Origin of the sequence: Pseudomonas sp. SO81, from assembly GCF_030374125.1 — a bacterium.
Lineage (GTDB): Bacteria > Pseudomonadota > Gammaproteobacteria > Pseudomonadales > Pseudomonadaceae > Aquipseudomonas.
This window is the reverse complement of the sequence record NZ_CP126126.1, coordinates 4,761,183-4,842,577: the sequence shown is the minus strand read 5'-3', so window position 1 is coordinate 4,842,577 and position 81,395 is coordinate 4,761,183. Positions and strand designations below refer to the sequence as shown.

The window sequence follows — 81,395 nt, the reverse complement described above, 5'->3', positions numbered from 1 at the left end:
CAAAGTTTCTGAAATTCCCGCTTTCCCTCTATATAGAAGAGGATTTCATGCCTGCATGATCCAGCCCTCCACGCCCATGGCAGCCTGGCGCAGCGCTTCGGAGCGGGTTGGGTGTGGGTGGCAGATCAGCGCGATGTCTTCGGCCGAGGCGGCAAACTCCATGGCGACGCAGTACTCGCCAATCATCTCGCTCACGCTCGGCCCCACCATATGCACGCCGAGGATCTCGTCGGTGCGCTCATCGGCCAGCACCTTCACGAAGCCCTCGGTCTCGTGGTTGATCTTGGCGCGGCTGTTGGCCGTGAAAGGGAACTTGCCGATGCGATAGGGACGCCCTTCCGCCTTGAGCTGCTCCTCGGTCCTACCGACGCAGGCTACCTCGGGCTTGGTATAGATGACGCTGGGGATGACGTCATAGTTCACCTCGGCAGCCTTGCCGGCGATCTTTTCGATACAGGCGATCGCCTCGTCTTCCGCCTTGTGCGCCAGCATCAGCCCTGAGGTGACATCACCGATCACCCAGATGCCAGGGATCGAAGTCTTGTGGTGCTCATTGGTCAGCATGCCGCGCTTGTCGGTAGCGAGCCCGACGCTCTCCAAACCCAGCCCTTCGGTGTAAGGGCGACGACCAATGGCCACCAGCACATAGTCGGCCTCCAGCACCTGAGCCGAACCGCCTGCGGCCGGCTCGATGCTCAACTCCACCCCTCTGCCTTTCACTACCGCACCGGAGACCTTGCTGCCCAACTTGAAGCTCATGCCCTGCTTGCTGAGCGAGCGCTGCAGCGTCTTGGCCGTCTCGTCATCCAGTCCGGGGCAGATTCGATCCAGGTACTCGACCACCGTCACCTCGCTGCCGAGCCGGCGCCAGACCGAGCCCAGTTCCAGGCCAATGACTCCTGCGCCGATCACCACCAGATGCTTGGGCACCTCCGGCAGCGAGAGCGCACCGGTCGAATCCAGGATGCGCTGGTTGTCGATGGTCACGCCCGGCAACGGAGTCGGTTCGGAGCCGGTGGCGATCACTATGTCCTTGGCCTGCAACTCGGTCTGGCTGCCGTCGGCCGCCGTCACTTGCACCCGCCCTGCCCCAACCAGCTTGCCCCAGCCCTTGATCCACTCGACCTTGTTCTTGCGAAAGAGGAACTCGATGCCCTTGGTCAGCGCGGCGACGCTCTCGTCCTTCTGCTTCATCATCTGCGGCAGGTTGAGCGTCGGCTTGACCTCGATGCCGAGGCTGGCGAACTCCTTGCCGCTCGCTGCCTCGTACAGCTCCGATGCATGCAACAGCGCCTTCGACGGCATGCAGCCCACATTCAGGCAGGTGCCGCCAAGCGTCTCGCGCCCTTCGACACAGGCAACCTTGAGCCCGAGCTGGCCGGCCCGGATGGCGGCGTTGTAACCACCAGGACCGCCGCCGATTACCACAACATCGTATGCACTCATGGAGCACTCCCTCTGGAATCAGCGACTAGCCGACAGTGGAACGACACTCGAACCACGGCGTAATAAATGGAAGGCCGCAAAGGCCGCGGTGGCGAACAGACCATGAAGAAGAACCATAGGCCAGGACGTGCCGTCCTGCAGGAGACCGAGCAGAACTCCGGCCAGGGTCGCGCCGGCCATCTGGGCGAAGCCCATGAAGCCCGCCGCCAGACCGGCTCGATGCGCATTGGGAATCACAGCGCCGGCCACCGACGCCGGCAGCACCATGCCACCGCCAATGGTGACCAGCACCTGCGGCAGTGATAGGCCGAGCACCGAGAGCCCGAACAGCGCATGCACCAGGACGGTCAATGCAGCGCCGGTGGCTACCAGGGCGACGCCGATGGCGACGATCCGCTGCGGCCCGAGCTGGAGGATCTTCTTCTGGGTGAACAGGGCCCCGGCGATCAGACCGGAGACGATGGCACCAAAGGTGAGGCCGTATTCCGCCGCACTCAGGCCGAGCAGCTTTATATAGGCAGCGGATGATCCGGCGATCACGGCGAACATCGCGCCATAGGTGAAGGCCAGGGTCAGCGCGAAGGTGCGCAGCGAGCGCCCCTGCAGCAGGTCCCAATAGTCGCCGGCCAACCCGAGCAGACGACCGGCATGCGGATCGAGCTGGGCGTTGCTCTCCTTATAGAGGAACAGCACGGCGAGCAGTGCGATGCTGCCAACCGAGAAAGCCGCCAGCACTGGCGCCTGCCAGCCCCAGTGCAGGGTCAGCTGACCGCCGAACATGGGTGCCAGAACGATGGAGGTCAGCATGCCGATCACTGTAAGCGCCAGGGCCGGCCCGGCCTCGGCCTTCCACACATCGCGTACCACGGCTCGCGCCAGCACCAGGGCCGAACAGGCCCCCAGCCCCTGTAGCGCCCGAGCGGTGATGAACTCGGCGAGATCGCCAGCCAGCAGCATCCAGCCGGTCGCCGCCAGGTACACCAGCAACCCGGCTATCAGCACGGGCCGGCGCCCCAGGCGATCGGACAGCGGCCCGACGATCAGCTGACCGAGCCCGAATGCCGCCACGAATATCGACAACGCGGCGAGGCTAGTCCCTGGCCTGGCCGCAAAGCCCTGCTCCAGCTCAGCAAGCGCCGGAATCAGCAACTGGGTGGAAATCTCGCCCAGTGCCGTAAGCGTCATGAGCATCAGCAGCAGGATTCTGGTTGGTTTCGGCATTGCATTTCTCCGCACATCCGCAGTGAGGCCACATGGCGTCACGCATTTATATTTTGACCATAATATAAAATATGAAATGATACCAATCATTCATTGCCATCCACAGGAGCCAAGCATGCAAACAACTGATCGAGAGCAGATCCTCGCCAACTGGCTGGAAGCCGAGCGCAACGCCCGCGCCCGGCTGGGTGAGCCCGGCACCCTGTCGCTGAAACAGGTCAGCGAGCTGAGCGCCCAGGAATTCTTCGACCGTATTGGCAGTGGCGAGCTGCCCAGCCCGCCCTTCGGCCATCTGGTCGACTTCGTTCCGCTGGAATGGGAGCCGGGTCGCTTTCTGTTCCAGGGCACGCCCGACGCCCGCCACTACAACCCGCTGGGTAGCGTGCATGGCGGTTATGCGGCCACCCTGCTCGACTCCTGCATGGGCTGCGCCGTGCATACCCAGCTGAAAGCCGGCCAGGGCTACACCACCATGGATCTGCGCATCAGCTACGTGCGTGCCATCACCGCCAGCACCGGACCGATCCGCGCCGAAGGTCGCGTCGTCCACCTGGGCCGCTCCACCGCGCTGGCCGAGGGTCGGCTATATGACGTGGATGACCGCCTGTACGCGGTCGGCTCCACCACCTGCATGATTCTCGATTTACGCGGCTGACCAACCACGCGGGCCCGGCCAGTACGCTTACAGCGGCAGGCCCGCACCAGCTGAATACCAATCACCTCGATAGAACCCACCAACCATTAAATTACAATCGACATCTATACGGTCGTTTGAATTACTCCTATCATATTTCTGCGGATGGCGAATCCACGCCTCCCTCACCGTCACAGGACTACAGCCATGACCTCCATCGTGATCGCCGGCTACGCCCGCTCCCCCTTCCACTTCGCCAAGAAAGGCGGATTGATCAATCTGCGTCCGGACGACCTGGCGGCCCAGGTACTGAAGGGGCTGGTCAACAAGCTCGATCTCGACCCCAGCCTGCTGGAAGACGTGATCATGGGCTGTGCCTATCCAGAAGCCGAACAGGGCATGAACATCGCCCGCATCGCCAGCTTCCGCGCCGGTTTCCCCGAGACCCTCGGCGGCGCCACGGTCAACCGCTTCTGCGGCTCTTCCATGACCTCGGTGCACTTCGCCGCCGGGCAGATCATGCTCGGTGCCGGCGAGGCCTTCCTCTGCGCTGGTGTGGAATCCATGACCCGCGTGCCCATGGGCGGCTTCAACATATCGCCCAACCCGACCCTGATGAGCAGCTTCCCGCAGGTCTATATGGCCATGGGGCATACCGCCGAAGAGGTGGCCAAGCGCTTCGAGATCAGCCGCGAGGAGCAGGAAGCCATGGCGGTCGAATCCCACGCCAAGGCCGTTCGCGCCCGCGAGCTCGGCTACTTCAAGGACGAGATCCTCGCCGTGGAAACCCCGGACGGCGTGATCGACGAAGACGGCTGCATCCGCCCCGGCACCAATGCCGAGGCCCTGGCCGGACTGAAGCCGGCCTTCGGCGGCAGTGTCACCGCCGCCACTTCGTCGCCACTCACCGACGGCAGCGCCGCCGTGCTGGTGTGTACCGAAGAATTTGCCCGCCGCCACAAGCTGGACATCCTGGCACGCATCAAGGCCGTCGCCGTCGGCGGCTGCGCGCCGGAGATCATGGGCATGGGCCCGGTGGTGGCGACCCGCAAGGTGCTGGAGCGTGCCGGCCTGAGCATCGGCGATATCGACCTGGTCGAGATCAACGAGGCCTTCGCCAGCCAGTCCATCGCCTGCGTACGCGAGCTGGGCCTGGACATGGCCAAGGTCAACATCGATGGCGGCGCCCTCGCCCTCGGCCACCCGCTGGGCGCCACTGGCGCGCGCATCACCGGCAAAGCCGCGTCGCTGCTCAAGCGCACGGGCGGTCGCTACGCCATTGCCACCCAGTGCATCGCCGGCGGCCAGGGTGTGGCCACGCTGCTCGAAGCGGTCTGACCATCACGGGCGCGGCTCCTCGCCGCGCCCGCATTCTCTTCTCAGCGTGTAAGATGAAGGTCAGCATTCCAATTCCTGCCTGGAACTGACCGCCATGCGCTATTCCGAAGACCACAAAGCCAAGACCCACCAACGCATCGTCGACGAGGCCGCCCTGCGCTTTCGCCGCGACGGCGTGCTGGCCACCGGCCTGCAGCCGCTGATGAAGGCCCTCGGCCTGACCCACGGCGGCTTCTACGCGCACTTCAAGTCCAAGGACGACCTGGTCGAGCAGGCGCTGCAGCAGAGCGCCGATCAGCTCAAGGCCGGCCTCAACGAGGTCGAGAAGAGCCCGCAGCCGCTGCAGACCCTGATCAAGCGCTACCTTTCCTCCGCCCATTGCAAGGCGCCGGGCGCCGGCTGCCCGCTGCCGACCATCTCCGCCGAGCTGGGCCAACGCGGCCAACCGAGTCCGGTCACCGACCAGATCGTGCGCGACCGCCTGCAGATGATCGCCAACAACCTGTCCGGCGAAGACGCCGAGGCGCAGAGCGCGCTGATTCTCTCGAGCATGGTCGGCGCCCTGGTGCTGTCGCGCAGCGTCGCCGATCCGGAACTGGCAGAGCAGCTGCTCAGCTCGGCACGCAAGCTGTTGCTGGAACAGGTCGAAGAGGCCTGATCGGCAGGCAACAAAAAAGCCCTCGCGGTCACCCGCGAGGGCTTTTTACTTTCTGCGCCTCAGCGCTTGTAGCGAGCCGCCGCGCTGTTGCGCGACAGATTCGGCCCCAGTGCGCCGCGTGCGGCCACCAGCGCCTGCCAGTCGGCGGCGTTCGGCAGCGACGGAATGGTGACCAGCTCGCCTTGGTCGAAACCGGCCAACGCGGCATCCACCATCTCGCCGACCTCCATGATCATCTCCGCCGGCAGCGCGGCCTCATCGATGCCGGTGCGCTCCCAGATCTCGGTGCGGGTCATGCCCGGCAGCACGACCTGGACCTTCACGCCCTTGCCGACCAGCTCGCCATTCAGCGTCTGGCTCAGGCTCAGTACATAGGCCTTGGAGGCACTGTACACGGCGTTGAACAGCTCCGGCGCCAGGGCCACTACCGAGGCGATGTTGATGATCGCGCCGTTACCGCGCGCGGAGAACTGCGCGGCAGCCACGGACGCCAGACGAGTCAGGGCGACGATATTGAGCTGGATCAGCACCTCGGCCTGGTCGAGATCGGCCTCGGCCAGCTTGCCGTTGGCGGCGATGCCGGCGTTGTTCACCAGCACGCTGATGGCCGCATCGTTGCGCAGCTTGTCTTCCACTACCGCCAGCTCGGCCTTCTGGGTCAGGTCGGCCTTGAGCACTTCGACCTGCACCCCGTATTCCTGGCTCAGGCGACCGGCCATGCTTTCCAGACGCTGGGCGTCGCGCGCCACCAGCAACAAGTCGTGGCCGCGGCGCGCCAGGCGCTCTGCGTAAGTTGCGCCGATGCCTGCGGATGCGCCGGTGATCAGTGCCTTGCCGAGTTTGCTCATGTTTCGTCTCCCGAAGAATGGTTAAGGCCGAATGGCCAGCAACTGAATTGGATTACGCTCGACATATTATATGGCGAGCGTAATCCCACAACAGCTATTTGCCTATGGCTCTCATAGAGCGACGGCTACCCCTGCTTATGACTATAAAAATAGTCTAAAAAAGTATTTATCTATTCCATTTTTATCACTTAGCTTTGCTCTACCGGACCACCGGACAAACCCCAAGAAGAACGACATCTGTCCAGTGGCTCGACCTTCCCCGGAACGGTCCGCGCCCGCCCGAGGAGCATCACCATGAGCATTCCCTTCGCCCGCCGCCTGCTGGCGGTACTGACGATTTCCAGCCTGAGCCTGAGCGCCCAGGCCGCCGACTTCACCGTTGCCTACCAGACCACCGTCGACCCGGCCAAGGTCGCCCAGGCCGATGGCGCCTATGAGAAAGCCAGCAAGTCCGAGATCGACTGGCGCAAATTCGATGGCGGCGCCGAAGTCATCACCGCCGTGGCCTCCGGCGACGTGCAGATCGGCTACGTCGGCTCCAGCCCACTCGCTGCCGCGGCCACCCGCCAGCTGCCGGTACAGACCTTCCTGATCGCCACCCAGATCGGCGCCGCCGAGGCCCTGGTCGCCCGCGACGGGAGCAAGATCAGCAAGCCGGAAGACCTGATCGGCAAGAAAGTCGCCGTGCCCTTCGTCTCCACCGGCCACTACAGCCTGCTGGCCGCGCTGAAGCACTGGAACATCGACCCGGCCAAGGTGCAGGTCCTCAACCTGGCGCCGCCGGCGATCATCTCCGCCTGGAAGCGCGGCGACATCGACGCCACCTACGTGTGGGACCCGGCCCTGGGCGTGGCCAAGGAAAACGGCAAGGTGCTGATCACCTCCGGCGAGCTGAGCGAGCTGGGCGCACCGACCTTCGACGCCTGGATCGTGCGCAAGGACTTCGCCGAGGAACACCCGGAAGTGGTGCGCGCCTTCGCCAAGGTGACCCTCGACGCCTACGCCGACTACCGCAAGGACCCGAAGGCCTGGCTGGCCAACCAGGACAACATCGCCAAGGTGGTGAAGCTCTCCGGCGCCAAGGCCGAGGACATCCCGCTGCTGCTGCAGGGCAACGTCTTCCCGCTGGCCGCCGACCAGGCCACCGCCCTCGGCGCGCCGACCACCCAGGCCATCACCGACACCGCCAAGTTCCTCAAGGAGCAAGGCAAGGTCGACGCCGTGCTGCCGGACTACGCGCCCTACGTCAGCAACCAGTACGTCACCAATTGAGCATCGGGCCCTCGCTCCAGAACCTGTTTCGGGGCTTTTGAGCTAGAGCCAGGCAAGGCGAAATTGGGCGAGGACGCGGAGTTTACGAAGTGTAAATGAGCAGTCCGAGCCCGATTTCAACGCAGCCTGGCCGACGATCAAGAGTTCCGAAGCAGGTTCTACGGGGCGAGGTTCGGCGGCGGCAAGGATGCCGTCACCGGATGCACCCAACCTGAAGAGAAAGACATGGCCCTACTCGAACTGGAGCGCATCGGCGCACAGTACCCCGGCGCGGCCGAACCGGTACTGCAAGACATTTCTCTGACCCTCGGCCCCGAGCAGTTGCTGGTGGCCCTGGGCCCTTCCGGCAGCGGCAAGACCAGCCTGCTCAACCTGATCGCCGGCTTCACCGCCCCCAGCCAAGGGCGCATCAGCCTGGACGGCGTGCCCGTCACCGGCCCTTCCGCCGAGCGCGGCGTGGTGTTCCAGGACGACGCCCTGCTGCCCTGGCAGAACGTGCTGGACAACGTCGCCTTCGGCCTGCAGCTGGCCGGCGTGCCGCGCGTGCAGCGCGAGGCCAAGGCCCGCGAGTTGCTGAGCCTGGTCGACCTGGCCGGCTTCGAACAACGACGCATCTGGGAACTCTCCGGCGGGCAGAAACAGCGTGTCGGCCTGGCCCGCGCCCTGGCCGCCGAGCCGCGTGTGCTGCTGATGGACGAACCCTTCGGCGCGCTGGACGCCTTCACCCGCGAACAGATGCAGGAACTGCTGCTGCAGGTCTGGCGGCGCACCGCCAAGCCGGTGCTGCTGATCACCCATGACATCGAGGAAGCCGTATTCCTCGCCACCGACCTTGTGCTGCTGGCGCCTAATCCGGGACGCATCGCCGAGCGTCTGCACCTGGACTTCGGCAAGCGCTACGCCGCTGGCGAGAGCGCCCGCGCCATCAAGTCCGATCCCGATTTCATCGCCACCCGCGAGCACGTGCTCGCCCAGGTCTTCGCCGAGCGCCAGAGGAGGCAGGCATGAGCAGCTACGAGTTCGTCTACGCCAAGAGCGAGGCCGAACAGCAGGCCGCGCGTGCGCCACGCCAGCTCAGCCTGCTCACCCTCGGGCTGATCAGCGTCGGCAGCCTGCTGTGGATCTGGTGGGCGGTGACCGCCGCCGGACTGATCGAGCCGCTGTTCCTGCCCAGCCCGCAGACCGTGCTGGCGCGCGGCTGGAAGCTGATCACCGAGGGCTACCTGGATGCCAGCCTGTGGCAGCACCTGGGCGCCAGCCTCGGTCGTATCGGCCTGGCCCTGCTGTTTGCGGTACTGACCGCCATTCCGCTGGGCATCGCCATCGGCCGCAGCCGCGTGGTGCGCGGCCTGGTCGATCCGCTGATCGAGTTCTACCGGCCGATCCCACCGTTGGCCTACCTGCCGCTGATCGTCATCTGGTGCGGCATCGGCGAGCTGTCCAAGGTGCTGCTGATCTACCTGGCGATCTTCGCCCCTATCGTCATCGCCACCGCCACCGGCGTGCGCAGCGTCGACCCGGCCAAGCTGCGCGCCGCCCAGGCGCTCGGCGCCACCCAGGGCCAGCTGATCCGCCACGTGGTGCTGCCCAGCGCCCTGGCAGACATCCTCACCGGCGTGCGCATCGGCCTCGGGGTCGGCTGGTCGACCCTGGTCGCCGCCGAGCTGATCGCCGCCCAGCGCGGCCTCGGCTTCATGGTGCAGTCGGCGGCGCAGTTCCTGGTCACCGACGTGGTGATCCTCGGCATCCTGCTGATCGCCGTGATCGCCTTCGCCCTGGAACTGGGCCTGCGCGCCCTGCAACGCAAGCTGGTGCCCTGGCATGGCCAGGCCCACTGATTCGGAAGTAGCTGCATGAGCCTCAATATCACCCCCCTGAGCCCGGCCCTGGGCGCCATCGTCGGCGGTGTCGACCTGCGCCAGCCGCTGGCGGACGCCGACCAGCGCGCCATCGAACAGGCCCTGCTCGACCACCAGGTGCTGTTCTTCCGCGCCCAGCCGATCGAGCCGCCGCAACAGGCGGCCTTCGCCGCACGCTTCGGCGACCTGCACATCCACCCGATCTACCCGAACATCCCCGAGCAGCCGGAAGTGCTGGTGCTCGACACTGCCGTCACCGACGTGCGCGACAACGCCATCTGGCACACCGACGTGACTTTCCTCGAGACGCCGGCCCTGGGCGCCGTGCTGGCCGCCAAGCAGCTGCCGGCCTATGGCGGCGATACGCTGTGGGCCAGCAGCAGCGCGGCCTTCGAGGCACTGTCCAAGCCATTGCAACACCTGCTCGACGGCCTCACCGCCAGCCACGACTTCACCCGTTCGTTCCCGCTGGAACGCTTCGGCAACACACCCGAGGCGCTGGAGCGCTACCACGAGGTGCAGCGCCAGCATCCGCCGGTGACCCACCCGGTGGTACGCACCCACCCGGTCACCGGGCGCAAGGGGCTGTTCGTCAACGAGGGCTTCACCACGCGGATCAACGAGCTGGAGCCGGCCGAGAGCGACGCCCTGCTGCGCTTCTTGTTCGCCCACAGCACTCGTCCGGAATTCAGCATCCGCTGGCGCTGGCAGGAGAACGATATGGTCTTCTGGGACAACCGCATCACCCAGCACTATGCGGTGGACGACTACCGCCCGGCGCGACGGGTGATGCACCGCGCCACCATCCTCGGCGACACGCCCGTATAGCGGAGCGAGACATGACCACGCATGACGAGGAGTTCCTGCGGCGCGCCGCCGAGGCCAAGGGCCGCATCGTGCAACTCGCACCTGCCGAGGCTCGGCAGCGCATCGAGGCCGGCAGCCTGCTGCTGGATGTGCGCAGTGGCGAGGAATATGCCGAAGGCCATATAGAGGGAGCCCACCATCTACCCGGCGAGGAGTTGGCCCGGCGTTTCGCAGAACTGCAGCCGGACAGGCAGGCGCCGATCCTCTGCTACTGCCGCGGCGGCAATCGCGGCGCCCTGGCCGCCGACGAGCTGCAACGTCTCGGCTACAGCAACGTCGCGTCCATCGAGGGTGGCCTCAGCGCCTTCCTCGCCGAGCGGGACTAAGGCGCCGCATCCTCGAAGCGGTCCACGCTGCGCAGGCTGCGGAAGCCCCACATCCAGCCGCCGACCACGCCGAGGGTGCACAGGCTGCCCAGCACCGCCGCCGGCACCGCGCCGAACCAGGCGGCGCTGCTGCCGGCGCGGAATTCGCCCAGCTCGTTGGAGGAACCGATGAACAGCATGTTCACCGCGTTCACCCGGCCGCGCATGGCGTCCGGGGTGGAGAACTGGATCAGTGAGGAGCGGATATACATGCTCACCATGTCCGCGCCGCCGGCCACCATCAGCGCAGCGAACGACAGCCAGAACAGGTTGGACAGCGAGAACACCAGGTTGGCCAGGCCGAACACGGCCACCGCGATGAACATGCGCATGCCCACGTGGCGATTGAACGGCCGCGTGCTCAGGTAGAAGCCCACCGTCACCTCGCCGATGGCCATGGCACTACGCAGGATGCCGAGGCCGGTCGGGCCCACCTCCAGCACCTCATGGGCATACATCGGCAGCAGCGCCACCACGCCGCCGAGCAGCACGGCGAACAGGTCCAGGGAGATGGTGCCGAGGATGATCGGCCTCGAACGGATGAAGTGGATGCCGGCGGTGAAACGCTTCCAGGCGGTGGCCTCGAGAGGCTTGCTCTCCTCGCGGAAGCGCACCTGGACACAGGCCAGCATCAGCACACCGGCGGCGAAGAACAGCAGGCACAGCGCGTAGGTCAGCTCGCCGCCACCGATGGCGTAGAGTGCCCCGCCCAGCACCGGGCCGGAGATGGTCGAGGCGCGCACGATCATGCTGTTGGCGGCGATGGCCGCCGCCAGGCTCTCGCGCGGCACGATCTGCGGCAGCAGGCTGGACAAGGCAGGGCCGGTGAAGGCGCGGGCGCAGCCGTAGGCCACCAGCACGCCGTAGAAGGCCTCGACCGGCCCATGGATCAGCGACAGCCACAGCAGCACCGCGGCGCAGATCGCCTCCACGCCCCAGCTCAGGCCGAGTATCCACTTGCGGTCGAAGCGGTCGATCAGGTCTCCGGCCGGCAGCAGCAGGAACAGCATCGGCAGGAACTGGGCCAGGCCCACATAGGCCAGGCTCATCGGGTCGCGGGTCAGGTCATAGACCTGCCAGGCCACCACCACCGCCAGGATCTGCACGGCGAACATGGCCAGCACACGGGCGGCAAGAAACGGCAGGAAACCGGGCTGGCGGTAGACGGAAAGTTCGGCGGACACGGCGCAAGTCCCAAGGCAGAAAGAAAACGGGGCAATCTACTGGATCAAAAGCTGTCCGGGCAAACAACTCCCGGGCACATGCATATACCTAAATATCATTTAGGAAATAACAAACAAATCAATAAGCTATAAAAACCGGACCACCGGAGCACCGCACTTTTCTCGCCGCTCCGTTGCGCCCTCATCCCCGGTGCCCGTTGCTGGCGCATCCACAAGATGAGGTTTGCATGACCAGTCCGATTACCCTTGAGGACAGCTCCACCGCCCGCGAAGTTCTGCGTTCATCCGACCAGGACATCGCCCCCGCGCTGCTCCCGGCCGCCATTCTCGGCAGCGACGCCGAGGCCCTGCAGGCCGCCCATGAGCTGGCTCGCGCCGCCGAAGCCGAGGCGATCGGCCGCGACCGCGAACGCCGTCTGCCCTGGGAACTGGTGGAGCGCTTCACCGCCAGCGGCCTCGGCAGCATCGCCGTGCCACGCGAGTTCGGCGGGCCGCAGCTGTCCCACGTCACCATCGCCGAAGTATTCCGCATCATCTCCGCCGCCGACCCGGCCCTGGGGCAGATCCCGCAGAACCAGTTCGGCCTGCTCGGCCTGCTGCGCGTCGCCGCCAGCCCGGACCAACAGCGCCGCCTGTTCGCCAGCGTGCTGGCCGGCTGGCGCATCGGCAACGGCGGCCCCGAACGCGGCAGCAAGCACACTCAGGACATCCAGGCGCGCCTGGTGCAGCGCAATGGCCGCTGGCTGTTCAGCGGAGAGAAGTTCTACTCCACCGGCGCCCTGTTCGCCCACTGGATCGCCACCAAGGCGCTGGACGAAGCCGGCCGGCCCTGGCTGGCCTTTATCCAGCGCGGCCGCCCGGGCCTGCGCATCGTCAACGACTGGTCCGGCTTCGGCCAGCGCACCACCGCCAGCGGCACCGTGCTGCTCAACGAGGTGGAGGTGGACGCGGACAATTTGATCCCGCTGTGGCCGCTGGCCGAACAGCCGAGCCTGCAGGGCGCCTTCTCCCAGCTGATCCAGGCCGCCATCGACCTGGGCATCGCCGACGCCGCCCTGCGCGACGCCATCGCCTTCGTTCGCGACAAGGCTAGGCCGTGGATCGACGCCAAGGTCGAGCGCGCCGGCGACGATCCTTATGTGATCGCCGATGTCGGCCGCCTGCAGGTCGAGCTGCATGCCGCCGAGGCGCTGCTGCACCAGGCCGGCCGCGTGCTCGACGAAGTCGCCGCCGCGCCCGTCGATGCCGACGGCGCCGCCCGCGCCTCCATTGCCGTGGCCGAGGCCAAGGCGCTGACCACCGAAATCTCGCTGGTCGCCAGCGAGAAGTTGCTGGAGCTGGCCGGCAGCCGCGCGACCCTGGCCGAGTTCGGCCTCGACCGCCACTGGCGCAATGCCCGCACCCACACCCTGCACGACCCGGTGCGCTGGAAGTACCACGCCATCGGCGCCTGGCACCTCAACGGCCGCCACCCCAACCGCCACTCCTGGATCTGAGCCATGAACGCACCTTTGAATACCGGCGCGGCGAAGATCCGCGACGACGCCCAGGCTCTGGCCACCGCCGAGCGCCTGGCCCAGGATTTCGCCGCCGGTGCCGCCGAGCGCGACCGCGAGCGCCGGTTGCCGCATGCGGAACTCGACGTCTTCAGCCGCTCGGGCCTGTGGGGCATCACCGTACCCAGGGCCTTCGGCGGTCCCGGCCTGTCCAGCGTCACCCTGGCCAAGGTCATCGCCCGCATCGCCCAGGCCGATGGCTCCCTCGGGCAGATTCCACAGAACCACTTCTACGCCCTGGAAGTGCTGCGGGTGAACGGCAGCCAGAAGCAACAGCAGCGCCTGTACGCCGAGGCCCTGGCCGGCAAACGCTTCGGCAACGCCCTGGCTGAGCTGGGCACCAAGACCGCGCTAGACCGCAACACCCGCCTGACCCGCACCGACACCGGCTACCACATCGACGGGCGCAAGTTCTACTGCACCGGCGCGCTGTTCGCCCAGCGCATTCCCACCCTGGCGGTGGACGAGCACGGCGTCGGCTTCCTCGCCTTCGTTCCGCGCGAGGCCAAGGGCCTGCAGCTGATCGACGACTGGAGCGGCTTCGGCCAGCGCACCACCGGCAGCGGCAGCGTGCTGTTCGACAACGTAGCGGTGGCCGCCGAGGACGTGGTGCCGTTCCAGAGCGCCTTCGAGCGGCCGACCACGGTCGGGCCCTTCGCCCAGCTGCTGCACGCGGCCATCGACACTGGCATCGCCCGTGGCGCTTACGAGGACCTGCTGCAGTTCGTGCGGCACAAGTCGCGGCCGTGGATCGACGCCGGCGTAGATACAGCCGCCGAAGACCCGCTGACCCAGCAGGAAATCGGCAAGCTGCGCGTGCGCCTGGCCGCCACCGAGGCGCTGCTGGAGCGCGCCGGCGAGTTCGTCGACCGCGCCCAGCTGGCGCCGGACGAGGCCAGCGTGGCTGCCGCCTCCATCGCCGTGGCCGAAACGCGCGCGATCAGCACCGAAACCTCGCTGCTGCTCGGCAGCAAGCTGCTGGAGCTGTCCGGCAGCCGCGCGACCCTGGCCGAGTACGGCCTCGACCGCCACTGGCGCAACGCGCGCACCCACACCCTGCATGACCCGGTGCGCTGGAAGTACCACGCCATCGGCGACTACTACCTCAACGAGCGCCTGCCGCCACGCCGAGGGACCATCTGATGGCCAAGCAGCTGCTGCTCAACGCCTTCAACATGAACTGCGTCGGCCACATCAACCACGGCCTGTGGACCCACCCGCGCGACCGTTCGGTGGACTTCAACCGCCTCGACTACTGGACCGACCTGGCCCGCCTGCTGGAGCGCGGGCTGTTCGACGGCCTGTTCCTCGCCGACATCCTCGGCGTCTACGACGTGTACCAGGGCGGTGTCGACCTGACCCTGCGCGAGAGCATCCAGCTGCCGATGAACGACCCGTTGCTGCTGGTCTCGGCCATGGCCGGCGTCACCTCGCACCTGGGCTTCGGCGTCACCGCCAACCTGAGCTACGAGGCGCCCTTCACCTTCGCCCGGCGCATGAGCACGCTGGACCATCTCACTGGCGGCCGGGTCGGCTGGAACATCGTCACCGGCTACCTGGAGAGCGCCGCCCGCGCCATGGGCCACAGCGAACAGGTGGAACACGACCGCCGCTACGACCGGGCCGACGAGTACCTGGAGGTGCTCTACAAGCTCTGGGAAGGCAGCTGGGAAGACGACGCCGTGCTGGCCGACCGCGGCCGGCGCATCTACGCGCAGCCGCACAAGGTGCATCCGATTCGCCACCACGGCGAGTTCTATCAGGTCGAGGGCTATCACCTCAGCCAACCCTCGCCGCAGCGCACGCCGCTGCTGTTCCAGGCCGGCTCTTCCGCGCGCGGCCTGCAGTTCGCCGGCAGCCACGCCGAGTGCGTGTTTATCGGCGGGCAGAACAAGGAGGCGGTGCGCGCCCAGGTCGACAAGGTGCGCGCCGCGGCCGTGGCCGCCGGGCGCCCGGCGGATGCGATCAAGGTGTTCATGGGCATCAACGTGGTGGTCGCACCGAGCGAGGCCGAGGCCCGCGACAAGCTGGCCGAGTACCAGCGCCACGCCAGCCCCGAGGCCGGCATCGCACACTTTTCCGCCTCCACCGGCATCGACCTGGCTGGCTTCGGCCTGGACGAGCCCATCGTCGAGCGCAAGACCAACGCCATCGAGTCGGTGGTCAAGAGCTTCAGCGGCTGGACCAAACGCCGCCTGCTGGAGCAGCACGCCCTCGGCGGTCGCTACCCGCAGGCGGTCGGCTCGCCCAGCCAGGTGGCCGAGCAGTTGCTGGCCTGGATCGACGAGACCGGCCTGGACGGCTTCAACCTCACCCGCACCGTCACCCCGGAGAGCTACGTCGATTTCATCGACCTGGTGATCCCCGAGCTGCAGCAACGCGGCCGCTACAAGACCGCCTACGCCGACGGCGCCCTGCGCCACAAGCTGTTCGGCCAGGGCCCGCGCCTGGCCGCGCCGCACCCGGCCGCCCACTGGCGGCAACCGAATCTACCGACCGAAGAAAAGGAACCTCGTCATGCGTAAGACCCTACGAAGCTTCACTCTGCGCGCCGCCGCCCTCGGCCTGCTGCTGGCCGGCGGCCTGGCCCAGGCGGACGAGCCGCTCAAGCTCGGCACCACCGCCGCCTTCGCCCCGCCGCTGGAAGTAGCCGTGGCCGAAGCCAAGGCCCAGGGCCTGGACGTGGAGCTGGTGGAATTCACCGATTGGATCGCGCCCAATGTCAGCCTGGCCAACGGCGACATCGACGTTAACTACTTCCAGCACATCCCCTTCCTGGAGAACGCCAAGAAGGAAGGCGGCTACGACTTGGTGCCGGTGGCGCGCGGGGTGATCAACAACGTCGGCCTGTATTCGAAGAAGCACAAGGACTTCGCCAGCCTGCCGGACGCTGCCACCGTCGCCATCGCCAACGACCCGGTCAACGGCGGCCGCGGCCTGCAGCTGCTGGAGAAGGCCGGGCTGATCAAGCTCAAGCCCGGCGTCGGCTACAAGGCCACCCTGGAAGACATCACCGACAACCCCAAGCACCTGAAGATCATCGAGCTGGAGGCCGTGCAGCTGGTGCGCGCGCTGGACGAGGTCGACCTGGCCCAGGGCTACCCGCACTACATCCGCCTGGCCGGCACCCTGGACGCCGAGTCCGCCCTGCTGTTCGACGGCCTCGACCACCCCGAGTACATCATCCAGTTCGTCGCCCAGCCGCAGAAGGCCAAGGACGCGCGCGTGCTCAAGTTCATCGACATCTACCAGCATTCGCCGAAAGTGCGCGCTGCCCTCGACAAGGCCCACGGCAAGCTCTACCAGGCGGGTTGGGAGAGTTGAGATGAGCGGCTTCCAGGCCCATCTGCCACAAGCCACCGGCGAGGCGCAGCTGCGCTTCGTCGGTGTCGGCAAGACCTACGTCACCGGCGTGCGCGCCCTGCGCGACATTGACCTGGCCATCGACCGTGGCGAGATCTTCGGCATCATCGGCCGCAGCGGCGCCGGCAAGTCCTCGCTGCTGCGCACCATCAACCGCCTGGAAAAGCCCACTAGCGGCCGTGTGCTGATCGACGGCGTGGACATCGGCCAGCACGACTACGATCAGCTGGTGGCGCTGCGTCGGCGCATCGGCATGATCTTCCAGCACTTCAATTTGCTCTCGGCCAAGACCGTGCGGCAGAACGTCGAGCTGCCGCTCAAGGTCGCCGGCGTGCCGCGCGAGGAGCGCCGGCGCAAGGTCGACGAGCTGCTCAAGCTGGTCGGCCTTGAGGGCAAGCACGACGCCTACCCGGCGCAGCTCTCCGGCGGCCAGAAACAGCGCGTCGGCATCGCCCGCGCGCTGGTGCACGATCCGGACATCCTGCTGTGCGACGAGGCCACCAGCGCGCTGGACCCGGAGACCACCCAGTCGATCCTCGCCCTGCTGCGGCAGATCAACCTGCGCCTGAACCTGACCATCGTGCTGATCACCCACGAGATGGCGGTGATCCGCGACATCTGCGAGCGCGTGGTGGTGCTGGAACAGGGCGAGATCGTCGAACAGGGCCCGGTCTGGCGCGTGTTCGGCACGCCCAGCCACGAGGTCACCCGCACCCTGCTGGCGCCGCTACAGCACGAGCTGCCGGACGACCTCAAGGCGCGTCTGCGCAGCTACCGCCTGACCCCGGACGACAACCTTGTGCTGCGCCTGCACTACGCCGGCCACGGCAGCGCGCCGGACCTGCTCGGCATCGGCAGCGCCCTCGGCGGCCGGGTGACCCTGCTCGACGGTGGCATCGAACGCATCCAGGGCCGCCCGCTCGGCCGCCTGCTGGTGGAAGTGGCAGGCTCCGCACTGGAGCCAGGACAACTGCTGAACAACGCCCGCCGCCTGGCGGACCACGCGGAGGTAGTCGGCTATGCCACTGCTGCTTGAACGTCTCTGGCAGGGCCTGCTCGACACCCTGCTGATGGTCGGCGTGTCATCGCTGCTGGCCCTGCTCGCCGGCATCCCGCTGGCGGTATTCTTGGTCACCAGCGGCCGCGGCGGCCTGTTCGAGGCGCCGCGCCTGAACCGCCTGCTCGGCGCCATCGTCAACCTGTTCCGCTCGGTGCCGTTCCTGATCCTGATGGTCGCGCTGATCCCCTTCACCCGCCTGGTGGTCGGCACCACCTACGGCGTATGGGCCGCCGTGGTACCGCTGACCATCGCCGCCACGCCGTTCTTCGCGCGCATCGCCGAAGTCAGCCTGCGCGAGGTCGACCTGGGGCTGATCGAAGCAGCCCAGGCCATGGGCTGCCGACGTCGGCACATCATCTGGCACGTGCTGCTGCCCGAAGCCCTGCCCGGCATCGTCGGCGGCTTCACCATCACCCTGGTGACCATGATCAACTCCTCGGCCATGGCCGGCGCCATCGGTGCCGGCGGCCTCGGCGACCTGGCCTACCGCTACGGCTACCAGCGCTTCGATACCCAGGTAATGCTCACGGTAATCGTGGTGCTGGTGGCGATGGTCAGCCTGATTCAGCTAGGCGGGGACAGACTTGCAGGAAGGCTGAATAAACGAACCTGAGCCGCTAGCGGCTCAGCTCGTAGGCGCACATGTTGACGGTCGAGGCCAGGTTCAGCGACTCGATGGCACCGCAACCAGCAATGGTGAACGGCTGGGCGCCGAGCGCGCTGAGCTGCTCGCGCGGCACGCCGCGGGCTTCATTGCCGAACAGGTAGCAGTCGAAGCCCTTGAAGCTGGCGGACTGCAGGCTGTCGCCTTGCATGTCCAAGCAGGCGATGCGCGGGAAGCGCTCGGCCAGGGAGTCCAGCTGCACATCCAGCTCCAGCGGCGCATGGAAGATGGCGCCCATGCTCGAACGCACCACCTTGGGGTTGTACGGGTCGACGCTGCCGGGGCTGAGCAGGCAGCGGAAGCCGCCGAACCAGGCCAGGGTGCGCAGGATGGTGCCGAGGTTGCCCGGGTCCTGGATCTCGTGCAGGTAGATGGCGCGCTCGCCGGCAGCCACCGGCGCGGTGCCCTGCGGCATCGGCACCACGGCGACCATGCCCTGCGGCGTCTTGGTGTCGGAGATCTGCGCCATCTGCCGCTCACTGACCACATGGGTCTTGAACGGGCTCTGCCAGTGCTCGTGGGCGGCGGTTAGGTACAACTGGCTGCGCTGCAGCAGCGGGTTGTGCACGGCCGCCTTCTGCAGCTCCAGCACCAGGTGCTCGCCCTCCACCAGGAAGTGGCCGAACTCGGCGCGGTACTTCTTCTGCTGTAGCTTCTTGACGTCGTCGAGCTTCATCAAGCGCCCTGCCCGGCCAGCATCGATTTGGCCACCGCCTCGGCAACCTTGATGCCGTCCACGCCTGCCGAGAGGATGCCGCCGGCGTAGCCCGCGCCCTCGCCGGCCGGGTATAGGCCCTTGAGGTTGAGGCTCTGCAGGCTCTCGTTGTCGCGAGTGATGCGCACCGGCGACGAAGTACGGGTCTCGATACCGGTGAGGATCGCGTCGTCGCGGTCGAAACCACGAATCTGCTTGCCGAAGGCCGGCAGCGCCTCGCGGATGGCCTCGATGGCGTATTCCGGCAGCGACGGCGCCAGGTCGCCCAGGCGCACGCCGGGCTTGTACGAAGGCTCGACCTCGCCGAACTCGCTCGACGGCGTGCCGCGGATAAAGTCGCCCACCAATTGGGCCGGCGCGCAGTAGTCGCGCCCACCCAGCTCGTAGGCACGCGACTCCAGGCGCTCCTGGAACTCCACGCCGGCCAGCGGGCCGCCGGGGAAGTCCTGCTCCGGGTTGATGCCGACGACGATGCCGGAGTTGGCGTTGCGCTCGTTGCGCGAGTACTGGCTCATGCCGTTGGTGACCACGCGCTCCGGCTCGGAGGTGGCGGCCACCACGGTGCCGCCCGGGCACATGCAGAAGCTGTACACGGCGCGGCCGTTCTTGGCGTGGTGCACCAGCTTGTAGTCGGCGGCGCCCAGCTCCGGGTGACCGGCGTACTTGCCCAGGCGGGCCTGGTCGATCAGCGATTGCGGGTGCTCGACACGGAAGCCGATGGCGAAGGGTTTGGCCTCGATGAACACTTGCTGCCGATGCAGCATACGGAAGGTGTCGCGCGAGCTATGGCCCAGCGCCAGCACCACGTGGCGGCTGCGGATGGTCTCGCCACTGGCCAGCACCACGCCTTCCAGCTGGCCGTCGTCGATCAGCAGGTCGCTGACCCTGCTCTCGAAGCGCACCTCGCCGCCCAGGGCGATGATCTCCTCGCGCATGGCCGCCACCACGCCGGTGAGGCGGAAGGTGCCGATGTGCGGCTTGCTGACGTACATGATCTCTTCCGGCGCGCCGGCGCGGACGAACTCGTGCATCACCTTGCGGCCGTAGAACTTCGGGTCCTTGATCTGGCTGTATAGCTTGCCGTCGGAGAACAGTCCGGCCCCGCCCTCGCCGAACTGCACGTTGGATTCCGGGGTCAGCACCTTCTTGCGCCACAGGGCCCAGGTGTCCTTGGTGCGGCGGCGCACATCCTTGCCGCGTTCCAGCACGATGGGCTTGAAGCCCATCTGCGCCAGCAGCAGCGCGGCGAACAGACCGCAGGGACCGAAGCCCACCACCAGCGGGCGCTCGCTCAGGCCGGCCGGTGCCTGGCCGACCGGGTAGTAGTGGGTGTCCGGGGCCACACGGATGTGCTGGTCATCGGCGAAGCGTGCCAGGACCGCCGCCTCGTCACGCACCTCGAGATCGATGATGTAGATGAACAGGATGACGCTGTTCTTCTTGCGCGCATCGTAGCTGCGCTTGAATACGCTGAAGTTCAGCAGGTCGGCGTCGGCAATGCCCAGGCGCTTGATGATGGCCTGGCGCAGTTCATCGGCGGAATGATCGAGGGGCAGGGACAGTTCGTTGATGCGAATCATGGCGGTAATCCTGGCCGGTCGACCCGGCAAAGGAAGCGAAGAAGGAGGGGTAAGGTGCCAATTGTAGCCGCGGCCACCCTGCCCTGTCAGGCCGCCTGCCGGAGCGCGGGCCCCGTGGATTTAACCTGCGGCGCACTATCGGCTTATAATTGCCGCCACTTTGCGGACCGCTGCCCGAGCACCGGCCCGCACCCCACCCGATTTTCCGTGCCTGGCCCCCTCATGAAGCGCTCCAAAAGCAGCAGCCGCTGGCTGAACGAACACGTCAACGATCCTTACGTCAAACGCGCACAGAAGGACGGCTACCGCTCGCGGGCCAGCTACAAGCTGCTCGAGCTGAACGAGAAGGACAAGCTGATCCGCCCCGGCATGCTGGTGATGGACCTGGGCTCGGCACCCGGCGGCTGGTCCCAGGTGGCCGGCAAGATCGTCGGCGACAACGGCCGCGTGATCGCCAGCGACATCCTGCCGATGGACCCGCTGGACAACGTCGACTTCATCCAGGGCGACTTCACCGAGGATGCCGTGTTCCAGCAGATCCTCGCCAAGCTCGACGGCCGCCAGCCCGACCTGATCATCTCCGACATCGCACCGAACATCAGCGGCGTCGCGGTAGCCGACCAGGCCTCGTCGATGTACCTGGTCGAACTCACCCTCGACATGGTCCGCCAGGTGCTCAAGCCCGGCGGCAACTATGCGGTCAAGGTGTTCCAGGGCGAAGGCTCCGAGGCCTTCCTGAAGGACGTGCGCAGCTCGTTCGAGAAGGTGGCGATCCGCAAGCCGGAAGCCTCGCGCCCACGCTCGCGGGAAGTCTATCTGGTGGGCAAAGGCTTCAAGGGCTAAGGCGCCTCGGCGCTGCAGTGCCGGCGAGCAAGCAACAGCGGCTCCCCCGATCCAGACGGCCATGCCACTCCGCTCGATGGCAGTGACCTTTTGCGAGCGTTGCCAGCCCAAAGCTAGATGTCTTTGCCGCAATCCAGGCTAACCACAGACCGCGGTTAGCCAGCAGAATGTTCGTATTTTCACCTAGCTCCGGGGCCCTCCCGGAGTGCGAAATTCCCCATCCGGACCATAACGACTAGAGCCGGTGAGGGGCAGTGGCACACCGTTACTCCCGGTGGCCACAGTCCTGGCTTGGCCCCGTCTGGCTGGCGTGCAGCGCCGGCAGCGGCGGCAGGAGCCATGGAACGACAGCCGCCATCGGGCACAACCCGTGGCGGTACCCGGCTACAGAAACCTTGCATGGATACCTTGCGATGCCCTCCAACCTGAAGTTCAGCCAGAAGATCCTGCTGGCCGCCTCACTGGTGACGATTGTTGCGTTCACCCTGTTCGTGCTGTTCAACGACTACCGCCAGCGCCAGACCCTGAATGCCGACGTGCACGCCTCGCTGCAGGAAGTCGGCAGCCTGGCCACGCGCAACATCAAGACCTGGCTGGACGGCCGCATCCAGCTGGTCGAGTCCCTGGCCCAGCAGCTTTCCGCCAACGGCGAGCAGGGCCAGCCGCTGGAGGCCGCGCTAAACCTGCCGGTCTACGGCCAGCGCTTCCAGCTCACCTACTTCGGCGGCGCGGATGGCGCCATGACCTCGGTGCCGGTGGGTAACCGCCCGGCCGACTACGACCCGCGCGCCCGCGGCTGGTACAAGGCCGCCAGCGCCGCCCAGGGCAGCGCGCTGACCGAGCCCTATATCGCCGCCTCCTCGCAGAAGCTGGTGATCACCATCGCCACCCCGGTGCGCCGTGACGGCCAGATGGTCGGCGTGGCCGGTGCCGACATGGACCTGGCGAGCATCGCCCAGCTGCTGGAGTCGCTGAAGTTCCAGGGCCACGGCCATGCCTTCCTGGTCAGCGCCCAGGGCAAGGTGCTGCTGCACCCAGACAGCAACTACACCCTCAAGGACATCCAGGAGCTGTACCCGCAGGACACCCCGCGCGTGCAGGCCGGCGTCAGCGAGGTCGAGGTGGACGGCAAGACCCAGTTCATCGCCTTCACCCCGCTGGAAGGCCTGCCCTCGGCCAACTGGTACGTGGCCCTGGTGCTGGACCAGGACGCCGCCTTCGCCGCCCTCGGCGAGTTCCGCACCTCGGCCGTGGTCGCCACCATCGTCGCGGTGATCGCCACCGTGTTCCTGCTGGGCATGCTGATCCGCGTACTGATGCAGCCGCTTTTGCTGATGGGCAAGGCCATGCGCGACATCGCCCAGGGCGACGGCGACCTGACCAAGCGCCTGAGCGTGCAGAGCCAAGACGAATTCGGCGAGCTGGCCACCTCGTTCAACCAGTTCGTCGAGCGTATTCATGGCTCGATCCGCGAGGTGTCCTCGGCCACCGGCCAGCTCAACGAAGTGGCCAAGCTGGTGGTCAACGCCTCCAATTCGTCCATGGCCAACTCCGATGAGCAGGCCAGCCGCACCAACAGCGTGGCCGCGGCGATCAACGAGCTGGGCGCCGCCGCCCAGGAGATCGCGCGCAACGCCGCCGACGCCTCCAACCAGGCCTCGGATGCCCGTCATCTGGCCGAGGACGGTAGCCAGGTGCTGCAGAAGACCATCGTGGCGATGAACGAGCTGTCGGAGAAGATCAGCGCCTCCAGCGCCAACATCGAGGTGCTGAACAGCAAGACCGTGGACATCGGCCAGATCCTCGAGGTGATCAAGAGCATCTCCGCGCAGACCAACCTCCTCGCCCTCAATGCGGCCATCGAGGCGGCGCGTGCCGGCGAGGCCGGGCGCGGCTTCGCGGTGGTGGCGGACGAAGTGCGCAGCCTGGCCCACCGCACCCAGGAGTCGGCCCAGGAAATCCACAAGATGATCGAGGAGCTGCAGGTCGGCGCCCGTGATTCGGTCACCACCATGACCGAGAGCCAGCACTACAGCGCGCAGAGCGTGGAGATCGCCAACCAGGCCGGCGAGCGCCTGGGCAGCGTGACCCAGCGCATCGGCGAGATCGACGGCATGAACCAGTCAGTGGCCACCGCCACCGAGGAGCAGACCGCCGTGGTCGAGGCGCTGAACATGGACATCAACGAGATCAATACCCTCAACCAGGAAGGCGTGGAGAATCTGCAGGCCACCCTGCGCGCCTGCGGCGACCTGGAACGCCAGGCCGCCCGTCTGCAGCAGCTGGTCGGCAGTTTCCGCATCTGAGTACAGACCGGTGGGCTTGCCGCCCACCGGGTCGCATTGCTGCCGCGCCAAACCAGCAGCGGCGGCACGGATCGCCCTCGGCATTTCCGCTGCCGCCGCTGCCTTCCTATGCTTCGACGTAGCGAAATATGTGCAGCCATGAGCAGGCGTTTGACATAACCGAGCAACTGTTTGACATAATTGACACCCTGAGCCCAGAGTTCAGCGTGCAGCAGGTTCCTTGCGCCACCCATCAGTAGCCAGCGGTGATAACAAGATGATTGAGGTAACTGAGGTTTCCATTGCCGAGTTGCGTGCGGCGCTCGAGTCCGGTCGCACCACGGCGGTCGAACTGGTCAAGGCCTACCTGGCCCGCATCGACGCCTACGACGGCCCCGAGACCGCGACCCGGCTCAACGCCGTGGTCGTGCGCAACCCCGATGCGCTGCAGGAGGCCGAGGCCTCCGACGCCCGCCGCGCCCGCGGCGAGACGCTCGGCCCGCTGGATGGCATTCCCTACACGGCCAAGGACAGCTACCTGGTCAAGGGCCTGACCGCCGCCTCCGGGAGCCCCGCCTTCAAGGATCTGCTCGCCTACCGCGACGCCTTCACCGTCGAGCGCCTGCGCGCCGCCGGCGCCATCTGCCTGGGCAAGACCAATATGCCGCCCATGGCCAACGGCGGCATGCAGCGCGGCGTGTATGGTCGTGCGGAGAGCCCATACAACGCCGCCTACCTCACCGCGCCCTTCGCGTCCGGCTCGTCCAACGGTGCCGGCACCGCTACCGCCGCTAGCTATTCCGCCTTCGGCCTGGCCGAGGAAACCTGGTCCAGCGGCCGTGGCCCGGCCTCCAACAACGGCCTGTGCGCCTACACGCCGTCGCGCGGGGTGATCTCGGTACGCGGCAACTGGCCGCTGACGCCGACCATGGACGTGGTGGTGCCCTACGCACGGACCATGGCCGATCTGCTCGAAGTGCTCGACGTGGTGGTGGCCGATGACGCCGAGACCCGCGGCGACCTGTGGCGCCTGCAGCCCTGGGTGCCGATCCCCAAGGCCTCCGAGGTGCGCCCGGCGTCTTACCTGGAGCTGGCCGCCGGCGCCGCCGCGCTCAAGGGCAAGCGCCTGGGCGTGCCGCGCATGTACATCAACAAGGACGAGCTGGCCGGCACCAGCGAGAAACCCGGCATCGGCGGCCCGACCGGCCAGCGCATTCATACCCGTGCCTCGGTGATCGCACTGTGGGAAGCGGCTCGCAAGGCCCTGGAAGCCGCCGGCGCCGAAGTCATCGAAGTGGACTTCCCGCTGGTGTCCAACTGCGAGGGCGATCGCCCGGGCGCGCCGACCGTGTACAACCGCGGCCTGGTGAGCAAGGAGTTCCTGCATGACGAGCTGTGGGAGCTGTCGGGCTGGGCCTTCGACGACTTCCTGCGCGCCAACGGCGATCCCAAGCTGAACAGGCTGGCGGACGTCGACGGCCCGCAGATCTTCCCGCACGACCCGGGCACTCTGCCCAATCGCGAGGACGACCTGGCCGCCGGCATGGACGAGTACGTCAACATGGCCAAGCGTGGCCTCAAGACCTGGGACCAGATCGAGACCCTGCCCGACGGCCTGCGTGGCCTGGAGCAGACGCGCAAGATCGACCTGGAAGACTGGATGGACGAGCTCAAGCTCGACGCCGTGCTGTTCCCCACCGTGGCCGACGTGGGCCCGGCGGATGCCGACGTCAACCCGGCCTCGGCGGACATCGCCTGGAGCAATGGCATCTGGGTCGCCAACGGCAACCTCGCCATTCGCCACCTGGGCGTACCCACGGTCACCGTGCCGATGGGCGTGATGGCCGATATCGGCATGCCGGTGGGTCTGACTTTCGCCGGTCGGGCCTACGACGACTCGGCGCTGCTGCGTTTCGCCGCAGCCTTCGAGTCGACCGGTAGCAAGCGCCTGGTGCCGCCGCGCACCCCGCCGCTGGGTAACTGATGGAGTAGCGGATCGGTGCCGCAATGGCACCGGTCCCGCCCGGCTTCAGCCGCCCGCAGCAGACGGACCGCGGGGCCGTATGACGCGGGCGGGATTGCCCGCCACGGTCGCCCCGGCAGGTACATCGCGAGTCACCACGCTGCCCGCACCGATCAGGGCGTCATCACCAACCGTAACGCCAGGCAGGATCAGCGCCCCCGCGCCTATCCAGACATTCGCACCGATGCTTATGGGCCTGCCGAACTCCAGCAGCTGGGCGCGCAGCTCGGGCTCGCGCGGATGATCTGCGCTCAGCAGCTGCACGCCCGGGCCGATCTGCGTGCCGGCGCCGATGCTGACCCGGCAGACGTCGAGAATGACGCAGCCGAAGTTCATGAACACACCGGGGCCCAGATGGATGTTGTAGCCATAGTCGCAATGGAACGGCGGCCGTATGTTCACCCCCTCGCCCACCGCGCCCATGAGCTCGGCCAGCAGCGCGCGACGCTCTTCCAGCGAGGCCGCGCCGGCGGCGTTGTAGCGCGCCATCCAGTCCGCCGCGCGCTGCGCATCGGCGGCCAGTTCGGGGCCGCAAGCCACATACAGCTCCCTGGCCAACATCAGTTGTTTCTGCGAACGCTGTGTCATCGCTGACCTCTCGGCTGGCGTCTGTGGGATAGGGCTGGCCGCGCGCATGTCGCTGCAGGACATCCGCCCCCCCTCGGCAGGCGCAGCGTCTCGCCGGCTAGACATCCACCGTCACCCAGGCGGGGGCGTGGTCGCTGGCATGTGGTTCACCGCGTACCCAGCGGTCCACGCCGGCGTCCTGCAAGCCCTTGGCCAGCGTCTCGCTGAGCAGCAGGTGGTCGATGCGCAGCCCCGAATTGCGCTGCCAGTGCTGGCGAAAATAGTCCCAGAAGGTATAGAGCCGCTCCTCGGGAAAGCGCGCGCGCAGCGCATCGGTCCAGCCCTGTTGCAGCAGGCGCTGGTAACAGGCACGGCTTTCCGGTTGCAGCAGCGCGTCCTTCTGCCAGGAGCGCGGGTTGTAGATGTCCAGATCGGTCGGCACCACGTTGTAGTCGCCGGCCAGCACCACCGGATGGCCGCTGCTGGCGAGGGATTCGGCATGGGCGATCAGGCGCTCGAACCAGGCCAGCTTGTAGTCGAACTTCGGGCCCGGCTGTGGATTGCCGTTGGGCAGATACAGGCAACCGACGATCACGCCATGGGCCGCCGCCTCCAGATAGCGGCTCTGGGTGTCGCTCGCGTCGCCGGGCAGCTCGCGGCGGATCTCCAGCGGCTGCATGCCCTTGGCCAGGATCGCCACGCCGTTCCAGGCCGGCTGGCCGCGCCAGAGTACCCCGTAGCCGGCGTCACGCAGGGCATCGGCGGGAAACTTGTGATCGGCCGCCTTGAGCTCCTGCAGACACACGATGTCCGGGGCTTCGCGCTCCAGCCAGGCGAGCAAGGCCGCCAGGCGCGACTGGATGCCGTTGACGTTGAAGGTGGCGATACGCAGCGTGGCCAAACGTGCCTCGGGCGATAACAGATGGATGTTGTCGACGCTTCCCTCCGCTCGCCAGAGCGGGAGGATATGCCCCATAGATGCTGGCGCGGCCGAGTGAGTTCAGCACAGCGAGCCGGCCCGCCCAACAGAAACCCGGCTGCACGCCGGGTCTGGTGGTTAAGGCGGGTCAGACATTCACTGGCTGGGCCGTGCCTTGGTCTGGTTGCTCCGTGCTGGGGGAGTCCGGCTCGTTGGGGTCTTTCCAGTCCTCCGGGCGTTCGTCGTCCTGCACCGATGTGTCCGTGCCCGTGTCGGTTTCGGTGTCGGTGTCGGTGTCGGTGTCGGTGTCGGTGTCGGTGTCGGTGTCGTCAGGGACTATGCCGGGCTCGATCGGCTCTTCGGTTTCGGGCTGGTTACCTGGGTTGGTCGTTTGCATGTTTCACCTCGCAAGAGGCCCCGGATGGGCCTCACTGGGTTCGAGGTGGCCGCTTCTACCCCAGTTCAAGCTATCCGCTGCGCGGTAAACGTCGACTCGTCGACAGCCCGTCAAGGCCGGGAGTTATAGGCCGAACTTTTCTGCCAGCGCCCTGTTCTACCGCTCAAGGATAGGGACGCATGCAGCCAAGCGCAGCGCCTATCCACTCCTGCGCAGCGCACTTCGGTTGGCCGCATTGGCGCAACCATCCACTGAGGCCGATAGGAAACAGCAACATGACGGACTGGCTCAAGGCTGACGGCGAGATGGCGGAGCGCATCCGCGGCTATGACTGGTCCGCCACCACGTTGGGTGCCATCGGCGACTGGCCCGACGTGCTCAAGACCACCCTCGCCCTGTGCCTGGATTCGCGCTTTCCCCAGGTCATCATGTGGGGCCGCGACCTGGTCACGCTGCACAACGACGCCTTCAGCCCGATACTTGGCAGCAAGCCCGCCGCCCTCGGGCGGCCGTTCAGCGACGTATGGAAGGAGGTCTGGGGCGACGTCAGCCCGATTGCCGAACGCGCATGGGCAGGCCAGGCCACCTATGTCGAGGACTTCCCCCTGTTCATCGAGCGCAGCGGTGAACCGGAGCAGGCCTACTTCACCTTCTGCTACAGCCCGATTCGCGATCACACCGGCCGCGTCGTCGCCATCCTCGATACGGTCACGGAGACCACCGCCACGGTGGTCGCCAACCAGCGACTCGGCTTTCTCGCCGCACTGGCGGCCGAGGTGGCCGACGCCACCAGCCCCGACATGATCATGGCCACCACCACGCGCATGCTCGGCGAACACCTGCGGCTGTCCGGCTGTGCCTATGCCGAGATGGACGCGGACGAGAATGGCCTGACCGTGCGTGGCGACTGGGTCAAATCCGGGATGCCAAGCCTGCAGGGACGTTACAGCCTGGCCGATTACGGCGAACTCGCCGTGCGTAATCTGCGCGCCGGCCAACCGCTGGTGATCAACGATCTGCGGCAGCTGCCGCCGAGCGAGGCCGCCGCGTTCCGCGCCTCGCACATCTCCGCCGCCGTCTGCATGCCGCTGATCAAGGACGGTCGCCTGATCGCCCTGATGGCGGTGCACGACAAGAAGCCACGCTCCTGGTCCGTGTATGAGCGCACCCTGGTCGGCGAAGTAACGCAGCGCTGCTGGGCGCACATCGAGCGGGCCCGTGCCGAGGTGAAGCTGCGCGAACTCAACGAGAGCCTGGAGGAGCGCGTCGCCCTGATGGTGGCCGAGCGCGAGGCCACCGTGGCGGAGCACCACGAGATGCGCAAGATGGAGACCATCGGCCAGCTCACCGGCGGCATCGCGCATGACTTCAACAACCTGCTGACGCCGATCATGGGCACCCTGGACCTGGTGCGCCGGCGCCTGGACGACCAGCGTTCGCGCGAGCTGGTCGACTGCGCCCTGCAGGCCTCCGACCGCGCGCGCACCCTGGTCGGCCGCCTGCTGACCTTCGCCCGCCGGCAGACCCTCAAGCCACGGGCGGTAGCGCTGGATGCGCTGGTCAGTGACATGCGCGACCTGATCGTCCGTTCGCTGGGCCCGATGATCGAAGTAGCGATCGACATTCCCAGTCAGCTGCCGGCGGTGATAGTCGACCCGCACCAGCTCGAACTGGCCATCCTCAATCTGGCGGTCAATGCCCGCGACGCCATGGATGACGGCGGCCGCCTGGAAATCAGTGCGACGTTGGACGACGTGCCCAGCGCCGCCGTGAGAGGTCTGAGCGCCGGACGTTACGCACGGCTGACGATCAGCGACAACGGCAGCGGCATGAGCGCCGAAACGCTCAAACGCTGCGTGGACCCGTTCTTCTCCACCAAGGGCATCGGCAAGGGCACCGGCCTCGGCCTGTCCATGGTGCAGGGGCTGGCGGCGCAATCCGGCGGCGGCCTCGGTATCGAATCGGAAGTGGGGGTGGGCACGCGGGTCAGCATGTGGCTGCCGATCACCGCCAGCCAGGCCGCGAGCGAGGGCGACGAATCCGCCGACGCGCCGCAGGCACCGCGGCCGACGCGGGTGCTGCTGGTCGACGACGAGGACATGGTCCGCCAGACCGTCACCATGCAGCTGCAGGACCTGGGCTACCAGGTGACCGGAGCCGCCTCGGCGGCCACCGCACTGCGCCTGATCGACGACGGCCTGGCGCCGGACGTGCTGGTCACCGACCACATCATGCAGGACAAGACCGGCGCCCAGCTCGCCCGCGAGCTACGCCAGCGCATTCCCAGCCTGCCGGTGCTGATCATCTCCGGCTACGCCAACCTCACCCCGGCACAGATGCGCGGCTTCGAGGTGCTGGCGAAGCCCTTCCGCCGCAGCGAACTCGCCGCGCGCCTGGTACAGATGCTGAGCGTCGCTAGCTGAGGCTGCATCCCGCTTCCCGCTGACAGAGCCACAGCTCGGCCCGGCGCCCCGCATGGAGGCGCTTGAAGCCACCACGGCGGCCAATCAACCTGCCGAGAAAAAGTTGAACTCCCTTTTCCGCTGCCGGTCGGTTTAAAAAATCCCCTGCCGCCGTTGCGCTTGCCGTCACTCGACGTGGCTTCACGAGTGCCAGCGTCGGCGACATTGTTATTCCCCGCGAAAGGAAATCCGCGATGTCCGTTTCTCAGCTTGCCGAGCTACTCAAACAGAACGAAGAACAGCTTCTGGACAAATGGATGGCCGCCCAGCGCGCCGCCGGCATCCGCATCGACCTGATCGACGAGCGCGCCGTTCAGGAAAGCTCCCGCGAGCTGCTCAAGGCCGTGACCATCGCCCTGGCCCAGGGCTCGGACGATATCGAGGCGCCCGCCTGGAAGCCGCTCATCGCGCAACTCGAACGACTCTCGGTGACCCAGGCGCGCCAGGGCTTCAGCCCTTCCGAGACGGCCACCTTCGTGTTCTCCCTCAAGGAGCCGCTGTTCGACCTGATCCAGAGCCAGGGCAACAATGCCATCGAACTGGTCTGGCTGATCAACAAGCTGATCGACAAGCTCGGCCTGTTCAGCCTCGAGTACTACATGGCCAGCCGCGAGACGGTGATCCGCGAACAGCAGGAAAGCCTGCTGGAGCTCTCCACCCCGGTGGTCCAGCTGTGGGATGGCGTGCTGGCGGTGCCGCTGATCGGCGCGCTGGACAGCAACCGCACGCAGATCGTCATGGAATCGCTGCTGCAGAAGATCGTCGAGACCGAGTCGGACATCGCCATCATCGATATCACCGGCGTGCCGACCGTGGACACCATGGTCGCCCAGCACCTGCTCAAGACCATCACCGCGGCCAAGCTGATGGGCGCCCGCTGCATCATCAGCGGCATTCGCCCGCAGATCGCCGCGACCATCGTGCACCTGGGCGTCGAGCTGGGCGATGTGGTGACCAAGGCTTCCCTGTCCGACGCCTTCAAGCTGGCGCTCAAAGAGCTGGACGTTCGTCTGGTCAGCGGCAAGGCACGCTAAGGACGGGCGCCATGGTAGATCGCATTCCAATTCTCAAGATGGGCAACTACCTGCTGCTCAGCATCCAGGTCGACATGCACGACCAGCTGGCGCTGGACCTGCAGGAAGACCTCACCGCACAGATCGTGCGCCACAAGGCCAAGGGCGTGCTGATCGATATTTCCTCCCTGGAGATAGTCGACTCCTTCATCGGCCGCATGCTCTCGCACATAGCCAACGTCTCCCGGATTCTCGATGCCAAGGTGATAGTGGTCGGCATGCAGCCGGCCGTGGCCATCACGCTGGTGGAGCTGGGCCTGTCCCTGGAGGGTATCGCCACCGCGCTGAACATCGAGAAAGGCATGCGCTGGCTGGAGAACAGCGTGAACGAGGACGACATTGCCGGGGAGCCCGAGAGTGAAGACGCAGACGCTCCCTCTGAAGCAGGAAACTGACATCGTCATCATCCGCCAGCAGGTACGCAAACTCGCCGAGCAAGCCCGCCTGGGCCTGGTCTCGCAGACCAAGATAGTCACCGCGGCCAGCGAAATTGCGCGTAACGCGCTGATCTACGGCAATGGCGGCGAATGCCAGCTGGAGCTCGCCAGCCGCGAGGGTCGTGCGGCCGTGCGCCTGGTCATCCGCGACCAGGGGCCGGGCATCGCCGACATCGAGCGCGCCCTGGTCGACGGCTATACCTCGGGCAGCGGGCTAGGCCTCGGTCTCAGCGGCTCACGCCGCCTGGTGGACGAATTCGCCATCGACAGTCAGCCCGGCGCCGGCACCACCGTGGAGCTATGGAAGTGGAGATGAGCGAACGCTCCACGCAAAGCGTCTTCCCCATCAGCCACACCGCGCACGCCGACGCTGCACGCCGCACCATCGTGCGCCTGGCCGGCCACCTGACCGCCGATGAGCCCCTGCTCGGTCGCATCGGCGTGGTGGTGCAGGAAATGGCGCGCAACCTGGTGATCCACGCCGGCGGTGGCGAACTGCTGTATTACCAGGACGACAGCCGCCTGGAACTGCTGGCGGTGGACCGTGGCCCCGGCATGGCCGATATCGCCCGCTGCCTGGCCGACAGCTATTCCAGCAAGGGCACCATGGGCGCCGGCTTGGGCGCGATCAGTCGACTCTCCGACCGCTTCGATATCTATTCCCAGCCGGAGCGCGGCACCGTGGTGCTGGCCCAGTTTCATCTGCAACCGCTGACAGGACCGCTGATTTCGGCGGGCGTCTCCCTGCCCTACCCGGGCGAGGAGCTGTGCGGCGATGCCTGGGCGGTGAATGGCAACCGCCTGCTGGTGTGCGACGGGCTGGGCCACGGCTACGCGGCCCACGAAGCCAGCCGCAGGGCACGCGAGCTGTTCCGCGAACACGACGCGAACCTCCCGCTGGAGACACTACTCGAACGTATGCACCGGGTACTGATGGCGACCCGCGGTGGCGCCGTGGCCCTGGCGGAGGTCCTGCCGCAACAGGCTCAGGTGCGTTTCTGCGGGATCGGCAACATCGCCGGAATGCTGCACGACGGGCGCAACCGCAGCATGGTGTCCGGCAACGGCACGGTGGGCTACCGGATCGGCAGGATCCAGAGCTTCAGCTATCCCTGGTCGCCGACCACCCTGCTGCTGCTGGCCTCGGACGGCATCAGCACCCGCTTCGACCTGGCCAGCTATCCCGGGCTGGCCGGGCGCCATCCGGCCGTGATCGCGGCGGTACTGCACCGCGACTTCCGCCGGCACAACGACGACGCAACCATGGTGGTAATGAAACATGCATAAGGTGCGGCGCATCGTATCCATAGACATTCGGGAGGAAGTCGATGTGGTCACCTGCCGTCAGAGCGCCAAGCGCATCGCCGCCTGGCTCGACCTGTCGCAACTGGAGCAGATCCGCTTCGCCACCTCGGTGTCGGAGCTGGCCCGCAACATCTACCAGTACGCCGGCCAGGGCGAGTTCCTGTTCGAGCTGGTGGAGAACAAGGCTGGCCTGCTCTGCGGCCTGCGCTTTATCGCCGACGACCAAGGGCCCGGCATAGTCGCCATCGACAGCATTCTCGACGGCAGCTACGTCTCGCCCACCGGCATGGGCGTGGGGCTGCGCGGCGCCCAGCGGCTGATGGATGAATTCGAGATACAGACATCCGCTGACGGTACGCGCATCCTCGGCATGAAGGCGATCCATCCGCCGCGCCCCTCCCCCTCGCCGACGCAGCTGCGCGAAATCCGCGAGCAACTGCACTCCGATGGGGTCGCCGACCCCTATATCGAGCTGCAGGTACGCGGCAAGGAACTGCTGCTGACCGCTGCCGAACTGCAGAACAAGCAGTTCGAGCTGGAGGCCACCAACCAAGAGCTGGAGAACACCAACAAGGGCGTGGTGGCGCTGTATTCCGAGCTGGAGAAGGCCACCGACGAGCTACGGACTGCCAGTCAGTCGAAGAGCCGTTTCTTCGCCAACATGACCCACGAGATCCGCACGCCGATCAACATCGTCGAGAACATCAGCAAGATACTGCTCAAGGGCGTGGACGGGCCGCTCAACCCCGAGCAGTACAAGCAGGTGGCCTTCATCCGCGACGCCGCGTGCGAGCTGTCCGAGCTGGTCAACGAGCTGCTCGACCTGTCCGAGGCCGAGTCCGGGCGCATCGAGATCACCCCGGTGCGCTTCACCCTCGCCGACTTCGTCGAGCAGCTGCGCCAGTTCACCGGCGCCCTGGCGCAGCGGTATCCGGCGCTGGCCTGGGAAGTGCTCGGCGCCACCCATGACGTGGTGCTGGAAACCGACCGCCATCGCCTGTTCCAGATACTGCGCAACCTGATCGGCAATGCCTTCAAGTACACGCCGTCCGGCAAGGTCAGCGTGCGTACCTATCTACCGGACGAACAGAACGTCGAGTTCCTGGTGGAAGACACCGGCATCGGCATCGACGCGGAGAATCACAGTCGCGTCTTCGAGGAATTCCTGCGGGTACGCAACCCCGCCGCGCCACAGATCCAGGGCACCGGCCTGGGCCTACCCGTGGCCCAGCGCCTGGCACGCCTGCTGCGCGGCGAGATCAGCCTGGACAGCGAGCTGGGACGCGGCAGCCGCTTCCTGCTGCAGGTCGCCCGCCTGTATGACCAGCAGGCGCCCGAACCGGCGGCGCTCGACCTGAACGGTATCAACATCCTGCTGATTGATGACAGCGAGGCCGACCGCTACCTGCTGTCGCGCCTGCTGCAGCCCTACCATCCGGTGATCATCGAGGCGGTCAGCGCCACCTCGAGCATCGACAAGCTGCATGCGGTGCGCCCGGACATCATCTTCCTCGACCTGGACCTGCCGGACATCTCCGGCGAGGACCTGCTCGAGAGCATGGACTGGAGCATGCATTCGCGCGTGCTGATCAACACCTCCAAGCCGCTCGCAGGGGCGGCCCTGGAGCATCTGCAGCGTCACAGCCGGGCGGTTCTGCATAAGTCGCACCCGGACTACGCTGAGCAGGTCCTGCATCACGTGGGACGCCTGGTGGAGGAGCAACGCGATGCGCACTAGACGAGTCCTCATCGTCGACGACATGGAAGCCAACCGCTATGTGCTACGCAAGATCCTGGCCGACGAGGAGAGCTTCCAGATCCTGGAGGCCGGTACGGGCGCCGAGGGGCTGCGACTGATGATCGAGGGCGTCGACCTGGTGATCCTCGACATCAACCTGCCGGACATGACCGGTTTCGAGCTGATCCAGAAGGCCGAGCAGAGCCTGGGGCCGTCGCGGCTGCCGGCGATCATCAATATCTCGGCCACCTTCGTCAGCGGCAAGGACAAGGCCACCGGGCTTAACACCGGTGCCCGCGCCTACCTGACCCATCCGATCAACCCGGACGAGGTGCTGGCGACCATCACCAGCCTGCTGAAGAGCAACACCCGGATGGAGCGCATCGAGCGCCAGCGCAACTGGGCCGAGGCGCGTAACGAGCAGCTGAGCAAGGAAAAGGTCATGCTCGAACGCTTCATGCGCTCCTTCAGCCATGACCTGCGTTCGCCGCTGTCGGCGGCGGTGATGGCCACCGGGCTGATGCAGCGCAACCCGGCCCGGCGCACCGAGGATCTGCTCGCCGTGCTGCAGGACAACCTGCGGCGCATCGACGAGATGGTGGGCAACCTGCTGGACATCTCCCACGTCAGCGTCGGCGGCGGCATCAAGCTGATGAGCGAGAGCATGGAGCTGGGCATGCTGCTGCGCGACGCCGTGGCCAACCTCGCCCTGCAGCTGGACAACCCGCTGGAGCTGCAACTGGAAAGCCCCGACCTGCAGATAACCTGGGACCGCTCGGCGTTCCTGCGCATCTTCGACAACCTGGTCGGCAACGCCGCCAAGCATGGCCAGGCGCTCAAGCCGATCCGCATCGAGCAGAGCCAGGAAGGCGATTGCGTCAGGCTGGTGGTGACCAACCAGGGCACCTTCCCCGAGGAAGTGCTGGATAACCTGGCTACCCCCTATTTCATCTCCAGCCGCAGCGACACCAAGGGCTGGGGACTCGGCCTGCCCATCGTCAAGGCCCTGGCGGAGAGCTTCGGCGGCGAGGTGCAGTTCAGCAACCAGGGCGACCTGGCGCGGGTGGAACTGCTGCTGCCGGTCGCCTTGGCGGGCTGAATCCCGACTGCAACACGAAGAAAAGCCAGGCATTGCCTGGCTTTTCTTTTCCGGCAGCTGTCGGCTGCGCTCGGCCTGGTCACTTCTTCAGATAGGCGCCCGAGCCCAGGTCCGCTCCGGTGAGCGGGTCCAGGGTCGGGTCCGATGCGGTGCGCACCGCCATCTGCTCGACCACCTCGGCCTGTTTCGTCGGCAGCGTCACGCTGGCCAGGCCATCGCCGCCGTCCTGAGCGGGCTCGGGGCTGTCCACGAACTCCCACTGGTCGCCCTGGTTCCACGGGCCACGCACGTCTCCCTCGCCCTGGGACATGTTGAAGTAGACGTTGGTGAACTCGGGCATGCCGGGCAGCTTGCCTTGCGGGAAGTTCGGCTGGATGGTGTGCAACGCCTTCTCGAACGATTGCTGGTGGGCCAGCTCACGGGTCATGAGGAAGCCCAGCGCCTCCTTGATACCCGGGTCATCGGTGACGTTGATCAGCCGCTCGTAGACGATCTTGGCCCGTGCCTCGGCCGCGATATTGGAGCGGAAGTCCGCGGTGGGCTCGCCGATGGAATCCACATAGGCCGCGGTCCACGGCACGCCGGCGGAGTTGGTCAGAGCCGGGCCGCCACCGTAGAGCAACGAGGTGATGTGCGAGTCGTTGCCACCTTCGGTCAGCGAGCGATACAGCACCGCCTCCTTCTCCACCGCCTCGGCCAGATCGCCCTTGGCGCCCTTGTTCAGCATGCCGACGATCGAGCCGATGATCTCCAAGTGGCTCAGCTCCTCGGTGGCGATATCCAGCAGCAGATCCTTGCGGCCTGGATCGTCCTCGTTCAGGCCCTGGGTGAAGTAGCGCATCGCTGCAGCCAGTTCCCCTTGCGGCCCACCAAACTGCTCGAGCAGCAGATTCGCCAGGCCCGGGTTGGGGCCGGCGACACGCACGGTGTATTGCAGTCGCTTGTTATGTACGAACATCGAAGACTCCTCCGGTTGGGTTGGTCCCTCATGTCATCCACGGCCTTCCCGGGCTCTTCAGATGCAGAGTCACCACATTCGCAGGCAGTTCAGGGAGATTGCGGAGAATCGACCAAGCCAAGCGCGAGCCTCTGGCACGGGCGTTTCGCTTGTTTGCCTGGAGTAAATTAGGTTGAACCCCTGAGGGCAGGACGGCTTCCGAGATACATGGCCACTGACCCCGGAGAACAGCGCTATGGCTGACAAACGAGACAACCTGATCGACTGGCTGCGTGACGCCCACGCCATGGAACAGCAAGCGGAGCAGATGCTCAGTGCGCAGAAGTCGCGGCTGGAGAACTACCCCAAACTGCGTACCCGCATCGAGAAGCACCTGGAGGAAACCCAGGGCCAGAAGGCGCTGCTGGAGCAGACCCTGGCGCGCCTGGGCAAGGAACCATCCACGCTGAAAGACATCGGCGGCAAGCTGATGGCCTTCGGTCAGGCGGTGGGTGGCATGGCCGTGAGCGACGAGGTAATCAAGGGCGCCATGGCCGGCTATGTGTTCGAGAACGTCGAGATCGCCGCCTACACGGTGCTGATTGCCGCAGCCAAGGCCGCGGGTGATGTGGAAACCCAGAAGGCCTGCGAGCAGATCCTGCCGCAGGAGATCGCAATGGCCGAGTGGCTCAAGGAGCACCTGCCGGAGCTGACCCAGGCCTTCCTCGATCGCTCCGAGACACCCGGCCTCGAGGCCAAGCGATGAAGGCTGTGCTGCGCGGTTGTTGCGGGGCTGGCGCTCAGGAGCAACAGCCCCTGCTGAAGACCCTGAGCTTTGCCGTGCTGCACTTTTCCATCGCGTTCACCGTCGCCTACCTGCTCACGGGCAGCCTGCTGACCGGTGGCCTGATCGCCCTGATCGAACCCGCCTGCAATACCGTGGCGTTCTACTTCCACGAGCGCCTCTGGAACAAGCGCGGCTCTCCGGTGCAGCGCGAAGAAGGCCACGGTCACGGCAACCTCATGGGCGCGCTCAACTCCCAGGGCCGAGGGGGCCAGCAGGAAAGCCAATGATCGCCCTGCCCTGAACGACGACAGCGTGAGCGAGAAACGCATAACGGCGCAGCAGCTGGGCCTGGCCGAGGGATTGGCCAGGGCCAGCGACGCCGCGCTGTTCAAATGGCTGGTGGCGAGTTTTCTGTTCGGCAAGCCGATCCAGCAGTCCGTGGCCGAGCAGGCCTACCGCATCATCGTCGAACGGCACCAGCGCGATACGCCGCAGCGACTGGGCGGCTCCAGCAAGGCGGAACTGGTGCGCATGCTCGGTGAGGCGCGCTACGTTCGCTACGACCGCTCCACCGCCGAACGTCTGCTGAAGCTGTGCCGCAAGCTCGACGAGCAGTACGACGGCAGGCTCAGCGTGATGCGCCAGCAGAGCAGCGACCGCGAAGACTTCGAACGGCGCCTGGCCGAGTTCGAAGGCGTCGGCCCCAAGACCGTGGAAATATTCATGCGCGAGGCGGCCGGCGGGCTGTACTGACGGCTCGGCGCCCGGCCGGCTGGAACACTGCGGTCATGGCCCCCTGCCACAATCGATTTGGCGATACTCCGGCCCCCTATATTCGGCTAGGAAGAGCGATGGACTGGCTTGTCACCTATCAAACCGCCGCAGGCCTGCGGAAGAAGGTCGTGGTGCGGGCGATTGCCCTGCCCAACCACAAGGCAGTGGCCCAGAAAATTGTCATGGATGCCTACGGCGACGAGCCGCCTCAGCCGTTGGGCAATCTGTCGGCCATCGACTGGCTGGATCGATGCGGTCTCGAGATCGTGGATATCGATCTGCTGAAATCGGAAGCGGCCATCTGATCCCCGGGATCAGACTCACGTCGCAGCCGGCTCGAATCGCCTCGACGGTCTCGGCCGCTCGCCGGCGGCGATCACCTGGCTGAACGAACTACCGCCCCGCGGCCGACAGCCCGTCGGCCCAGAGGAATTGTTCGGCGAGCACTGCAGTCAGCTCTTTGACCCTCACTGCATCGCCTGAACAGGAGTCCTCCCATGAGCACGCGCTCCCTCAACAACGCGCTGGTGGTCATCACCGGCGCCTCCAGCGGCATCGGCCGGGCGGCCGCTCACGCCTTTGCCCGGCAGGGCGCACGCCTGGTGCTGGCAGCCCGCGACGCCAGCGCATTGGCCACGGTCGTCGAGGAGTGCGAAGCACTGGGCGCGCATGCCCTGGCCGTGCCAACCGATGTCACGCAAAGCGCCGCGGTGGAGAGTCTCGCCTCCCGCGCCGCGGCGTTTGGCGATGGCCATCTCGATGTGTGGGTGAACAACGCCGGCGTCGGCGCGGTAGGCGACTTCGTGCAGACCCCGCTGCAGGCCCATGAACAGATCGTCCAGACCGACCTGCTCGGCTACCTGCGCGGCGCCCATGTGGCGCTGCCGTACTTCAAGGCGCAGAAGTCGGGAGTGCTGATCAACACCCTGTCGGTAGGCAGCTGGGTGGCGCAGCCCTATGCGGTGGCTTATTCGGCGAGCAAGTACGGCCTGCGTGGCTTCTCCGAGGCGCTGCGCGGCGAGCTAACCCAGTGGCCGGATATCCACGTCTGCGATGTGTACCCCGCGGTGATGGATACGCCCGGTTTCCGCGATGGCGGCAACTTCACCGGCAGCGCCCTCAAGCCGCCACCGCCGCGCTACGATCCGCGCCTGGTCGCCGAGGCGATGGTCGACCTGGCTCGGCATCCCAGGCCCGGCAAGACGGTGGGCGGCACCGCCACCCTGCTGCGCCTCGGCCACTTCCTGCTGCCCGGTTTCGCGCAGCTCTCCGGCCTGCTGGTCGGCCGGGCCTTCAAGCATGGCGAACCCATCGCGCAATCCTCGGGCAACCTGTTCCAGCCGCCCTCCGGTGAGCGACGCATCGATGGCGGCTGGCGCACGCCCGCCACCAGCAGCACCACGCCGCTGCTGCTCGGCACGGCGGCCGCCGTGCTGATTGGCTGGGGACTGCTGCAGCGACTGCGCCACGGCGCGTAGCACTGAGGCTTCACCCGGCGTCTCGCTGCGCAACCGTCGGTCACACCGGGCGAACCTTGCCGAAGGCATGGCGGCCCAAACTGGGTCGCCGACCACAAAGAGAATGCCTATATGAAAGCGCTGCGAATCGTCCTAGCCGCCACCGCCCTGCTGGTCGGTAACGTCGCCCTGGCCCAGGCCCCCGCCGGTAGCCCCGACGCCAACGAGGGCTCGGCGCCGAGCCCGAGGGGCAATCCGGCGCCGCAACAGGAACTGGATACGCACCAGGACAACGGCCAGGTCCGCACCGAAGACGGACGCAAGGTAAACACCCGCGACGGCAACGCGCAGAACGATGGCGAGCGCGACGACTCCGCCGAGCACTCCTCCCCCGGCGGGCCGACCGACCCGGCCTCCGACCCCGGCTCGCTTGACTGACCACCGGATAAACCGAGCCGGGCCGCAATGGCCCGGCATGCGGCCTCAGACCTGATCCAGAACCGCCTCGGCCAGCCAGCTGCGCACCGTCGTCAGGTGCACCTGCTCCTGGGCCAGCGCCTTCTCGAAGGATTGCGCGATCTCGGTCTGGTTGCTGGCCTCGGCCAGCTCGATCAGCAACTCCCACCCAGCGTTGTCGGTCAGCTCGGCGGTCAGCAGCGCATTCAGCGATTGCGCCAGGTTGGTACGCGGGTCGCTGATGGCCTGCAGCACGCCCATGCTGGTGACGCCGACCACATCGGCGCAGGGCGTCATCGCCGTGGGGTCGGCGCCGAGCCGCTGCATCGCGGCGACGACCAGGGCGAAGTGCTCGGCCTCCTCGTCACGGAAGTGCTGCAGCGTCTTGAGCATGCCGGCGTCCATCGAGTCGAGGGCGCCGGCCTTGGCCAACAGCGCCTCGTACAAGCGCACGCCACTGCGCTCGAAGGCCAGACGCTCGCCGAGCTTGTCGATCAGCATCTCGGGGCTGACGCCCACCAGCTTGTTCAGCGCGGTCTTGACCATGCCCTTGGCCGTGCCCGGGATGGGCACCGAGCCAATGGCATCGGCCTCCGCCGCCTTCTCCTTGCGGACCAGGGCCAGCTTCTTCTCGTTGCCGGGAATGTCCGGCGGTACCTCCTGGGAGGCCTTGAGCTGTTCTTCGCTATCGAGCGGCGACATCTGCGCGCCGGTGCAATTCAGGCCCATCTTGGTTGCGTTCTGCATGACGATCTCCTCAGGAAGCTTGTTTCAGGCTGAGCTCGGTACCGGGCGCCCATTGATAGCCGGCGGACACGGTCTCCGCGGCGACGCCCTCGGAGTTGAGCTGGTTGCGGTAGTCGCGGCTGGCATGACCCTCGTTCTTGCGGTCCACGAAGTCATGCCCCTTGGCGCGCAGGTCGATCTCTTCGGCCAGGGTCTTGCGCACGAATTCGCGCTGGCTCTTGAACTCGATCATCTTCGGCACCGCGCCGTGGAGGATCTCGGCGGGGTCGCGCCTCTCGTGCTTCTTGAACAGCTCGCACACCAGGTTGAGATGGCCCAGCTCGTAGTCCAGGAAGCGTTCCCAGATCGCCTTGACGCGCGGGTTGCCTTCCTGCTCCACGCAGCTGTTGTAGCCGTAGACTTCCGTGGCCTCGTGGATCAGCCACTTCTCCAAGAAGCTCTCGCCGGGGTCCTGCAGCGAGCCGTACTGGGTCACATGCTGCTCCTCGACCGAGGCGATCTCGGCGTACAACTGACGGGCGAGCGGGTCGGCAAAGGTTGGGCCGATGGTCATGTAGTAATCGTGGGTCTGGTATTCCGCCGCGGTGATCATCGCCGCGTGGATCTTGGTGATCAGCGCCGCCGATTCGCGCTGGTAGGAGTCCCGCAGGTCGTCTTCCGGTGCGCGGTGGTGAACTGTGGTCGGCCGGCTGGGGATGATGTCCGTGTAGCCCTGCAGGATGTTATTGGCATCCTTGCCCTCCAGCCGATCGAGCATGGCCGAATAGCGGTACAGGTGATCAAAGTCCTCCAGCAGGCCGAAGCGGTAGGTCTGCGCCTGGTAGGGATCGGGCTCGCGCTGTGCCACGGCGGCAGTCACCTCGATGGCCACCTGCTCGTAGGCCACAGTGGTTTCCAGCGGCGAGTGATCGGCGGACAGCAGCCAGTTGACCATGGTCGCCTGATGCTGCTCGGCACGCCGCACCTGGGCCAGGGCCGGGCGCAACTCACCATGGAAACGCGCGCCGATGTTCTTCAGGCGCAGGGCGTCGGTCTCGATGCCGTTCATGAGGATGATGCGCACCCGAGTGAAGGCATCGTCGTCCAGTTTGCTGATGGGTTTGCTGGTCATCTCCCGCCAGGTGAATTTCTGTTTATCCAAGGGGCAGCCCTTGGCGTCGAACAGGCTAGTCAGGGTTTCCATTCTCACCTCCATTCTGTCGTGGCAGGCCGCGGTGGCCTCCTAGTCGAGAGTGGCGTCGCCTGACCGAGTTGCACCCGTGCGATAGGCGGTTGAGCGCCGCTGCGGTCCACGTGGCGCAGGCGGACTCCTCGACCGCAACCCGTGGATGGTCGTGCCGATGCGAGGAAATATGGGGGAGGTCCGACTCGTTGAAAAACGAGACGGATAAAGCAATGCGCAGTTACTAAAACGAATCCAGCGCGGCCAGGGTAAAGCCCGAACCATCGACGACACGACGCTCGCTGGCGCTCTCGTCCAGCCGCCGCTCGACCTTGCGTACACCCTCGACGGACATGCCCGCGGCGAGCAGTGTCAGGTCTTCCGAAATCCGCTTGCCGACCGATGCCGGCTCCAGGCCTGCCAACTGGTCGAGCCGCAAGGCATCGATGGCATAGCGCTCGCCGGTGGCCTCGTTGGCCAGGGACAGCACGCGCCTACCCTCTCCTTCCTCGCCAGCGCCTATGACCCGATAACCCGGGATGCTTCCGGAAAGCTCATGTACCAGCATGGATGATCCTCGATGAGAGGAGGCCCTGAACGGGCCTCCCTTCTCAGCGGTTACGCCTACTAGCGACCACCGCCGTGGCTGTTCTGGCCACCCTTGCGGCCAGCTTCGGAGGCCTTCTCGCGGTCGTTGGCGAAATTGCCACCGCTGTTCTGGCCGCCTTTTTTACCGGCTTCCGAGGCCTTCTCCCGATCATTGGCGAAGTTGCCCGGATTGCCCTGGCCGCCTTGGCTGCCCTGATTGCTTTGGCTGCCTTGATTGCTTTGGCTGCCTTGGCTGCCTTGGCTGCCTTGATTGCCTTGATTGCCTTGATTGCCTTGATTGTTACTCATGTCGTTATCTCCAAATTGCAGGGCAAGGATTGCCCAGGCGCTTCAATGGAGGCGACACCGCCGCTTGATGTTCCGTCTATTTCCACGCCTCGCTTGGCGATGGCAGACGAGCGGTAGAAGGCCAAATGCCAGTTCCGGCGCCACGCCAAATCGCCCATCGAGGCAGGCAAAGAAAACACACTGCGATGCACCGCAGCGCATCCGTCGCCGGCGCGGAACTCTGCCACCTAGACGCAGTAGAAACTCATGCCAGCCCATGGTCGAGCCCGCATGCGGGAGCGGTTCGCCGGGCCTTTCTTCGCATGTCGTGAGGCTATTCCAATGAGCAAATTCCATCTCGCAGCCCTGACCCTGGGCCTGTTCCTGAGCGTTGACGCCCAGGCTCAGCCGCCCGCTGAACCGACCGCGGACGAGCACGGCTCGGCGTCAAATGCCCAAGAGAAACAGCCGCAAGAAGCGGATCGGGAGAAACCTTCGACCGAGCGACCGACCAACACGCTGGATGGCGATCAGGTCCTCGAAGGACAGCCCGGCGACTCCACCGATCAGGAGAATCCCGGTGGGGCACATGGCGACGGGCAAACAGATCCCGGCATGCTCGAGTAGCCAGCATTGCGCGCTCTGGCGGCGTATAGCCTGATCGGGCAACGGACGGCTGCGCTGACCCTGTGGATGCGTTTAGCCCGCTGTTCCCACGAGAGGCACGGGCAGCGAAAAATAGCTGGAGATATTCGTGGACGGTATCGCCAACGAGGCGTACAAGTCTAAGGGAACACACGCCCACATTCCCCGCCCAGTCTCTAGCTAACTCAGCTTGCACTCCTGCTGAAGAACCTGACTAAGGATCGTGGTTACCCACGAGAGCGCTACAGCCGACGCCGCTCTCTCACTTAGTTAGAAGGCATGTCAAAGCCATGAGTGCGCTACATCGTGAGCGGTACGAGGTTCCCCTCGCACAGCTGCGGGATTCGATTTTTCTGGATGTCATGTGTCACGGCGGCAAGATCCTGCTGGTCAATGTGCTCTTTCGAGAGACCACCCAGGCGGTTTACTACCCGGCGCCCGAGGTTCAGATGCCGTGCAGCGACGCGGAAAAGGCCTGCCGACTTGCCCTGGGCCACTTCAGATCGCGGTCGTACAACCTCTACCCTCAGGAGCGTCGCAGCATCCTGCGACGCTGCGTTCTCATACTCGATGAGAAGGGTCCGCTGTATGACGGCGTGCTGTTCCAGCACCAGGAAGGCAACGGGAAAGCCGCGCGGGGTCGCAGCTCCTCCACATCCTGAGGGTGATCGGCGAGCCGCCCAGCGGGCCGACAGAAACAGAATCTGATCTGTTGCCCTGCTAGGCTGGCTACGCGGGCAATACGGCCCCTCGTGGAGAATCGGGATGATCAGCAAGAACACCATCTGCCTCTGGTACGACGGCACCGCGCTGGATGCCGCGACCTTCTATGCCGAGACATTTCCGAACAGTTCGGTGGACGCTATCCACCGCGCGCCTGGCGACTACCCTGCAGGCAAACAGGGCGATGTGCTGACGGTCAATTTCACCCTGCTGGGCATTCCCTGCCTCGGACTTAACGGCGGGGACACTTTCCGGCATACCGAAGCCTTCTCGTTTCAGGTTGCCACCGATGACCAGGCCGAAACCGATCGCCTGTGGAACGCCATCGTGGGCAACGGTGGGCAGGAAAGCGCATGCGGCTGGTGCAAGGACAAATGGGGCCTGTCATGGCAGATCACCCCGCGCGCGTTGACGGACGCGATCACCAACCCGGACCAGGCAGCGGCCGGGCGCGCCTTTGCAGCGATGATGGGCATGCACAAGATTGACATCGCCGCCATCGAAGCAGCGCTGAAAGGTTGACCGGCATCTGGGCCTGCGCTTCTGCCCGTCGGCTGGTGATCAGCCGACGGTCATAAGCGCAACGCCCCGGCGCCTCGCGGAGGCTAATCCGCCAATGCCGCCAACACCTCGCGCACCCGCTCCAGCGTCCCCGACGTGCAAGGCATCAGCGGCTCGCGCAGTTCATGGGCGATTCTGTCCTGCACAGCCAGGGCGCCCTTGATCACCGCCGGATTCGGCTCGACGAAGGCCAGCTGCATCCAGGGCAGCAGGCGATAGAAGGTGCGTCGCGCAGCCACCAACTCACCCTGCTCGATCTGCCGCTGCATCAGCACATAGAGATCGGCGCGAATGTGCGCGGACGCCGATATGGCCCCTGCTGCACCCAGGCACAGCGTGCCGAAGATCTGCAGGTCTTCGCCTGCCAGCACCTGAACGTTGCCATCGGCGATCAGCGCCATGGTGGTTTCCGGATCGCCGCCGCAGTCCTTGATCGCCACGATGCGCGGGTGGCGAACGATGCGCCGCAAGGTCTCGCGCTCGATGCGCACGCCGGTGCGGTAAGGAATGTCATACAGCACCAGCGGCACGCTGGTGGCATCGGCGACCGTCTGGAAGAAGGCCTCCAGCCCTTGCTGCGAGGGGCGTACGTAGTAAGGCGCCGGCACCAGCAGCCCGGCAGGCGCGCGCAGCTGGATCTGCTGCTGCAAGGCCAACAGCTCGCGCTGGTTGTTGCCGGCCAGGCCCATGATCACCTGCTGCTGCGGCACCCACTGCAGCACCGCGTCCAGCACCGCGAGTTGTTCCTCCTGGCTCAGCGCCGCCGCCTCACCGGTGGAGCCGCAGATCACCAGGCCCGAGACGCCCTCCTCCAGCAGCCTGCCGACCAGGCCATGCAGTGCGGCGAAATCGATCTCACCGGCACGAAAGGGAGTGACCAGGGCCACCCAGATCCCACGAAAATCAGACATGCGAAAACTCCTTGTGGCTGACCGTAAAAGTCGCCGTCAGGAGGGTGTGGGAATCAAGCGTGCGGGAGGTTCGACCTGGCGCCTTGTGTCCTGTCAGCCCATCTGACGGGACAGCGCGCCCCGGTCAAATGAGCGACTGTTTCTTGGATTTATTGGCAACGACGACGCACGCGCCGGCCTGGGCGAAGAAGCCCGGCGCTGGCAGCGAGTGGTCGAGGGTCGGGAACATGGAATGTCCGTTGCGCAAAATCCTGAGCCGGATAGTGCGCAGCGGTTGGCATGGCTGTCAATCAGCAGCCCGGCGCGGTCAATCGCGGTTGCGGTACAGAGCCGGAACCCACTCGTACTGACCGGCCTCTCGACGGATATGGCCGATACCGGGAAATGGCAGATGGGCCACGGCCGACAGCCGCCTCTCGCCGGCTGCTCGCTCGAATTGCAGCAAACGCTGGGCACGGGCCGCGTCCTGATCGACATCGAAGGCGATGGTGACCTCGGGCCGGGGGAACTGGATCAGGCCGACATGCATGATGTCGCCCCAGAAATTGATGCTCTGCCCCTCGCTCTCCACCCGGTAGAAGCTGTGCCCAGGCGTATGTCCGGGAGTGGGTATGGCGGTGATGCCTGGCAGCACTTCCGATCTCGAGGAGAAGGTTTTCAACTTGCCCGCCTGCTGGTACGGGCCGACCGTCTTGAGCGCTTCCTCCAGATGCTTGGGCTTCAGCCCCTTGGCCAGGTTGGCCTGGTCGAGGAAGAAATCGACATCTGCCTGGCCGACGTGGACGGTCGCGTTGGGAAACTGCATGCGCCCGCCGCGAGCGAGGCCACCGGAGTGGTCGGTGTGGATGTGCGTGATCAGCACGTCGCTGATCTGCTCCGGGCGAAAGCCAGCCGCCGCCAAACTCTCGTGAAGCTTGCCGCCAACCGCACCGAACAATTCGCCGGCACCGGTATCGACCAGCACCAGTCGTGAACCGGTGTCGATCACGTAGGCGTTGATTGATGTCTCCAGGGGATTGGCAGCAAATCCCCTACGCAGCAGAGCGTCGATCTGCTTGGCGCTGATGCCCTTGAGCAGAGGGTGCAGGTCAAGCGGCAGGGTTCCGTCACTCAGGGCGGTGACTCTGAACCGGCCAACATCGAAGCGGTAGACGCCCGCAACCTGTTGCTCAGCGCCTGTAGCGCCGGCCGTAGCCAGCGAAGGGGCCACAAGAGTCAGTGGGCCGGTAGTCAGCAGCACCATCAGGTAGAGACACAGCTGTTTGATGTTCATGGCAAGGACCTACGCTCGGGCGTTCATCAGTGATCGATGAATAACATTAGTTGGTGCGACTCCACGAACTTCCCATGTCTTCTTCGTGGTTCCCAATAGCAGCGCTGCAGAGTAATGTAGAGTAAGAACTTATTTCGTGAGATCTCTACATTGAATCATTGGCTGTGTCTGGTCATGGCGCTGCCGACGGCCAATGCCGCCGAGCGAATGCGCGCCTGGCGCACGCTGAAAAGCGCTGGCGCTGCGGTGCTGCGCGATGGGGTCTATCTCTTGCCTGATGGTTCGGCTAGTCGCGAGGTCCTGGAGTCCGTCGAGCGTGACGTACTGGATAGCGGTGGCTCGGCGACGCTGTTGCCGGTAGATGACCCTCAAGGCGAACGCTTCATGGCGCTCTTCGATCGCGGCGACGATTACGCCAGGTTGCGCTCGGAGGTTGAGCCCCAACTGGCCCAGCTGACGCCCGAGAATGCGCTGGCGACTGCTCGCCAGGCGCGCAAGTTGCGCAAGTCGTTCGCCCAGATCCAGGCCATCGACTTCTTTCCGGGCGCAGCTCTGCAACAGGCAGACGCGCTGCTGCGTGACCTGGAAGTGGCCATCAACCGAGCGCTGTGCAAGGACGAGCCCAGCAGCCACGAGCAAGCCCTCGAGCAGCTCGACCCGCGGGATTACCGCGGGCGAACCTGGGCGACTCGCCAGCGTGCCTGGGTAGACCGCCTGGCCAGTGCCTGGCTGATCCGCCGCTTCATCGATCCGCAGGCCAGCATCCTCTGGCTGCCCTCTCCCGATGCGTGCCCTGCGGATGCGCTCGGATTCGATTTCGATGGTGCCCGGTTCAGCCACGTCGGCAACAAGGTCACCTTCGAAACCCTGCAGGCCAGCTTCGCGCTGGAGGCGCCGGGGCTTCAGCGCTTAGGGGCACTAGTGCATTACCTGGATGTGGGGGGCGCGCAACCCACGGAAGCGATGGGTGTGGAGCGCGTACTGGCTGGTCTGCGAGACAGCATCCAGGACGACGATCAGCTTTTGGCTGCGGCCTGCGCCATCTTCGATGGGCTGCTGGCCGCATTCGGCAAGGAAGGACAACGTGATGAGTGAAACGGCCATGCAAGCGACAGAGCAAGACCAGGGCAAGGTAGAAAAAGTCGGCCTACTCGAGGCATTCCTGTTCTGGCTGAAACTGGGGTTCATCAGCTTCGGCGGCCCCGCCGGGCAGATCTCGATCATGCACCAGGAGCTGGTGGAGAGACGGCGCTGGATCTCGGAGCGGCGTTTTCTGCATGCATTGAACTACTGCATGCTCCTGCCGGGCCCGGAAGCCCAACAACTGGCCACCTACATCGGCTGGCTCATGCACCGCACCTGGGGTGGGGTGATCGCCGGCGCACTGTTTGTGCTGCCCTCGCTGTTCATCCTGATTGCCCTGTCCTGGGTCTACATCGCCTTCGGCGAAGTGCCCGTGGTGGCGGGATTGTTCTACGGCATCAAACCCGCCGTCACCGCCATCGTGGTGCAGGCTGCTCACCGTATCGGTTCGCGCGCACTGAAGAACAACTGGTTGTGGGCAATCGCGGCCGCCTCCTTCGTGGCGATCTTCGCGCTCAACCTCCCGTTCCCGCTGATCGTCCTGGGGGCAGCCATGATCGGCTACCTAGGCGGACGCTATGCTCCCGACAAGTTCAGCATCGGTGGCGGGCATGGTGCGTCCAAGCAGTCCTACGGCCCGGCATTGATCGACGATGACACGCCACCGCCGGCCCATGCGCGCTTCCGCTGGCCACGCCTGGCCCTGCTGGTCGCAGTAGGAGCCGTGCTGTGGGCCTTGCCGATGGGACTACTGACCGTCCTGTATGGTTGGGAGGGTACCCTGACCCAGATGGGCTGGTTCTTCACCAAGGCCGCCCTCCTCACCTTCGGCGGCGCCTATGCGGTACTGCCGTATGTGTATCAGGGCGCGGTAGGCCACTACGGTTGGCTGACCCCCACCCAGATGATCGATGGCCTGGCACTGGGCGAGACCACCCCGGGACCGCTGATCATGGTGGTGGCCTTCGTGGGCTTCGTTGGCGCCTACGTGCATCAGGTCTTCGGGCCGGAACAGGCCTTCCTTGCCGGTGCCGTGGCGGCCAGTCTGGTCACCTGGTTTACCTTCCTGCCCTCGTTCCTGTTCATCCTCGCCGGCGGCCCGCTGGTGGAGTCGACCCACAACGAATTGAAGTTCACGGCTCCGCTGACCGGCATCACTGCCGCGGTGGTTGGCGTCATCCTCAATCTGGCGTTGTTCTTCGGCTATCACGTGCTGTGGCCCGAGGGTTTTGCCGGCAGCTTCGATTGGCCTTCAGCGTTGATCACCGTCGGCGCCGCAGTGGCGCTGTTCCGCTTCAAGCGTGGCGTCATCCAGGTGTTACTGGGCTGCGCTCTCGTCGGCTTGGCTATCCACCTGCTGCGTTAGGGAGGGGTTATGGGGCGCATATCGATTCACGAGCTCGCCGAATGGCAGGCTGCAGGTCGCAGCTTCGAGCTGCTCGATGTGCGCCGAGCCATCGTGCGCAACGCCGACGGGGCACAGATCGCCAACGCGAAATGGCATGACCCCGAACAGCTTTTCTCCTGGAAGGATCAGGTGCCACGGAATCGACCAGTGATTCTTTACTGCGCTCGCGGGCATGAAATCAGCCAGGGATGTGCCGCTACCCTCCGGGCAATGGGACTGGATGCGCGATATCTCGTCGACGGCTTTGCAGGGTGGCGCGAAGCCAGGCAGCCGGTGTGCGATTTGCTCTAGCCTCGTAGTCTGCCCGTCTCGCTAAAGGCGACCCGCAGCCTGGATCGATGCGCTGGTAAACGGACATGGGGCTGCCACTCACTGTCCGTTATTGGCCGATTGCAGCCGGTGACGACAGGCAGCTACCGGCCAATAGCAGTCATCGCAGTGCCTGTGCTGCAAGCAGACTGGGACATAAACTTCTTGATCGCCGCGACCAGCCGATAGAGCCTGAGGCGACCTGACCAAGGAGCGGATCACTCATGCAGACATATTCGATAGAGGCACTTTCACCTGCCGATTTCGATGAGTTCATCACCTATCTCGATGACCATTTGCGCGAGAACGGCTCGCCGGATGTTGGATATTTCCAGCCGCTCTCCCGCAGTGCTTCCTCGTTCCCTGAGGAGCGAAAAGCCGCATTCCGTGCCGGGCTGGAGATTGCGGTGGGTGAGTCCGGCTGGCGCCGGGCATGGGTTGCGCGGGGAACGGAGGCGCAAATCCTCGGGCACATCGACCTCCGAGGCCACGCTGAGCGCTATGCGGCACACCGTTGCCTGCTGGGCATGGGAGTTCACCGCAACGTCCGACGCCAAGGCTTAGGAGCAGCCCTGATCGAACATGCGGGGCGTTGGGCTGCATCCTCGGGGCTGGAATGGATTGATCTGCAGGTACTCAGCAACAATCAGACCGCTCTCGTCCTCTACCAACAGGCCGGATTCGTCCAGGTGGGCGAGGTGCCGAACATGTTCAAGATCGATGGGCACGCTTTTTTTCGTACACGACGATGACTATGCCCTGTTCGATTCAGTAGTAGCGCTGGGGGCGACGACTGCTTTTGGCCGATAGCTGCCTGTCGTAAAGGGCTGCAATCGGCCAAAAAAAACGTTGCGGCCCTGCAAGACTTACGATCATCCGTAACTAAACCGCCAGCGGGAGCCTCAGGCGCAGGCGCGTCAGGTTCGCTTCGTCGTCCGTTTCCAGAACCAGACTCCCTTTCTGCGCTTCCGCAAGCAGCTTGGCGGAGTAGGTGCCGAGACCGGTTCCGCCTGGCTTGCCGTGGCTCGCGTACTTTTCGAAGAACTGTGCCCGGAACGCCACGGGTACCGCCGGCTGGTTCTCCATGACCAGCTCGATGCAGTCCATCCGCCGCAGCTCCAGGTGCACCCGGCTCTGGTCGGGGGCCGCCTCGCAGGCGTTCTTCAGCAGATTGTTCAGCAGCGAGAAGCACAGCAGCTCGCTGCCGCTGGCCAGAAGCGGCGTTGTCTCGGTGGCATCCTCCAGGACCAGCTCGATGGCCAGGCCCTTGGCTTGGTAGGTGAGCCTGGCCGACTCGCATAGACGGCGCACCATCGCCAGCAGATCGACCGGTACGGGGCGCAGCACGAAGCGGCCGGTCTCGATCTTGTACAGGTCGCTGGCCAGGTCGATCATCCCCAACAGGTTCTGGCAGTCGCTCTCCAGGCTATGCAGCATCTGCAGCTGGCGCGGCAGCAAGCTTTCACTCAGCAGCAGGCTGCGGGCCAGGCCGAGGATGTTGCACAACGGCGCCTTGAGGTCGTGGCGGGAAATGCTGCTCGCCTCCTCGCGCAGGCGCTCCAGCTCCAGCATGGTGTCGTACTCTTGCTGCAGAGCATTGCGCTGCTCAACCAGGCGCAGCAGGTTGACCACGCGCAGATGCAGCGCCTGGGGATCCACCGGCTTGCTGACGAAATCCACCGCCCCCAGCTCCAGCCCTCGCAGCTGCGCCGCCTTATCGGTCATGGCGGTGATGAAGATCACCGGAATCCGCCCGGCATCGGGATGGCTGCGCAGGCGTTCGGCCAGTTCGAAGCCGTCCATGTTCGGCATCATCACGTCCAGCAGGATCAGGTCCGGCGGCGTGCCCGAGGTGCAGATGCTCAGTGCACTGCTGCCATCACGAGCCGCCAGCACCCGGTACTCGTCCTGGAACAGGCCGACGATCAGCGCCAGGTTGTCCGGCACGTCATCCACCACCAGCAGTGTCGGGCGCCGCTCGGCAACCGGCTCGGCGGTTTGCACCGGAGCCTCGACCACCGGCGGGCGTGGCAGAGACGGCCGGCGGCTCATGGCGCGGGTGATGCGCTGCGCCAGGTCATTGGCGGTGTAGGGCTTGATCAGGATGCTACTGACCCCCGCGGCGATGGCCTCGGTGATCTGCGCGCGGGAGCTTTCCGCAGTGATCATGATGAAAGGCAGCGCGGCCAGCCTGGAGTCATTGCGCACCTCGCGCAGCAGGGTGAGGCCATTCATGACCGGCATGTTCCAGTCGGAAAGGATGACGTCGACCTTGCGCGCCCGCAGCACCGCAAGCGCCTCGGCGCCATTGCCGGCCAGCAGGATATGCCGAGCGCCGAGCCGCTCGAGCTGGCTGCTGTTGACCTTGCGCATGGTGTCCGCGTCATCGACGACGAGGAAAACGGTTTCCGCGGTCATCATGGCGTCTGCCACTCCCGAGCCTCGAAAGGAAAATGAGGTGTCATTGCGTCTCGCCGTCCTGCAGCAGCTCCAGCGCGCGATCGAAGTCGAACAGTTCGACCTGCTGCGCGACCAGCGCCAGGCGTTTGGCCAAGGCCGGATCTAGGGATTGGCGGCGCAGCTCGACGAGTGCCCCCATGGCGGCGGTGTCGCTTTCGGCCAGCAGTTGCTTGAGCCGGCTCAATTGCCGGCGCAGCTCGGGCCCCTCCTGCAGCGCCTCGCCACTCGTCTCCTGGCCGGCACCACCCAGGCGGGCCAAGGCGGCCAGAGTCGGTGCCAGGAGGCGCTGCACCTGCGCAGCGAACCCCGCTAGCGCCGCCGACTCACCAGCCTGACAGGCTCGCTCCAGCTCGGCCGCGGCCTGGGCCACGCCCCTGGCGCCGATATTGCCAGCCGTACCACGCAGGCTGTGGGCCAGACGCTCGGCGGCCTGGGCATCCGGATCGGCCAGTGCGGCCTGGAACTGTTCGGCAAAGCCCGCCTGGGCATCGCGGAACTTGCGCAGCAAGCGCAGATAGAGCTCCCGGCGCCCCATGCAGGTGGCCAACCCGGCCGTCATGTCGATGCCCTCCAGGCTATCCGGCAGTTCATCCACCGGGCGCTCCGCCTGAGGCAACGGCGCGGGCTGCCGAGCGGCCGGCTTGATCCACTTGGCCAGGGTGGCGAACATCCCCTCGACATTCAGCGGCTTGGAAATATGGTCGTTCATGCCGCTGGCCAGGGCCCGCTCTCGATCACCCTCCATGGCATTGGCGGTCATGGCGATCACCGGCAGCGTGGCGAACTGCGCCTGCTCGCGAATTCGGCCGGTGGCCGTGTAGCCGTCCATGACCGGCATCTGGCAATCCATCAGCACGCCGTCGAAATCCGTATCGGCGGCCAGGATGTCCAGCGCCTCCTGTCCATGCCACGCCACGCGCAGCTGAATGCCGGCGATTTCCAGCAGCTCGCGCGCCAGCTCCTGGTTCAATTCGTTGTCTTCCACCAGCAGCACACGCGCGCCCCGCAGATTGGCCATGGAGCTGGCGCTCTGCCCGGAGCGCTCGGTGGCGCGGGTCTCGCTCTGCACGCCCTTGCCCAGCACCACGCCGATGGCCTCGAGCAGGGTCGAGGGCGTTACCGGCTTGGTCAGCACCACCGGCAGCTGGATGCCCTGGCGCTCGGCCTCCTCTCGCGCCTCCTCGCGGCCGAAGGCGGTAACCATGATCACCGACGGGGTGCAGTCCGGATTGGTGGAGCGCATGCGCCGCACCGTCTCCATGCCGTCCATGTTGGGCATCTTCCAATCCATCAGCACCAGGTCATAGGGCAGTTGCCTGGCCAGCGCATCGTCGAGCATGTGCAGGGCCGTGGCGCCGCTCTCCGCCACGTCGACCTCCAGGCCGAAGCTGCGCGCCATGCCGGAAAGAATCTCGCGGGCGCTGGCATTGTCATCGACCACCAGCACGCGCATGCCGAGCAGCTCGTCGGCCTTGAACATGCGCCGCGGCTGGGCGTTGCGCTGCACCCCGAGGTGCACCTGGAAGTGGAAGGTGGAGCCCTGCCCCGGCGTACTCTCCACCCAGATGCTGCCACCCATCAGCTCCACCAGCTTCTTCGAGATCGACAGCCCCAGGCCGGTGCCGCCGTACTTGCGGGTGATCGAGCTGTCGGCCTGGCTGAAGGACTGGAACATGCGCTGGCACTGTTCCGCCGTCATGCCAATGCCACTGTCGCGCACCTGGAAATGCAGCATCACCCGATCCTCGGCCTCGATCGTGCCCTCCACCCCCACCACGATCTCGCCACGCTCGGTGAACTTGGCGGCGTTGTTGCCCAGGTTGATCAGCACCTGGCCCAGGCGCAGGGGGTCGCCGATCAGCGCGGTGGGCAGGTCGGGCTGGGTGTGGAACAGCAGCTCCAGGCCTTTGTCCTCGGCCTTCAGGCCGATCATGCTGGCGAAGTTGTCGAGCACGTCCTCCAGGCGGAACGGCAGCTGCTCCAGGTTCATCTTGCCGGCCTCGATCTTCGAGAAGTCGAGGATGTCGTTGATGATGCCCAGCAGGTTCTCCGCCGAGCGATGCACCTTCTCGATGTAGTTGCGCTGCTTGTTGTCCAGCTCGGTACGCAACGCCAGGTGGCTCATGCCGATGATGGCGTTCATCGGCGTGCGGATCTCATGGCTCATGTTGGCCAGGAAGTCGCTCTTGGCCCGGGTCGCCTCCTCGGCCGCCGCACGGGCCTCGACCAGCTCAGTGACGTCGATATTGACCCCGGTGGCGCGCAGCGGCGTGCCATCCGGGGCGCGGGTGAAGCGGCTCAGCGACCTGAAGGTGCGGACGGTGCCGTCGTTCTGCCGCACGATGCGGAACTCGAAGTCATAGCGATCGGCGCCACTGGCGACCGCCTCGGCAAAGGACCTGTCGGCCTCCTCCGCATCGTCGGGATGCAGCAGAGACTTCCAGGCCTCCATCGTCCCACCGAACCCGCCGGGCTCGAGACCGAACATCTTCTCCAGCTGGGGCGTCCAGTAGTCGTGGCCGGTCACGAAGTCGACGTCGAACAGGCCGATGTCGCCCGCCTCCTGCGCAAGGCTCAGGCGGTCGCTGGCCGTGCGTAACTTGGTTTCCATCGCCCGGCGTTCGCTGACATCACGCACCGAGGCACAGACACAGATGCCCCGCCCTTCCAGGCTAGGCAGACGGGACAGGCCGATCTCCACGGCGAACATGCTGCCGTCCTTGCGCACGCCCCGCAGGTCCTCGATGTTGCCGCCCATCTGGCGAGTACTGCCATGGGCGATGAACTCGTTGCGCAGGCCCACGTGGCGACCGCGGATCATGGCCGGCGTGAGCCGCTCGACCGGCTCGCCGATCAGTTCTCCGGCTTCGTAGCCGAACAGGTTGTCCAATTGCGGGTTGGTCAACAGAATGAGGCCCTGGGCATCGACCACCAGTAAGCCATCCGGGGAGGACTCGATGATCCCCCGGTACCAGGCCTCGGTAGCCCGCAACGCTGCCTGCTGGGTCTCCAGCTCGGATGCCTGGCGCTCAAGCAGTAGCGTCTGGGCTTCCATCTCGTCGGCCTGCCGACGGGTTTCTGCCAGCAATGCCTGGGCGGCCTCACTGCGCTCCATGATGGCCATGGCACCGGCCAGCCTGGGCAGCACCTCCTGCAGCAACGCCACCTCTATATCCAGCGGAGCGCGCAGGCCCGCCAACTCCAGTACGCCGAGCAGGCGCTCGCCGCGCATTACCGGCTGCACCAGCAGATGGCTGGCCGCCGCCTCGCCAAGCTGCGAACGAATGCGCCAGAAAGAGCCCGGCAGATCCGTTAGCTGGCGCGCCTGACGATCGAGTGCACACTGGCCCAGCAAGCCCTCACCGAGGGCCACCCGCTCCGCCGGAGGAAACTCGCCGTCCAGCGCGTAGCCACCGAGCAGTTGCAGGTGGCTGGAGCCCTCGAACAGCACGTAGAGCAAGCCCTGACCGGCCCCCAGCATCGGCGCCAGGCGCTGAAGAACGAGCCTGCCGAGCTGCTCCGGCGTTTCCGCCGCCTGTATGTCGGTCTGGATCAACGACACCTGGGCCTTGATCCAGCGCTGCCGCTCCAGCTGGCGCGACTCGACCTGCAGCTTGGCGATGGCCCGTGCCAGGTCGCCGGTCTCGTTCTGCAGGTCGGTGTGCGGAATAGGCTGATCGAGATGACCGGCCGTGAGCTGGTCGACTGCGCTGCGCACCCGCTCGAGCGGCTTGCGGATCGACTGGCTGACCAGCCAGGCGAGCACCAGCGCTAGTGCCAGGCCACCGAGCAGCAGAATGTAGGTCAGCAGGCTGCTGCGCTCGGCACTGCGGGTGATATCCGCGACCAGATCGCGCAACGCCTCCTGCTTGCCGCGAACGATATCGCCGAGCACCGCATCGGCCCGGCTGTCGAGCTGCTGGAACTCGTCACCATTAACCAGCAGCAAGGCCTGGCCCTGGCGCCCCTGCCCCGCCAGCTCCATCGCCTCGTTGCCGGTCTGCTGGATGCGCTCGAGCAGCAGCTCGAACTCGGCGAGCCGCTCCAGATTATCGGCCCGGAACACGGTCGGCTTGGCCAGGGCCAGGGACTCCTGCAGCTGCTGCTTGGCCGCCTCCAGTTGGCGCAGCGAGGCGATACGAGTGTCCGCGCTGCTGGTGGCCACGGCCCGCTGCAACGCCTGGACAATATGCGGCAGCTGTACCCGCACCTCATACAGATGGTTGGCGCCCCTGAGGTCCTGATTGTAGAGCTGGTGCAGATCGCGCTTCAGCTCCGACTGGATACGCAGGCTTTGCATGCCGAGAAACAGGGAAAGCGCCAGCAGCACGGCAAAGCCGAGGACCAGCTTGTACCGCAGCGGCAGGCGCTCGAGCAGGGCGATCAGGTTCATGGACTGCACTCCTTGGCTATCGCCTACTGGGGCCTGCGATTCAGGGATCCTGGGCAAGCTGCTCCAGGGCGGCGATCTGCTTGGCCATGTCTTTGTCACTGTCGGCGAAGCGCTCGGCAATCTCGCGGAAACGCTCGGCGTTGGCCAGGAAGGCATCGCAGATGTCCGGATCGAAGTGCGAGCCGCGGCCGTCGCGGATGATGCCCACCGCCTGCTCGTGGGGCATGCCGGGCTTGTACACGCGGCGGCTGATCAGCGCGTCGTACACATCGGCCACGGCCATCAGGCGCGCGCTGATGGGGATGTCGTCGGCAGCCAGGCCTTCGGGGTAGCCGCTGCCATCCCACTTCTCCTGGTGGCTGTAGGCGATCTCCTTGGCGAAGTGGAGAAAGTCGACCTTCACCCCCAACTGGTCTTCGGCATGCTGAATGGCATCGCGCCCCAGGGTGGTGTGGGTCTTCATGATCTTGAACTCTTCCGGGGTGAAGCGCCCCGGCTTGAGCAGGATGCGATCGGGAATACCGATCTTGCCGATGTCGTGCAGCGGCGCCGACTTGAACAGCAGCTTGATGGTGTCCTCATCAAGGAAGTGGCGGAAGCGCGGGTGCTCGCGCAGCAGCTCGGCCAGCAGCTTGACGTAATTCTGGGTGCGACGGATGTGGTTGCCGGTCTCGTTGTCGCGGGTCTCGGCCAACGATGCCATGGCCTGGATGGTCACGTCCTGGATGGCCATGACCTCGCGGGTTCGGCGCTGCACCTCCTGCTCCAGGTAGTCGTTCTGGTCGCGCAGGAAGTCCGCGGCCGCCTTGACCTTGAGCTGGGTCTCGACCCGGGCCAGGACCACCGGCGGGCTGATCGGCTTGGTGATGTAGTCGGCGGCGCCCAGCTCGAGACCGTGGATCTCGTCCTCGGTTGCGGCCATGGCCGTGAGGAAGATGATCGGAATGTGCTGGGTGCGCTTGTCGCCCTGCAGGCGCTCGGCCACTTCGTAGCCGGACAGCCCCGGCATCATGATGTCCAGCAGGATCAGATCCGGCAGCGAGTCGCCCTGCAGAATGTGCAACGCCTTCTCGCCACTGTTAGCCGCCTTGACCCGGTATCTGTCCTTGAGCAGGTCGGCCATCAGCATCAGGTTGTCTGGCGTATCGTCGACCACCAGGATGGTGGACGGGTTGTAGTGGCTCTCTCCTATGCTCATAACGGCGACCCTCCCTGCCATGTTTCCTCTGCGTAGAGAGGACCAGCTGTAGCTTTCCAGCACTTCGATGGGCTGCATCGAACGATGCTGGCTCTCGGGCTTTAGCGAACGCTGTACTTCCTGGCCGGCAAGCCAAACGGCTGAATAAATATTAGATCGGCTTGAGCATCCTGCCTGGGAACGCCCGGCGCGCTAGCCGAAGGCCCAAGGCAGCGCGTAATACCTATATATCGATACCCGGACCAGAAAGGCGCGTGAATGGAGATATCGGGCGCGGAAGCGCCCTGTCTTTAGCTACGCGGGGGTAAGCGATTTACGGGCTGCGAAGTAATTGCGCGTTGTTATCGATGAGGGTCTGCAGGATTTCTATCGCCCCATTGATGGCGAATTGCACCCCCATGCACACGAGCAAAAAGCCCATTACACGGGATATGGCATCAATGCCGGACGGGCCAGTGATCTTCATGATCAGGTCGGAAGCCCGCAAACACCCCCAGAGTATGAGTGCGGTGGCCAAGAAGATTAATGGCGGTGCTATCAGAATTACCCAGGATGGAAAGCTCGTATTCTGCTTGAGGGTGGCAGAGGCGCTGATGATCATCGCGATAGTGCCGGGTCCGGCAGTGCTGGGCATGGCCAGCGGGACAAAGGCAAAACTGGCTCTTGGTGCCTCGCCGTCGCGAGAGGTCGATGGCTGAACGGGTTGGGGGAACAGCATTCGCGCGCCAATTATGATCAGAATGCCGCCGCCTGCGATGCGCAATCCCGGTATCGATATATTGAAGACACTCATGATCAGCTCACCGACGTAGTAGGTGAACGTCATGATCAGAAAGACATTGAGTGCGGTCAGGAGCGCCTGGCGGTTCTTTTCCTCGCGACTAAGGCCTTGGGAGAGAGCCAGGAAAAGTGCCACTGTCGTGGGCGGGTTTATCAATGGCAGCAATGCCAGCAGCCCCAGAATAATGGCGTCGAATAAGTTGCCCATGCCCAGTCATCCTGAAAATTTCTGGTGGTTTGCCGCGGCTACTGACTGCGGAAGCGAGTCTGTCGGTGTCGCCGTCTGAATATAGACGTTGAACGAGCAGGCCCCGGTAGGACGTCCGTGACCGCCAACCACACTGCAAGCCTCTCGATGGCTCTTCGATATGCCTTTTCATATGATGCGCGAAAACGAGATTTGGGATGTTTGGCGTGAAATCATCACCTAGAGGTATTTCATCGGGTCAGGGTACGCAAGGCAGTGCCAAATGGGACCTGAGCGAAGCTGTAAACCAGCTCTCGTGGGACGATCTTCGAATCATCAAGACGCTCAGCGAGTGCGGCAATCGCGCCCTGACTGCCAAGAAGCTCGGGATCAACGTATCCACCGTCTCACGCCGAGTGGCCCAGCTCGAGAAAGCACTGGGGATCGCTCTGTTCGATCACCGACGCTCGGGTTACATGCTCACCACGGAAGGCGCCGAGTTGCGAGCCCTGGCCGAACGCGTCGAGCTCGATATCGTCAGCGTCGCTCGGCGCATATCACGTGCGGAGCACGGGCTTCTGGGCAAGCTGCGAATCACCACCAGTGACTCGTTACTCCTGTACTTCCTCACCCCCATCATTGCGGACTTCAAGGCGGTCAACGAAGGGATAACGATCGAGGTTCTGGTGGGTAACCAAACGTTGAGTCTTGCCCGGGACGAGTCGGACATCGCGGTAAGAGCGACCAAGAAACCCTCGGAAAGCCTGGTGGGGCGCAAACTCGCGACGATCGCCTGGGCACCTTACGGCAACCTCAGAAGCGCGCCTGCTTCTGCGCTTTTCGCCGAAGGCCAGTCGTGGGTGTCGTATTCCGGTGGCCTTAGCGGCCTGAAGGCCACCAGCTACGTCGACAACAGAGTGAATGCGCACTGCATTTCCTATCGCACCGACTCTGTCGCAGCAGCGAGCGTGGCAATCGTGGCGGGGCTCGGTTTCGGGTTCCTGCCCTGCATGCTGGGCGATATCACACCGGGGCTGAGGCGCGTCGGCCCGGTGGTGCCCGAGCTCAATGATGAACTCTGGCTGCTCACCCACCAGGACATTCGGAAGTCTTGGCGAGTCAAGGCATTCATGACCTTCTGCGCCGCCGCAGTGGCGAACCAGAAGCCCCTCATCGAGGGGCAACTCGCTCAACCGGCCGAGTAGTTCCGGGCGGGAATCTCGCTTAATCGGCTCGCGCGCCGATAACTGCCTTGCAAGCGATTTCGATCAGTTGCGGACGCTGCGCCAATCTGGACACGCCAATGATATTGCTCGCGCACTGCGGGTGTTCGGTGCCATAGGCTGCCTTGCGGACACTGCCCGCCACGGCGAATGCCGCGTCCATGTCCAGTACATACAGCGTCTCTTCGACTACGTCCTCAAGCGTGGCGCCGTAGAGGGCGAGCAGCTTGGCGATATTGTCATAGGCGGTACGCATCTGTTTTCCCATCGCGGAGAAATCACGGGGCTTCCCCTTGCTATCCAGCGGTGCGGGGGCAACCAGGTTGCCGTCTTCATCGTGGTTGAACTGGCCGGATACATAGATCTCATTCCCCACCTGCCGCGCCTGTGGATAGCCATACCCCTCTTCCCAGGGAACACCCCAGTACGCGGTTTTTTGGCCATTGGGACGTGAAGCCGCCATTGCATTCTCCTTGTTCGGATCGGACGCCTGGATCGCGTCGGTTCGGTTGGTGGACGGCGGATGCTAGCAGCGCCGGCGCGTCTTTGATGGCGCATTTGCGCGCCATTGAAAGCGCAAAAATGCACAAACGAACTGCCTGTCGATCCGCTAACTTGGATTCGAGTTCAGGCCGTAGCCGCTCCGAAAGCCCCTGTACTGCCGGGACTACGAAGCGAATGCAACCGCCGAGAACCACACCAAGACCCTCCAACCACCGACAGGTAACGACAATGAACAATCCGAAAACCGAAGTCCTGACTCCCCAGAACAGCCAACTGATCTTCATTGACCACCAGCCCCAGATGGCCTTCGGGGTCCAGAGCATCGATCGGCAAACTCTGAAGAACAACACGGTGGCTCTGGCCAAGGCAGCGAAGATCTTCGACGTCCCCACCACCATCACCACGGTGGAGACCGAGAGCTTCTCCGGCCATACCTACCCCGAACTGCTCGCGGTGTTTCCCGATGCTCCCCTGCTCGAGCGCACCTCTATGAATTCCTGGGACGACCAGAAGGTTCGTGATGCCTTGAAGAAGAACGGGCGCAAAAAGATCATCGTCGCCGGCCTGTGGACCGAGGTGTGCAACACCACCTTCGCACTCTCCGCCATGCACGATGCCGACTACGAGATCTACATGGTGGCCGACGCTTCCGGCGGCACTACCAAGGAAGCACACGACTACGCCATGCAGCGCATGATCCAGGCTGGCGTAGTGCCGATGACCTGGCAGCAAGTGCTGCTGGAATGGCAGCGCGACTGGAAGAATCGCGACACTTATGACGCCGTCATGAGCCTGGTCAAGGAACACTCCGGCGCATACGGCATGGGCGTCGACTACGCCTACACCATGGTCCACAAGGCACCTGAGCGCGTTGCGCACGGCCCGACCCTGGCCCCTGTCGCCGCTCCCATCTAAGCCTGAGCGCCCCCGGCTCTCGGGGGCGGCTCTTTCAACCGAATGACAGACGCAAGCCTATAGCTCCCGATGGTGGGCACCGCTGCGCGCGTTACCAGGACAACATCGACGTAACCCTCTCACTGGTCGACAAACAAGGAGTATCCGCATGAATCGTCTCGCCCTGCTCACCTCGCTGCTGGCCCTGGCCACCGGCAATGCCCTTGCCGCCGGCAGCCCCGGCGTGGAACACAACACCCAGGCCTTCCTCCAGGCCCTGGAAGCCGGCGGCGGCAAGCCGCTGGAAACCCTCAGCCCGCAAGACGCCCGCGCCGTGCTGGTCGGCGCCCAGGCCTCGGTCAAGGTCGATCTGTCCGGCGTGAGCGTGTCCGAGAAGACCATTCAGGCCGGCGGCCAGTCGATCCCACTGACCATCGTCCGTCCCGAAGGCGCCAAGGGCGATCTGCCGGTGTTCATGTTCTTCCACGGCGGCGGCTGGGTGCTCGGCGACTATACGACCCATGCCCGCCTGATCCGCGACCTGGTGGTGAACTCCGGCGCCGTGGCCGTCTACGTCGGCTACACGCCTTCGCCGGAAGCCAAGTATCCGACCGCCATCGACCAGGCCTACGCCGCCACCCAGTGGGTCGGTGAGCACGGCAAGGACATCCAGGTCGACAGCTCCCGCCTGGCGGTGGCCGGCAACAGCGTCGGCGGCAATATGGCCGCGGTGGTCGCACTGAAAGCCAAGGAAGCCGGTACACCCAATCTGCGCTTCCAGCTGCTGCTGTGGCCGGTGACCGATGCCAGCTTCGAGACGGCCTCCTACAACCAGTTCGCCCAGGGCCACTTCCTGACCAAGCCTATGATGCAGTGGTTCTGGGACAGCTATACCACCGACCCGAAGCAGCGCGCCGAGCGCTTCGCCTCGCCGCTGCGCGCCTCTGCCGAACAGCTGAAGGGCCTGCCGCCGACGCTGATCCAGACCGCAGAGTTCGATGTGCTGCGTGACGAGGGCGAGGCCTATGCGCGCAAGCTGGACGCCGCCGGCGTGACGGTCACCGCCGTGCGTTACAACGGCATGATCCACGACTACGGCCTGCTCAACCCGCTGGCCCATGTCCCGGCCGTGCAGGCCGCCATGCGCCAGGCCGGTCTCGAGCTTAAGCAGCACCTGCAGTAATCAACCCAGCAACTCGTCTGCCCCGGCACGGCAGTGCGCCGGGACAGCGTGCACAAGGAACTGCAATATGCCCACAGAAACCGTCACCCTGATCATTCGGCACCGGGTCGCCAGCGGTCAGGTGCCCGCCTATGAGACCTGGCTACGGCGCATCACCCGCGTGGCCAGCGACTACCCAGGACACCTCGGTGTCGATGTACTGCGCAACGACGCGCTGTTCACCTCGGTACTGCGTTTTGCCAGCGCCGGCCAATTGCAGGCCTGGCTTGATTCCGCCGAGCGCGGCGCGCTGATCGCCGAGGTCACGCCGCTGCTGGCCGAGGAAGAAAGCAAGGAGCTGCACGACGGCCACGAGTTCTGGTTCGTCCCCGAGCAGCGGGCCGCGACCCCGCCACCGCGCTGGAAGCAGGCCTGCATCACCTTCCTGGTCATCCAGCCACTGACCCTGCTGATGCCGCTGCTCTGGCAGCCGCTGTTCAGCCGGCTACCCTGGCTGAGTGGCTATGTTCCGAGCAACGTGCTGATCACCCTGAGCATCGTGCTGTCCGTCGTCTATCTGTTCATGCCGCGTGTCACTGCCTGGTTCGCCGGCTGGCTGAGCGCGCGCTGAGTACTGGAGAAAGTCATGAGCCAAGACCCGACCGATAAAAGCCGCCGCAACTTCCTCGCCAGCAGTTCCGTGCTCGGCGCCGCCGGCGCGCTGTGGGCCGCCCTACCTTTTGCCGGCGCTGCCGGCAGTTCTTTCGCCAGCAGTCTGGGGAGCGATATGAAAGCCGATCTGATCCTGTTCAACGGCCGCCTGCACACGGTCGACCGCGAGAAGCCCACGGCCAGCGCCGTGGCGATCAAGGACGGGCGATTCCTCGCCGTCGGCAGCGATGCTGAGGTCATGGCCCTGCGCGGCAGCGCCACCCAGATCATCGACCTGCACAAGCGCACGGTGATCCCCGGTCTCAACGACTCGCACCTGCACCTGATCCGCGGCGGCCTCAACTACAACCTGGAGCTGCGCTGGGAAGGCGTGCCCTCGCTGGCCGACGCCCTGCGCATGCTCAAGGAGCAGGCCGACCGCACGCCCACCCCGCAGTGGGTGCGGGTGGTCGGTGGCTGGAACGAATTCCAGTTCGCCGAGAAGCGCATGCCGACCCTCGACGAGCTGAACAAGGCGGCGCCGGATACCCCGGTGTTCGTCCTCCACCTGTACGACCGCGCACTGCTCAATCGCGCCGCGCTGCGGGTGGTCGGCTATACCAGGGACACGCCCAACCCGCCGGGTGGCGAGATCGTCCGCGATGCCAATGGCGAACCCACCGGCATGCTGGTGGCGCGACCCAACGCGATGATCCTCTACTCGACCCTGAGCAAGGGGCCGAAGCTGCCGCTGGAGTACCAGGTCAACTCGACCCGCCAGTTCATGCGCGAGCTCAACCGCCTGGGCGTGACCAGCGCCATCGACGCCGGCGGCGGTTACCAGAACTACCCGGACGACTACCAGGTGATCGAACAGCTGGCCAAGGACCAACAGCTGACCGTGCGCATCGCCTACAACCTGTTCACCCAGAAGCCCAAGGAAGAGCTGACCGACTTCAAGAACTGGACCGGCAGCGTCAAGCTGCACCAAGGTGACGACTTCCTGCGCCACAACGGCGCCGGCGAGATGCTGGTGTTCTCCGCCGCCGACTTCGAGGACTTCCTCGAGCCGCGCCCGGACCTGGCGCCGAACATGGAAAGCGACCTGGAGCCGGTGGTGCGCCACCTGGTCGAGCAGCGCTGGCCGTTCCGCCTGCACGCCACCTATGACGAATCCATCTCGCGCATGCTCGACGTGTTCGAGAAGGTCAACCGCGACATCCCGTTCAACGGCCTGCCGTGGTTCTTCGACCATGCCGAGACCATCACGCCGAAGAACATCGAGCGGGTGCGCGCCCTGGGCGGCGGCATCGCCATCCAGCACCGCATGGCGTTCCAGGGCGAGTACTTCGTCGACCGCTACGGCGCCAAGGCGGCGGAAAAGACCCCGCCGATCCAGCGCATGCTGGCCGAAGGCGTGCCGGTCGGCGCCGGCACCGATGCCACCCGGGTGGCCAGCTACAATCCCTGGACCTCGCTGTACTGGATGGTCAGCGGCAAGACCGTCGGCGGCCTGGAGCTTTATCCGCAGGGCCTGTCGCGCGCTACCGCGCTGGAACTGTTCACCCACGGCAGCGCCTGGTTCTCCAGCGAGCAGGGTAAGAAGGGGCAGATCAAGGTTGGCCAGCTGGCGGACCTGACCGCGCTGTCGGCGGACTTCTTCAGCGTCGAGGAAGAAGCCATCAAGTGGATCGAGTCGGTGCTCACGGTAGTCGACGGCAAGGTGGTTTACGGCGCCGGCGAGTTCGACAAGCTGGCACCGCCGCCGGCCCCGGTACTGCCAGACTGGTCGCCTGTGGCCAAGGTGCCCGGCCACTGGAAGCCCGGCGCGCCGCTGGTGGCGCAGGTGCACCAGTGCGCTGGCGCTTGTGCCGTGCATGCTCACAGCCATGACCGCGCGCGGCGCTCGTCAGTGCCGATCAGCGACTTCCAGGGCTTCTGGGGCGCGTTCGGCTGCTCCTGCTTCGCCTTCTGATGCGAAGCCGCTCACGCGCCGGCCAACAACCCGGCGCGTGGGCACTATCTCGCTGGTCTCCAGCAACCCGCAGCATCGCATAAGCCCTGAATCGCCCCCGATTTCTAGGGACTCACCGACCGCTATTGGCCGGAAGCAGTTATCGGTGACACGCAGCTTCCGGCCAATAGCTGATCTTTCAATCCCATTGCGATATCTCCAGCCGATGCCAGAGATATCTATGCAACCGTCTAACCCGCTGCTGACACAGCGGCGGTGCGCGTCTGACGGGTCATCAGTTTGAACAGGCTAAAAGCGCTTACAGCGAATGCGCCCTGTAGACCTATCATCGGCCAGGCAGTGCCGTCCTGCAGGGCGCCTAGCAATAAGCCACTGCAAGTAGCACCGAGCATCTGCGAAAAGCCCATCAGACCAGCGGCGAGCCCGGCACGGTGAGCATTGGGTATGACCACGCCAGCAACCGACGCCGGGATCAGCATGCCGCCGCCCAGGGTTACCAGCACCTGCGGCAGGGAGACGCCAAGCACTGACAGACCGAGCGCAGAGTGCAGCAGAATCGAGAGCACAGCCCCGGCGGCCACCAAACTGATGCCAATACCCACAATGCGCTGCGGCCCCAGTTGCATGATCTTGCGCTGAGTGAACAAGGCGCCGGCGATCAGGCCAGAGATTGTTACCCCAAACACCATGCCGTACTGCGCCGAACTCAGTCCCAGAAGATCGATATAGACTGCGGATGAACCCGCTATCACAGCGAACATCGCGCCGTAAGTACCCGCGAGGGTCAAGGCCAGAGCACGACTAGAACGCTGCTTGAGCAGGTCGAGATAGTCCCGTGCCAAGGTCGCCGGGTGCCCAGCTGTGGGATCAAGACTGAGATTGGACTCACGGTAGAACGTCAGCACCGACAGCAACGCGATGCTGCCGATAGTCATCGACGCCAGAACGGGAGCGTGCCAGCCACCCCATTGGGTCAGCAGGCCACCTACCATCGGAGCCAGAGCGATTGCGCTGAGCATACCGATGACCGTCAGTGCCAAGGCCGGCGCGGCCTGGGCCTTCCAAACATCGCGGACGATAGCTCGCGCCAGGACCAGAGCGGCGCAGGCACCGAGACCTTGGGCTACACGCCCGAGGATGAAGCCGGTCATGCTATCGGCCAGCAGCATCCAGCCGGTGGCGGCCAAATAGAGCGCGAGACCACCAATCAGAACAGGTCGACGGCCAACCCGATCGGACAGTGGTCCCAGCAGCAACTGCCCGATACCAAATGCGGCTACGAAACCGGACAGAGCAGCAACGCTGGCTCCATGCATCGCACCGAGGCCCTGCTCGATCCTGCTGAGGGCAGGAATCAGCAACTGCGTGGAGATTTCTCCTAGTGCGGTTAGCACCATGAGCATTGCAAGCAGCAGGCGGGACGGGTTCATGACCAGGCTCCTTCTTCTGTGGCTTTCAACTCCAGGGCAATCAACTGCCCTTCCATGGCCTGCCAGTCGTCGCCGCTAACGGCGAGCGCCAAAGCGCATTTCGCCTCGCACTGCATCGCGTGTTGTTCATTGCTCATCGAGCGCACCTCCGTTGGTCGTTTTGTCCTTGGCAGGACGAATAAGATTACGATCGACATATATACATGAAATTGGATTATGACTATCATATTTTCGACACGCGGTACTCCGCCCCGCAGCCGCCCCATACGAGGATCGCACTATGAAACACCTTGTCCTGCTTGCCCTGATTCCTGTGTCTGTGTTGGCTTTAAGCGGCTGCGACAGTCAGGCCGACACCCTGGCTTCTGCCCCTCAACCACGTGCGGTACTCACAACACAGGTGCAATTGGCGTCCCAGCAAGGCTCGCTCTATACCGGCGTGGTGGCGGCCCGCACCACCAGCGACCTGGGCTTTCGCGTCGGTGGCAAGGTGATCGCCCGCAAGGTGGACCCGGGCACCCGCGTCAAGCAAGGCGACGTGCTGCTGGTGCTGGACAACACCGACTTCGAGCTGGCCCTGCGCACGGCGCGCAACCGGGTGACCGCCACCGCCGCCGAGCTGCGCCAGGCCCGTGACGATGAAGCCCGCTACCGTCGCCTGAGCGGAACCGGGGCGGTCTCGCGGCAGATCTACGATCAGGCCAACACCCGCCTGCGGGTGGCCCAGGCCGAGCACGCCGCCGCCAGCGCGGAGGCGGCCCAGGTGGAAAATCGCCGGACCTACTCCACCCTCCAGGCCGACGGAGACGGCGTGATCACCGAGGTACGGGTGGATCGCGGCCAGGTCGTCGCCGAAGGCCAGATCGTCGCCAGCCTCGCCCACGACGGCGCCCGCGAGGCGGTGATCGACATTCCGGAAACCCAGCGTCCGCTCGCCAGCCAGCCGGCCCTGGCCTATCCCTATGGCGCCTCGGGCGACGCCGTACCCGCCACCCTGCGCGAGCTGTCCGCCGCAGCGGACAGCACCACCCGCACGTTCCGCGCCCGCTACACCCTGGGCGGCGAATCTGCGGCCCTGGCTATCGGCTCCACCATCACCCTGCGCCTCGATGGCACGAGCCGGCAGCCGTTGCTGCGTGTCCCGCTGGGTGCGCTGCATGACAAGGGCCAGGGCACCGGCGTCTGGATCATCGGTAACGACGGCAAGATCGAGCTGCGCGCCGTCAAGGTGGTGCGCCTGGAGCAGGAAGAAGCGGTGCTCCAGGGTGGCGTGCAACCGGGCGAACGCATAGTCGCCCTCGGCGCCAATCTGCTCAGCCCCGGTGACAGCGTGCGTGAACTGCCAGCCCCCTCCCTGGCCCTGGAGCACTGAGATGAGCCGCTTCAACCTCTCAGCCTTCGCGGTGCGCAACCGGGCAATCACCCTGTTCCTGATCCTTGCCACCCTGGTCGCCGGGGCCATCGCCTTTGGCAAGCTGGGGCGCGCCGAAGACCCGTCCTTCACGGTCAAGACCATGACCATCACCGCCGCCTGGCCGGGTGCCACCGCGCGAGAAATGCAGGAGCAGGTGGCCGACCGCCTGGAAAAGCGCCTGCAGGAGCTGGACCTCTATGATCGGGTGGAGACCATCGCCCAGCCCGGCTTCGTCTCCATGAAACTGCAGTATCAGGACTCCACCCGGCCCAAGGACATCCAGGCCCTCTTCTACCAGACCCGCAAGAAGCTCACCGACGAGGCCAAGCGCCTGCCCCGTGGCGTCATCGGGCCGTTCTTCAATGACGAATACTCCGACGTCTATTTCGCCCTCTACGCCCTGGAAGCCGGGCAGATGCCGCACCGCCAGCTGGTGCAGATGGCCGAGGACCTGCGCCAGGGCATGCTACGCCTGCCCGGCGTGAAGAAGGTCAACATCCTCGGCGAACAGGCCCAACGCATCTTCGTCGAGTTCTCCTACGAGCGCCTGGCCACCCTGGGCCTCAAGCCGGAGCAGATCTTCGAAGCCCTGGGCAAGCAGAACGGCGTGGCCCCGGCCGGTTTCGTCGAAACCAGCGGGCCGCGCGCCTACATCCGCCTGGACGGTGCCTTCGACAGCCTGACGCTGATCGAGAATGTGCCGATCAACGCGGGCGGCAAACTGCTGCGCATCGCCGACGTCGCCACCGTGCGACGCGGTTACGAAGACCCACCGACCTACCGCATTCGCCACCAGGGTGAGCCGGCGCTGATGCTCGGCGTGATCATGGAGCCGCACTTCAACGGCCTGGAGCTGGACAAGTCGCTGCAGGCCGAAGAGGACCGCATCCACGCCGAACTGCCGCTGGGGGTGATGTTCGACAAGGTCTCCGACCAGGCCGAGAAGATCCGCATCGCGGTGAACGAGTTCATGCTCAAGTTCTTCGTCGCCCTCGGCGTGGTGATGCTGATCAGCCTGCTGGCCCTGGGCTTTCGCGTGGGCCTGGTGGTGGCCGCCGCCGTGCCGCTGACCCTGGCCATCGTCTTTGTGGTCATGCTGCTGACCGGCCGCGAGTTCGACCGCATCACCCTGGGCGCACTGATCCTGTCCCTCGGCCTGCTGGTGGACGACGCCATCATCGCCATCGAGATGATGGTGGTGAAACTGGAGGAAGGCCTCGACCGCATCCAGGCCGCCACCTTTGCCTGGACCTCAACCGCGGCCCCCATGCTGACCGGCACCCTGGTGACCGTGATCGGCTTCCTGCCGGTGGGCTTCGCCAAATCCGGCGCCGGGGAATACGCCGGCAACATCTTCTGGATCGTCGGCTTCGCCCTGCTCGCCTCCTGGGTGGTGGCGGTATTCTTCACGCCCTACCTGGGCGTGAAGATGCTGCCGAAGATCCAGCCGGTGGCCGGCGGCCATGATGCGCTCTACGCCAACGCTCTTTACCAGCGCCTGCGCGCCCTGATCACCTGGTGCGTAAACCACCGCAAGACGGTGACCGCCCTGGTGGTGGCGGCCTTCGTCGTCAGCGGCCTGGGCATGGGCGCAGTGAAGAAACAGTTCTTCCCCAACTCCGACCGTTCCGAGCTGCTGGTGGAGGTGTACATGCCGCCGGGCAGCGCCTTCAAGGCCACCGAAGGCGTGGTCGCCCAGGTGGAGAAGGCCCTGCTGGAGGAGCCCCAGACGAAACTGGTGGACGCCTACGTGGGCGGCGGCGCGCCGCGCTTCTTCCTGTCCCTGAACCCGGAACTGCCGGACCCGGCCTTCGCCAAGATCATCGTGCAGACGGCGGACTCCAAGTCGCGCGACGCCCTGCGCGAGCGCATACAGGCACGCATCGCCGCCGGCGAGTTCCCCTCGGCGCGGGTGCGCGTCACCCAGCTGGTGTTCGGCCCGCCAGTGCCCTTCCCGGTGGTGTTCCGCGTGTCCGGCCCGCATCTGGAGCAACTGCGGCAGATCAGCGAAAACGTGCGCCAGATCGTGGCCGCCAATCCCAAGACCCGCGACACCTTCGTCGACTGGGGCGATCGTGTCAGTTCCTATCGCCTGGTGCTGGACCAGGATCGCCTGCGCCTGCTCGGTTTCACCCCCGATGAGGTGAAGAGCCAGCTCAACGCCCTGCTCACCGGCAACCCGGTGACCGAAGTGCGCGAAGGCACCCGCACCGTGACGGTGATGGTGCGAGCACAGAATGCCCAGCGGGAGAATCTCGGCGGCATCGAGGGCCTGACCATCACCAACGCCGCCGGCGTTTCGATTCCACTGGAGCAGGTGGGTCGCTTCCAGCCGGTGATGGAGGAACCGATCCTCAAGCGCCGCGACCGCGACCTGACCTTCGAGGTGCGTGCCGACATCATCAAGGGCACGCAACCGCCGGATGTGGGGAAGGCCGTGTACGCCGATCTGCAGCCGCTGATCGCCCAGCTGCCGGCGGGCTATCGGGTGACCATCGGCGGCCCGGTGGAAGAAAGCGCCAAGGCCAACAAGGCCCTGGCGGTCCTGTTCCCGGTGATGATTCTGCTGACGCTGGTGGTGATCATGTTCCAGGTGCGCTCCTTCGCCCTGATGTTCATGGTCTTCGCCACCGCACCGCTGGGCCTGATCGGCGCGGTGCCCGTGCTGCTGCTGTTCGATCAGCCCTTCGGTTTCAACGCCATCCTGGCGCTGATCGGCATCGGCGGCATCCTGATGCGCAACACCCTGATCTTCACCGACCAGATCGAGCAGGAACAGGCCCACGGCCGCCCTCTGCGCGAGGCGATCATCGAAGCCACGGTGCGCCGCGCCCGGCCGGTGCTGCTCACGGCCCTGGCCGCCGCGCTGGCCTTCATCCCGCTGACGTTCTCGGTGTTCTGGTCGTCCCTGGCCTTTGTGCTGATCGGCGGAGTCCTGATCGGTACGGTGCTGACGCTGCTGTTTCTACCGGCGCTCTGCGCCCTGGTGCTGCGTGTCAATCGCGGGCCCAAGGCCAGCACCGGCCCCGACTGGGAGAAGCTAAGCGTGCAGCAGGCGCCTCTGGAAGCGCACTGAGGCGTGTAGCGCCGCACGCCAGCCAGTGAAAAGACGATGGACGTCAGCAGGTTCTTCAGGGTCTTCATCGAATGGCTTCCGTTCGGATCGTTGGACATCATTCCTGACCTGCTTCGCTCATCTCGGCGGCCAGGCGATCGGGCCCAGTCTCGACGACGCAGATGTCTCGGGTGTGTCGTCCCGTGGCCGGTTTGCATGCGCATGTGTGCGCAGGCGCCGGGATACGGTGGGATACAAGCCGCTCGGGAAGCCCCTCACCCCGCCACGCCACGGGCATCGCGCCGCACGGCCTGGGGTGGCACGCCGAAGCCACGAAGGAAGGCCTCGCGCATGTGGCGACGGTCGCGAAAACCGGTTTCCCTGGCGACCACCTCCAGGGAGTGGCGGCTCTGCTCGATCATCAGCCGCGCCGCTTCCAGGCGCAGCCCCTCGATGGCCTTGGCCGGGGAGTGGCCGGTTTCGGCGGTGAATACGCGGGTGAACTGACGCGGGCTCAGGTGCACGACCTCTGCCAGCTCCTCGACGCTGAGCGAGCGACTCAGGTGGTTGCGCGCGTAGTTCAACGCGTTCTGAATGCGGTCGGACTTGGGCGCCAGATCGAGCATCTCCGAATGCTGGGACTGCCCGCCGGAGCGCCGCTGGTGCATCACCAGCTTGCGCGCGACCGAACGGGCCGCCTCCACGCCCAGGTCCTTCTCCACCATGCCCAGTGCCAGGTCGAGCCCTGCGGTCATACCGGCGGAGGTCCAGATGGGCCCGTCGATGAGATAGATGCGGTCGTCCTCGACTTCGATGTCTGGAAAACGCTTGCGCATGGCCTGGGCGAAGGCCCAGTGGGTCGTCGCGCGGCGCCCGGCCAACAGGCCCGCCTCGGCCAGCACGAAGCCGCCGGTGCAGACGCCGACCGTGCGCCGCGCCTGGCTGCCGGCCTGACGCACGAAGTCGAGGGCCGCCTCCGGCGTCGGCGTTGCCAGCGGGTCATTGACCCCGACGACCATCCAGGTGTCCGCCAGACGGGGGGCGTCCAATGGGCGAGTCTCCACGGCCAGTCCCAGCGAGGAGCGCACCAGCCCGCCGGCCGGAGAGAAGTTCTGAATGCGGTAGAAGGGTTCCTTCGCGACGAGGTTGGCGTACTCGAACACGGTCTGAGTGGCCAGGGAAAGTACCTGGAAACCCTCCATCAGCAGGTAGCCGATTCTGTGCATATGCGCCTCCGCCAATGTCCTGAAAAACGACCACAAATGTCATTTAAGACATAGTAAAACCGCCGCACTCTGTTCTCCAACCCCTAACCCCTGGAGAACGACATGACTCAGCCCAATCTCGGTACCGCACTCATCACCGGCGCCTCGTCCGGCATCGGTGCGATCTACGCCGACCGCCTGGCCCGCCGTGGCCACGACTTGATCCTGGTCGCCCGCAATCGCGAGCGCCTCAACGCGCTGGCCAGACGGCTGAGCGACGAGACCGGAAGAAACGTCGAAGTCGTGGTTGCCGACCTCGCCGACAAGGCTGATCTCGTAAGGATTGAGAACATCCTTCACAAGGATGCAAGCATTACGACCCTGGTAAACAACGCCGGTGTCGGCGCCACTCAGAATCTGCTGGAATCAGATGTCGACGAGCTAGAGGATCTACTCACCCTCAACGTGAACGTGCTGATGCGCCTTACTCATGCAGCCGCACCGGGCTTCGTGGCCCGAGGTGCTGGGACCATCATAAATATCGCCTCGATCGTTGCGATCGCACCGGAGATCCTGAACGGCGTTTATGGGGGATCGAAGGCCTTCGTTCTTGCCTTCAGCCAATCCCTTCGTAAAGAGCTCCACGATTTGAATGTCAGGATCCAGGTCGTATTGCCTGGCGCAACTGCGACCGATTTCTGGGCAACGGCCGGCACTCCTGTAGAGCACCTGCCAAGCGCCATCGTTATGCAGGCAGATGCCATGGTAGATGCAGCACTTACCGGGCTCGACCAGGGGGAATTCGTCACCATCCCCGCCCTGCCGGATATCACTGAACTGGAAGCTTATGAGGCTGCGCGGCAAAAGCTCATGCCAAACCTGTCCCTGAGCGTCCCTGCCGATCGCTATACCAGTTGATTACGCTTCCTTCAGACAGCACAGCAGCTCATGTAGGGGGAGCCAACTCGCCTCTACATGCAGCTTCAGGTTGCCCAGGCTGTACGGTATAGCAGGGGCAGGTTCCTCCACCCTCTGCGTAATCGAATTGTCCGCTTCCGGCCACAAGCGGACTTTGCAAGAGGCGAACAAGCAAGGAGCGAGCATCGCCAGCTTTCGAGGTCAGCTGCAGCGCGAAAGACTGTTCTTTCAGGAATTCAAGGATGAGGTGCGCCGCAGTGTCGCCTTTGAATGGCTCATGGGCGCACCTAGTCCGTCGTCGAGTTCGACTCAAGGGGAGAAAGAGCATTGATCACCGCGGCCGCGCAGGAAAGCAGGATGCCAACAGCGGCAAGGCCGAGCCAGCCTGCCCGGTGCACCCCGTAGTTCCCCAGGGCGGCGCCGATCGCTCCGCCGAGAAAATACGATGCCATGAATACGGTATTGAGGCGGCTGCGCGCCTCGGGACGCAGCGTGAATACGCGTGCCTGGTTGGCAACCAGTCCGGCACGGTTGCCCAGGTCGAGCAGCACCATGCCGACGATCAGCCAGCCGGGACTCTGGCCTCCCGCGGCGATGAAGGTGAAGCCCGTGGCGAGCGCCATCGCACCGGCGAGGACCATGCGGCGGACACCCAGGCGATCGCTCAGTGCGCCAATGTGCGGGGACGCGACGATGCCCAACAGGGCGACCAGGCCAAACAGGCCGATGGTCGCGGAGTCGAACCCGTAGGGCGGCTGTGCCAGCAGCGCGGCCAGCGAGGCCCACAGCGCACTGAACGCGGCGAACATCAAGAGGCCGCTCGCCGCGCAGTAACGCAACACTCTTTCCTCCCGGACCAGGCTGCCCAGCGAACGCAGAAGCCGGCCATAGCTTATCGCCGGCATGCTCGTGGCGGCGGGCAAGCTCCTGGCAACAAGGACCAGCAGCACGACATCGATGAGCGAGGCCAGTACGAACACGGCTCGCCATCCCGTGTGCGCACCGGCGAACCCTCCGACCGTGCGCGCTAGCAACAGGCCTGCCGAGAGGCCACCGAGCAGGCTGCCGACGATGCGACCGCGCTCAGCCGGAGCAACCAGTCCCGACAGGGTGGGGATGATGATCTGCGCGGTGATCGCGGTCACGCCGACCAGGAGGCTGCTCACGCACAACACGGTGAAACTCGGCGCCACGGCGCAGAGGATCAAGGCGACGGCATTCGCCGCGATGGCCATCAGTGCGAGCTGGCGTGGCTGTCGGCAGTCGGCGAGCGGCACGATGAACAGCAGGCCCGCCGCATAGCCAAGCTGCGTCAAGGTGGCGACCAGGCCGGCCTGTGTCGGCGCCAGGCCAAACGACGCGGCCATCTGCGGCAGAAGCGGCTGGTGGTAATAGATGGTCGATACGGCGAGTGAACAGCACAGGGCCATGAGGGTGACAAGGCGATCGGACACTCCCATCGGCGCTGCGGGAGAGACAGGCACGACGCCCTTCACTGCTGCAGGGCCTGCACCAGCTCGCGGGTCTCCACGATGCTGTGCGCAAACGTCGGTCCGTTCAGTTCGTGCGCCGCGTGCATCATTTCCTTGTTGAAGGCGGCTGTCGCATCGCGTACCAGCGTGACGTGATAACCAAGTTCCATGGCGAAGCGTGCGGTCGATTCGATACAGGTGTTCGCCAGCAGACCAACGACGATCACATGGGTGATGCCTCGCTGCTTGAGCTGGAAGTCGAGGTCGGTATTGGCGAACCCGCTTTGCCCCCAGTGCTCCTGGATGATGATGTCGCCTGCCTGTGGGACGAAGTCGGGATGCCATTCGCCACCCCAGGAGTCCTTGGCAAAGGTGTGGCGCTGCTGGATCAGGCGTTGGGTCGGGTTGGGGTGATCCCAGTGGTCGTAATCGCCGGGCTGCCAGCGACGATGCGGTACGTAGTACACCTGGATGGCCTGCTTGCGTGCGGTGGCAAGGGTCGCGCGCAGGTTGTCGAGCAGGTGAACGTCGTCCGCAATGCTTCTGAGCAGGGGAAACAGCTTGCCGCCATCGGACAGGAAGTCGTTGTAGGGGTCGACCAGCAGCAGGCCGGTCCGCTCCGGGAAATACACGGGATGGGTCATGACGGTGCTCCAGTTGCAGGGAGAGGGTTAGGAAGCTTCTGCTGTACAGGCGATGGCTTGCTGCGATGACGCAAGCCTCGACAGGCACAATATCAACTATGATATTCATAGCGTCAACAACGGCGGGGCTTTGATGGGTACTGCTCGGGGCATTGCAACATCGGCCGTGTTACTATGAAAAAAATAGTTTGTGCGGAGTAGATGACGTGACGCCAAGACAGGACGAGACAAGCGATACGGTGTGCCCGGTGGCACGCTCGGTGGATTTGGTGGGCGACAAATGGACCCTCTTGGTCCTGCGTGAGCTGTACATGGGCGCGACACGCTTCGAGGAAATGCAGATCCAGACCGCGGCGACGCCGCAGATGCTGACCTCGCGCCTGAAAGCGCTGGAAGCCAACGGCCTGGTCGAGCGCCGGCCCTACAACGCAAAGCCGCTGCGCTACGAATACCATCTGACCGACAAGGGATGGGACTTCTACCCCGTCATCTACGCGCTGCGCGCCTGGGGCGAGACGTGGTGCAAGAGCGAGGATGAGGGCCTGGCCGTGCATTTCGTGCACCGCGCGTGCGGCCATGATGTGGGCGTGGCCAGCGTTTGTCCCCACTGCGGCACCCCGGTGGAACGCAAGGACCTGGAGGCGTCGATCAGCAGTCGTTTCCTTGGCGAACGCGAGTCTCGCCGGGAGGCCTTCAAGCGGAAGTAGCTGATTCTGAGCGTCCGCTAATGGCCGATAACTGCCGTGCTCTAACGACTTATCTACTAGACAGCTATTCGTAGCGACAAGAAAGGAACTCAGGCAAGCCAGTCCAACGTCAGCAACAAACGCCGCTCTCCAGCTGGTGGAGTTGGAGATCGGTGAATCACCCCGGCGCCTTCGTTGCCCGACCACTTCTCACCCTTGGCCAGCGCCACCCAGCCCGGCTCCAGCCGCTGGATACGCTCAATCTCTCCCGGTTCAGCCCGGGCATCGCCCAGCCGGCGCCTGTCCATGACGCCCTCCTTCAGCCATTCGCTGGCCAACCCCGCATAGGTGGTGATCAGCCGTAGCGGCACATGGTCGATGTGAAAGCGCGGGCACATTGGCTTGGCCAGGCTGCGCAGGCGTAGCCCGATACGCCTCGCATCCAGCAAGCAGGAGAAGGCCTCGATCAGCCAAGTGACATCGGCGACGAATGCCTCGTGACCTTGCAGGTCCGCCTGAGAGGCTAGCAGCGACGGCATGCGTAGCGTCTCATCGGCATCTATATCGATCTGCAGGGACTCCGCCACCTCCAGCGGCTGGGCCAACAGCAACTCGACGAAGTCCGCCACCTGCGGCACCAAGCGGCGCTGCCAAACGGCCAGATTGACCCCGTCATGCAGCACCTCGGTGAGCACTTCACGCTCCTCGCTCAGCACCTGGCGTGTCGCCGGGCGCAACTGCAGGGGCTGCATCAGGCAGCCTCCTCGGCCCAGGTACCAAACGGGTCGGGCAGGCGCGCCCAGGCTTCGGGGCCAGCGGCCATCTCGACGTCAGTCAACAGGCAGTCATCCAGCTCGCGGCGCAACAAGGCGAAGTCGATGCCCTGGCCGATGAACACCAGTTCCTGGCGGCAGTCGCCGACGCCGGCGTGCCACTTGGCCATCACCGCGCGCAGCCCTTCCTCATCCTGCGGCCACTGCGCCTTCGCCACGAAGCGCCACCAGCGCCCGGCATAGCCATGACGCATCAAGCCGCCGGCCTGCGACCAGCTGCCGGCTTCCTGGTATTTGCTGGCCAGCCAGAAGTAGCCCTTGGAGCGCAACAGTCGGCCATTGACCCACTCGCGGTCGAGGAAGGCGAAGAAACGTTCGGGATGGAAGGGCCGGCGTGCCTGGTAGACGGTCGAGGCGATGCCATATTCCTCGGTCTCCGGCACGTGCTCGCCGCGCAGCTCCTTGAGCCAGCCGGGCGCCTGGGCAGCGCGGTCGAAGTCGAAGCGGCCGGTGTTGAGGATCTTCGCCAGCGACACCTGGCCCATGACCATCGGCAGTATCTCGGCCTCGGTATTCAGCCCGCGCAGAATGGCCGTCAGCTCTTCCCGCTCGGCGCCGGAAATCAGGTCGGTCTTGCTGATCAGGATCACGTCGGCGAACTCCACCTGCTCGATCAGCAGGTCGCTGATCGACCGCTCGTCTTCCTCGCCCAGTGTCTCGCCGCGACTGGCCAGGCTCTCGGCGGCGTGGAAGTCGCGCAGGAAGTTGACCCCATCGACCACCGTTACCAGGGTGTCCAGACGGGCCAGGTCGGCCAGGCCCAGGCCCAGCTCGTCGCGGAAGGTGAAGGTCTCGGCCACCGGCAGCGGCTCGCTGATGCCGGTGGACTCGATCAGCAGGTAGTCGAAGCGACCGTCGCGGGCCAGGCGCGACACTTCTTCCAGCAAGTCCTCGCGCAGGGTGCAGCAGATGCAGCCGTTGCTCATCTCTACCAGCTTCTCTTCCGCGCGATTGAGGCTGACATCGCGCTGCACCTCGCCGCCGTCGATGTTGATCTCGCTCATGTCGTTGACGATCAGCGCCACGCGAAGGCCCTCGCGGTTCTTCAGCACATGGTTGAGCAGGGTGCTCTTACCGGCACCGAGAAAGCCGGACAGCACGGTGACGGGTAGACGTTTATCCATTGGGGTTTCCTCGCACATCACGGATATGGCGTTCGCGTTGCTCCTGACGCTCCTTGGCCTCAATGCACAGGCTGGCGGTGGGACGCAGCAGCAGCCGGCGCAGGCCGATCGGCTCGCCGGTCTCACTGCACCAGCCGTATTCACCACGAGCCAGGCGCTCCAGCGCTTCGTCGATCTTGTCCAGCAGCCTCTTCTCCCGCTCCAGCAGGCGCAGCTGCCATTGGCGCTGTTCCTCGGCGCAGCCCAGGTCGACGGGGTCGCTGGCTGGCTGCGGTTCGCGCAACTGGCCGAACTCCTCGTCGATTCGCTGCTGCAGCTCGATGCGCTGGCCGAGCAATAGCTGGTGGAAGAACGCCTGCTGCAGCTCATTCATGTAGGTGTCGGCAGGCATGGCTAGCAGTTCGGTTTCGCTAAGCAAAGCAGATCTCGTTAGGTTACTTTGTATTTTGTTATAACATAACTTACTGCATCCGCAAACTTCCCTTGAGATGGACAGCTCATCGACAGAGCGCGCGATATCGATGACACCTTCGCCGTCTGCCAGGCAGGGATCGGCGCCTTACCAAATGGACAGCGTTTACGGGCGTATCACCTGAGGAGTGGCCATCCTAGATTGTTCGTTGAGATGAGTGGGCCCGCGGCTCTAGTTTTGATGTACGGCTAAGCCGAGGTGCCAAGCCGCACTTTGACTTCGCGGATATCTTTCGCTGGCGACGTACCGAACAGGCGGCCATATTCTCGGGTGAACTGAGGAATGCTTTCGTAGCCAACGTCGTAGGCGGCCTTGGCGATAGGCAAACCATCGAGCATGAAGCGCCTGGCTTCAATCAGTCTCAGCTGCTTCTGGTATTGAAGCGGGGTCAGCGAAGTGATTGTCCTGAAATGCACATGGAACCCCGAAAGGCTCATGCCGGCCTCATCCGCCAGTTGTTCCACCCGCAACGGCTTGGCGAAGTCCTCGCGAATTCTGGCGATTGCACGGCTAATTCGCTGCGCATGGCTGCTGGCAATCCCCAACGCTCGAATCGCCCCTCCATGGCGGCCAGAAAGCAGCCAGTAGTGCAGTTCTCTAAGCAGTTGGTCTTTCAATATCTCCACCGATCTCGGGCGATCAAGCAGGCGCAGCAAGCGCAAGGCCGCGTCTGCCACCTCCCCTTCCGTGGGATCTACGCGCACAGGTTCGCCCACCGTGAACGGGGCCGTGCCCATTTCGACGACCAATGATTCGATAAGTACGTGGTCGAGCTCCACGACCAACGCCAGATAGGGCTCATTTCGGGACGCGGTGATGACCTGGCTGACGGTGGGCACATCGGCGGTCACGATCAATGACTCGCCTGCGCCAAACTCGAACAGCCGGTTGCCCATCGCCACCCGCTTGCGCCCTTGCAGCACCACTGCAACCAGCGGCTTGGAGACTGCGTAAAGCAACGCCGTAGGGGTTGTTTCGCGCAGAATCACCAGCCCAGGAAACGGTGTGACAGCAATGCCAGCGTGGTGATTCGCTTCAGCGTAGCGACTCGCCGCTTCAAGCAACTCATTCATCGGCCACCCACTCTCCAGCCCGTATGGGCGCATTGCACCGTCGAATGCATGCCGATGCAATACGCCCGGACAATGCAGCAAAAAACTTGGAGGAATAGGCAAACCAAGCCGCCAAGCCCTCTAGGCAAACAAGCGCTACGCCACTGTGCCTTTGGCCCGGACAGTTTGGATAAATAGGCAATTGATCTGGGTAATCACGCAACCTGTATTGCTCGCCAGGCTTCATCGTTTAGCCCTCACACAACATCTGCATGGCAGGAGACTAACGATGACGACTATTTCCCTTGTAACAGGCGCAAACCGTGGGCTTGGACGCAATACCGCGCTGAACATCGCCCGCAATGGCGGCGATGTGATCGTTACCTATCGCAATGGCAAAGAAGCGGCGGATGCGGTGGTGGCCGACATCCAGGCCTTGGGCCGCAAAGCCGTTGCCCTGCAGCTGGACGTCGGTAAGGTGTCGTCGTTCCAGGACTTCGTGGCGGCGGTACGCGCGACACTAAAAGACACCTGGGGCCGCGACACCATCGACCACCTGATCAACAACGCCGGGCATGGCGAAATGGCCGACTTTGCTGCCACCACGGAAGCTCAGTTCGATGCGCTGTTCGACGTACACGTCAAAGGCGTGTTTTTTCTGACCCAGTCCCTGCTGCCACTCCTGGCCGATGGTGGACGAATCGTGAACTTCTCGTCTGGTTTGACCCGTGTGTCTTTCCCCGGTTTTTCGGCCTATTCGGCCGCTAAGGGCGCTGTCGAAATACTCAGCGTCTACATGGCCAAAGAGTTGGGTAGCCGTGGCATCACGGTCAACGCCGTAGCCCCCGGCGCAATCGAAACCGACTTCCTGGGTGGCGCAGTCCGCGACATTCCCGACTACAACAACGCGTTTGCAGGCATGACCGCACTTGGCCGTGTGGGCTTGCCCGACGACATCGGCCCGATGATCGCCAGCCTCTTGAGCCCTGCCAACCGCTGGGTTACTGGCCAGCGTATCGAAGTCTCCGGTGGGCAGACCATCTAAGTGGACGCAAACGGATGCGGCCTTCGGACCGCATCCTTCACGGTTCTAGTCCAGACCTCGGTCATCCGCGTATGCCCATGCCCGTCATTCAGGAATTTTCCGCCACCAAGCGGATTGGACAGCGCTTCGCGGTAGCGCGGTTCACGCGCCAGCAATCTGATCGTGCGTGTCCAGGCGTTGGTCTGGTCGTTTGGCAATACGCGGTTAAGGCGGTCTTTGTATGCGAATAGGTATTGCGGGTATTGGCAAGATGGGCGCCGCTATTGCGGCGCGTCTTCAAGAGTCGGAAGAAAACCTCTCGGTCTGGAATCGCTCGGCCGAAAGAGCGGTAGCGACTCGCCTACCGGTAGCCGAGACGCCACACACATTGGCCCTTGGCAGCGATATCGTCCTGTCCTGCTTGTTCGACGAAACTGCTCTCAAAGCGGTTTATCTCGGGAAATCTGGCTTGGTCGAGGGAGCGCAGGGCAAGCTGTTTATCGAGATGAGTACCGTGCGTCCTGCCACACAGCAAGTACTCGCTCGGGCAATCACAGAAGCAGGTGGTCGTTTCATCGAGTGCCCAGTGGGCGGTACAACGGGACCTGCGCGAACAGGACAGTTGCTAGGCTTGGCGGGTGGCGAGCTCGCGGATATTGAACGCGCTCGGCCCGTGCTGAGCAAACTTTGCCGCAGGCTTGAGCATATGGGGCCTGTCGGTAGCGGTGCACTGGCCAAGCTTGCCATCAACC

The 81,395-nt window shown here is 65.1% G+C and carries 78 protein-coding genes and 1 pseudogene (1 of these 79 only partly in view); 49 read left to right on the top strand and 30 right to left on the bottom strand.

Annotation, left to right across the window (positions count from 1 at the left end; genetic code table 11):
- Nucleotides 1-45: 45 nt before the first annotated feature.
- Nucleotides 46-1,446, bottom strand: a complete 1,401-nt coding sequence (gene lpdA / locus OH686_RS23205) for a dihydrolipoyl dehydrogenase (RefSeq protein ID WP_289535552.1) — start codon at nucleotides 1,444-1,446, stop codon at nucleotides 46-48.
- A gap of 18 nt (nucleotides 1,447-1,464) precedes the next feature.
- The gene (locus tag OH686_RS23200; protein ID WP_289535551.1) at nucleotides 1,465-2,667 is read right to left on the bottom strand and encodes an MFS transporter; all 1,203 of its coding nucleotides are present in this window, start codon (nucleotides 2,665-2,667) and stop codon (nucleotides 1,465-1,467) included.
- Nucleotides 2,668-2,782: 115 nt separating this feature from the next.
- Here OH686_RS23200 and OH686_RS23195 point away from each other — a divergent pair, with 115 nt between their 5' ends.
- From OH686_RS23195 to OH686_RS23185, 3 genes are all read left to right on the top strand, one after another.
- Entirely contained in the window at nucleotides 2,783-3,322 is a 540-nt protein-coding gene (locus tag OH686_RS23195; protein ID WP_289535550.1) for a PaaI family thioesterase, read from the top strand.
- 186 nt (nucleotides 3,323-3,508) lie between these two features.
- Nucleotides 3,509-4,639 carry a thiolase family protein gene (locus OH686_RS23190; protein WP_289535548.1) on the top strand — a complete coding sequence of 377 codons (1,131 nt, stop codon included), beginning with the start codon at nucleotides 3,509-3,511 and terminating at the stop codon, nucleotides 4,637-4,639.
- Nucleotides 4,640-4,733: 94 nt separating this feature from the next.
- On the top strand, nucleotides 4,734-5,297 hold the full coding sequence (locus OH686_RS23185; RefSeq protein ID WP_289535547.1) for a TetR/AcrR family transcriptional regulator: 564 nt from the start codon (nucleotides 4,734-4,736) through the stop codon (nucleotides 5,295-5,297).
- Between the two features lie 59 nt (nucleotides 5,298-5,356).
- On the opposite strand, the gene OH686_RS23180 is transcribed toward OH686_RS23185, so the two are convergent.
- Nucleotides 5,357-6,145: an SDR family NAD(P)-dependent oxidoreductase gene (locus OH686_RS23180; RefSeq protein ID WP_289535546.1), complete on the bottom strand. Its 789-nt coding sequence runs from the start codon at nucleotides 6,143-6,145 to the stop codon at nucleotides 5,357-5,359.
- A 294-nt stretch (nucleotides 6,146-6,439) separates the two neighbouring features.
- On the opposite strand from OH686_RS23180, the gene tauA reads away from it, so the two are divergent.
- The 5 genes from tauA to OH686_RS23155 all read left to right on the top strand — a co-directional run bounded on the left by tauA (nucleotide 6,440) and on the right by OH686_RS23155 (nucleotide 10,469).
- The gene (gene tauA / locus OH686_RS23175) at nucleotides 6,440-7,417 is read left to right on the top strand and encodes a taurine ABC transporter substrate-binding protein (RefSeq protein ID WP_289535544.1); all 978 of its coding nucleotides are present in this window, start codon (nucleotides 6,440-6,442) and stop codon (nucleotides 7,415-7,417) included.
- A 225-nt stretch (nucleotides 7,418-7,642) separates the two neighbouring features.
- Nucleotides 7,643-8,425 (top strand): taurine ABC transporter ATP-binding subunit, encoded by a 783-nt coding sequence (gene tauB / locus OH686_RS23170; protein WP_289535543.1) that lies wholly within the window; start codon nucleotides 7,643-7,645, stop codon nucleotides 8,423-8,425.
- Nucleotides 8,422-9,255, top strand: coding sequence for a taurine ABC transporter permease TauC (gene tauC, locus OH686_RS23165; RefSeq protein WP_289535541.1), 834 nt, complete (start codon nucleotides 8,422-8,424; stop codon nucleotides 9,253-9,255). Before tauB ends, tauC begins: the two co-directional genes overlap by 4 nt.
- 15 nt (nucleotides 9,256-9,270) lie before the next feature.
- Nucleotides 9,271-10,104: a taurine dioxygenase gene (gene tauD / locus OH686_RS23160; protein WP_289535540.1), complete on the top strand. Its 834-nt coding sequence runs from the start codon at nucleotides 9,271-9,273 to the stop codon at nucleotides 10,102-10,104.
- Nucleotides 10,105-10,115: 11 nt separating this feature from the next.
- Nucleotides 10,116-10,469 carry a rhodanese-like domain-containing protein gene (locus OH686_RS23155; protein ID WP_289535539.1) on the top strand — a complete coding sequence of 118 codons (354 nt, stop codon included), beginning with the start codon at nucleotides 10,116-10,118 and terminating at the stop codon, nucleotides 10,467-10,469.
- On the opposite strand, the gene OH686_RS23150 is transcribed toward OH686_RS23155, so the two are convergent.
- A complete protein-coding gene (locus OH686_RS23150; RefSeq protein ID WP_289535538.1) occupies nucleotides 10,466-11,692 on the bottom strand; it encodes an MFS transporter in 1,227 nt (408 codons plus the stop codon). The genes OH686_RS23155 and OH686_RS23150 overlap by 4 nt on opposite strands.
- A 227-nt stretch (nucleotides 11,693-11,919) precedes the next feature.
- On the opposite strand from OH686_RS23150, the gene OH686_RS23145 reads away from it, so the two are divergent.
- Genes OH686_RS23145 through OH686_RS23120 form a run of 6 tightly spaced genes read left to right on the top strand, consistent with a single transcriptional unit; the run spans nucleotide 11,920 to nucleotide 18,284 of the window.
- On the top strand, nucleotides 11,920-13,188 hold the full coding sequence (locus OH686_RS23145; protein ID WP_289535537.1) for an SfnB family sulfur acquisition oxidoreductase: 1,269 nt from the start codon (nucleotides 11,920-11,922) through the stop codon (nucleotides 13,186-13,188).
- A gap of 3 nt (nucleotides 13,189-13,191) precedes the next feature.
- Complete coding sequence (locus OH686_RS23140; protein WP_289535535.1) at nucleotides 13,192-14,391, top strand: SfnB family sulfur acquisition oxidoreductase; 1,200 nt, start codon at nucleotides 13,192-13,194, stop codon at nucleotides 14,389-14,391.
- Nucleotides 14,391-15,773 (top strand): LLM class flavin-dependent oxidoreductase, encoded by a 1,383-nt coding sequence (locus OH686_RS23135; RefSeq protein WP_289535533.1) that lies wholly within the window; start codon nucleotides 14,391-14,393, stop codon nucleotides 15,771-15,773. The genes OH686_RS23140 and OH686_RS23135 overlap by 1 nt, the downstream gene beginning before the upstream one ends.
- Nucleotides 15,766-16,572, top strand: a complete 807-nt coding sequence (locus OH686_RS23130) for a MetQ/NlpA family ABC transporter substrate-binding protein (RefSeq protein WP_289535531.1) — start codon at nucleotides 15,766-15,768, stop codon at nucleotides 16,570-16,572. Before OH686_RS23135 ends, OH686_RS23130 begins: the two co-directional genes overlap by 8 nt.
- Nucleotide 16,573: 1 nt before the next feature.
- Nucleotides 16,574-17,647, top strand: a complete 1,074-nt coding sequence (locus tag OH686_RS23125; protein ID WP_289535530.1) for a methionine ABC transporter ATP-binding protein — start codon at nucleotides 16,574-16,576, stop codon at nucleotides 17,645-17,647.
- Complete coding sequence (locus OH686_RS23120) at nucleotides 17,631-18,284, top strand: methionine ABC transporter permease (RefSeq protein ID WP_289535528.1); 654 nt, start codon at nucleotides 17,631-17,633, stop codon at nucleotides 18,282-18,284. The genes OH686_RS23125 and OH686_RS23120 overlap by 17 nt, the downstream gene beginning before the upstream one ends.
- Nucleotides 18,285-18,288: 4 nt before the next feature.
- Here the strand turns inward: OH686_RS23120 and OH686_RS23115 are convergent, their stop codons facing one another.
- Nucleotides 18,289-19,011 carry a TrmH family RNA methyltransferase gene (locus tag OH686_RS23115; RefSeq protein ID WP_289535527.1) on the bottom strand — a complete coding sequence of 241 codons (723 nt, stop codon included), beginning with the start codon at nucleotides 19,009-19,011 and terminating at the stop codon, nucleotides 18,289-18,291.
- Nucleotides 19,011-20,630 carry an NAD(P)/FAD-dependent oxidoreductase gene (locus OH686_RS23110; RefSeq protein ID WP_289535526.1) on the bottom strand — a complete coding sequence of 540 codons (1,620 nt, stop codon included), beginning with the start codon at nucleotides 20,628-20,630 and terminating at the stop codon, nucleotides 19,011-19,013. Before OH686_RS23110 ends, OH686_RS23115 begins: the two co-directional genes overlap by 1 nt.
- 222 nt (nucleotides 20,631-20,852) lie before the next feature.
- On the opposite strand from OH686_RS23110, the gene rlmE reads away from it, so the two are divergent.
- The 4 genes and pseudogenes from rlmE to OH686_RS23095 all read left to right on the top strand — a co-directional run bounded on the left by rlmE (nucleotide 20,853) and on the right by OH686_RS23095 (nucleotide 25,742).
- Nucleotides 20,853-21,473, top strand: a complete 621-nt coding sequence (gene rlmE, locus OH686_RS23105; RefSeq protein ID WP_137972173.1) for a 23S rRNA (uridine(2552)-2'-O)-methyltransferase RlmE — start codon at nucleotides 20,853-20,855, stop codon at nucleotides 21,471-21,473.
- 413 nt (nucleotides 21,474-21,886) lie between these two features.
- Nucleotides 21,887-22,921, top strand: a pseudogene (locus tag OH686_RS23455) (HAMP domain-containing protein); the annotation flags it as partial.
- A gap of 93 nt (nucleotides 22,922-23,014) precedes the next feature.
- Nucleotides 23,015-23,779 (top strand): methyl-accepting chemotaxis protein, encoded by a 765-nt coding sequence (locus tag OH686_RS23450; RefSeq protein WP_502942827.1) that lies wholly within the window; start codon nucleotides 23,015-23,017, stop codon nucleotides 23,777-23,779.
- A gap of 256 nt (nucleotides 23,780-24,035) precedes the next feature.
- Complete coding sequence (locus tag OH686_RS23095; protein ID WP_289535523.1) at nucleotides 24,036-25,742, top strand: amidase; 1,707 nt, start codon at nucleotides 24,036-24,038, stop codon at nucleotides 25,740-25,742.
- A 45-nt stretch (nucleotides 25,743-25,787) separates the two neighbouring features.
- On the opposite strand, the gene OH686_RS23090 is transcribed toward OH686_RS23095, so the two are convergent.
- From OH686_RS23090 to OH686_RS23080, 3 genes are all read right to left on the bottom strand, one after another.
- Complete coding sequence (locus OH686_RS23090; protein ID WP_289535522.1) at nucleotides 25,788-26,369, bottom strand: sugar O-acetyltransferase; 582 nt, start codon at nucleotides 26,367-26,369, stop codon at nucleotides 25,788-25,790.
- 97 nt (nucleotides 26,370-26,466) lie between these two features.
- Entirely contained in the window at nucleotides 26,467-27,249 is a 783-nt protein-coding gene (locus OH686_RS23085; protein ID WP_289535520.1) for an exodeoxyribonuclease III, read from the bottom strand.
- Nucleotides 27,250-27,415: 166 nt separating this feature from the next.
- Entirely contained in the window at nucleotides 27,416-27,664 is a 249-nt protein-coding gene (locus tag OH686_RS23080; protein ID WP_289535519.1) for a hypothetical protein, read from the bottom strand.
- Nucleotides 27,665-27,939: 275 nt separating this feature from the next.
- On the opposite strand from OH686_RS23080, the gene OH686_RS23075 reads away from it, so the two are divergent.
- From OH686_RS23075 to OH686_RS23045, 7 genes are all read left to right on the top strand, one after another.
- A complete protein-coding gene (locus OH686_RS23075; RefSeq protein WP_289535517.1) occupies nucleotides 27,940-30,087 on the top strand; it encodes a GAF domain-containing hybrid sensor histidine kinase/response regulator in 2,148 nt (715 codons plus the stop codon).
- Between the two features lie 233 nt (nucleotides 30,088-30,320).
- Nucleotides 30,321-31,160, top strand: a complete 840-nt coding sequence (locus tag OH686_RS23070) for an STAS domain-containing protein (RefSeq protein ID WP_289535516.1) — start codon at nucleotides 30,321-30,323, stop codon at nucleotides 31,158-31,160.
- 11 nt (nucleotides 31,161-31,171) lie between these two features.
- The gene (locus tag OH686_RS23065; RefSeq protein WP_137972165.1) at nucleotides 31,172-31,594 is read left to right on the top strand and encodes an STAS domain-containing protein; all 423 of its coding nucleotides are present in this window, start codon (nucleotides 31,172-31,174) and stop codon (nucleotides 31,592-31,594) included.
- Nucleotides 31,557-31,952, top strand: coding sequence for an ATP-binding protein (locus tag OH686_RS23060; protein ID WP_256662145.1), 396 nt, complete (start codon nucleotides 31,557-31,559; stop codon nucleotides 31,950-31,952). Before OH686_RS23065 ends, OH686_RS23060 begins: the two co-directional genes overlap by 38 nt.
- Entirely contained in the window at nucleotides 31,949-32,923 is a 975-nt protein-coding gene (locus tag OH686_RS23055) for a SpoIIE family protein phosphatase (RefSeq protein ID WP_289535514.1), read from the top strand. Before OH686_RS23060 ends, OH686_RS23055 begins: the two co-directional genes overlap by 4 nt.
- Nucleotides 32,916-34,679, top strand: coding sequence for an ATP-binding response regulator (locus OH686_RS23050; RefSeq protein WP_289535512.1), 1,764 nt, complete (start codon nucleotides 32,916-32,918; stop codon nucleotides 34,677-34,679). Before OH686_RS23055 ends, OH686_RS23050 begins: the two co-directional genes overlap by 8 nt.
- Complete coding sequence (locus OH686_RS23045; RefSeq protein WP_289535511.1) at nucleotides 34,669-35,778, top strand: hybrid sensor histidine kinase/response regulator; 1,110 nt, start codon at nucleotides 34,669-34,671, stop codon at nucleotides 35,776-35,778. The genes OH686_RS23050 and OH686_RS23045 overlap by 11 nt, the downstream gene beginning before the upstream one ends.
- A 79-nt stretch (nucleotides 35,779-35,857) precedes the next feature.
- On the opposite strand, the gene OH686_RS23040 is transcribed toward OH686_RS23045, so the two are convergent.
- Nucleotides 35,858-36,736, bottom strand: coding sequence for a manganese catalase family protein (locus tag OH686_RS23040; protein ID WP_289535510.1), 879 nt, complete (start codon nucleotides 36,734-36,736; stop codon nucleotides 35,858-35,860).
- Nucleotides 36,737-36,971: 235 nt separating this feature from the next.
- Here OH686_RS23040 and OH686_RS23035 point away from each other — a divergent pair, with 235 nt between their 5' ends.
- The 6 genes from OH686_RS23035 to OH686_RS23010 all read left to right on the top strand — a co-directional run bounded on the left by OH686_RS23035 (nucleotide 36,972) and on the right by OH686_RS23010 (nucleotide 40,171).
- Nucleotides 36,972-37,481 (top strand): ferritin-like domain-containing protein, encoded by a 510-nt coding sequence (locus OH686_RS23035; protein ID WP_137972160.1) that lies wholly within the window; start codon nucleotides 36,972-36,974, stop codon nucleotides 37,479-37,481.
- On the top strand, nucleotides 37,478-37,789 hold the full coding sequence (locus OH686_RS23030; protein WP_137972159.1) for a DUF2061 domain-containing protein: 312 nt from the start codon (nucleotides 37,478-37,480) through the stop codon (nucleotides 37,787-37,789). Before OH686_RS23035 ends, OH686_RS23030 begins: the two co-directional genes overlap by 4 nt.
- Before the next feature lie 25 nt (nucleotides 37,790-37,814).
- Nucleotides 37,815-38,255: an HhH-GDP family DNA glycosylase gene (locus OH686_RS23025; protein ID WP_289535508.1), complete on the top strand. Its 441-nt coding sequence runs from the start codon at nucleotides 37,815-37,817 to the stop codon at nucleotides 38,253-38,255.
- A gap of 98 nt (nucleotides 38,256-38,353) precedes the next feature.
- Nucleotides 38,354-38,581 (top strand): hypothetical protein, encoded by a 228-nt coding sequence (locus tag OH686_RS23020; RefSeq protein WP_289535506.1) that lies wholly within the window; start codon nucleotides 38,354-38,356, stop codon nucleotides 38,579-38,581.
- Between the two features lie 192 nt (nucleotides 38,582-38,773).
- The gene (locus OH686_RS23015) at nucleotides 38,774-39,754 is read left to right on the top strand and encodes an SDR family oxidoreductase (protein WP_289535505.1); all 981 of its coding nucleotides are present in this window, start codon (nucleotides 38,774-38,776) and stop codon (nucleotides 39,752-39,754) included.
- 111 nt (nucleotides 39,755-39,865) lie between these two features.
- Nucleotides 39,866-40,171, top strand: coding sequence for a hypothetical protein (locus OH686_RS23010; RefSeq protein WP_289535504.1), 306 nt, complete (start codon nucleotides 39,866-39,868; stop codon nucleotides 40,169-40,171).
- A 45-nt stretch (nucleotides 40,172-40,216) separates the two neighbouring features.
- On the opposite strand, the gene OH686_RS23005 is transcribed toward OH686_RS23010, so the two are convergent.
- The 4 genes from OH686_RS23005 to OH686_RS22990 form a co-directional block, all read right to left on the bottom strand.
- Nucleotides 40,217-40,936, bottom strand: coding sequence for a demethoxyubiquinone hydroxylase family protein (locus OH686_RS23005; protein WP_289535503.1), 720 nt, complete (start codon nucleotides 40,934-40,936; stop codon nucleotides 40,217-40,219).
- Between the two features lie 10 nt (nucleotides 40,937-40,946).
- Nucleotides 40,947-42,119, bottom strand: coding sequence for a hypothetical protein (locus tag OH686_RS23000; RefSeq protein ID WP_289535502.1), 1,173 nt, complete (start codon nucleotides 42,117-42,119; stop codon nucleotides 40,947-40,949).
- 223 nt (nucleotides 42,120-42,342) lie between these two features.
- Nucleotides 42,343-42,588 carry a hypothetical protein gene (locus tag OH686_RS22995; protein ID WP_289535501.1) on the bottom strand — a complete coding sequence of 82 codons (246 nt, stop codon included), beginning with the start codon at nucleotides 42,586-42,588 and terminating at the stop codon, nucleotides 42,343-42,345.
- A gap of 137 nt (nucleotides 42,589-42,725) precedes the next feature.
- Complete coding sequence (locus OH686_RS22990; protein ID WP_289535500.1) at nucleotides 42,726-42,995, bottom strand: con-10 family general stress protein; 270 nt, start codon at nucleotides 42,993-42,995, stop codon at nucleotides 42,726-42,728.
- Nucleotides 42,996-43,316: 321 nt separating this feature from the next.
- Here OH686_RS22990 and OH686_RS22985 point away from each other — a divergent pair, with 321 nt between their 5' ends.
- The 3 genes from OH686_RS22985 (at nucleotide 43,317) to OH686_RS22975 (ending at nucleotide 44,864) form a co-directional block, all read left to right on the top strand.
- Nucleotides 43,317-43,601, top strand: coding sequence for a hypothetical protein (locus tag OH686_RS22985; RefSeq protein WP_289535499.1), 285 nt, complete (start codon nucleotides 43,317-43,319; stop codon nucleotides 43,599-43,601).
- 308 nt (nucleotides 43,602-43,909) lie between these two features.
- Nucleotides 43,910-44,281 (top strand): hypothetical protein, encoded by a 372-nt coding sequence (locus tag OH686_RS22980; protein WP_289535498.1) that lies wholly within the window; start codon nucleotides 43,910-43,912, stop codon nucleotides 44,279-44,281.
- Nucleotides 44,282-44,384: 103 nt separating this feature from the next.
- Nucleotides 44,385-44,864 carry a VOC family protein gene (locus OH686_RS22975; RefSeq protein ID WP_289535497.1) on the top strand — a complete coding sequence of 160 codons (480 nt, stop codon included), beginning with the start codon at nucleotides 44,385-44,387 and terminating at the stop codon, nucleotides 44,862-44,864.
- Between the two features lie 83 nt (nucleotides 44,865-44,947).
- Here OH686_RS22975 and dapA read toward each other — a convergent pair whose 3' ends face one another.
- Nucleotides 44,948-45,814: a 4-hydroxy-tetrahydrodipicolinate synthase gene (gene dapA / locus OH686_RS22970; RefSeq protein WP_289535496.1), complete on the bottom strand. Its 867-nt coding sequence runs from the start codon at nucleotides 45,812-45,814 to the stop codon at nucleotides 44,948-44,950.
- Nucleotides 45,815-46,121: 307 nt separating this feature from the next.
- Complete coding sequence (locus tag OH686_RS22965) at nucleotides 46,122-47,087, bottom strand: MBL fold metallo-hydrolase (protein WP_289535494.1); 966 nt, start codon at nucleotides 47,085-47,087, stop codon at nucleotides 46,122-46,124.
- Between the two features lie 150 nt (nucleotides 47,088-47,237).
- Between OH686_RS22965 and OH686_RS22960 the strand changes: the two genes are divergently transcribed.
- The 4 genes from OH686_RS22960 to OH686_RS22945 all read left to right on the top strand — a co-directional run bounded on the left by OH686_RS22960 (nucleotide 47,238) and on the right by OH686_RS22945 (nucleotide 50,639).
- Nucleotides 47,238-48,182 (top strand): chromate resistance protein ChrB domain-containing protein, encoded by a 945-nt coding sequence (locus OH686_RS22960; protein WP_289535492.1) that lies wholly within the window; start codon nucleotides 47,238-47,240, stop codon nucleotides 48,180-48,182.
- Nucleotides 48,175-49,536 carry a chromate efflux transporter gene (gene chrA / locus OH686_RS22955; protein WP_502942761.1) on the top strand — a complete coding sequence of 454 codons (1,362 nt, stop codon included), beginning with the start codon at nucleotides 48,175-48,177 and terminating at the stop codon, nucleotides 49,534-49,536. The genes OH686_RS22960 and chrA overlap by 8 nt, the downstream gene beginning before the upstream one ends.
- Before the next feature lie 9 nt (nucleotides 49,537-49,545).
- A complete protein-coding gene (locus OH686_RS22950; protein WP_289535490.1) occupies nucleotides 49,546-49,869 on the top strand; it encodes a rhodanese-like domain-containing protein in 324 nt (107 codons plus the stop codon).
- Nucleotides 49,870-50,111: 242 nt separating this feature from the next.
- The gene (locus OH686_RS22945) at nucleotides 50,112-50,639 is read left to right on the top strand and encodes a GNAT family N-acetyltransferase (protein WP_289535489.1); all 528 of its coding nucleotides are present in this window, start codon (nucleotides 50,112-50,114) and stop codon (nucleotides 50,637-50,639) included.
- Between the two features lie 130 nt (nucleotides 50,640-50,769).
- On the opposite strand, the gene OH686_RS22940 is transcribed toward OH686_RS22945, so the two are convergent.
- The 4 genes from OH686_RS22940 to OH686_RS22925 all read right to left on the bottom strand — a co-directional run bounded on the left by OH686_RS22940 (nucleotide 50,770) and on the right by OH686_RS22925 (nucleotide 58,926).
- Nucleotides 50,770-52,308: an ATP-binding response regulator gene (locus OH686_RS22940; RefSeq protein ID WP_289535487.1), complete on the bottom strand. Its 1,539-nt coding sequence runs from the start codon at nucleotides 52,306-52,308 to the stop codon at nucleotides 50,770-50,772.
- Between the two features lie 40 nt (nucleotides 52,309-52,348).
- Complete coding sequence (locus OH686_RS22935; RefSeq protein ID WP_289535485.1) at nucleotides 52,349-56,740, bottom strand: response regulator; 4,392 nt, start codon at nucleotides 56,738-56,740, stop codon at nucleotides 52,349-52,351.
- Between the two features lie 40 nt (nucleotides 56,741-56,780).
- Nucleotides 56,781-57,938, bottom strand: coding sequence for an HD-GYP domain-containing protein (locus tag OH686_RS22930; protein ID WP_289535483.1), 1,158 nt, complete (start codon nucleotides 57,936-57,938; stop codon nucleotides 56,781-56,783).
- A gap of 313 nt (nucleotides 57,939-58,251) precedes the next feature.
- Nucleotides 58,252-58,926, bottom strand: coding sequence for a MarC family NAAT transporter (locus OH686_RS22925; protein ID WP_289535481.1), 675 nt, complete (start codon nucleotides 58,924-58,926; stop codon nucleotides 58,252-58,254).
- A gap of 197 nt (nucleotides 58,927-59,123) precedes the next feature.
- On the opposite strand from OH686_RS22925, the gene OH686_RS22920 reads away from it, so the two are divergent.
- Nucleotides 59,124-60,110, top strand: coding sequence for a LysR family transcriptional regulator (locus tag OH686_RS22920; RefSeq protein WP_289535479.1), 987 nt, complete (start codon nucleotides 59,124-59,126; stop codon nucleotides 60,108-60,110).
- A gap of 19 nt (nucleotides 60,111-60,129) precedes the next feature.
- On the opposite strand, the gene OH686_RS22915 is transcribed toward OH686_RS22920, so the two are convergent.
- The gene (locus OH686_RS22915; protein WP_137972129.1) at nucleotides 60,130-60,591 is read right to left on the bottom strand and encodes a Rid family hydrolase; all 462 of its coding nucleotides are present in this window, start codon (nucleotides 60,589-60,591) and stop codon (nucleotides 60,130-60,132) included.
- 269 nt (nucleotides 60,592-60,860) lie between these two features.
- Between OH686_RS22915 and OH686_RS22910 the strand changes: the two genes are divergently transcribed.
- The 4 genes from OH686_RS22910 to OH686_RS22895 all read left to right on the top strand — a co-directional run bounded on the left by OH686_RS22910 (nucleotide 60,861) and on the right by OH686_RS22895 (nucleotide 65,314).
- Nucleotides 60,861-61,547, top strand: a complete 687-nt coding sequence (locus tag OH686_RS22910; RefSeq protein WP_137972128.1) for a hydrolase — start codon at nucleotides 60,861-60,863, stop codon at nucleotides 61,545-61,547.
- A 148-nt stretch (nucleotides 61,548-61,695) separates the two neighbouring features.
- Nucleotides 61,696-62,709 (top strand): alpha/beta hydrolase, encoded by a 1,014-nt coding sequence (locus tag OH686_RS22905; protein ID WP_289535476.1) that lies wholly within the window; start codon nucleotides 61,696-61,698, stop codon nucleotides 62,707-62,709.
- A gap of 67 nt (nucleotides 62,710-62,776) precedes the next feature.
- Nucleotides 62,777-63,319, top strand: a complete 543-nt coding sequence (locus OH686_RS22900) for an antibiotic biosynthesis monooxygenase (protein WP_289535475.1) — start codon at nucleotides 62,777-62,779, stop codon at nucleotides 63,317-63,319.
- A gap of 156 nt (nucleotides 63,320-63,475) precedes the next feature.
- Complete coding sequence (locus OH686_RS22895; protein WP_289539130.1) at nucleotides 63,476-65,314, top strand: amidohydrolase; 1,839 nt, start codon at nucleotides 63,476-63,478, stop codon at nucleotides 65,312-65,314.
- A gap of 230 nt (nucleotides 65,315-65,544) precedes the next feature.
- On the opposite strand, the gene OH686_RS22890 is transcribed toward OH686_RS22895, so the two are convergent.
- Together OH686_RS22890 and OH686_RS22885 are read right to left on the bottom strand one after the other, a co-directional pair.
- Nucleotides 65,545-66,744 (bottom strand): MFS transporter, encoded by a 1,200-nt coding sequence (locus OH686_RS22890; protein ID WP_289535473.1) that lies wholly within the window; start codon nucleotides 66,742-66,744, stop codon nucleotides 65,545-65,547.
- On the bottom strand, nucleotides 66,741-66,881 hold the full coding sequence (locus tag OH686_RS22885; protein ID WP_289535471.1) for a hypothetical protein: 141 nt from the start codon (nucleotides 66,879-66,881) through the stop codon (nucleotides 66,741-66,743). The genes OH686_RS22890 and OH686_RS22885 overlap by 4 nt, the downstream gene beginning before the upstream one ends.
- 143 nt (nucleotides 66,882-67,024) lie before the next feature.
- On the opposite strand from OH686_RS22885, the gene OH686_RS22880 reads away from it, so the two are divergent.
- Nucleotides 67,025-68,116, top strand: a complete 1,092-nt coding sequence (locus tag OH686_RS22880; protein WP_289535469.1) for an efflux RND transporter periplasmic adaptor subunit — start codon at nucleotides 67,025-67,027, stop codon at nucleotides 68,114-68,116.
- A 1-nt stretch (nucleotide 68,117) separates the two neighbouring features.
- A complete protein-coding gene (locus tag OH686_RS22875; protein ID WP_289535468.1) occupies nucleotides 68,118-71,234 on the top strand; it encodes an efflux RND transporter permease subunit in 3,117 nt (1,038 codons plus the stop codon).
- A gap of 254 nt (nucleotides 71,235-71,488) precedes the next feature.
- Here the strand turns inward: OH686_RS22875 and OH686_RS22870 are convergent, their stop codons facing one another.
- Entirely contained in the window at nucleotides 71,489-72,439 is a 951-nt protein-coding gene (locus OH686_RS22870) for a GlxA family transcriptional regulator (RefSeq protein ID WP_289535466.1), read from the bottom strand.
- Between the two features lie 102 nt (nucleotides 72,440-72,541).
- Between OH686_RS22870 and OH686_RS22865 the strand changes: the two genes are divergently transcribed.
- Nucleotides 72,542-73,336 carry an SDR family NAD(P)-dependent oxidoreductase gene (locus OH686_RS22865; protein ID WP_289535465.1) on the top strand — a complete coding sequence of 265 codons (795 nt, stop codon included), beginning with the start codon at nucleotides 72,542-72,544 and terminating at the stop codon, nucleotides 73,334-73,336.
- Nucleotides 73,337-73,623: 287 nt separating this feature from the next.
- On the opposite strand, the gene OH686_RS22860 is transcribed toward OH686_RS22865, so the two are convergent.
- Nucleotides 73,624-74,796: an MFS transporter gene (locus OH686_RS22860; protein WP_289535464.1), complete on the bottom strand. Its 1,173-nt coding sequence runs from the start codon at nucleotides 74,794-74,796 to the stop codon at nucleotides 73,624-73,626.
- Between the two features lie 32 nt (nucleotides 74,797-74,828).
- On the bottom strand, nucleotides 74,829-75,452 hold the full coding sequence (locus OH686_RS22855) for a cysteine hydrolase family protein (protein ID WP_289535463.1): 624 nt from the start codon (nucleotides 75,450-75,452) through the stop codon (nucleotides 74,829-74,831).
- Between the two features lie 206 nt (nucleotides 75,453-75,658).
- Between OH686_RS22855 and OH686_RS22850 the strand changes: the two genes are divergently transcribed.
- A complete protein-coding gene (locus tag OH686_RS22850) occupies nucleotides 75,659-76,159 on the top strand; it encodes a winged helix-turn-helix transcriptional regulator (protein WP_289535461.1) in 501 nt (166 codons plus the stop codon).
- A gap of 89 nt (nucleotides 76,160-76,248) precedes the next feature.
- Here OH686_RS22850 and OH686_RS22845 read toward each other — a convergent pair whose 3' ends face one another.
- The 4 genes from OH686_RS22845 to OH686_RS22830 form a co-directional block, all read right to left on the bottom strand.
- Entirely contained in the window at nucleotides 76,249-76,890 is a 642-nt protein-coding gene (locus tag OH686_RS22845; protein WP_289535460.1) for a DUF1826 domain-containing protein, read from the bottom strand.
- A complete protein-coding gene (zigA, locus tag OH686_RS22840; protein ID WP_289535458.1) occupies nucleotides 76,890-78,095 on the bottom strand; it encodes a zinc metallochaperone GTPase ZigA in 1,206 nt (401 codons plus the stop codon). The genes OH686_RS22845 and zigA overlap by 1 nt, the downstream gene beginning before the upstream one ends.
- Nucleotides 78,088-78,486 (bottom strand): RNA polymerase-binding protein DksA, encoded by a 399-nt coding sequence (dksA, locus tag OH686_RS22835; RefSeq protein ID WP_289539127.1) that lies wholly within the window; start codon nucleotides 78,484-78,486, stop codon nucleotides 78,088-78,090. The genes zigA and dksA overlap by 8 nt, the downstream gene beginning before the upstream one ends.
- Nucleotides 78,487-78,755: 269 nt before the next feature.
- Complete coding sequence (locus tag OH686_RS22830) at nucleotides 78,756-79,640, bottom strand: AraC family transcriptional regulator (protein WP_289535456.1); 885 nt, start codon at nucleotides 79,638-79,640, stop codon at nucleotides 78,756-78,758.
- A 268-nt stretch (nucleotides 79,641-79,908) separates the two neighbouring features.
- Here OH686_RS22830 and OH686_RS22825 point away from each other — a divergent pair, with 268 nt between their 5' ends.
- On the top strand, nucleotides 79,909-80,664 hold the full coding sequence (locus tag OH686_RS22825) for an SDR family NAD(P)-dependent oxidoreductase (protein ID WP_289535454.1): 756 nt from the start codon (nucleotides 79,909-79,911) through the stop codon (nucleotides 80,662-80,664).
- A gap of 220 nt (nucleotides 80,665-80,884) precedes the next feature.
- Nucleotides 80,885-81,395 carry the 5' portion of an NAD(P)-dependent oxidoreductase gene (locus OH686_RS22820; RefSeq protein WP_289535453.1) on the top strand. Its footprint extends 359 nt past the window's final position, so 511 of the gene's 870 nt are visible here — the first part of the coding sequence; it begins with the start codon at nucleotides 80,885-80,887; the stop codon falls past the right edge of the window.

Bases quoted from the DNA above. Each gene is read 5' to 3' on its own strand.
- OH686_RS23080 (WP_289535519.1), bottom strand. From the start codon at position 27,664: ATGCAAACGACCAACCCAGGTAACCAGCCCGAAACCGAAGAGCCGATC.
- OH686_RS22985 (WP_289535499.1), top strand. From the start codon at position 43,317: ATGAGCAAATTCCATCTCGCAGCCCTGACCCTGGGCCTGTTCCTGAGC.
- OH686_RS23135 (WP_289535533.1), top strand. From the start codon at position 14,391: ATGGCCAAGCAGCTGCTGCTCAACGCCTTCAACATGAACTGCGTCGGC.
- OH686_RS23095 (WP_289535523.1), top strand. From the start codon at position 24,036: ATGATTGAGGTAACTGAGGTTTCCATTGCCGAGTTGCGTGCGGCGCTC.
- lpdA (WP_289535552.1), bottom strand. From the start codon at position 1,446: ATGAGTGCATACGATGTTGTGGTAATCGGCGGCGGTCCTGGTGGTTAC.
- OH686_RS23115 (WP_289535527.1), bottom strand. From the start codon at position 19,011: ATGAAGCTCGACGACGTCAAGAAGCTACAGCAGAAGAAGTACCGCGCC.
- OH686_RS22940 (WP_289535487.1), bottom strand. From the start codon at position 52,308: ATGATGACCGCGGAAACCGTTTTCCTCGTCGTCGATGACGCGGACACC.
- OH686_RS23070 (WP_289535516.1), top strand. From the start codon at position 30,321: ATGTCCGTTTCTCAGCTTGCCGAGCTACTCAAACAGAACGAAGAACAG.
- OH686_RS22975 (WP_289535497.1), top strand. From the start codon at position 44,385: ATGATCAGCAAGAACACCATCTGCCTCTGGTACGACGGCACCGCGCTG.
- OH686_RS22885 (WP_289535471.1), bottom strand. From the start codon at position 66,881: ATGAGCAATGAACAACACGCGATGCAGTGCGAGGCGAAATGCGCTTTG.
- OH686_RS23155 (WP_289535539.1), top strand. From the start codon at position 10,116: ATGACCACGCATGACGAGGAGTTCCTGCGGCGCGCCGCCGAGGCCAAG.
- tauA (WP_289535544.1), top strand. From the start codon at position 6,440: ATGAGCATTCCCTTCGCCCGCCGCCTGCTGGCGGTACTGACGATTTCC.
- OH686_RS23050 (WP_289535512.1), top strand. From the start codon at position 32,916: ATGCATAAGGTGCGGCGCATCGTATCCATAGACATTCGGGAGGAAGTC.
- OH686_RS23090 (WP_289535522.1), bottom strand. From the start codon at position 26,369: ATGACACAGCGTTCGCAGAAACAACTGATGTTGGCCAGGGAGCTGTAT.
- rlmE (WP_137972173.1), top strand. From the start codon at position 20,853: ATGAAGCGCTCCAAAAGCAGCAGCCGCTGGCTGAACGAACACGTCAAC.
- OH686_RS22860 (WP_289535464.1), bottom strand. From the start codon at position 74,796: ATGGGAGTGTCCGATCGCCTTGTCACCCTCATGGCCCTGTGCTGTTCA.
- OH686_RS22930 (WP_289535483.1), bottom strand. From the start codon at position 57,938: ATGAGCATAGGAGAGAGCCACTACAACCCGTCCACCATCCTGGTGGTC.
- OH686_RS23045 (WP_289535511.1), top strand. From the start codon at position 34,669: ATGCGCACTAGACGAGTCCTCATCGTCGACGACATGGAAGCCAACCGC.
- OH686_RS23020 (WP_289535506.1), top strand. From the start codon at position 38,354: ATGGACTGGCTTGTCACCTATCAAACCGCCGCAGGCCTGCGGAAGAAG.
- OH686_RS23185 (WP_289535547.1), top strand. From the start codon at position 4,734: ATGCGCTATTCCGAAGACCACAAAGCCAAGACCCACCAACGCATCGTC.
- OH686_RS23035 (WP_137972160.1), top strand. From the start codon at position 36,972: ATGGCTGACAAACGAGACAACCTGATCGACTGGCTGCGTGACGCCCAC.
- OH686_RS23075 (WP_289535517.1), top strand. From the start codon at position 27,940: ATGACGGACTGGCTCAAGGCTGACGGCGAGATGGCGGAGCGCATCCGC.
- OH686_RS22915 (WP_137972129.1), bottom strand. From the start codon at position 60,591: ATGGCGGCTTCACGTCCCAATGGCCAAAAAACCGCGTACTGGGGTGTT.
- OH686_RS23065 (WP_137972165.1), top strand. From the start codon at position 31,172: ATGGTAGATCGCATTCCAATTCTCAAGATGGGCAACTACCTGCTGCTC.
- tauB (WP_289535543.1), top strand. From the start codon at position 7,643: ATGGCCCTACTCGAACTGGAGCGCATCGGCGCACAGTACCCCGGCGCG.
- OH686_RS23005 (WP_289535503.1), bottom strand. From the start codon at position 40,936: ATGCAGAACGCAACCAAGATGGGCCTGAATTGCACCGGCGCGCAGATG.
- tauD (WP_289535540.1), top strand. From the start codon at position 9,271: ATGAGCCTCAATATCACCCCCCTGAGCCCGGCCCTGGGCGCCATCGTC.
- OH686_RS23110 (WP_289535526.1), bottom strand. From the start codon at position 20,630: ATGATTCGCATCAACGAACTGTCCCTGCCCCTCGATCATTCCGCCGAT.
- OH686_RS22855 (WP_289535463.1), bottom strand. From the start codon at position 75,452: ATGACCCATCCCGTGTATTTCCCGGAGCGGACCGGCCTGCTGCTGGTC.
- OH686_RS22990 (WP_289535500.1), bottom strand. From the start codon at position 42,995: ATGAGTAACAATCAAGGCAATCAAGGCAATCAAGGCAATCAAGGCAGC.
- OH686_RS23055 (WP_289535514.1), top strand. From the start codon at position 31,949: ATGAGCGAACGCTCCACGCAAAGCGTCTTCCCCATCAGCCACACCGCG.
- OH686_RS22965 (WP_289535494.1), bottom strand. From the start codon at position 47,087: ATGAACATCAAACAGCTGTGTCTCTACCTGATGGTGCTGCTGACTACC.
- OH686_RS23030 (WP_137972159.1), top strand. From the start codon at position 37,478: ATGAAGGCTGTGCTGCGCGGTTGTTGCGGGGCTGGCGCTCAGGAGCAA.
- OH686_RS22945 (WP_289535489.1), top strand. From the start codon at position 50,112: ATGCAGACATATTCGATAGAGGCACTTTCACCTGCCGATTTCGATGAG.
- OH686_RS23195 (WP_289535550.1), top strand. From the start codon at position 2,783: ATGCAAACAACTGATCGAGAGCAGATCCTCGCCAACTGGCTGGAAGCC.
- OH686_RS22895 (WP_289539130.1), top strand. From the start codon at position 63,476: ATGAAAGCCGATCTGATCCTGTTCAACGGCCGCCTGCACACGGTCGAC.
- OH686_RS22825 (WP_289535454.1), top strand. From the start codon at position 79,909: ATGACGACTATTTCCCTTGTAACAGGCGCAAACCGTGGGCTTGGACGC.
- OH686_RS22870 (WP_289535466.1), bottom strand. From the start codon at position 72,439: ATGCACAGAATCGGCTACCTGCTGATGGAGGGTTTCCAGGTACTTTCC.
- OH686_RS23125 (WP_289535530.1), top strand. From the start codon at position 16,574: ATGAGCGGCTTCCAGGCCCATCTGCCACAAGCCACCGGCGAGGCGCAG.
- tauC (WP_289535541.1), top strand. From the start codon at position 8,422: ATGAGCAGCTACGAGTTCGTCTACGCCAAGAGCGAGGCCGAACAGCAG.
- OH686_RS23130 (WP_289535531.1), top strand. From the start codon at position 15,766: ATGCGTAAGACCCTACGAAGCTTCACTCTGCGCGCCGCCGCCCTCGGC.
- OH686_RS23140 (WP_289535535.1), top strand. From the start codon at position 13,192: ATGAACGCACCTTTGAATACCGGCGCGGCGAAGATCCGCGACGACGCC.
- dksA (WP_289539127.1), bottom strand. From the start codon at position 78,486: ATGCCTGCCGACACCTACATGAATGAGCTGCAGCAGGCGTTCTTCCAC.
- OH686_RS23010 (WP_289535504.1), top strand. From the start codon at position 39,866: ATGAAAGCGCTGCGAATCGTCCTAGCCGCCACCGCCCTGCTGGTCGGT.
- OH686_RS22880 (WP_289535469.1), top strand. From the start codon at position 67,025: ATGAAACACCTTGTCCTGCTTGCCCTGATTCCTGTGTCTGTGTTGGCT.
- OH686_RS22905 (WP_289535476.1), top strand. From the start codon at position 61,696: ATGAATCGTCTCGCCCTGCTCACCTCGCTGCTGGCCCTGGCCACCGGC.
- OH686_RS23015 (WP_289535505.1), top strand. From the start codon at position 38,774: ATGAGCACGCGCTCCCTCAACAACGCGCTGGTGGTCATCACCGGCGCC.
- OH686_RS22910 (WP_137972128.1), top strand. From the start codon at position 60,861: ATGAACAATCCGAAAACCGAAGTCCTGACTCCCCAGAACAGCCAACTG.
- OH686_RS22980 (WP_289535498.1), top strand. From the start codon at position 43,910: ATGAGTGCGCTACATCGTGAGCGGTACGAGGTTCCCCTCGCACAGCTG.
- OH686_RS22830 (WP_289535456.1), bottom strand. From the start codon at position 79,640: ATGAATGAGTTGCTTGAAGCGGCGAGTCGCTACGCTGAAGCGAATCAC.
- dapA (WP_289535496.1), bottom strand. From the start codon at position 45,814: ATGTCTGATTTTCGTGGGATCTGGGTGGCCCTGGTCACTCCCTTTCGT.
- OH686_RS22935 (WP_289535485.1), bottom strand. From the start codon at position 56,740: ATGAACCTGATCGCCCTGCTCGAGCGCCTGCCGCTGCGGTACAAGCTG.
- OH686_RS23190 (WP_289535548.1), top strand. From the start codon at position 3,509: ATGACCTCCATCGTGATCGCCGGCTACGCCCGCTCCCCCTTCCACTTC.
- zigA (WP_289535458.1), bottom strand. From the start codon at position 78,095: ATGGATAAACGTCTACCCGTCACCGTGCTGTCCGGCTTTCTCGGTGCC.
- OH686_RS23040 (WP_289535510.1), bottom strand. From the start codon at position 36,736: ATGTTCGTACATAACAAGCGACTGCAATACACCGTGCGTGTCGCCGGC.
- OH686_RS23450 (WP_502942827.1), top strand. From the start codon at position 23,015: ATGGCCAACTCCGATGAGCAGGCCAGCCGCACCAACAGCGTGGCCGCG.
- OH686_RS22890 (WP_289535473.1), bottom strand. From the start codon at position 66,744: ATGAACCCGTCCCGCCTGCTGCTTGCAATGCTCATGGTGCTAACCGCA.
- OH686_RS22950 (WP_289535490.1), top strand. From the start codon at position 49,546: ATGGGGCGCATATCGATTCACGAGCTCGCCGAATGGCAGGCTGCAGGT.
- chrA (WP_502942761.1), top strand. From the start codon at position 48,175: ATGAGTGAAACGGCCATGCAAGCGACAGAGCAAGACCAGGGCAAGGTA.
- OH686_RS22865 (WP_289535465.1), top strand. From the start codon at position 72,542: ATGACTCAGCCCAATCTCGGTACCGCACTCATCACCGGCGCCTCGTCC.
- OH686_RS23145 (WP_289535537.1), top strand. From the start codon at position 11,920: ATGACCAGTCCGATTACCCTTGAGGACAGCTCCACCGCCCGCGAAGTT.
- OH686_RS22845 (WP_289535460.1), bottom strand. From the start codon at position 76,890: ATGCAGCCCCTGCAGTTGCGCCCGGCGACACGCCAGGTGCTGAGCGAG.
- OH686_RS22900 (WP_289535475.1), top strand. From the start codon at position 62,777: ATGCCCACAGAAACCGTCACCCTGATCATTCGGCACCGGGTCGCCAGC.
- OH686_RS23200 (WP_289535551.1), bottom strand. From the start codon at position 2,667: ATGCCGAAACCAACCAGAATCCTGCTGCTGATGCTCATGACGCTTACG.
- OH686_RS23000 (WP_289535502.1), bottom strand. From the start codon at position 42,119: ATGGAAACCCTGACTAGCCTGTTCGACGCCAAGGGCTGCCCCTTGGAT.
- OH686_RS22875 (WP_289535468.1), top strand. From the start codon at position 68,118: ATGAGCCGCTTCAACCTCTCAGCCTTCGCGGTGCGCAACCGGGCAATC.
- OH686_RS22925 (WP_289535481.1), bottom strand. From the start codon at position 58,926: ATGGGCAACTTATTCGACGCCATTATTCTGGGGCTGCTGGCATTGCTG.
- OH686_RS23120 (WP_289535528.1), top strand. From the start codon at position 17,631: ATGCCACTGCTGCTTGAACGTCTCTGGCAGGGCCTGCTCGACACCCTG.
- OH686_RS23180 (WP_289535546.1), bottom strand. From the start codon at position 6,145: ATGAGCAAACTCGGCAAGGCACTGATCACCGGCGCATCCGCAGGCATC.
- OH686_RS22920 (WP_289535479.1), top strand. From the start codon at position 59,124: ATGTTTGGCGTGAAATCATCACCTAGAGGTATTTCATCGGGTCAGGGT.